Genomic DNA, 115,343 nt, shown 5'->3' on the forward strand with positions numbered 1-115,343 from the left:
TTGTAGCATTCGGATGACAGTCGGATCATCGTGTCCAAGAATATCAAGCTTTAACACGTTATCATGGATGGAATGGAAATCAAAATGCGTCGTTTTCCAATCAGCATCGACATCATCAGCCGGGTACTGAATTGGTGTAAAATCATACACATCCATGTAATCTGGTATAACGATAATACCGCCAGGATGCTGTCCTGTCGTTCTTTTTACACCTGTACATCCTGCTGCAAGCCGCTCAATTTCAGCAGCGCGAAATGTCAAGTTGAAATCAGAAGCATAACCTTTAACAAAACCAAAAGCTGTTTTGTCAGCAACTGTACCGATTGTTCCAGCTCGGTAAACATAATCTTCCCCGAACAAAACTTTTGTATAATTATGAGCTCGCGGTTGATAATCTCCAGAGAAATTCAAATCGATATCTGGAACTTTGTCACCCTTAAACCCTAAGAATGTTTCAAACGGTATGTCATGTCCGTCTTTTTTATATTCTGTTCCACATTTCGGGCAAAGCTTGTCTGGCAAATCGAAACCTGATCCGACCGATCCGTCGTCAAAAAACTCCGAGTGCTTACAATTTGGACAAACATAATGAGGTGGCAATGGATTAACCTCTGTGATTTCCGTCATTGTTGCTACAAAAGACGATCCTACCGAACCGCGCGAACCTACGAGATAACCGTCATTAAGAGATTTCTTAACAAGTTTATGAGAAATTAAATAAATAACGGCAAATCCATGACCAATAATGCTTTTTAACTCTTTCTCTAACCTTGCCTCGATAATTTCCGGCAAATTCTCACCATAAATTTCACGAGCACGCCTATAGCTCATTTCCCGTATCTCTTCTTCTGCTCCGTCAATTTTTGGTGTATACAATTCATCCTTTATCGGTTTCACGTCTTCAATGAGGCTAGCTATTTTTTTTGTATTTGTTACAACAACTTCTTTTGCTTTCTCTTCTCCCAGAAAAGACATGCACTCGAGCATTTCGTTTGTTGTTCGGAAATGGACGATCGGTTGTGTTTGTTTATTAAGCGGATTGCCAGATTGAGACGCAATCAAAATTTTTCTATAAACATGGTCCTCTTCATTTAAATAATGCACATTGCCCGTTGCTACAACCGGCTTTCCTAGTTTTTCACCGAGCTTTACGATATTCGTTAAAACATCAAGTAAAGCACGTTCATTTTGAATGATTTCTTTTTCGAGTAAATGATAGTAATTGGATGGTGGCTGGATTTCTAAATAATCATAGAACTTTGCAATTTCCTCAGCTTCCTCTGGGGATTTTTGCATCATAGCTTCAAAAACTTCCCCTTGATCACAGCCCGAACCGACAATAATTCCTTCCCGGTGCTTAATTAATACAGACCTTGGAATTCTCGGAACGCGATAGAAATAATCTACATGAGAAAAAGAAACTAGTTTGAATAAATTTTTCAACCCGATATTATTTTGTGCTAATAAAATGCAATGGAACGGGCGAGAACGTTTATAAGCATCAGCTTGACCCAAATAATCATTAAATTCATCATGATAACGAATGCCTTTTTCTTCACAATCTTTCAGCATTTTTATTAGTAAATAACCAGTTGCTTCGGCATCATAAATAGCACGGTGGTGCTTCGTCAGTTCAATATCAAATTTTTTACATAATGTATTTAATCGGTGATTTTTTAATTCAGGGTATAATGTGCGCGCGAGTTCCAATGTATCAATGACAGGATTCGCTGCTTTTTCAATTCCGATTTTTTGCAACCCTTGGTTTAAGAATCCCATGTCAAACGAAGCATTATGTGCAACTAAAATATCGTTTTCGATCCACTCATGGAACTGTTTTAAAACCACTTCTACATCTGGTGCATCTTTCAGCATATCATCGGTAATCCCTGTCAACTCGATTGTCGTTGCAGATAACGGGTGATGTGGATTTGCAAATGCTTCAAACCTGTCAATGATTTCTCCATTTCTTACTTTGACAGCTGCAAGTTCAATGATCGTGTCGTAGACAGCCGATAAACCTGTCGTTTCTACGTCAAAAACGACATAAGTTTCTTCACTTAATAATCGATGTGCTGAATTATAGGCAATAGGCACACCGTCATCAACGAGATTTGCTTCCACACCATAAATAATTTTAATGTCATGTTTTTTTCCTGCCGCATACGCTTCTGGAAAGGCTTGTACAACAGCATGGTCTGTAACGGCTATAGCTTCGTGGCCCCACTTTTTCGCTTGTTTAACAAGGTCTGAAATCGATGTTACAGCATCCATTTGGCTCATTTGCGTATGAAGATGAAGCTCTACTCTTTTTTCCTCAGCTGTATCGAGCCGTTCAATTGGCTTTATTTCGTTTATATCTTGGGCAATCATAACAAGGTCACGAACGAACGTATCGTTTTGAATTCCTCCCCGTACCTTTACCCACATTCCTTTTTTAATCATTTCCAATAATGGTATATCTTCTTTATCCCGAGAAAAGATTTTAACCATTAAAGAATCCGTATAATCTGTAATTTTCAGTGTTAATAATGAGCGTCCGCTCTTTAATTCTTTTAATTCGCTAAAAAAGACATAACCTTGGATAGTGATGCGCCGTTCTTCTTCTTGAATTTCTTTAATCGGTACAGGCTCATCTTTAATCGTATACCCAATCGTAAGTGCCTCTTGTTGTATTTTTTCTTCTTTTGCAGCTTCCTTTTTACTTGTTTCGATTGATGCAAGTGCTTCAATCATTTTTGAGCGGTCTTCATCTTCCATTTGATCTTTAAACTTTATATATTCCTCTTCCATATTTAAAATTTCAGTTTCAATTTTAAAAGAAGGAAAACCTAGTGTTTGCAACACAGCATCAAAGTTTTCTTGCTTCTTCTTAACTAAAGCTGACTCTGGCTCATTTCGAACTTGGATGAACAATTTTGATCCGTTTATCATTGGTTTTTGTTCTTTTAGCAATAATGAAATTGCTGGAGTAATACCATTTAATTGCTCTATAATATAAGGCCAATATTCTTGAAGTGATTTACAATCAGTTGGATTTAAATAGGAAAGTGAAAAAGTGATATGCGCAATATGCTGGAATGTTTTTATTAAATGGGATTTAAATAATAAGAATACTTCAAAAGGCAAATGAGACTGTAGCCCAAATTCAAAATGCCATAATTTTTTACTACGCTCAATGGTCAATTTTTCGATCCATCCATTTTGAAAATATGAATCTATAAGATCTTTTGGCATCGAAATTTGTTCTAACAAAAGCTGAAATCTTTCTTTTCTATCCACTAACGCTTGAGACACTATCTCTCCCCCTTATGAAACAAAGGAAGGTACCCCAAGGTGGACTAGAGGTACCTTTCAGTTTGGATCGAAACCATTCTACTAATAGGCTTTTAGAATTTCTTTAACTTTAATAACTAAATCATTAACTGGAACTTCAAATGTTTCCCCAGACTTGCGCAATTTGATTTCAACGATACCTTCTTCAGCTTTTTTACCAACTGTTATACGAATTGGGAAGCCAAGCAAGTCTGCATCAGCAAATTTAACACCCGGACGCTCCATGCGGTCATCGTATAAAACTGACAGCGATTCATTCGTTAACCGTTCATAAATTTGGTCAGCTAATATTTTTTGAGCATCCGTTTTGATATTAATTGGTATGAGGTGAACATCGAATGGTGTAACAGATGCTGGCCAAATGATACCATGCTCGTCGTGATGCTGTTCAACGATTGCAGCAACCGTTCTGGAAACACCAATTCCATAGCACCCCATGATCATTGGCTGAGTTTTGCCATTTTCATCAAGGTATGTTGCTTTCATCGATTCGCTATAGAATGTACCAAGCTTAAATACATGACCGACTTCAATACCTTTTGCAAATCGAATCGTACCTTGTCCATCCGGTGATGGGTCACCTTCTTGAATAAAACGTAAGTCTGCATATTGGCTCACTTGAAAATCTCTTTCTGGATTTACGCCAATATAGTGGAAGTTAGTTTCATTGGCGCCGCATACACCATTTACAACATATTGTACAGCAACATCTGCAATAATTTCTATATCATTTCTAATTCCAATTGGACCAATTGAACCAATCTCTGCTTTAAAAAGCTCTGATGTTTCTTCTGGTGTTGCCAATTCAACTTTTTTCGCTTCTAATAAATTTTTTACTTTTACATCATTAACTTCGTGATCGCCACGAACAACTACTAATACATACTTTTCATCATCAACTTTAAATAATAGCGATTTTAAACATTTTTCTTTCGGAACATTTAAAAACTGTGATACCTCAGCAATCGTTTTTTGATCGATAGTTTCAACTTTTTCAAGAGGAGCTAATTCTTCCTCAGGCTTTTCATAATTTACAACTACTGGAGCCATTTCAATATTGGCGGCAAAATCGGAACTATCGGAAAAAGCAATCGTATCTTCGCCTACATCAGAGAGAACCATAAATTCATGAGTATCTTTACCGCCCATCGCACCTGAATCAGCGATAACTGCTCTATAATTCAATCCACACCTTCTGAAAATGTTAGAATAGGCAGTTACCATGTCTTGGTATACTTCATCTAAACTTTCTTTCGTTGTATGAAAGGAATATGCATCCTTCATAATAAATTCGCGTCCCCTAAGCAAGCCAAAACGCGGACGTGCTTCGTCACGGAATTTTGTTTGGATTTGATAAAGAATAAGTGGAAGTTTTTTATATGAGTTAATTTCGTCACGTACTAAAGAAGTAACAACTTCTTCATGCGTTGGACCAAGTGCAAAATCACGTGCATGTCGGTCTTTAATTCTCATCAATTCAGGTCCAAAGTTAAACCAACGTTTCGTTTCATACCATAATTCAGCAGGCTGCAATGTAGGCATTAATAACTCTGCACCGCCAATTGCATCCATTTCTTCACGTATAATTTGCTCAACTTTTTGTAGAACGCGTTTTGCAAGGGGCAAATAGCTATAAATACCTGCTGCATTTTGCCGCATATAACCTGCTCTTAACAATAATTGATGGCTTTTAATTTCCGCATCTGCTGGAACATCTCTTAATGTAGGGATAAACATTTTACTTTGCTTCATATTCGCACCTCTTATTTTACAACGATTGTAATAAAGATTGATTATAGGAAATATCTTTGGATATCATTCCAAGTGACAACAAGCATTAACAGCATTAATAATGCAAATCCGATAAAGTGTACAATACCTTCCTTTTGTGGATCAATCGGTTTTCCACGCACAGCTTCAATACCAATAAATAGAAGTCTTCCTCCATCTAGTGCCGGCAGCGGCAATAAATTTACAATACCAAGGTTAATACTTAAAATTGATGCCCACGTCATTAAGTTAAAAATGCCTGTTTGGGCAACTTCATCTGTAATACTATAAATACCAACAGGACCGGACAAGTCATCAATCGAAAATTGACCGACAATAAGTTTGCTTAATCCTACTAAAATTTGCTCTGTCCAGTAATACGTCTTTTCAAAACCAAAGACAATTGATCCAATGAACGATTTTTCTACCGAAGGATAAACACCAATAAAGCCTACTCCATCATCTGGGCGCAGTTTTGGTGTAACTTCTATTTCCATTTGTTCACCTTGCCGCTCAATAGTAAATAGCAGTTCTTTTCCGCCATTTTTTTGAATCATTTGCACCATTTCATTCCAGTTTTCTATTTTTTTATCATTAATGGCATAAACGCGATCCCCTTGTTTTAAACCTGCCTCAAATGCAGCTCCGTCTGGTGTTAGTTCTCCTAAAATCGGTTCTTTCACCGGCGTTCCAACGAGTGCGCCTAATATAACAAAAATGATAAAAGCTAACACGAAATTCATCAATGGGCCTGCAAAAATTTGCATTGCGCGCTGGGATAAAGTTTTTGATGCAAATTGGCGATCGTATGGAGCAATCTGTATTTCTTGCTCATCAACAACCAGCATTGCTTTTTCATCAATTTGAAAGGTTTGCAATACATCGTCATCTTGTTCGTATCCAGAAACAAATAATCGATGGACTAAATCAATTTGCTCGGCTTCTATGACTTTTGCATTCGGATATTTGTCTTTATTATTAACAATAATTTTTGTTACTTTTTCATCGGTTCCAAATATTAAGCCTATATGATGCCCAGGTTTAATTTCTACCAACTCTGGATCTTCCCCAGCCACTCTTACAAAACCGCCCAAGGGCAATAAGCGAAGTGTATATAATGTTTCATTCCACCGAAAAGAAAATACTTTTGGACCAAAGCCAATTGCAAATTCACGACAAAGCATTCCAGCTCGTTTTGCAAAAATTAAATGGCCGAGCTCATGAAAAAAAACAAGTGCACCGAAAATGATGACGAATGCAATTACCGTGTTCAAATAAAAAACCACCTTTTAATAATTTATTCCTTAAACTAAGGATCGTATAAACGATCTTGTTTGTCGGTCAACATCTATAATTGTTTCTAAATCAGGATTTGAAATCGGTGAATGGTTTTCCAGCGCTTTTTCTATTAAATCTTCAATTTCCAAAAATTGAATTCGTTTTAATAAAAATAGTTGTACTGCTTCCTCGTTTGCAGCATTGAGAACAGTAGTCATCGTACCACCAATTTTTCCCGCTTCATATGCAAATTGCAAACAACGGTATCTTTCAAAGGAAACAGGTGCAAAATGGAGCATACCGATCTCCATTAAGTTTAACCTTTTTGAAATAGGTAACGCAAGTCTTTCAGGATATGTTAGCGCATATTGGATTGGTACCCGCATATCTGGTGAACCAAGTTGGGCAATCATACTTGTATCCTCGAATTCAACGAGGGAATGAACGATGCTCTCCTTATGAAGAACAACATCAATTTTTTCATAAGGCATATCAAACAGATGGTGTGCTTCTATAACCTCTAATCCTTTGTTCATCATCGTAGCTGAATCAATCGTTATCTTTGCACCCATCGTCCAGTTTGGATGTTTCAGAGCATCTTCCACTGTTACACCTATTAATTCTTTCCTCGTCTTATCTCGAAAACTACCGCCGGAAGCCGTTAATATGATTCGTTCCAATCTTTTTTTATCTTGACCTTGCAAACATTGAAAAATCGCTGAATGTTCACTATCCACCGGTAAAATTGACACATCGTATTTTTTTGCTTCAGACATGACGATATGCCCTGCCGTTACTAAAGTTTCTTTATTGGCAATCGCAATCGTCTTCCCTGCTTCAATTGCCTTTAATGTCGGTTTTAAACCAACGCTGCCCATCACTGCATTGACCAACACATCGGCATCATTTTCCGCCGCTACTTCAAGTATTCCTTCTTCCCCATAGACAACTTTCACTTGAGAAGGGACGTTTGCTCTTAAGTAATCACAGCTATCCTTATCTATAACAGAAACAATCTTCGGTAAGAATGTATGTATAATTTCCAATCCTAATGTTAAATTTTTTCCAATCGAAATCGCTTCTAACACAAAATGATCTTGATGCAACTTGAGAATATCAAGCGTTTGTGTGCCAATCGAGCCTGTTGCACCAAGGAGGCTTATTTTTTTCGTCATAATCGCTCCTTACCCATCTTCAAATTGTTCATATAAATTGCAAGAAATGTAAAATTGGCAGTACGAATAATAAACTGTCAAACCGATCTAAAATTCCCCCATGACCTGGAAGTATATGACCAGAATCTTTGACAATATAATGCCTTTTTAAAGCAGATTCAACTAAATCACCCATTTGGCCACAAAGGGATGTTATCATCGCAACGACTAATACAACCAACATGGATGAATGAAGAGGTTGAACTAATTGAAAAATAAACGCGACAACGACTGCCGATAAAACTCCACCGACAAAACCAGCAATTGTTTTGTTTGGACTTATTTCAGGCCATAATTTTCTTTTTCCAAAAGCCCTACCTACAAAATAGGCGCCTGAATCTGTTGCCCATATGACAAATAAGGCAAAAAACACATATGGTAAACCTGCAAACCTTGTTTCAATAAAATAATAAAATCCGATCCCTACATACAATGTAGATAATATTAAAAATCCTGCATCATCAAACGTAAATTTATTTTTTGAAATAACTGTATATGTAAGAAGCAATAACACCACTACGAGTGCAACCTCAATTTTTGAAAAAGAGTTGCCTAAATGCTCTATTAAAAATGGCTTTGGAAGTAATAAAATCCATAAAAACAGAAAACCTATAAGAGCGGGCAATGAGAATAAAGGGATTTTTTTCATCCTTAACAATTCTTTAAAGGCTATTGTCCCTAAGAGGTAAACTAACAAAATAAATGGTACACCGCCAACGATGACTAGCGGTAAAAAAATTGATGCTGCCAAAATTGCTGTTATTATTCTTGTTTTCATTTAAAACCTCACCTTAAATTTTATACGCCGCCAAACCTTCGGGTCCGTCTTTGATATTCAGCAATGGCTTGGTATAAATGTTTTTTATCAAAATCAGGCCACAACACATCGGTAAACCAAAATTCTGAATAAGCTAACTGCCACAGCATAAAATTGCTTAAACGAATTTCTCCGCTCGTCCGTATTAATAAATCTGGTTCTGAAAGATCGGCGCTCATCAAATAATTTGAAAACAATTCTTCTGTAATTTCATCAATAGTTAGTTTACCATTATTTGTATCCTTTATTAACTGTTTAATTCCTTCAATAATTTCGTACCGGCTTCCATAATTTAATGCGAAATTTAAAATCATCCCATCATTATTCTTCGTGTCTTCAATTGCTTTGTTTACCGCTCTTAACGTATGTGGAGGAAGTTGGTCTTTGTTCCCCATCACACGGACTTGGACGTTTTCAGCTACTAATTCAGGCAAAAATGTCCCTAAAAACTCCTCAGGGAGTTTCATTAAATAGTCAACTTCCATTTTTGGCCTTTTCCAATTTTCAGTTGAAAATGCATAAAGGGTTAAAACTTTTACACCAATTTCATTCGATGCTTTCACAATTTTACGAACAACTTTCATACCTTCATGGTGGCCAGCCATACGAGGAAGTCCTCTCTTTTTTGCCCATCTCCCATTTCCGTCCATAATAATTGCAATATGATGGGGTATAGAAGAAAGATCAAGCTGATCGATTGAATGATCATTATCTGAAGTGCCAATATCTTTTTTGTTCTTTCTCAAAGAGAACTTTTCAAGCATTTGAATCCTCCACCTAAACACAATTTTTCTATGTATAAAAAAACCCCCTATGAAAGAGAGAGGGTTTTCTTTGTAAATTATATTGTAACGTGATTTGGGCTAGACTTCCATTATTTCTTTTTCTTTTTCTTTTGTAATTGCATCGATTTCCTTAATATGATTATCTGTTTCTTTTTGAACGTTTTCAGCAAAACTGCGGTGCTCGTCTTCCGTCAATTGGCCATCTTTTTCTAATTTTTTCAACTCATCATTGGCATCACGACGAATATTTCTAATAGCAACTTTTGCATCTTCAGCCATTGCACGAACATCTTTAGCCAATGCTTTACGGCGCTCTTCTGTTAGTGGTGGAATTGTAATGCGAATAATGGAACCGTCATTTGTTGGATTCAAACCAAGGTCGGATTTAAGGATTGCTTTTTCAATATCGTTGATGACAGATTTGTCATATGGTTGAACAACTAAAAGGCGTGCTTCCGGAACAGTAATTGATGCTAATTGGTTTAACGGAGTAGGTGCACCATAATAGTTAACTTGGACCCGCTCGAGTAGTGATGGGTTAGCCCGTCCGGCACGAACTGTCGCAAGTTCTCTCTTAAATACTTGAATAGCCTTATTCATTTTTTCCTTAGCATTTTTAATAACTGTTTGTCCCATCGTTATTTCCCCCTTACAAATGTTCCAATATTTTCACCACAGACAACCCGTTTAATATTTCCTTCTTCCATAATTGAAAAGACGATTAATGGAATATCATTATCCATACATAGTGAGGAAGCCGTTGAATCCATAACAGCCAATCCTTTTTTAATGACGTCCAAATATGAAAGTGTCTCGTATTTAACTGCATTTTTATCAATCGTTGGATCTGCACTATAAACACCATCGACATTATTTTTAGCCATTAAAATAACGTCCGCTTCAATTTCAGCAGCTCTTAGCGCAGCAGTTGTATCTGTTGAAAAGTATGGATTTCCAGTGCCAGCAGCAAAAATGACAACTCTTTTCTTCTCTAAATGGCGAATTGCTTTTCTTCTTATGTATGGCTCTGCAACTTGACGCATTTCGATGGATGTTTGAACACGTGTTTCAATACCAATGCTTTCCAAACTATCTTGAAGTGCCAATGAGTTCATACAAGTTGCCAACATTCCCATATAATCTGCAGTGGCACGATCCATCCCCATTTCACTACCAATTTTACCTCTCCAAATATTGCCTCCGCCAACAACAATTGCTATTTCAACGCCCATTTCGGCAATTTCTTTTACTTGTTTAGCGATGCTGTTAATAACTGCAGGGTCAATTCCAAACCCTTTGGAACCCGCAAGCGCCTCACCGCTTAATTTTAATACTACGCGTTTATACTTTGGACTTGTCATGACTACCTCCAGCGTTAAATCTGTCTTGCTATTCTAAAATAGGGAACACACTGTGTTCCCTACTAAACGATTATTTCTTAATTTGATTCATTACTTCTTCAGCGAAGTTTTCTTGACGCTTTTCGATTCCTTCGCCAACTTCATAGCGTACAAATGTTTTAACGGAAGCGCCTTTTGATTGTACATATTTTCCAACCTTTTGATCTGGATCTTTTACAAAAGATTGGTCAAGCAAGCAAATTTCTTCGAAGAATTTACCAAGACGGCCTTCTACCATTTTTTCTACAATATTAGCAGGTTTTCCTTCGTTAAGTGCTTGTTGTGTTAAAATTTCACGTTCTCTTGCAGTTTCTTCAGCTGGAACTTCTTCACGTGAAACATAACGTGGATTTGCTGCTGCGATATGCATAGCAATATCTTTTGCAAGTTCAGTATCATTTGTACCAGCAAGTACTGCTAAAACGCCAATACGGCCTCCCATGTGGAGGTATACACCAAATGCATCGCCATCTTCTTTAGTTACTAATTGGAAACGGCGAAGTGAAATTTTTTCTCCGATTTTAGCAATTGCTGCATTGATATGCTCTTCAACTGTTGGACCATTACCGTTTAGGTTTTGTTTTAATGCTTCTTCTACATTTGCTGGTTGTTGAGCTAATAAATGTTGACCAAGCTCTGTTACTAACTGTTTGAATGCTTCATTTTTAGCAACGAAATCAGTTTCTGAGTTTACTTCTAAAATAACAGCATTATTTCCCTCAGTAATAACTGAAGTAGTACCTTCTGCAGCAATACGATCTGCTTTTTTAGCGGCTTTGGCAATACCCTTTTCACGAAGATAATCAATTGCTTTTTCCATATCTCCATTTGTTTCAGTTAATGCTTTTTTGCAATCAAGCATTCCTGCTCCTGTTTTTTCACGTAGCTCTTTTACCATTTGTGCAGTAACTGCCATGTTTTATCCTCCTTAAGTTCGTTTATGTATACTTACTAAACCGTTTTTAAAAAGGTGATAAAAGGCTTAATCCCTCTTACCACCTTTATTATTCCTCATATCAGTATGTTTTATCTTCTTATTCAGCTAAAACAGGTTCAGCAGCTTCTTCACCTTGTTTTGCTTCAATAATTGCATCAGCCATTTTTGCAGTTAACAGTTTTACAGCGCGGATAGCATCATCGTTTCCTGGGATTACATAATCGATTTCATCTGGATCGCAGTTTGTATCAACGATGGCAACGATAGGAATGTTAAGTTTATGTGCTTCTGCAACTGCAATACGTTCTTTACGAGGATCGATAATGAACAAACAGTCTGGAAGTTGTTTCATTTCTTTAATTCCGCCTAAAAACTTTTCAAGGCGCTCTAATTCTTTATTCAAATTAACAACTTCTTTTTTAGGTAAAACATCAAAAATGCCTTCTTCACGCATTTTTTCAATTTCTTTTAGACGAGCAATACGTTTTTGGATTGTTTCAAAGTTAGTTAAAGTACCGCCCAACCAACGTTGGTTCACATAGAACATGCCGCTGCGTTCAGCTTCTTCTTTCACAGAGTCTTGAGCTTGTTTTTTTGTACCAACAAAAAGCACTGTTCCGCCATTTGCAGCTAATTCTTTAATGAAATTATATGCTTCTTCTACTTTTTTGACCGTTTTTTGAAGGTCAATGATATAAATGCCGTTTCTCTCTGTAAAGATGTAACGCTTCATTTTCGGATTCCAACGGCGTGTTTGATGTCCAAAGTGAACACCTGCTTCTAATAATTGTTTCATTGAAATTACTGACATAGTTCCTTCCTCCTAATTGGTTATTCCTCCGTTCATTTCATCTTAAAGCAAAACTGCTAAGCAGCACCATTGCTTTAATTAACGAACGTGTGTATTTAACACCGAAAGTTACTATATCATATTGGAGTTCATCTATCAAGTATTAATATTATTTTTGCTTCTAAATTTTAGTAATAACTCAATTTCTGTTTTTCCTTTATTTAATTTTTTGGCGATTTCTTCAACTTTTAGACCTTTATCAAATAAAAATACGACTTGTGATTCTAGCGATTGATCAAGTTTGTCTTGTTGATGTATTACCGGAGGTACAAAGTTTTCTTCATTATAATTATTTTTATTGATAGATGTTGTACGTTCGACTTTTTGAACGGAGTTTTCTAATTTATCTTTTTGAACTTCGATTCTATTTTGTTTAAGATGAACCTGCTTGTTTGTTCCATCATCCTTTTTTAAATATGCTAAAAGCTTTTTATTTTCTTCCTTCATTTCATTTAAATACGATTGGAATAACTCTTCGATTTCTTTTTGAAGCTCTAGTTGTTTCTCTTCATATACAGTAGTTTTTTTTAGCCGAATTGATAATATAATAATCCAGTAAAATGCTAGTGCATGTAATATCAAACTGATAATAAGAAGTAATGGATACATATTATCCCTCAATATCTAAAAAATTCCCTTTATAAGGGTGGGTGCTTTTTGATTTTTGCCTCGCCTGCTTCTTTTTTGATTGAGGATTCCGTTCAAATTTTTTATCATGTCCATCGCCAACAACTCTGTTTTTATTTGCTTCCCCATATTTGTTAACTTGATTTCTCTTTTTTAAATCTTCTTTTTGTTGTAGAGAAGCCATCTGCTGTTGAACGTGTTGGCCTTTATATTCTAGTTCCATTTTTGCAAAATCTTGTGTTCTAGGAAGGGCTACTTGCAATTCAACAAGTTTTAAGCTCATTTTTTCACTTCCCTTCATTCATATGGCCGTCAATTTACCTAACGAACGACGAAGTTTCAGGAGCGCTTTAGAATGAATTTGAGATATTCTAGAAGTTGATAAACCTAATACTTGACCAATTTCCGTAAGAGTTAATTCCTCTTTATAAAACAGGCTGAGGACAAGCTGTTCTTTGTCGCTTAATTCGGAAATCGTTTGTGCTAGTTCATGATATAGTTCTTCTTTAATCGTTTGTTCTTCAGGAGTCAACATATTTTCGTCGCGGATCGAAATGTTAATCCCATCTTGCTCTTCAGCATCTTTATTGCCTTCATCAAGAGATAAAATATTTGCAAAAAAACTTTCGGTAATAGCATGTTCCACTTCTTCAGTACTCATTTTCACTTCTTTTGCAATTTCTTCAATTGTTGCATTTCTCATCAATTTTTGTTCTAGACGTTCAATCGCAGCTTCAATTTTTTTATGTTTCTCCCTCAAACTGCGTGGAAGCCAATCTTCTTTACGAAGTCCGTCGATAATAGCACCCCTTATTCGAAAGGAGGCATATGTATCAAATTTTAGTTCGCGAGAGAGATCAAATTTTTCTATAGCATCATATAAACCTAAAAGGGCATAACTTTTTACATCTTCTTTGCTAACATTTTTAGGCAACCCAACTAAAATCCTTTGGACATGGTAATTAACTAGAGGCATGTAAAGACGTATTAATGAATCACCAGCTTGAGGATCTTTTGTTTCGATCCATCTTTGCCAAATCAGATCCTCATTGGTTGGTAATTGCGTCATTGTCATCCTCCTAACATATTGCGTTTCAGCAAACGCCTATCTTAAATGTCCTTAATACCTTGATTGACCGTTTTAATTGTCATAATACCTGTTTTTGGATTAAATTCGATCGACCGGCCGCTTTTACCCCCGACATCTTCTGCAACTACAGGGATACGAAATCGTTGTAATTCTCTTTTTACTGCTTCAACATTTCTCGGACCTATTCTCATTATCTCATTTTGCGTGCTAAACTGGAACATTTGAGCGCCACCGGCTATTTTTGCTTTTAGGTTGGTTATTTGTGCCCCTAAATTATGTAATCTTCTAATTAATTCTTCAATTGCGGTATCCGCATATTTAGCAAGATTGATTGCTTTCGTTTTAGCAGAGGTAGAATCAGGTAGCATCACATGCGCTAAGCCGGCAATTTCTTTTTGGCTATCATAGATCACAACCCCAACACAAGATCCCAAACCTGTTGTTCGAATGAGATTTGGAGATTGAACGACATTCATATCTGCAATCCCGACTTTAATCACTTTCTCTGTCTCATTCATCAATAGGAACTCCCAACGCACTAAAAATTTTTTCAAATGACACAGGGTCTAATAATAGAAAAAAATGGCCTTTGACACTTTCGTTCATAGCTTCTTTTGATTCTGCAACAGCTGTATCAATTACAATTGCAAAATCGCTAACTTTTGAAAGCTCCAGTATGCCAAATGTAAGGATCGCTCCGACCATATCAATGCTTAATGCAGGAACAGAAGGATTTAAATTTAATTTCGTAAAATCAGATAGAGCAGATAAATAAGAACCACATACAATATTGCCTAACTCTTCTAATGCCGAAGTAGATAATTCCGAAAACGGCGGATGTTCAAAAGTAAAGTTTTCTTCCCCAGTCATTTGTTGAATATATTTGTTCGCTTGTTCAATTGGTAAAATAAAAAACATGTTTCCTGGGGCGTCTCCTTCAATTCGTAAATAAACGGAAGTGATGACATTTTCAGATCCACCAACCATATTCATCATTTCATCAAAAGTTTCGATACGAACATCAGGAACAGTCATATAAATCTTTTTACCTAAAATTTTCGATAAAGCTGTCGCTGCATTACCTGCCCCAATATTCCCAACTTCTCTCAATATATCTAAATGATGACATTTGATATGTTTGATAAATGACATAACATTAACCCCGATCATTGAAGATTGTTTGTAAACTAATTACCAAGCAATATTTTTTCTAAATTTAATAAGATTAAAAGCCGTTTATTGATTTTAGCAACTCCATTTAAATATTCAACTTCGACTGATCCTACAACTTCAGGAGTCGGTTCGATTGCTCCTTCAGGAATATCGATTACATCATTGGCTGCATCAACAATCAGGCCAACTTCCATGTCATTAACGTTAACAATAATAATTCTCGTGCTGTCATTATAGTCCATTTCTTCAATACCAAGTCGTTTCCGTAAATCGATAATCGGTGTTACTACCCCTCGAAGGTTCATGACCCCTTTTACATAACTGGGCACTTTAGGCACACGTGTGAAATGCATCATCCGCTCGATGGATTGCACTTGATGGACAGGAATCGCACACTCTTCATCTTTTAATTGGAAAACGATCACTTTCAGTTCTGTTGAAACTTTTTCGGCCATTCTGCTTCCTCCTTTATCAAAACAAAACAATTGGATGAACTACTTAATTAGTGCGTTGCAATCAATAATTAACGCAACTTGGCCATTCCCTAAAATCGTCGCACCTGAAATAGCAAATACATTAGTCAAATAATTACCGAGTGATTTTAATACAATTTCTTGTTGTCCAATAAATGAGTCAACTACAAGACCAGCCATTTTATCACCTTTTCGAACAATGACGACTGAGTATAGATCGTCATCTTCTTTAACAATCGGCACTTCAAAGACATCTTTAAGAAATACTAACGGAACAACCTTGCCGCGGAAATCAATGACCTTCTGGTTATGTGCATTTAAAATATCTTCTTTTTTAATAATCGCTGTTTCAATAATAGATGATAAAGGAATCGCATATTTTTCTTCTTGAATTTCAACAAGCATAACGGAAATAATTGATAATGTTAATGGCAACTGAATTGAAAATATTGAACCTTCTCCAAATTTAGAATTGATTGTGACAGATCCGCTCAATGATTCAATCGTGTTTTTGACAACATCAAGACCAACACCGCGACCTGATACATCAGATATTTTATCTGCCGTTGAAAAGCCGGTTGCCATAATGAGCTCATAAACTTGCCTATCGGTCAAATTGGGTGCAGCTTCTTTCGTTATAATTCCTTTTTCTATAGCTTTTTTCAGAACTTTTTCACGATTGATTCCTGCCCCATCATCTTCTATTTCAATAAAAACATGGTTCCCGCTATGGTATGCTTTTAAGATAACAGTTCCAACTTCAGGTTTCCCTTTAGCCCTACGTTCTTCAGGCGTTTCAATACCGTGGTCAATAGCATTTCTTAACAAATGAACTAACGGATCGCCAATTTCATCAATTACTGTCCGATCTAACTCTGTTTCAGCACCGACGATTTCCAAATTTACTTTTTTATTTAAATCGCGCGCCAATTGCCGAACCATGCGAGGGAAGCGGTTAAACACTTGTTCAACAGGCACCATGCGCATATTTAATATAATATTTTGCAAATCCCCAGAAATACGTGACATCCTCTCAACAGTCTCTTGGAGTTCTGGATTGTTTAGTTCGCTTGAAATTTGTTCAAGGCGACCGCGGTCAATAACAAGCTCTTCAAATAGATTCATTAATATATCTAATCGTTCAATATTTACGCGAATCGTTTTGTTCGATACATTTTGCCCATTTGTTCTTTCTTTTTCACTTACTTGATTAAGATGGTCAGCTGTAGGACGGGGAATATGTTCTTCTATTTCATTTGATGATTGTTGTATAGTTTCTTCTTCCAAGTTTCCTTTCGTTTTTTTATAATCTTCTATTGAAAATTTAACAACTTTAACACTTTCAATCTCAGAAACTTTCATAATGCGCTTTTCAATATCTTCTGCATTTTCTTTTGAAACGAGCATAACAGCAAACTCATAATCAAAACGTTCTTCCTCCAAATCTTCAACAGGAGGGTTTGCCTTAATAATTTCTCCAACTTGTTCAAGAATTTCGAATACCATAAATACTCGGGCACTGCGCAATAAACAATCATTTCGAAGTTTGACTATAATTTCATAGCTTTGATACCCTTGTTCTTTTGATTGTTCGAGTACAGTCATCTCGAATTCATCAAGAGTGCCAATTCCTTCAATGCTTCCTTGTTTTGCTTGAGTTGTTGTTTCGGTTTGATTACTTTTTTGAAAAGATTTAGGGTCTTCCCCTTTTTCAATAAGTTGGAGTTTTGCCACAATTTCGGTAACATCCTTTTTCCCGTTTCCACCACTCGCAATGTCATTGACCATGGCTTCCAAGTAATCAACCGAATCAAACACTACATCTAAAATGTCAGGATTCACAACAATTTTTTTGTTTCTAATTGCATCCAAAACATTTTCCATTTTATGTGTTAAATTTGCTAAATCCTCAAATCCCATTGTTGCTGACATACCTTTAAGCGTATGGGCAGAACGAAAAATTTCATTTACAATACTTAAGTCATTCGGGCTGCTTTCCAAAGCTAATAATTGCTCATTAATCGATTGTAAATGCTCTTTACTCTCATCAATAAACATCTCTAAATATTGGCTTGTATCCATTAGTAACACTCCTTTAGACATCCATATACTTCATAATCGTTGGAGCAATTTTTTCCAAATGAACAATTTCATCTACTAGATTTGTGGCTATCGCTGACTTTGGCATCCCAAATACGACTGAAGATTCTTCCGATTCTGCAATAGCAATCGTGCTACCAGAAGATTTCAACGCTTTTAAGCCTTTCGTTCCGTCTGAGCCCATTCCAGTCATTAAGACCGCAATCTTTAGAACATTTTTCAATTCACTCACAGATAAAAACATCAAATCAACAGAAGGTCGATGGCCACCAATAGGTTCAGTTTGATCCAAATATATGTAAAAGTGGTTGCCACCTTTTCTTACTTTCATATGATAGCCACCAGGAGCAATATAAGCTGTTCCGTTTTGGACGATTTCACCATTTTCCGCTTCTTTTACATGAATATGGCAAAGCGAATCTAATCGATTTGCAAGTGATTTCGTAAAACCTGCCGGCATATGCTGAACGATCAAAATAGGAGCATTAACCGTTTTCGGAAAATTCGTAAGAACTTGCTGCAAAGCCCGCGGACCGCCAGTTGAGGTGCCAATGCAAATCAATTTATTTTGATGAATGTTAGCAGTTGTTCGGTTAAACTTAGGAAAATCCTTTTTGGGAAGCAAAGATGAATCTTGATTAGTTTTATTTAATAGCCCTTTCATATTAGCTTTTGAAGCCATTAATACTTTTTGTATGATCTCATCTTTAACTTTGTCTAAATCAAGTGATAGGGGGCCTGATGGTTTTGCAATAAAATCTACTGCACCATAGGAAATAGCTAAAAATGTATTTTCTGCTCCTTCTTGAGTTGTGCTCGAAAGCATCACAACCCTTGTCGGAATTTCCTTCATGATCACTTGGAGCGCTTCCAGCCCATTCATTTCTGGCATTTCCACATCAAGTGTAACAACATCAGGCTGCATTTCTTTTATTTTAAGAATCGCTTCTTTTCCATTTCTTGCTGTTCCAATGACGTTGATATTTGGATGCTCATTGAGAAAATCGGAAATTAACTTTCGCATAAAAGCTGAATCATCAACGATTAACACTCGAATATCTTTGGCCACGAATCTACTCTACCTTTCTAGAAAAAACACGACTTTCCTTACAATCAAGTAGTGTTTTTTCGTTTTCATTTTTTCTTATAAACTGAAATAACGGCGCAACTTGGAAATAAAGGTATAGGAAGAAGTTGGGTAGCTTTCATCATAACGGTGCTTCAAGTACCTTTCGACAATATTGATCATAGAACGGCTCACGTTCGAATCAGGTGCATAAAGAAGAAATGGCATTTGATGGCTAACCGCTTTTGTTACTGTCCGATCTTCCGGCAAATCACCTAATATGACGACATCCTTGTTCAAAAATCGTTTGACGGTATTTCCAAGCCGGTTTGCAGTAGACTGGGCCTGCTTGGCATTATAGGCCTTATTCACAACTAAATAATAAGGAGTCTGTGACTCTTTTAAGTAAATATACTTCATAACAGCATAAGCGTCTGTGATCGAGGTTGGTTCAGGCGTTGTGATGACGAAAACTTCATTTGATGCCAATATAAATTGCATGCTTTCATCAGTAATTCCCGCACTCATGTCAAAAATAACATATTCATAGTCTTCAATTAGCTCTTCAAATTGAGTTATGAATCGTTCAAACTTGTTTTGGTCAAGCTTAAAAATAGACGAGAGGCCCGTTCCAGCTGCAATAAAGCTAAGATTATTAGCCCCTTTTTCAATGATATCTTTTAATGAAGCATTGCTTTCAAACATATCTACTAGCGTACGATTTGGTGCTACACCCATCAAAATATCAATATTTCCCATACCAATATCCATATCAAATAATAACACCGAAGCATTTTCTTTTGCTAAACCTAAGGCGAAATTTAACGAAAAGTTTGATTTTCCTACGCCACCTTTACCACTTACGACGGCAATCGTTATCGTTTTTTGCTTGCGCCTTAATTTTTCTATTCTTTCTCTTAATTTTTCAGCTTGATCTTTCATGGCCAATTACCCCAAAGATCGTATTTAATATAGACTCCGGTGTTGCTTCCAGAATATCATCCGGAACATTTTGCCCATTTGTCAGATATGCAACGCCAATGCCATACTTCATAATTAAGTTAATCATTGATCCGTATTTGGAAGTTTCATCTACTTTTGTAAAAATTAATTTATCAATTTTAATTAATGAAAATTGATTGACGATTTCGATCATATCCGAATATTTTGATGGCAAAGCTAAAACGAGCATCGTCTCAATTTCTTCATTAAAATTAATGACAGACTTTAAATCTTCTACATACTGTTTATTTCTAAAGTTTCGGCCTGCTGTATCTATCAATACGAAATCAAAGTGTGAAAATCTTTCTTTTGCTCTAACAAAATCATCAAGGGTATAGGCAACTTCAAGCGGGGCGTTTAAAATTTTTGCATAAGTTTTCAGTTGTTCAATGGCTGCAATTCGATAAGTATCAGTTGTAATAAACGCGATTTTCTTGCCGTGTTTTAATACAGCATGTGCAGCAATTTTAGCTAAAGTTGTCGTTTTGCCTACTCCTGTAGGACCTACAACATTAACATACTTCTTCGAAAAATCGAATGCACCAAATGAAAATTGAGAAAGCTTTTTTTCAATAAATTCTTTTACCCATGAGTTGATTTGTGGGAAATTTGCTTCTGCCCGATTTACATACCATTTTTCCAGTAAGAAGTCCATAATATCCTTTCTTAGCTGGTGTTCAAATTCTTGGTCGAATAAAAATCGATTCATTTCCTTTAAAGGTTCTGGATAATGTTCAAAACCTTCTTGCCGATTTGTTTCAGCCATTTTTTTCATCAAAGCTTTTAAATCTTGAATTTCTTTTATTAGGTCTTGCTCAAGTTTCGTCTGTCCGATTGTAGCAATAGGGCTTTTTTCAATTTTGGTCTCCACATATTCCTTTTCTACTTTTTGTACTTTCGGTTTCGGAACAGGTTGTGGATCTATTGCTGCAATGACCTCAATATTTTTTTTGGCAAACAAACCAAAAATTCCACCTTTTTGTACAACCTTTGAATTTAATATGACGGCATCTTTCCCTAATTCATCCCGTATCATTTTCATCGCTTCTGGCACACTCGGTGCAATAAATTTTTTTACTTTCATTCAATATTCACCACCCCGACACTTTGGACTTCTACCGTTGATTCTAGTTCGTTATAAGACAAAACAGGAATATTTGGTAAATATGGATCTATTAATTGTTTCACATACATTCTTACAGCAGGTGAGCATAATAGAAGCGGTGCTACTTCAAACATTGATGCTCTTTCTATTTCAGATGCAATACTTTCAATAATTGCTTGGGAAACCGTTGGATCTAGCGACAAGTAGTTCCCATGTTCAGTCTGTTGAATTCCTTCAGCAATTGTTTTCTCAACTTTTCCTGACAAAGTAACGACCTTCAATGTTGTTCCATCGGTTACGTATTGCCTTGTTAATTGTCTTGACAATGCTTGTCTCACATATTCGGTTAAAAGGTCCGTATCATTCGTTAGGCGGCCATAATCAGCCAAAGCTTCAAAAATAACCGGTAAATTTCGAATCGAAACGTGTTCTTTTAAGAGTTTTGCTAATACTCTCTGAATATCACCAATAGACAATGGATTTGGTGTTACTTCCTCTACTAAAATTGGATAAGATTCTTTCAAATGGTCGACTAGCTGCTTTGTTTCTTGTCTACCAAGAAGTACATGTGCATTATTTTTTATTATTTCTGTTAAATGCGTCGATACTACTGAAGGTGGATCAACAACAGTATACCCAGATAATTCCGCTCTTTCTTTCACATTTTCCCCAATCCATTTTGCCGGCATGCCAAAGGCCGGTTCAATCGTATCAATTCCTTCTATACTATCATCATCAATAGTGGGACTCATTGCCATATAGTGATCCAGTAATAATTCTCCTCTTGCCACTTCATTACCTTTAATCTTTATGCGGTATTCATTTGGCTGCAATTGAATATTGTCGCGAATTCGCACAACAGGAACTATAATCCCATATTCAAGTGCTAATTGTCGCCTGATCATGACAATCCGATCTAATAAGTCACCGCCCTGATTTGTATCTGCTAATGGAATTAATCCATATCCAAACTCAAATTCAATCGGATCAATATCTAACAGATTGATCACACTCTCAGGACTTTTCATATCATCCATTTCAATTTCTTCACTCGTTTGAATCTCGATTTCACTTTGCCGCACACTATTTTTTGTGATTAAATATCCACCAAGCCCCAAAATACCAGCAATTGGCAGTGTAACTATATCATCAATAGGTGTCAGGATACCAAGTAATCCAATTGTTCCACCAGCCACATAGAGGAGTTTTGGAAAAGTAAAAAATAATTGTTGTACGACATCTGAACCAAAGTTGCCATCAGAAGCAGCCCTTGTTACGACAATACCGGTAGCTGTTGAAATAATCAGTGCAGGAATTTGGCTGACAAGACCATCGCCAACGGTAAGCCTTGTAAATCTATCTGTTGCTTCGCTAAAAGATAAATCCATTTGCACCATACCAATGATGATTCCAAAAATAATATTGATAATTGTAATAATGATCCCAGCAATCGCATCTCCTTTGACGAACTTACTGGCACCGTCCATAGCACCGTAGAAATCTGCTTCGCGTTGAATGTTTTCCCTTCTTTGACGCGCTTCCTGTTCAGAGATTATCCCAGCATTTAAATCCGCATCGATACTCATTTGCTTACCAGGCATAGCATCGAGTGTAAACCGAGCTGCCACTTCCGATACACGTTCAGCGCCTTTTGTAATAACTATAAATTGAATAATAACCAAAATTACAAAGACCACAAATCCGACAAGCGGATTACCACCTACAACGAAGGAGCCAAACGTTTCTACAACATCACCGGCTTCTCCATTGCTGAGGATTGATCTTGTTGTTGATACATTCAACCCTAGTCGAAATAATGTTAATAAGAGCAGTAATGAAGGAAAGATCGAAAATTGGAGAGCTTCCTTCATGTTCATGGAAACTAATATAACAATCAAAGCAAGCGTGATATTAATAATGATTAAAAAACTTAATAGCCATCCCGGTAATGGAATGATAAGCATTGCTATGATTAATATAACTCCCAATAGAACTGGAAGGTCTTTAGCTGACATTTAATTTCTCTCCAATCTTGTTACACTTAAATTTTTCTTTTTAATCGATATACATAGGCCAATATTTCGGCAACTGCTTTAAAGAAATGCTCAGGAATTACATCACCAATTTCCGTCTCTTCATATAAAGCTCTTGCAAGCGGTCGGTTTTCTACTGTAATAATGTCATGATGTTTAGCAATTTGTTTAATTTTTAAAGCGAGGTAATCTACCCCTTTTGCAACAACAATCGGGGCATCAGCTTTGTCTTCATCATATTTTAAAACGACTGCATAGTGGGTTGGATTCGTAATTACGACATCCGCATTCGGTATTTCTTGCATCATGCGCCGCATTGCCATTTGCCGCTGTTTTTCCTTTATTTTTGCTTTAATTTTTGGGTCCCCTTCCATGTTTTTATACTCATCTTTAATATCTTGCTTAGACATGCGTAAGTTTTTTTCATGGTCATATCGTTGATATGCATAATCAAAGATGGATAAAATGGTAAGTAGAATAGAAACCGCAAGACCCATCTGAATCGTAACTTTCCCTAAGAAAGCTAATGATACTGCAATATCTTTTTGGGATAAAACTAATACTTCATCAAAATGAATCCAAAGAACAAGAAAGGCGCCGCTTCCAACTACGGATATTTTTAAAATGGATTTTAATAATTCAACTAAAGCACGAATTGAAAAAATTCTTTTCGCTCCAGCGATTGGATTGATTTTTTCTAATTTAAATTGAATTGGTTCAGTTGAAAATAAAAAGCCAAATTGTATAAAATTAGAAAAAACAGCAATAACGATTGCTGTCACCATAATTGGCGCAACAAAAAAAAGCCCGCGAATTGAAAAATCAAGAAACATTTGATAAATATTTTCCTCAGATAATTCCCAAAACATATATTCATCTAATGTTCTAGTAATCATTGCGAACATTTCTTCTTTCATATATCCGCCTAAAAACATCAATACTAGAAAAATAGAGAATAGAGTCAGTGCCGCACTGACATCTTGACTTTTCGCAACTTGTCCTTTTTTGCGGGCATCCTGCCTTTTTTTCGGTGTAGCTTTTTCTGTTTTTTCACCAGCAAAAAATTGCAGGTCAAGTTGTACGTAATATGGCATTTTACAAGCCCCCAAAAATTTGCAATAACGAGCGCATTGAAAGTATCATCGATTCAAATAATTTTTCGAAAAGAAACATAAATGCTGGCAGGACGGCTAAAAGGATGAAAAAACTTGCTAAAATTTTTACAGGCAGACCTACAACAAAGATGTTGAGTTGTGGGACCGTCCTTGCTGTAATCCCTAAAGCAAGGTCAACTAAAAATAAACAACCGACGATCGGTATAGACATTTGAAAAGCGATAATAAACATCGTCCCAAACGTTTTTGCAATCAATGCTGCAAGTTTTTCACTGCCAAGCGAAATTGAAAGTTCATTAAGAGGAATAAATTTATAACTATAAAAAATACCATCTAAAAGCAAATGATGTGCGTCAATAGACAACATTAAAAGCATAGCAAATGTATATAAATATTGTCCCATAATCGGACTTTGTGCTCCTGTTTGCGGGTCAATGACATTAGCAATTGCAAATCCCATTTGAAAATCTATAAATCCTCCCGCAATTTGTACAGCTGACATGACCATAAAAGCAATTAATCCTAGTAAGAGGCCGACTAATATTTCTTTTAATAGAAGTAAAAAAAACTTTTCATCGATTTCTATTATTGGGTGTTCTATTGTAAAAAACATTATATAGGACAAAAAAAACGAAAAACCTACTTTATGAACAGCAGGAATGTTCCGATATGAAAATAGAGGAACAGTAACAAAAAAAGAAGTAACTCGAATAAATATTAATAAAAACACAGGCCATGCATTTATGATTTCAATCATCTTTTACCCTACAAATTTATGAAGATTATTAAATATTTGAAATGTATATTCTACCATTCTCGAAAGCATCCAAGGTCCAAAAAACACTAAGCCAATTAAAACGGCAAGTATTTTTGGTATAAAAGCTAATGTTTGCTCTTGAATTTGTGTGGTTGCTTGAAAAATACTAACAAGAAGACCAACACCAAGAGCCAAAAGAAGTAGTGGCAAAGATACCGCCAAGACTGTCATAATCCCGTCTTCGGCAATACCTAAAACAAAATGCGAATTCATCAAATCACCCTTCAATCAAAGTTAAAAACTGATTAATAGGGATTTTACAACTAGATACCAGCCATCAACCATTACAAACAATAAAATCTTAAAAGGTAAAGAAATCATTACTGGCGGCAGCATCATCATCCCCATTGACATTAGTACGCTCGCAACGATCATATCAATCACTAAAAATGGAACAAAAATCATAAAGCCAATTTGAAAAGCAGTTTTTAGTTCACTTATAGCAAAGGCAGGAACAAGTGCTGTTAAAGGAATATCATCAATCGTTTTAGGACGTTCCATCTCTGCATAATCTAAAAATAACATTAAATCTTTTTGTCTCGTATGCTTGCTCATAAACTCCTTCATCGGCTCTGTGGCCCGATCAAACGCTTCATCTTCTGTTATTTCTCCTTCCAAAAAAGGAGTAAGTGCTTGTTCATTTATCTCAGAAAATGTAGGAGCCATTATAAAAAAAGTCATAAAAAGGGCCAAACTAATTAAAACTTGAGTAGGCGGCATTTGTTGTGTCCCGAGCGACGTTCTGACAAATGAAAGAACGATGACAATTCTAGTAAAACTTGTCATTAAGATTAAAATACTTGGAGCAATCGAAAGAACTGTCAGTAGCAGAAGAAGTCGTACAGTTGTAGCGACATTTTCCGGACTATCGTTATTTAAAATACTAGGATCAATTCCTGGAAGAAACTCAGTCATTTGTCATGGTCCCTCTTAATTTTTTCATAGATTTTTTTTCTCCCTTCGGCTAATTCTTCCAATTGTCCTATTAACATTTGGCGAAAACTGTTTACCGAACCGTGCCCTTCTTCGGGCGCTTTTTTTCGTTTTCCATTATTGAAAAGGGATGACATGCCATCCAAAGGCTGAAGGTCATTTTGTTTTAATATTTTTTCAATTTCTTCTTGCGATGTTATTTCTTTTAATAATTGAATCGTTTCCCCTACACCTACTACAAAGATGGAATCACCAATCCGCACTAGTTGAATAGAACGATTCGGACCGAGCGAAATTCCACCTAAATTTTCCATCGTTTTCATTTGTCCAAATAAGCGGTTTTTTTTATGAACAAACCGTAATATTAAATAGATAAGAGCAATGATAATGGCTAATGCTAAAAACATTTTTACAAAATCAAACAAATGAAAACCACTATCAAATGATGGTGGATCTTCTTGTAAGAATCCATCATTTTCCGTTTTTTCCGCCCCTACATGGCGTCTCTCAATTTTATTTTCATCATTGCTAGTTTGTTTATTGTTTTCCTTTATCATTTGATCAACTGTCTGACTGTCATAATCAGGCTCCGCTTGGACATATGTTCCAAACGGAGCAATAAATAGAATCAATACCAATAAGAACCATTTACGCAAACATCTGCTGCCTCCTCTAGTCTATCCAATTGTTTTCTTAATAGCTTCCAATACACGGTCTGCTTGGAATGGTTTAACAATAAAATCTCTCGCTCCTGCCTGTATTGCATCAATGACCATTGCTTGCTGTCCCATTGCCGAGCACATAATAACTTTTGCATTTCGATCTATTTTTTTTATTTCTTTAAGTGCCGTAATTCCATCCATTTCCGGCATTGTAATGTCCATCGTTACAAGATCCGGTTGAACTTCCTTATATTTTTCAATGGCTTGAATACCATCAGCTGCTTCTGCTACGACTTGATAGCCATTTTTCGTAAGAATATCTTTAATCATCATTCTCATAAATGCCGCATCATCGACAACTAATATTCTATTTCCCACACAACTACCCCCATAGTCTATTATTGTAAATTCTTAATCCGGTCGGATTGACTAATAATATCCGTTACGCGAACTCCAAAATTCTCGTCGATAACAACAACTTCACCTTTAGCAACCAATTTATTATTCACTAATATATCAACAGGTTCCCCAGCTAATTTATCAAGTTCAATTATAGAGCCAGCAGAAAGTTCCAATATTTCTTTCACGGAACGCTTCGTTCTCCCCAACTCAACCGTTACATTAAGCGGAATGTCTAATAACATGCTTAAATTATTTGCTTCTTGAGGCACATACGTCATTTGATCAAAGGAAGAAAATACAACCGGTTGAATATTTGCTTTACTGTTTGGACCACTTCCAATATGTTGGGGTGCATTACCAACATGTTTCATTGGTTGGCTATGAATTTCTGTAACTGTTTGCTGGCTATCTGTACTACGAGATCGAATTTCTTGCTCACTCTTACTTCTATTTGTTGTATTCGTCTGAGTATGATTTGTTTGATTTTGTATGACTGTATCTTCTTTTGGACTTGAATTTGGGTTTAATAAACTGGTCACCAGTTTTATTGCAAAATCAACTTGTAAAAGTTGCATAATACTTGAATCTATTAGATTACCAATTTTTAAATTAAACGATACTTTAACTAATACTTCATCACTTGGAATTCTTTCTGTTCCAGCACCTTGAATAAAATCTAGAAAATCGATACTTGGCGGTGAAATATCAACTTTTTTATTAAACACCGTAGACATTGATGTAGCCGCTGAACCCATCATTTGGTTCATTGCCTCTTGGATGGCACTCAAATGAATTTCCCCCAAATCTTCCGAAGGATTTGTACCATCGCCCCCAAGCATTAAATCAGCGATAATCGCAGCATCACTTTGTTTAATCACTAATAAATTAATTCCTTGAAAGCCTTCTTTATATTCGACGGTAACAGCCACATATGGTTGTGGAAATTCGTCTTTTAATTGATTTTTCTTAACGATTGATACTTTAGGAGTAGTAATTTCTACTTTTTGATTAAGTAAAGTAGAAAGAGCTGTTGCCGAACTTCCAAAAGAAATATTGCCAATCTCACCCAAAGCATCCTTTTCAAGGGGTGTTAAATAATCATCAATATTGATCATTTCGTTTGATGAAGGTGAATCATCAAAATGGAGGTCATCTCCTCCTCCTTTTAGTAAAGCATCAATTTCATCTTGTGAAAGCATTCCATCACTCACCATCATCCCCACCTCCCTTTATTTTATCAATAATCTGAATGGCTAAATGTTGATTCTTTTTTCCCGCTTGTCCAATAAATTTTGGATGATCGGCAATTCTAATTTCCAACGGTTGATCAATATGCTGATCAAGTTGAATCACATCCCCTACTGCCAAATTTAAAAACTCTTGAACAGTAATTGTCGTCTCCCCGAGGATGGCTTGTATCGGCAAATAAGCTTTTCTAATTCTCTTTTCAATTATGGAAATTTCTTCAGGCATAGGCTCTTTTTTCGAGGTTTGCATCCAATAGTGGACAGATAATTTTGGAATGATTGGTTCTAACATTACATGTGGCAAACAAATGTTAATCATTCCACTAGTTTCCCCAATAGTTGTATTTAATGAAATAACAACAACTGTTTCGTTTGGTGAAACCATTTGTAAAAACTGAGGATTTACCTCAAATTCTGTTAAAACTGGATCAATATCTGCAATCGACTCCCAAGCTTCATGAAGATTCTCACAAGCACGCTCAAACATATTTGACATTACTTTTGTCTCTATTTCAGTCAAATTATCAACTTTATTGATGCTGCTTCCTCTTCCTCCTAAAATCCGATCAAGCATTGCATAAGCAATATTCGGATTTACCTCGATCAACATTCGCCCCTCCAATGGAGGCACTTCAAACACGTTTAAAATCGTCATTTTTGGAATTGATCGAATAAATTCATCATAAGGAATTTGGTCTACAGAGGCTACGGATATTTGCACATATGTTCTTAATTGAGCTGAAAAATGTGTCGTTAAAAGTCTTGCAAAATTTTCGTGAATTCTTGATAAACTGCGGATTTGATCCTTAGAAAAGCGTAATGCCCGTTTAAAATCATAGACTTTAACCTTTTTTGCTTTATCCTCTTTTTTCAGTTCATCAGCATTCATTTCCCCCGCTGAAAGCGCTGAAAGCAGTGCATCAATTTCACTTTGGGACAATACTTCTTCCGCCATTACCCACACCTCCAGTAAAAAGGGTCATTAGTGCTTATTGAACCAACCGCTTCGTTATGTAGACCTTTTGTACTGTCCCTGCTTGAACTATTTCATTTAAACGTTTTTTTATAGTTTCTTCAACTTCTAGTAAACCTTCTTTGCTAGTAAATTGCTCTTCACTCATTGCGGCAAGCTCTTGAATTAAAATATTATTAATCTGGAAATCTCTTTTTTCTAGCTCTGCTTTTGCATCTTTGCTATCTGCCTGTATTTTAAACTGAATGATTAAATAAGACCCATCATTTAAGTTCGTCGTTAATTCTTCTGTATCGATTGATAATTTAAGAATTTCTTCAATCGACTGTTCTTTATTGTGAATATCTTTCGTTACATTAATAATAACAAAGTATGCAACAACGCCGCTTAAAGTAATAATGATTAAAATAATTAACATGAGTTGTATAAGTTTATTATTCGTCATTTACTCATTCTCCCCCATCCTTGGATGCCCCAGCAAATGAACGTCACGATAAAATTCTTTTACTAAAAGAATAACATCTTCCTCATCCTCTCGCACGACAAATTTTTTCCCATTTGTCAGCGTAATTGTCGTATCAGGAAAGGATTGGATTTGTTCTATGTATATAGCATTTAAATAAAAATTTTCTCCATTTAACTTTGTCAATTTAATCAATTTTACCGGGAGCTAGGCAAGGCCTAACTCCCTACCTCCTCACATTATCGTTTCAAATTGACCAATTCTTGCAATATTTCATCAGAAGTTGTTATTATTCTTGTATTTGCTTGGAAACCGCGCTGAGCCACGATCATCTCCGTAAACTCTTCGGAAAGATCAACGTTTGACATTTCAAGAGTTCCGGAAACGATAGTTCCTGCTCCTTTTGTGCCGGGGGTTAAAAGATCAGCCTGTTCTAGAATCTCATCATTATCTGTAGTACCAGAATTAAATGTAATGGCATATAAATTTGACCCAACTTTTTCTAAACCGCTAGGGTTAGGTACTTTAACAAGGGCAATTTCTTTACCTGAATAAGTTGCCCCTACTACATTGATAGAACCATCACTTCCGATGCTAAAGCTCTCAGCATCTATCGGAATTTGAATAGCATTGCCCTCAGTATCTAGCACATAGTAGCCGTCCCCATTGACAAGAAACCCGTTTTTATCTAAATAAAAATTCCCAGCTCTTGTTAATTTCGCAGTTGAAAAAGTGATGTTAACTGTTGGAGGATTACCTGCGTTTACAGCTCCTTCTGCAACTACAAAAAATCCGTCCCCTGAAATTCCTAAATCTAACGGTCTTCCTGTTGTTTGTAAACTTCCTTGTGTATCAATCATATCAATAGTGGATAATTGGGAGCCTAAACCAACTTGTTTTGGATTCACACCTCCTCGCGTATCTCCAGGTGCAGATGAGCCGGAAATCGATTGGCTAACCATATCTTTAAAGGTTGTCCGTCCTTTTTTATAACCATACGTATTAACATTAGCGATATTGTTTCCAATTACATCAAGCTTAATTTGAAAATTTTTCATTCCGGAAATTCCTGAATACATTGAACGTAACATAATTTTTCGCTCCTTTTTGTTTTTTTCACTGCCTCTGTCAGTCAGCAGTGTTATAGAGCCTCCGTACGGTCCAGCTCTTTTATTTTTTATTGCTTATAATAAAATGGTTCCGTTTATATTTGTAAATATTTGTGAACTTGCTTCTTTGCGATCCATTGCTGTGATAACTGTGTTATTTTTTGTGTTTACGATTAATGCTGCATTTTCTGTTACTACAAGTGAGTCGCTAATCCCCTTTGATTTTGCTTCGTTCACTTTTTCAGCAATTTTATACCAAAGATGTTTATCGATATGAATATTGCGTTCGTTTAACCTTTTCTCGGCATGTTTACTTATTTTTAACGAAGTTTCTCCTTGAAAAGTCCCTAATATTTGTTTAAAAGAAGGACCTTGTTGTTCAACCTGCTTTTTCGGCTGTTGCTTCTTTATTTGTGATAACGGATGGTAGGCTAGCTGGTTTATTCGATAATCCATTTATTCACCACCTCATTTGCTGAACACCCTTTATATGAAACAAGAGCATCTCTTAGTATTTGAATTTTTAATGTTCAGCCACTTAGTCTTCATCTACATCCATACTTTCAATTGTATAATCATTGTTTTGGCCGCTTTTTGAAATCTTTACAATTTGTTGGCCACGAATCATCGTTCCGTCTTGTAGTTCGTAATAAATTTTACCGTTTTTCATGTGGACGGAAGTGACCGTTGCACGATCGATTTTTTCACCCTCATCATTTATCCAAGAAACGTTCATCCCTACCATTTGACTTGCTAATGAAAGCTGGGTTTCATAATCATTTTTGGCATTGCCTTGAACGCTTTTAATTTCATCTTGATAGACAATTCGGCCATCATCCAATTTAAGTTCGACGATTCCGTTGTCACCGATCTGAACAGCAGAAATAGTCCCTGTTCCTGTCTCAATTGTCGGATCAATTTCATTGCCGTCTTTATCGAAATTTCTTATAATAATTTCCCAATCAACTTCTCTTCCTATCCAACCAACATACGATGCCAATATGTTTGTTTTTTGAAAATCAATAAATTTCGCGAAATTGTTGCTCATATTTGTAATTTGTTCGAGGGTAGAAAACTGAGCCATTTGTGCAATAAACTCTTTATCGTCCATCGGATTTAATGGATCCTGATTTTGAAGCTGCACCATTAATATTTTAAGAAAATCGTCTTTCCCTAACGTATTCGAAGGTGTGTTTCGTACGCCTTGCTTATTCGTTTCTAAAAATAAACTTGAATCAATCGTATTGCCCATGAACGTATCACTCCGTTTCTAAACGATTACGTTTAGCAGCTCATCTATAAAAGATTGGGATTCAGATTGATCATCTTCGAGATAACCTTTGGCAGCTTTTTCATCTTGCTGTTTTTTCCTTTCACCATGCTGCTCCTTATAATCTTTTGAAGTTCCATCAAATTGGCTTTCCCCTTGATAAAGAACTTCTATTTTTTCTGTTTGAATATTTTGTGCTGCGAACGCTTGACGTAAAACTTGTAAATTTTTTTCGATAGCTTCTTTCGCATGAACTGTTGAAGCAATGATTTTTGCTACCATTTCTCCATTTGTTTCGGAAAGTTTAATCGTAAGCATTCCTAAATGTTCAGGACTTAATTTAACTTGCATTTGGCTTTGCCCATTTGGCAACGTGCTAAATTTACTATTTTTTATTATTTGCTGCAATTGGTGCAAAATTTGCTCTTCAGAAGAAGAAATATGATTTTGCTGAGAAATTAACATCAATTGCTGAAAGCTACGAATTGGTGTGCTTTCTTTTATTGAACTAACAATCAATTTTTCAAATCCGTCTATTTTTGACTTCTCCGCAACTGAATCTGATTTAATAATAAAACTTGAAAGATTATTTTTAGATGTATTTTTAATACCAGTTTCGCCTGTAGTTCGGGAATTTGAATATCGGACATGTTGCTCTAATCGGTTTACATTTAATTTTCCAGAGACATTTGACTGCTCTCGATAAATTCCATTCATTTTCTCTTTATCAAATCTATTCATCTTTTTTGCAAATAAAGGCTGCATATTCGTGATAGAAAGGCTGTTTAATTGGGCTGTCTCTTTCAATTGTTTATTCATTACATCTTGTAAAGCTTGCAACTCTCGTTCTGACAGCAATTTTTTTTCTTTCATCTGATAAAGAACAGCTAAAATGACAATAAACTGCTCTTTACTGCCGGATTGTGTGTGTGCCAACATTTGTTCAATTGATTTAGCAGAGTGAATATCATTTGTAAATTGTTGTACAAAATTTTGAGGTAGTCCCATTAACAACTCGTTCCAATCCGGGTGTTCGATGATAGCAGGATCGATGACTTGTTCATCTGCCTGCATCGTTTCTAAAAACTGTTGAAAAACTTCCAGTAGTTCTTCATTTAAAAAACTGTTATTTTCATCATCAGCAGTCGTTGTTGAAAAGATCGAGCTTTGATCAGTTGGACTCATTTCAATGTTCAATAAGTCAAAAAATGAAAAATTATTTGCTTTTTGATTGGCTGTTTCATAGTTTAATTGATTTTCTACTAGCGAACGAATATTGCAGCTAATAAGTCCTAATCCTTGCGCATTCATAATGTCACCTCCTTTCAAATTTTTATAGTTTGAAATTACCAACGAATCATTAATATTCCTTATTCAGGTTTTAGCATAATTGTCAATTGGGCTGCTTTTTTAGGGTCCATTTTTTCCAAAATAGCAGCTTTCGCTTCATTATTCATTGTTTTCAAAATGTCTAAAGATTCTTCATTAGGTAATTCTGAAAGAATAGCTGCGGCCTTTTTTGCTGACATTGTTTCATATACCTTTACAACTTCCTTAAGCTGCATCGTAGCAAGTTGCTGCTTCTCTTCTAGTTCATGTAAATCCTTCGTTAGTTTTTCAATTTCTTTCTGTGATCCTTCTAGATCACTTTGTTTTCTTTTAATTTCAGTTTTTAAATTAGAAATTTCCTTTTTTTGTTCTTCTATCGTTTTTTGTAATAAAGATATTTTTTTATTTGCAATCTCTATATTGTCTTCACCAGAAAAGACGGAAGACATCTCTTCAATTTTAGTGCTATACTTTTGTGCCAATTTTGGTACATCGATGCCCGCCATCGTCATGACGACGATGCTTGTGACTATTGCAAAAATAAATGGTATAAAAATTACATAGAAAAACCATTGTATTTTTCCATATTCCTTTTCGTTTTCGCTTTGTTCATGTTTTTGATTTGTCATTTGCTGTTCTGCTTTACTTTCCATAGTCACACCTGATTTCCCCGGTTCATATATTGTTGAATCGAGATTTCATCCATCATTTGATTTTGTTCCTTTTTTTCGAATTGACTGAAGGAATCCCAAGCTTTTTCTTTTAATTTTTCATACTTTTTAACTTCAATATTTTTTTCTAATAGGAGTTGTTGTTTAATCTCCATCGAGCGCCGAGTTTTTGCTACTTGTCCTTGCCAAAAATTAATTGATTTTTCAAGGGAAAACAAAAATCGCTCGGCATCTTGGATTTTGGAAATTGGTACACCTTTTTGAATTTGCTGTTCTTTTTTTTCGATAAATTCTTCTTTTTGTTTTAATAGCACATATAGTTCGGTCGCTGCATTTTCAAATTTTTGAACAGCTTCATTATATCCACTTTTTGCAGCATCCTTTTCCTTTTCTTTCAACGCTAAAACTTTTGAAAATTTAAATGGAAAAACCATATCTCTTTACCCCCAAAAATGAGGTTTATTGTTCGAATAATTGGATGAGGGTTGATATCGATTCTGATTTTGGAATCCTTTCATCAGTTCCTTGTCTTAAAAAAGAAATGATTTTTGGATAAAACTTGATTGCTTCATCTATTTCTTTTGATGAGCCGCGCTTATATGCACCGATATTGATTAAATCTTCGGCATTGATATAAATTGACAGCAAATCTCTTAATTTTTCTGCAGCTTTCCGATGCTCAAGGGAAACAATATTGTTCATTACTCGGCTAACGCTTTTTAATATATTAATAGCGGGATAGTGGCCTTTGTTAGCTAAGGCTCGGTCTAAAACAAAATGCCCATCTAAAATTCCGCGTACCGTATCAGCGATAGGTTCATTCATATCATCTCCATCTACTAATACAGTATAAAAAGCTGTAATCGTACCAAGCTCATTTGTTCCAGTTCGTTCTAACAGTTTCGGTAATATCGAAAATACAGATGGAGTATACCCTTTCGTTGTCGGCGGTTCTCCTACGGCTAAACCGATTTCCCTTTGAGCCATCGCAACTCGCGTAACCGAATCCATCATTAACATCACGTTAAAGCCTTGGTCTCGGAAATATTCACTTATCGCAGTGGCTGTAAAAGCACCTTTTAATCTCATTAAAGCCGGTTGATCGGATGTCGCTACAACAACGATTGACTTTCTTAATCCAGCTTCACCTAAATCTCGTTCGATAAATTCTCTTACTTCTCGGCCACGTTCACCGATCAACCCAATGACATTAATATCAGCTTCTGAGTTTCGGGCAATCATACCCATTAATGTACTTTTTCCAACTCCACTTCCAGCAAATATTCCTACCCGCTGTCCTTTTCCGACAGTTAATATACTATCGATAGCGCGAACACCAACTTCAATTTCTTCAGAAATTGGTGGGCGTCTCAAAGGGTTGGGAGGAAATTGATCGGTTGGTACGGGTGTAAGCCCTTTTTGAAGATTGCCCCCATCAAGCAGATCTCCAAGAGGGTCCAAAACTTTACCAATTAATGCGGATCCTACTTTAATTTGCATCGGTTCACCTGTCGCTTCCACAAGGCAACCAGGGGAGATATCTTGAATATTTGTATAAGGCATTAATAAGACATGGGAATCACGAAACCCAACAACTTCAGCACGAATCTTTCGTTTTTGTTTACTGCCAACATGGATATAACATAAATCGCCAATGGAGCTTTCTGGACCTTGTGATTCGATCATCAGACCAATGACTCTAGAAACACGGCCGAAGCGTTTGTATGTGTCAATCAAATCAATTTTTGATATAAGATCAGCCGTTTTCATCATTGCTATCTCCGTCCAACATTTCTAATAGCTTTAATTTTAGTTCTCGCAATTGGCTATCTACGCTGGCATCAATTCTTCCGAAAGAGGATTCTATTATGCAATCGGTTTGGTTGAGCTCTTCATTTGGGTAAATATAGAGTTCCGTTAAAGGATTAGTGAAATAAGTTTTTAATTCTTCTTTCTGGGAAATCATTAAATCATAGTATTTCGGATGAACATAAATTTTTACATCTTGATGATCCCTTACTTCTTTTATTACTTTTTTCACTAAATTTGAAAAAGCTTCCGGATTTAAGTCTAAAGTAAATCCGATTATTTTCTCAGCAGCTTTTAAACCTAGATGTAGAATCGTACGTTCAGCTTCTTCAACTGTTTTTAAATAATCATTTTTACTTAAATCCACCGTTTCTTTCGCTTGGTCAATCAACATTTTATATTCATTAAAACCATCTTGTTTCCCAAGTTCGAGACCCCGTTGATAGCCTTCCTGTCTTGCTGTTTCAATTAAATGTTGTTTTTCAAATTCCCAGTTTTGTTTTTCAGATTCAATTTGCTGCAAGATTGCATTCAATTTTTTTTCAGCATCTTTCAGAATAGAAAGTGCTTCTTCCTCAGCTTCTCGTAAAATCTCTTCTGCTTTCTTCTCTGCTTCATGAATATCATTGTTTGGTTCACTAGTTAAATCAATAGTCTTTTTTTCTTCAAAAAAATTCCCTGTCAAAGGTTTTAATGTAATTACTTTTTTATTTCCTTCATCTGATTGGGCATAAGGAGATTTAATAATTCTAGACAATGATATCATCTCCTCCGCCCCGGGCTATGACAATTTCTCCGGCTTCTTCAAGTCTTCTGATTGTGGCTACTATTCTTGTTTGCGCCTCTTCTACATCACGCAAACGAACTGGCCCCATATATTCCATTTCTTCTTTAAAACTTTCAGCCATCCGTTTCGACATATTTTTAAAGATAATTGCTTTCACTTCTTCACTTGCAACTTTAAGCGCAAGTAATAAATCGGAATTTTCACAATCTCGGATTACCCGTTGAATCGCACGGTTATCAAGGGTAACAATATCTTCAAAGACAAACATTCTCTTTTTAATTTCTTCCGCAAGTTCAGGATCTTGAATCTCAAGTGCATCTAAAATCGTTCTCTCAGTACTGCGGTCAACACCATTTAAAACTTCTACAACCGCTTCAATTCCACCAGTTTGAGTATAATCTTGTGTAACTGTTGTTGATAGCTTTCGTTCTAGTATTTGTTCTACTTCATTAATTATTTCTGGTGAAGTACTTTCCATCAAAGCAATTCTTCTTGCGATATCTGCTTGCATTTCTTGTGGTAAGGCAGATAATATTTGACCTGCTTTTTCAGGATCCAAATAAGATAAAATTAATGCGATTGTTTGCGGATGTTCATTTTGTATAAAATTCAATATTTGCGAAGCATCAGCTCTGCGCGCAAAATCAAACGGTTTTACTTGTAATGATGATGTTAATCGGTTAATGATTGCCGCTGCTTTATCCGGACCTAATGCTTTTTCCAATACCATTTTGGCGTAACCAATACCACCTTGTGATATGTATTCTTGGGCTAAAGCAAGTTGGTGGAATTGTTCAAGAATTTCTTCCTTTTGTTTATTTTCTACTTTTTTAACGCTTGAAATTTCAAGTGTCAGTTTCTCGATTTCATCCTCTGTTAAATGTTTATAAACTTGTGCTGATACTTCTGGTCCAAGAGATATTAGGAGTATCGCAGCTTTTTGTCTTCCTGTTAAACCGTCAGAAACTTTTGCCATTTAGATACCTCCTAATCTTCAGCTAACCAAGTACGCAATAGTTTTGCGAATTCATCCGGCTTTTCTTTTGCTAATTTCTCTAGTTGCTTTCTTCTAGCTGTCGATTCAGTTTCATGTTCTTCGTTAATATCAGGTATTGCCATCACACGTTCTTCGGTAATTGACTCCAGTTCTTCGTCGAATTCTACTTTTTTTCTTTTCTTTAAGAAAACGATGAATAGAAGTACAATTAAAGCTATTAATAGCAATATTCCTACTATTACATAAACGATATAACTGCGGATTAAATCCATAAATGTTGGCGCAGGCAACGGTTTGATTCCCGAAAATTTTTGCCAAGTTACATTTACTTTCCCATCCAAATTTGCTTCTTTGTTATCAATTGTAGTTTGAATAATACCATTTAACATGTTTTTAATTTCATCGTTCAGCGTTTGCATTGTTTGTTCATCTAAATCAGTGCTGTCAATGGCAACTTGGATGCCCAAATCCTTTACCTTATATGGAGAACTTTCTACAGTTTCCATGATTCTTGTAACATCATAATTAATGCGCTCTTCGATGTTTTCGTATTGTCCGTTTTGATTTCCATCTTCTCCGGGATACCCTGGGATTCCATCACCTGTTCCAACTTCACCTCCTGGAGTTTGTCCATCACCAACGAATGATTCCGTTATTTTTTCCGCACTGATTGCAATTCCCCTCATATTCTCTTCATCAATCGGTTTAACGATATTACTAGTTGTATTAACCTTCGATGTATCAACATCAGCTGTTACAGTAACAATAGCTTTATCTCTTCCCATCATAAGGCTGAGCATTTGCTGTACTTGTTGCTGGATGTCTCGTTCAATTTGCTTTTTTATTTCATACTGATCGCTAAAGTTAATTCCTGAGCTTGAAGCGATGAAGTCTTTTCTATTTAGAGGCTCAGCATACTGATTAGTTATATATATATTTTCTAAAGGCAAATTAGCCACACTTTTTGATACAAGATGATATAGCCCTTCGATTTGTTCATCTTTAAATTTGTAGCCAGGCTTTTGATAAATAACGATCGAGGCAGAAGCGGTCCCTTGCTCTTCACCAACAAAGACGCTTTGTTGAGGCATAGAAACCATTACATCCGCATCTTGAACACCTTCAAACCTTTTGATTAATCTTTTTAACTCATTTTGAATGGCAGCAACTTTTCTCATTTCAAATTCTTCCTGAGTAATACCGAACCCGCCTTCACCAAAGGACGAAAAATATATTTCCCCGCTATTTGGAATTCCTTCCGCTGCCAGTTCAACTTTTAATGTATCAACTAATTCTTCTGGTACCTTAATCGTTGTTCCCCCATCTGCTATTTCCGACTTAATCCCCCGTGAATCCAAGGTTTCTTTAATTTGCCCAGTTTCTTGAGGGGATAAATCTTTATAAAGGGGAACGAGATTCGGTTTTGCTGCAAATATTGATCCGAGAATAAGCAAAACAATTACAGAAACAGCGGAGCCAGCAATGATCATTTTTTGTTTTTTCGTTTTTGTTTTCCAATAATCTAATAATTTATTTTTGTAATGCATTAGCTTTTCGTTCATAATAGCCCCCAGCGTATTCCTCTGTTGTATCTAGATAATTTCTTAATTTATGTAAAATATTTCAATTAAACTTGCATTCTCATAATTTCTTTATAAGCTTCGATCACATGATTGCGTACTTCAATAGCTGCCTGTCTCGTAATGCTTGCTTTTTGGGCTGCTATCATCACTTCATGAATGTCATTAATTTCTCCTTTAATAAATTTATTTGTCACTATGTCTGACTCATTTTGTGATTTATTTAGTTCGTCAATGGCATTTTTTAGAGCATTCGTAAATTTTTTTTGAGCTTCTGCAGGTGTTGTGTTTGATGTTTTCTTAGCTGTTTGAATTTGAACCTGATTTGTCAATGTAAATGGCGAAATTCTTTCCATTTTTTTTAAACCTCCCATATCTATTTGCCAATTTCAAGAGCTTTCATCATCATCCCTTTTGTAGCATTTAATACTGTTACATTTGCTTCATAAGATCTTGTGGCACTCATTAAGTCAATCATTTCCTTTAATGGATCTACATTAGGCATTGCTACATAGCCTTCTTCATTGGCATCAGGATGATCAGGATTATAGACCATTTTAAAAGGGGTTTCGTCTTCTACAACCCTTCTAACACGGACTCCATGTCCAGGAGTATCTTGCATTGCTTTATTTAAATAGTGGCTAAAAGATGTTGTTGGGATCGGTTCAAATTCAACGATTTTTCTTCGGTAGGGCAGCCACTGGCCATTTACAAAGTTGGCTCTCGTTGTTTCACCATTGGCCATATTTGAGGCGATGACATCCATGCGGAAGCGCTGCGCTGATAATGCAGAAGCAGATATATTCATACCATGAAAAATGCGCATTATGTATTGCCTCCTTTTAGCACTTCTTTTAAAGCTGTAAATTTTCCACTGAGCTGCTCAATTAGAACATTATAATAAATTTGGTTTTCAGCCATTTCAACCATTTCTTTATCAATATCAACGTTATTGCCGTTATGATTAAAAGTGGTTGTATTTTTCGTGTAGACATTTATCCTTTGTCTATTTTGCTTAAATTCAAAATGGCGTTCATCAAGACGGTGTGCCTTCAAAAGTGCTTGATCCAGCTCTGATTTAAAGCTAACTTCTTGCGCTTTGTAGTTTGGGGTGTCAACATTTGCAATATTATTAGCAATAACTTTTTGTTTAATGGATGAATAATTTAATGCATTTTCTAACGAATAAATTGTATTTGAAAAAAGTTTCATAAATTACCACTCACCTTTTGGTTAGAAACCAAAATTTTACTTTTAAAATAATATTTAAAAATAATTAGGACAAAAAATAGAATAATCTTTCGAATTTGTTTTTAATTATAAATGATTTTTTTTTAAAAGATAACAATAAATTATAAATGTCGACAAATATTTATTAATTTAGAAATAAAGTCCTATTATCCATCTAAGGCATCAATTTATAAGAACTTTCCAAAAATTTATCATTTAAAGTACTTGGCAAACCTTTATTAAAACTTATTTATTCCTTCAATACCTTTTAAATCAAGGGGTTAAATTTATCAATAGTTATACAGTGTAACATAAGAATAAACGACACTTTTTGACAAATATCTATTGAATTAGGAAAAAGTATCTATACAAACAGAAAAATTTTCCAAAAATAAAAAGCTGTCCCACAATTTTAAGCACTTTCATACTTTTACTAAAATGCCAAATTGATTAGGACAGCTTTTTTATTCCATTACATTAGTTTGCTTTTAATTTTGAAAGTTCAACTAAAAATTTATCATTTAATACTTTTATATATGTACCCTTCATCCCTAATGATCTTGATTCTATAACGCCTGCACTTTCTAGTTTTCGAAGAGCGTTTACGATTACAGAACGAGTAATACCAACACGGTCAGCAATCTTTGAGGCAACTAATAAACCTTCGCTGCCATCTAGTTCATCAAAAATATGCTCAATTGCTTCTAATTCACTATAAGACAATGAACTAATTGCCATTTGTACAACCGCTTTACTTCTAGCTTCTTCTTCAATTTCTTCAGCTTTTTCACGCAGAATTTCCATACCAACAACAGTTGCACCATACTCTGCAAGAATTAAATCATCATCAGAAAATGCTTCCTGAAGTCTAGCTAGGATTAAAGTCCCTAATCTTTCTCCACCACCAATAATTGGTACAATAGTTGTTAAGCCGTTTTGAAAAATATCGCGGTTTTCTACTGGAAAAGCAGTATACTCGCTGTTAATATCAAGGTTAGCAGATGTTTCTGTTACGTTAAAAAGATTGTTTGTGTACTCAGTTGGAAACTGTCTTTCCTCTAACATTTTTTTCATACGCTCATTTTCAATTTGTTGCTTAATCGCAAAACCTAACAATTTTCCTCTTCTGCTAACAACATATATATTCGCTTCAATAACATCTCTTAAAGTTTCTGCCATTTCTTTAAAGTTAACTGGTTTTCCCCCAACTTTTTGTAGCATTGCATTTATTTTTCTAGTTTTTTCAAGTAATTTCATTTATTACTCCTCCTACCTTTACAACGATATAAAATTTTATAATATATATTGACTTAAATCTTTATTTTTAGCGATGGAACTTAATTTTTCTTCTACATATTCAGGTGTTATTACCACCTTCTCTAGCATAATATCAGAAGCTTCGAATGATAAATCTTCAAGAAGCCGCTCTAATATTGTATGTAGACGTCTTGCTCCAATATTATCTGTCTCTTGATTGACTTCATAAGCTATTGTCGCAATTTTACGAATAGCTTCGTCAGAAAATTCAAGTTTTATACCTTCTGTTTGTAATAATGCTTGATATTGTTTAATGAGGGCATTACTTGGTTCTGTTAAGATTCTCACAAAATCATCTACCGAGAGACTTGTGAGCTCGACACGAATAGGAAAACGGCCTTGGAGTTCGGGAATTAAATCAGAAGGCTTTGCCATATGAAACGCTCCTGCGGCGATAAACAAGATGTGGTCGGTCTTGACTGGACCATATTTTGTTACTACCGTAGAACCTTCAACAATCGGCAAAATATCACGTTGTACACCTTCTCTTGAAACATCAGCAGAATGTTGGTTTTTCCCAGCAATTTTATCAATTTCATCAACGAAGATAATGCCCATTTGTTCAGCTCTTGTAACTGCTTCCCCTGTAACTTCTTCCATGTCAATCAATTTATTTGCTTCATCTTGGATCAGTACTTTTCGCGCTTCCCTAACGGTAAGTTTTCGTTTCTTTTTCTTTTTCGGGATTAATGAATTTAGGGCATCTTGCATATTCATTCCCATTTGTTCCATTCCGGAACCTTGCAATAAATCAAACATTGAAGGCTGCTGTTCTTCAACCTCTACTGTTACAATATGATCTTCCAATTCTCCAAGAGCAAGCTTATGAGCCATTTGTCTTCTTTGTTGTGCAATATTTTGATCCTCTGGCTGCTCCCTTTGGTCTTGCGGTTGATTTTGTCCCCCAAACAACATTTCTAAAGGATTTCGATATTGGGATTCTTTCTTTTTGGAGGGAACTAATAGCTCAACAAGACGTTTATTCGCATTCTCCTCAGCTTTGGCACGAACGCTATGCATTTTTTCTTCTCTAACAAGACGAACAGATGTTTCCACTAGATCCCGTACCATCGATTCTACATCTCTGCCAACATAACCGACTTCCGTAAATTTCGTTGCCTCAACTTTAATAAACGGCGCTCCTACAAGCTTAGCCAACCTTCTAGCAATTTCTGTTTTACCAACACCAGTCGGACCAATCATTAAAATATTTTTAGGGGTTATTTCGTCACGCAATTTTTCATCTAGTAACATACGGCGATAGCGATTTCTTAAGGCAACGGCAACAGCGCGTTTAGCTTTATCCTGCCCTACAATGTATTGGTCAAGGCGTTCTACGATTTGACGTGGAGTTAAATCCTTTTTCATTCCTGATCCCTCCAACTATAGTTCTTCCACAATGATATGATCATTCGTATATACGCATATTTCACCGGCAATTTCGAGTGCAGCCTTGGCAATTTCTTTTGCAGTCATCTGATCACCAGCATACCGTTTTAAAGCTCTGCCTGCAGATAATGCGTAATGCCCACCGGATCCAATCGCTAATATTCCATCATCCGGTTCAATAACTTCTCCGGTTCCAGAAATTAATAACAAGTGATTTTTATTCATAACAATAAGCATTGCTTCTAAACGTCTAAGGACTTTATCACTGCGCCATTCTTTTGCCAATTCAACAGCTGCCCGTTGTAGGTTGCCATTATATTCCTCTAGACGACCTTCGAATTTTTCAAATAAAGTAAAGGCGTCAGCAACTGAGCCGGCAAATCCTGCAATCACTTTCCCGTGATATAATTTACGAACCTTCCTTGCAGTATGTTTCATAACAACTGCATTTCCAAACGTCACTTGACCATCTCCGGCCATCGCACATTGCCCGTTATGATGAATCGCAAATATCGTCGTCGCATGAAATGAAGAATTCATAGAAAACCCCCTTATAGGAATGTCGAATGTTATACTTCTCTCAGCATTGATTTTTCTTTTCTAAACAGACATAAGAAACAGCAGCAAATTGTATATCCTTGCTGCTTCATATTTCTCTAAAGTATATATACTTTCTCAGCCCAATAAATCTTACCATATAATATACCCAAATTGCAAACTTTTCATACATAATTCATAAAATTCTGAATTGAATTTAATGCGCGTTCAGCGTGCTTCTTATATCTTTCTTGTTTATTTTTAATTTTTTCAGGTAATGGTGGAAAAAGTCCAAAGTTTGCATTCATCGGCTGAAAATTATTTGGATTCGCTGTTGTAATGTAATGGGCCATGCTTCCTAATGCTGTTTCAACAGGGAATGTTATAGGTTCTTGTCCTGCAAATAATCGGGCTGCATTTATACCGGCAATTAAACCTGCCCCTGCTGATTCAACATAACCTTCTACACCGGTCATTTGTCCAGCAAAAAAGATTTTATCATTTTTTTTCATTTGATAGGTAGGATTCAGTAAATTTGGTGAATTAATAAATGTATTCCGATGCATAACACCATATCGAACAATTTCTGCATTTTCTAACCCTGGGATCAACCGAATGACTTCTTTTTGGGCACCCCATTTCAAATGAGTCTGAAAGCCAACAATATTATATAATGAACCGGCAGCATCATCTTGCCTTAGTTGAACAACAGCGAAAGGCCTTCTTCCTGTACGCGGATCTTCCAAACCAACAGGTTTTAAAGGACCAAATAATAATGTTTTTTTCCCTCTTTTTGCCATTACTTCGATTGGCATGCACCCTTCAAAATAAATTTCTTTTTCAAATTCCTTAATAGGTGCAGTCTCCGCATTGATTAAAGCCTCATAAAAAATATTAAATTCTTCTTCTGTCATCGGACAGTTAATATAAGCAGCATCCCCTTTGTCGTATCTAGACTTCACGTACACCTTCTCCATGTTGATGCTTTCTTTTTCAACGATTGGAGCAGCTGCATCATAAAAATAAAAGTAGTCCTCTCCAGTTAATTGTTTTATTTCGTTTGATAGAGATTCTGAAGTCAAAGGTCCAGAGGCAATAATAACAATCCCTTCTGGAATTTCGCTTACTTCTTCATGAATAACCGTTATATTTGGATGACTTGTTATTTTTTCTGTAACCCTGCTGGCAAATTCATGGCGGTCGACCGCTAAGGCACCACCAGCAGGGACAGCACATTCATCTGCTGAACTTATAATTATAGAATTTAAACGTCGCATTTCCTCTTTTAAAACGCCAACCGCATTCGTTAGCGTATTAGCCCGCAATGAGTTGCTGCAAACTAATTCTGCAAATTTATCAGTATGGTGGGCAGGTGTTTGTTTATACGGCCTCATTTCATAAAGGTGCACTTTTACCCCTCTATTTGCCGCTTGCCATGCAGCTTCACTGCCGGCAAGCCCTGCCCCAATGACTGTAATAAAATCTTCGGACAAACCGAACCCTCCCGTGTTTTTCGTTTATGTTATGGCTGTGGTTCTTCTTTGTAATCGCAATTTGTGCATTGGACTTGAAGGCCTTGTTTAATTTTCTTCTCAACTAATAAACCATTGCATTTCGGACAATTTCTTGGCAATGGCTTATCCCAAGATAAAAATTCACAATCCGGGAACCTGTCACAGCCGTAGAATGTTCGTTTTTTCTTACTTTTTCTTTCAATGATATTTCCTTCTTTACATTCAGGGCATTTAACACCTATTTCTTTTACAATTGCTTTTGTATTCCTGCAGTCTGGAAAGTTAGAGCAAGCCATAAACTTACCAAAGCGCCCCATTTTATAAACCATTGGATGACCACAAAGCTCACAATCTTCGCCAGCCGGTTCATCTTTAATTTCCACTTTTTGCATTTCTTCTTCCGCAACTTTAACTCGTTTTTCGAAACTTTTATAAAACTCATCGATGACTTTAATCCAATCTTTTCGACCTTCTTCTATTTCATCAAGGCTTGTTTCCATTTTGGCTGTAAACTCCAGATCTAATATTTCTGGAAAAAACTCTACCATTAATTCATGGACAATAAGTCCTAATTCTGTCGGTACAAACCGCTTATTCTCAAGTGCAACATATCCTCTTTTTTGAATCGTATCTAGAGTCGGTGCATAGGTTGACGGCCGTCCTATCCCAAGTTCTTCTAAAGTTTTCACAAGCCGCGCCTCTGTGTATCTTGGTGGTGGCTGAGTGAAATGTTGTTTCGGGTCTATTTCTTTTGATTGCACGAGCATTCCTTCTTCAATATCAGGGAGCAAACGATCTTCTTCATTCGTTTGGTCATCATTTCCTTCCACATAAACTTTCATAAATCCTGGAAATTTTACTTTAGATCCATTTGCTCGAAAAATAACACCCTCGTTAACTAAATCGACAGTCATTGTATCCATAACTGCCGGTGCCATTTGACTTGCAACAAAACGCTCCCAAATCAGTTTATATAACCTTAATTGATCACGGCTTAACACATTTTTCAAACTGCTCGGCGTTCTTAAAGTAGAAGTAGGCCTAATTGCTTCGTGTGCATCTTGGGTATTAGCTGCTTTTTTCTCAGTTTTTTTCTCTTGTTGAGCTAAATATTCTTCTCCAAATTCAGCTCGAATAAAATTCGCAGCTTCAGCTTGTGCTGTTTCAGAAATTCTTATTGAATCTGTTCTCATATAAGTGATTAAACCAACAGTTCCTTCCTCTTTTCCAAGGTCAATTCCCTCATATAACTGCTGGGCAATCATCATCGTTTTTTTGGCACGAAAATTTAGTTTCCGAGCCGCTTCTTGCTGCAGCGATGATGTTGTGAATGGAGGTGCAGGGTTTCGTTTCCTTTCCCGCTTTTTTACAGATTGGACAGCAAAAGTTTGACCGTTCAATCTCGCCAATATTTCTTTTACTTCAGCTTCATTATGGATGTCAAGCTTATTCCCGTCAATTCCGTAAAAGTTAGCTTCAAAAATTTCTCCATCAACTTCAAATTGACCAGTAATTGACCAATACTCTTCAGGAATAAACTGTTCAATTTCTTTTTCACGGTCAATAATTAAGCGCACGGCAACCGATTGAACCCTTCCTGCACTTAACCCTTTTTTCACCTTTTTCCACAGTATAGGACTAATGTTATATCCTACAAGCCGATCAAGAATTCTCCTTGCCTGTTGGGAATTTACTAAATCTTTATTAATAGCCCGTGGATGTTTAAAAGCTTCTTTAACCGCATCTTTCGTTATTTCATTAAAAACAACGCGGCAATCAGAGTTTTCATCAATGTTAAGTACATGTGCCAAATGCCAAGCAATTGCTTCCCCTTCACGATCCGGGTCGGCTGCAAGATAGATCTTTTTCGCCTTTTTTGCAGCATTTTTTAACTCTTTTAGGATAGGTCCTTTTCCTCGAATGGTAATATACTTAGGTTCATATTGATTTTCTATATCAATGGCCGTCTGACTTTTTGGCAAGTCGCGAACATGACCCATGGAAGCTTTCACTTTATATTTTCGACCGAGATAGCGTTCGATTGTTTTAGCTTTTGCTGGTGATTCTACAATTACTAAATAATCTGCCATTAAAATGATTCCTCCCTAGCGAGGTAAAAATAAAATCTTCATTATTATTAAATACTTTTTGTAGTTTTGTCAAACATCATTTCTCAAATTATTCAAATTCATGTATATTTTTATTAATTTGTCAAAGCTCTTCCAAAATATCCTCCGCATCAATGACTAATTTAGCTCCATTTTGAATTAATCGATTTGTCCCTTGATTTGTTGCTTCCAAAATAGAACCTGGTACAGCAAACACTTCTCTCCCTTGCTCTAAAGCTTGTTCAGCTGTTATTAAAGACCCGCTCCGCTCTTTTGCTTCGATAATTAATGTCCCTTTTGACAATCCGCTAATGATTCGATTTCTAAAAGGAAAATGCCATTTTTCCGCTTTTTTATCAGGAGGAAATTCTGTTATAAGCAATTGTTCCGAAGCAATTTTTTCTGCTAATTTGCAGTTAATGGAAGGATATATATAGTTGAAGCCTGATCCTAATATAGCAATCGTATTTCCATTTTCACTTATTGCTATTTTGTGGGCTTCCGTGTCTATACCTAAGGCAAGGCCGCTGACAATTGTCCATTGATTATTGATGAGTGTCGGTAACAATTTTCTCATAACAGCATATCCATAAGGGGAAGGTTTTCTTGTGCCTACTACACTTATACATTTGCTTTGTAACAATGATATTCTTCCTTTTAAATATAAAACCCATGGTGGATCATAAATTTGCTTTAAATAGACAGGATATTCATTATCCAATATGGTCAAGGGGTGAATTCTCGCTTTTTTCAATGAGGCATATACTTCTTCCGGCCTAGTTAAATGTAAGTCTTTATAAAAATTTTCTATATTGTAGTCGGACATTTGAAATAGTGAAGAAAAATGGGGCTTTTTTAATGTGTAGATTTCTTGGAGTGAAGGATCAAAATTTATAAATTTTGCAATTGTTTTCCATCCAACACCTTTGCAACTATGTATATGAATTAAGCGCAGCTTTGTTTTATCCATAATTCCTCCGATTTTGAAAAAAAGGGCTAATCACTTTGTGACAAGCCCTTTTCTTATTTTTTATAGATTTTTACATTTTTCGTAAAGTCCTTTTTCTTTTAGGACTGAAATTAATGTTTCTCCCATCACAGCTGGAGTTTCAGCAACTTTAATTCCGCACTCATTCATCACACGGATTTTTTCATCTGCTGTACCTTTTCCGCCTGAAATAATTGCACCAGCATGTCCCATGCGTTTTCCTGGAGGTGCTGTACGTCCGCCGATAAAGCCAACAACTGGTTTCGTCATGTTTTCTTTAACCCAACGAGCAGCCTCTTCTTCAGCATTTCCTCCGATTTCACCGATCATGATAACAGCCAATGTTTCTTCATCTTCGTTAAATGCTTTTAAAACATCAATAAAGTTTGTTCCGTTTACTGGGTCTCCACCAATTCCGACAGCTGTAGATTGACCGATGCCAGCTTGAGTTAATTGGTGAACAGCTTCATATGTCAATGTACCAGAACGTGATACAACACCTACATGTCCTTTTCTATGAATATAGCCTGGCATAATGCCAATTTTGCACTCTTCTGGAGTAATTACACCAGGGCAGTTTGGTCCGATTAAACGTGTTTTCTTTCCTTCCATGTAACGTTTAACTTTTACCATATCTAGTACAGGAATATGCTCAGTAATACAAATAACAAGTTCTAATTCTGCATCTACAGCTTCCATAATTGCATCAGCTGCAAATGGTGCAGCAACATAAATAACTGATGCTGTAGCCCCAGTCGCTTTTACAGCTTCTTCCACTGTATTGAAAACAGGTACTCCTTCAACTTCTGTTCCACCTTTTCCAGGTGAAGTTCCCCCAACAATTTTTGTTCCATATTCTAACATTTGTTGTGTATGAAAACGGGCCGTTTTCCCGGTAATCCCTTGAACAATTACTTTTGTATCTTTGTTTATAAATACAGCCACTCTACATTCTCCTTCCTTGATCAAGTTCCTTTATAATTAACGAACTAATGAAACGATTTTTTCTGCACCGTCTGCCATTGACTCAGCAGCAACAATTTCAATGTCGGACTCAGCAAGGATTTTCTTACCAAGTTCCACATTTGTTCCTTCTAAACGAACAACTAATGGAACTTTCAAGCCAACTTGTTTAGCAGCTTCAACTACACCAGTCGCAATTACGTCACATCTCATGATACCACCAAAGATGTTTACAAAAATTCCTTTAACATTTGGATCGGAAAGGATAATTTTAAATGCTTCCGTAACTTTTTCAGCAGTAGCACCGCCGCCAACATCAAGGAAGTTCGCTGGTTCTCCACCATAGTATTTAATAATATCCATCGTTGCCATCGCTAGACCAGCACCATTTACCATGCAGCCGATGTTGCCATCTAATGCGATATAGCTTAAATCATATTTAGATGCTTCAATTTCTTTTGGATCTTCTTCATCTAAATCACGCAACGCTTCAACATCCTTATGACGATATAAAGCGTTTGAATCAAAGTTAAGTTTTGCATCAAGTGCCATTACATTTCCATCGCCTGTAACAACCAATGGGTTAATTTCTGCGATTGAGCAATCTTTATCGATATAGGCATTATACAAGCCCATCATAAATTGTACTGCTTTATTAACGAGTTCATTTGGAATATTGATTTTATAAGCTAAACGGCGTGCTTGGAATGGCTGTAAGCCTACCGCTGGATCGATGACTTCTTTGAAAATTTTCTCTGGTGTTCTTGCAGCAACTTCTTCAATTTCAGTTCCGCCTTCTTCTGAAGCCATCATTACAACGCGGGAAATTGCTCGGTCCAAGACAAGCCCTATGTAATATTCTTTCTTAATATCGCAACCCTCTTCAATCAACAAACGTTTGACCTCTTTTCCTTCTGGTCCTGTTTGGTGAGTTACAAGAGTTTTGCCTAATAGTTCTTCAGCATATTGTTTTACTTCTTCTAAACTTTTTGCGACCTTTACGCCCCCTGCTTTTCCGCGGCCGCCAGCATGGATTTGCGCTTTCACAACCCATACATTGCTGTTTAATGTTTTTGCTGCTTCAACAGCTTCCTCAACAGTAAAAGCAACCTTTCCGTTTGGAACTGCCACCCCGTATTGTCTGAGGATTTCTTTCCCTTGATACTCGTGGATATTCATTCTCCATCCTCCTATCTCTTTGTAACAATTTGGACACAATTTTTGGACTACCTGTTTTATTTTATAGTAGTTTTACATCCAGTGTCTATATTTCTACAAAATTTTATAGAATCCTTTTAAAAAAATTTTTATTGCAAAAAAGGCCATTTATTTATAAGGATTGACAAATAAAAGTAATTATTTGTTATTTTTTAGTGAATGGTCTACTTTATAAAGAAATGCAAATATTTCAGCTACAACTTGATATAATTCCTCTGGAATCGCCTCATCGATTTCAAGTTGCCCTAACAACTCAACTAATGTTGGGTCTTCTTGAATAGGAATATGATGTTGTTCGGCTTTTTCTAAAATTTTATGAGCAATTTCCCCCTTTCCTTTTGCAACGACTCTTGGTGCAACGTCTTTTGACTGATCATAAGAAAGAACAACTGCTTCTTTTCTTTTATGAAGATAATCATTTTTCATATTTTTAAATCCACTCCACTTTTTTGTTCGATTTGTGAAAATGGCATTATCTTATTCTTATGATTTTCCTTTGGAGTCCCTTTTTTCTCAAAAGGAAGTACAGCTATGTCTGTTAATTGATATTTCAATAATGCCAAGCGCTCTTTTAAAACTAAATGGAATGCTTTTAGAGTCGAATGTTCTATTGAATCATTATAAATTTGAATATTAACAATTCGATTTTGGATTTTACAATCAACGAATAATTCTTTCAGCATTTCCAGTTCTAAAAAGAAAATGAGACGACAATAATTTGGGTCAATTTGCCCATTTTTTTGTTTTTTTGCTGTCCATTGTAATATGAAATCCGTTCCATGATCATTTAATAGGAGTGGAAAATGCCATAAATACGTTTGAAGCAGTCCTTCCTGTTCAAAATTCAAAAGCTTTAGACCGATGATTCGTTGCAACAATGGCTCAATTTTTTTAACTACTTGCCCGTTTTTTGTTTCTTGTAAAACTTTTGTTAACAATGACCTTAGAGATTGTTCATTTTCTTCGTGGTGAATGCCAATCTTTTGTACAAGCTTTTTTATAGCTATGGCAATCTCTTTACTATTATTCCAAAAATTTTCATTTTCACTATTGTTTTTTAAAAGTTTTGCAATTGACGTCTCAATGTTTTCTTCGATCAACTTTAGATCATTAAATATTTTCGTATGTTCCGGAACCTCTCTTAGAACTTCCGTCACAATTTTCAGTTGTTCGATCATCGTCGTTTCCGTATCAAGGGCAGCTGATAGTACATTTAAAACGCTTTTTGTGATTGGCAAATCCCTTTCTAGTGCCAATCTGATCAATTGAAAGGCAGCTGGCAACGAGTTTTGCTCGTTTTGACTAATCCATTGACTAACGCTTTTAAGCATTTCTTTTGATAAAGAAATCCTTTCTTTCAACAGTAATGCGAGTAAATGTCTGTTTTTCGCATTATCTGGAAGTTCAAGAGTTTTTAATAAAGACAAAAGATCGGTGCTCCTTTTTGTATCAAATGAATTTGCAGCACTTTTTCCGTCTTTTTCATATAAAGTTTGACTTTTTACGAAAATATCATTTTGCAATAATGATCTTATGATCGAATTCATTTCCACCACTTTGAACAATCCTCTCGGTTAATTGAAATATTTGTGAATCGATAGTGTTTAGGAATTTAGCTTTTTGCATATTCTTTTACAGGTGCAAAAGAAGAGCGGTGCTCACTAATGATCCCGAATGTTTCAATTGCTTTGAGATGTTGATTCGTTCCGTAACCCATATGGGTTTCAAATCCATATTGCGGATATCGTTTGCCCAAATCTTTCATGTAACGATCTCTAGTTACTTTCGCAATAATGGAGGCAGCAGCAATAGAAACACTTTTGGAGTCGCCTTTTACAATCGATGTTTGCGGAATAGAAAGAGGAACTTCCATCGCATCAATCAATAAATATTCAGGTTTTATTGACAGATTCTGAACTGCTCTTACCATTGCTAGTTTGGAAGCTTGATAAATATTAAGTTCGTCTATTTCCTTTGCCGTTGCTATACCAATTCCAATGCAGAGAGCGTGGGTCTCAATATATTGATAAAATAATTCACGCTTTTTTTCTGTCAATTTCTTTGAATCGTTTAATCCAGGCAGAAAAAAATCATTCTTTAAAATTACAGCTGCTGCAACAACAGGTCCAGCTAATGGGCCTCTGCCTGCTTCATCAATACCTGCGATCCTATGTATATTATTGTTGCGGAGATCATTTTCATAACTCGACATTTTGACAAACTGTTCTTTAAGCTTACGGCGCTCAGCTTGTTCTTTTAACCATTTTTTATAAAGAAGCTGAACACCTTTACGCTCATCGTTTTTGATTTCAATTAAGAAATTTTCATCAATTGCTCTATCATCCAAATCTTTTAAAATAGCTTCTATTTCTTTAATTGTTTTTGCCATAAAAAATCTCTCTTCCCTACTTATTGTTATCTTTTATATCGGAAACTGTATAAAAAAATAAAGAAGGCGTCAAGCATTAAAATACCTGACACCTTATAAGAGTATATCCGCTGGTTTTTCAAATGTGATTCGCCCTAATTTTCCAGAACGAAGGTCCCGTAAAATTAACTCTGCTGTTTTATCGTAGTCAACGAGGCCTCCACTCATGAAACAACCTCTTAGTTTGCCGATTTGATCAAAAAGTTCAACAATCTCTACATCCAATTTTTCCAATTGGTAGCGTTCCATCAGCCGTTCAGGATATTCTTTAATTAAAAACTTCAAAGTAAAAACGGCTAAATCTTGAAAATCAAGTAAATTTTCTTTAATTGCACCAGTAACTGCCAACCGGTAGCCGACATTTTCATCATCAAATTTAGGCCATAATATCCCCGGTGTATCGAGAAGTTCGAACTCTTTTCCTACCTTGATCCAAGATTGCGCAGTTGTTACACCTGGGCGGTCACCTGTTTTTGCAATCGTTTTGTTTGCAAGCCGGTTAATTAATGTCGATTTTCCTACATTTGGAATTCCGATAATTAAGGCGCGGATTGCTCTAGTATTTTTAATCCCTTTTGCCCTCATTTTCGCAAACTTTTCTTCGGTTAACTCCTTACAAGCAGCGATAATTTTTTTCATATCATCCTTCTGATGGGCATTGATTGCAAGACTTAAAATACCTTGCTCATTAAAATACGCAATCCAATCATCCGTTTTAACTGGATCTGCTAAATCAGCTTTATTCAGCAAAACAACTCGTGGTTTTCCTGAAACAATTTCATCAATCATCGGGTTTCGCGATGAATAAGGAATTCTTGCATCTACTAGTTCCAAAACAACATCTATTAATTTTAATTTTTCAGTAACCTGGCGCTTCGCTTTTGCCATATGGCCAGGAAACCATTGGATAGTCATAGCCGTTCACGTCCTATTTAATGATTTTGAAATCACTTGGAGGCCAATAGACGATATTTGTTTTTCCTAAAACTTGATCCATGCTAATCGTTCCAATTATGCGGCTATCTTTGCTAAAGCGGCGGTTATCGCCAAGAACGAACAAATGTCCTTCCGGTACCCGATCCAAACCGGTTACTTCTTCAAGGGTGAAATCATAGGTTAAAGGTCCATCCGCTTTTTTCTTAGCTTCTTCTAAAAAAGGTTCCTCTACCGGTTTCCCATTTATATATAAAACATCATCTTTATAGGCCACATGTTCGCCAGGCAATCCGATAACCCGTTTAATATAATCACGGTCTTCTGTTGCATGAAAAACGATAATATCAAATCTTTCTGGTTCACCAATTTTATAGCCAATTTTATTAACAATCATTCGATAATGGTCTTCCAATGTCGGCATCATCGACTCGCCATCAACAACGATCGGAGCGAACAAAAAGAGTCGAATACCCCCAGCCAACAATACCGCAATAATCAAAGCTTTAATCCATTCCCAGACCTCGTTATTCTTTTGGGACATACCTGTTCCTCCAAAAAATTTATATAGTAAAAGATGGTAGGTTGGAAAAAGGAGCTTGTGAACCAAGCTCCTTTTTTTGCAAACTATCGAATTTCTTTAATACGAGCTGCTTTACCGCGTAGTTCGCGCAAGTAATAAAGTTTTGCACGACGAACTTTACCACGGCGGATAACTTCAATTTTCGCAATTTTTGGTGTATGCAATGGGAATGTACGTTCAACGCCTACACCGTAAGAAACTTTACGAACTGTAAATGTTTCGCTAATTCCGCCGCCACGACGCTTAATAACGACACCTTCAAAAATTTGGATACGTTCGCGGTTCCCTTCAACTACTTTTACGTGAACTCGTAAAGTATCACCAGGGCGGAACGCAGGAATATCCGTTCTTAATTGATCTTTTGTGATGTCATGAATTAATTGTTGCATCGTATTCACTCCTTCCACACAGATGCTCATGTATGATTAATCTTCTACATACAGCGGAACATCGTTTTCAAACTTGAACATCGTTCAAGCACAGGGATTAATATACCATAAATAAACAACCATTTCAATAGCCTACTCGCCTTTCTGAAACTCTTCAAGCCACTTTTTCTCTTGTTCAGAAAGAATTCTACCTTTTAATAAATCAGGTCTTCTAATAAAAGTTCTTCTCAACGCTTCTTTTGCACGCCATTCTTCAATTTTCTTATGATTTCCTGAAAGTAATACTTCTGGAACTTTCATACCTTTGTAATCAGCAGGCCTTGTATAATGAGGATGTTCCAACAAACCGCTGCTATAGGAATCTAAGCGCGCTGATTCTTCATTGCCTAGAACCCCTGGTAGAAGACGAACGACGCTGTCAATAATCACCATACTTGCTAACTCGCCACCTGTTAGCACATAATCACCAATTGATAGTTCATCAGTAACAAGATGTTCCCGAATTCGTTCATCATAACCTTCATAATGTCCACAAATGAATATGAGATGATCCTCTTTTGCCAATTCTTCCGCTTTTTTTTGAGTATATGTTTCTCCTTGTGGACACATCAAAATGATTCTTGTCTTATTATTTTTATTAGATGTAAGATGTTGAACCGCATCAAAAATTGGTTGAGGGGTTAATACCATCCCTGCTCCACCGCCGTACGGATAATCATCCACTTTTTGATGTTTATCTTTTGAAAAGTCGCGGAAGTTATGAACATGATAAGAAACGATATTCCTTTCTTGAGCTTTTTTTAAAATTGATTGATTGAATACACCGGTAAACATGTCAGGAAACAATGTTAAAATGTCTATTTTCATTTACAGTAACCCTTCCATCATATGCACAATTACTTTTTTATTTTCGACATCAACACGTTTAACAACATCTTCAATATATGGTAAAAGCAAATCTTTTTCACCTTGTCTTTTTACAACCCAAACATCGTTAGCACCAGGTGAAAGAATTTCTTTTATTTCGCCAAGTTTGACTCCTTCTTCAGTTAAAACAGTGCAGCCAATAATCTCATGGTAGTAAAACTCATTTTCATCTAGTTCACCAAGCTGATCTTCTCTAATTTTTAACATTTTCCCTTTAAATTTTTCAACATCATTGATATTGTCATAGCCTTCAAATGTTAAAAGGTGAAAGTTTTTATGCAAACGATGGGACGCAACTTTTACCTCTACAAATTCGTTTCGTCCAACCTCTATAAACAAAAGACTTCCTTTTTTATAACGTTCTTCTGGAAAATCGGTGGATGAAAGAATTCTTACTTCACCTCTTACTCCATGGGTGTTGACGATTTTTCCAACATTATAATATTTCGGCAATTGCAACGAACCTCCCATCTAGCGAATTTCAGAGACTATTCCATCTTTAATGACGATTGTTCGATCTTTTGTAATCTCATCCCAATAATCTCCGACAGATACTTCAATAATGGCAGGAATCTCGGTTTCTTTCAATTCTGTCCCAATCGGCAATAATTCAAGCTGCTCCAATTGAAATTCCAGTAATTTCACTTTTTCAGTTCGAATAGAAATTTCTTGGTCAAATCGGGATGATGCATTTCCAAAACTTTTTTTTATTTTTTCAAATTTTTTCTTTTCAAACCGGAGCTGGTCAATTTCTTTTTTCAATTGCAATATTTGCTGTTCGAACTTTTGGTGAAGCTGCTTTTTGCTTTTTTCTGTTAATACTTGGTTTACGTTTATATTGCGAATAATCTTCACAACAACACCACCTTCTTATGAAAGGAGAAAGCGTTCGAGTATGAAAAAAGGGAGAGGTATACCCTCGCCCTTACATAATATCTAGGTGAATCTTTTTCTCTTCATTTCCATGCGCTGCATGGAGCACTGTTCGGATCGCTTTTGCAATCCGTCCTTGTTTTCCTATCACTTTTCCAATATCTTCTTTATGAACAGTCAAACGGTAAACAACTTGTTTGTCATCCTCTTCTTTCGTAATGACAATATCATCTGGATGATCAACAAGTGATTTTACAATCGTTTCAATGAGAGCTGTCATATTAATCACACAACTTACTTAGAATGTCTTAAGTTGTGGAACTTTTCTAAGATGCCTTGTTTTGAGAATAAATTGCGCACAGTGTCAGATGGCTTTGCTCCGTTTTGTAACCATTTAAGAGCAGCTTCTTCATTAATTTTTACTTCTGCAGGATTTGCAACTGGATTATAGTAACCAATTTCTTCAATAAAACGTCCATCACGTGGTGAACGAGAATCTGCCACTACGACACGATAGAAAGGAGCTTTCTTTTGCCCCATGCGCTTTAAACGAATTTTTACTGCCATATTTAATCTACCTCCAATATATTTTACACATTTTTAAATACTATCAAGTTTTGTTCTGTTTGTAAAGTAATTTTTATTGACACATAATTTGTAATAATTACGGGCCTACATAAAAGGAAATTTAAATCCTTTTTTCTTTCCTTTCATATTCATAGAAGTCATTTGCTTAAACATTTTTTTCATGTCTTCAAATTGCTTAAGCAAACGGTTTACCTCTTGAACAGGTCGTCCAGAACCTTTAGCGATGCGCTTTTTACGGCTAGCATTTATGATTTCAGGATGAATTTTTTCTTCTTTCGTCATCGATTGGATGATCGCTTCAACATGCTTGATTTGTTTTTCATCGATTTTTAAATCTTTTAAGCCTTTAATTTTATTTGCGCCTGGAAGCATGCTTATTAACTCATCAAGGGGGCCTAGCTTGCGAACTTGTGCTAGCTGCTCAAGAAAATCATCAAAAGTGAATGTCATCGTACGCATCTTTTCTTCGAGTTCTTTCGCTTTTTCTTGGTCAACGGTCGCCTGTGCCTTTTCAATTAAAGTTAGAACATCACCCATTCCAAGAATTCTTGATGCCATTCGTTCTGGATGGAAATCTTCCAATTGATCAAGCTTTTCACCCATCCCGACAAACTTAATCGGAATATTGGTTACCGCTTTAATTGATAAAGCAGCCCCTCCGCGCGTGTCGCCATCAAGTTTTGTCAAAATGGCTCCAGTTACACCTAGCTGTTCATTAAAGCTTTGAGCAACGTTCACGGCATCTTGACCGGTCATCGCATCGACAACAAGGAAAATCTCATCAGGGTTAGATATTTCCTTCATTTCCTTTAACTCATTCATTAACGCTTCATCAATATGTAGACGGCCTGCCGTATCAATTAATACATAATCATAATGCTCTTCCTTGGCCTTTTCAATGGCCTGCTTGGCAATTTCAACTGGGCTAACTTGATCACCTAATGAAAAAACAGGTATATTCAGTTGTTTTCCAAGTGTTTCTAGCTGCTTAATTGCAGCTGGACGGTAAATATCTGCAGCGACTAAAAGCGGTTTTCGATTATATTTTTTTCGCAGCAAATTGGAAAGCTTACCGGTCGTTGTTGTTTTACCAGCACCTTGCAAACCAACCATCATAATAACGGTTGGCGGCCGGTTGCTAACTGCAATTTTGCTTTGCGTACCACCCATCAGTTCTGTTAATTCTTCTTGAACAACTTTAATGACTTGCTGGCCTGGTGTTAAGCTTTTCATCACTTCTTGGCCAACAGCGCGTTCTTTAACACGCTTTACGAAATCTTTTACAACTTTGAAGTTAACATCCGCTTCCAATAATGCTAAGCGTACTTCGCGCATCATTTCATTTACATCTTCTTCGGTTACTTTACCTTTACCGCGAATTCGCTGAATCGTCTGTTGCAGTCGGTCGGCTAAACCTTCAAACACCATGACATGCCGCCTCCTAATCTAATTTCTCAAGGGAGTCGATACATTCAAGTATAGGTCCCTTTTCTCCTTCAAGTTCTTCCAAATATTTTCTAAGCTGTTCGACAAGTTGTTGTCGTTGTTGATATTTTTTTAAAAGATGTAGTTTGCTTTCATAATCTTCAAGCATCATCTCTGTTCGTTTGATATTATCATAAACAGCTTGTCTTGAAATACCAAACTCTTCAGCAATTTCACCAAGTGAATAATCATCAAGGTAATATAAGGACATATAATTCCGTTGCTTTGGGGTTAACAACAATTGATAAAAATCAAACAGATAATTCATCCTTGTTGTCTTTTCAAGCATCAAATAACCCCCTTGTTAAGTAAATTACCTTTACAGTTTTACATCATACAATGCAAGCTTGCAATTGTCAAGGGGATGCTTGTACGGTCCTCATAAGCAAATAATTTTCGATTGTTTGATTCACAAATTTTTAAATAACGAAAAACAAAAATTTACTATAATTGTTTTTATTTGGAAATGTAAGAGTACAATAATAATATTCTTTCAATGCTAACTTACTAGAGCAGAAACAGAAAATATAACTTTCAGCAATTTAAATTTTACAATTTTTTAGCAAAAACATGTAGTATACATAGAACATGCTTTTTTACCTAAATAAGTATATTGAAATGTTAAATCATATAAATTTAAAACATCAGAATCCCTACTTTAAATTATCGTACACAACTAATACTTCTAACAAAATAATTTAGACGTTTCATTCAAAAAAGGAGTGCTTTTGAAAGATATGGAGGCAAGAAAGACAAAAAAGAAATTAAAAATATTTTATATAATCTTTTTTACTATTTTTTTAATCCTTCCTTTAGGAATATATGTTTACTTCCAATATCAATTAAACTCTTTAGAAAAAGAGACATTAAATCATTTATATAATCATGGATATCGAGACATTGATCTAAAAGAGGTTGATACAACTTTTCAATTTGGTTCCCGTTTTGTCACGAAAATCATTTTTTAAGATGAACCTTATGTAACATATGAATTTATAAAAAGATACGATAAAATCATTTTACTAGACCCTCAAAGTAGAGTTAGTGAATACAAGTTTAAGCATTGGGATGGAAGTGAATTAATAAATAAACAATAAGTTTCATCAAAAAATCCCCCTGTTTGAAAGGGGGATTGAATATATTTATGACAACTCAGGTCTTTTAATGTAAATGGAATTTCTAGGATGGATGGGAAGTTATGGCTTCGAACCAAGCATTCACCCTTCCTATCCAACTAATTATGATTCCACTTCTTCTTTATCAATCATTTCTGCAAACAAACCATACACAAATTGTTCTGGATCAAATTCCTCTAAGTCTTCCATTTTTTCTCCAAGCCCAACTAGTTTAACTGGAGTTTTTAACTCATGGCGTATTGCAAGGACAATACCACCTTTGGCTGTCCCATCAAGTTTCGTTAGAACAATTCCTGTCACATTTGTTGCTTCTCCAAATTGTTTTGCTTGACTCATTGCATTTTGACCTGTTGTTGCATCTAAAACTAATAATACTTCATGCGGTGCTCCAGGCACTTCGCGTTCAATGACACGTTTAACTTTTTCAAGTTCCTTCATTAGGTTTACTTTGTTTTGCAACCGTCCAGCCGTATCGCAAATTAAGATATCAACTTTTCGGGATTTTGCTGCTTGAATAGCATCATATATTACAGCTGCCGGGTCGGAACCTTCCGAATGCTTAATAACGTCAACTCCGACACGTTCGCCCCATACTTCCAATTGTTCGATCGCACCTGCTCGGAATGTATCTCCTGCTGCAAGCAAAACCGTTTTTCCTTCGTTTTTCAGTTTGTGAGCCAATTTTCCGATTGTTGTCGTCTTTCCTACACCATTAACACCTACAAAAAGAATGACCGTCAACCCATCTGGTTGAATATTTAATTTTGCTGTTGTTTGATCATCATTAGTAAACAATTCAACGAGCTTTTCAGAAATAACCGCTTGCACGGCTTTAGGATCTTGAATGTTGCGTTTTTTTACCTCAGTTTTAAGCATATCGATTAGATCCATTACGGTTGTAACACCAACATCAGCGCTTATTAAAATTTCCTCTAATTCTTCAAAAAACTCTTCATCCACTTTTCGATAGCGAGCGACTAAATCATTTACTTTTTCTGCAAAAGAATTTCTTGTTTTCGACAAACCTTCTTTAAATTTCTCTGTAACAGCATCTGTCTTTTGGGCAATTTTTTCTTTTAATTTCTTAAAAAAACTCAAAGGAAACGCCTCCTTCATTAACTATTCAGCAATTGTTTAGAATCTTCAAGGCGTACAGAAACGAGTTTTGATATTCCCGATTCCTGCATCGTAACCCCATACAAAACGTCAGCTTCTTCCATCGTTCCTTTTCTATGAGTGATCACTATAAATTGCGTTGTTTTGCTTATCTTTTTTAAATAAGTTGCAAAACGTGCTACATTGGCATCATCTAAAGCAGCTTCTACTTCATCAAGGACACAAAACGGCACCGGCCTTACCCTTAAAATGGCAAATAACAATGCAATCGCCGTTAATGCACGTTCACCGCCGGACAGTAAACCTAAATTTTGCAGCTTTTTCCCCGGAGGTTGAGCGATTATGTCAACCCCTGTGTTTAATAAATCGTCAGGTGCCGTTAAAATCAAATCAGCTCGTCCACCACCGAAAAGCTCTTTAAAAACTTGTTCAAACTCGGCTTTTATACTAAAAAAAGATGATTCAAACCGTTTTTTCATTTCTTCATCCATTTCCGAAATCACTTGATGAAGTGTATGTTTTGCCTCTAATAGATCATTTTTTTGAGTTGATAAAAACTGATAACGCTCTGAAACTCGATCAAATTCATCAATGGCACCAATATTAACAGTTCCAAGTTCTTCAATTTCCATTTTAATTAATTTTAATTTTTGTTTTGCTTCATCACGATCCATCGTTAAAGGATATTTTGCTTTTGCCGCTTCGAATGAAAGCTTATATTCTTCCCAAAGTTGGTTTAGTTTATTTTCCAACTCGACATCTAGACGATTAATTTTAACTTCTTCTTCTTTCGTTGCTTCAACCATTTGTTTATGTTGACGTCTTAGCTCTTTGTTTTCTCGGGATAAATCTTCAAGTTTTATTTGTTGCTGATATCTTTCTTCTCGCCGGCTCTTAATGAGGTCCAACGTTTGTTCTTTTTCTGCATTTTTCTCCATAAACAATTGATCCAATTTTCCTTCACCGGAAACATTGGTAGTAATTTCATCATTTAAAATTTGCAAATCCTGTCTTAAACGAATTACCTGCTCCTCTGCTTGATTTCGTTCTTTTTCGAGGCGTCTACATTCGTCCTCTGCATTTTTAACGAGCTGCCTTTTTTCTGCTGCCAACACTTTTAATTCTGTTACTTTTTGCTGCAAGTCGGCTTTTGATGATTCTTCGTTTTTCTTTTGTGATGATAGGTCAGCAATTCGTTTATCAAGTGCTGTAATTTCTTTTTCTAAATTATTTAGTTTTTCTATTGTTTCATCATGTTTGTTTATCACATCAGTTTTTTCTTTCATTAGACCTTCTATTTCAAGATCGTAAAGTTTTAACCGTTCATTTACATTTTTTTCTTCTACTTCAAGTTCTCTAATTGATCCTTTTAATTGTTCTTCTTCGATCCTCACCGTTTCGCAAATTTCCTTTAATTGGGCCAATTGCCTTTCATGTTCTTGAATCGTTTCCTTCAATGTTTTTACTTGTTGTTCCAAAGCTTCTGTTTTTCGTTCCATTTCAGGCAATTTTCGATTTATATCTTCTAGTTCCCTTTGTCGTGTAAAAAGAGAGGTTGTTTTTTGTTTAATCGTTCCTCCTGTCATCGAACCGCCTGGATTAACAACATCACCATCAAGTGTCACAACTCGATAACGGTGACCAAGTGTTTTGGCGATTTCATTCGCCCCTTTTAATTCTGTAGAGATGATTACGTTCCCTAATAAATTTTCGATAACATCCTTATATGTAGGGTCAAATGTTACCAAAGAAGAGGCAATCCCTACAAAAGAAGGATGGTTTTCAATAAGGATTTTTTGCGAAGCCGGAATTGATCTACCTTTCATGACAGACATCGGCAAAAATGTCGCTCTTCCGAAATGATTATTTTTTAAATAAGCGATTGCTTGACGAGCATGACTCTCATGTTCAACGATGATATGCTGCATGGCGCTGCCCAAGGCAACTTCTATGGCTGTTTCATACTGTTTTCCAACGTTGATCAGCTCTGCAACAGCACCCCTTACACCAGGCAACTTTGCAAGCAATACTTCTTTTACACCTTGTAAAAAGCCTGCATAATCTTCCCGCATCTCTTCAAGCATTTCCTTACGGGTTTTAAATTTTTGCAGGTATTGGTAAGCTTGATAAAGCTGTGTTTCTTTTTTATGATATTCATCCCGTTTTTTTTCTAGTTCCAGCCCAAGTTTCCTAAATTCGTGCAAATGAGATTGTAAAGCTCCTTGTTTTTCTTCTCCTTTTTTTATCAGGGCTGCTTTTTTTTCCTCAAATTCTTTTCGGAGCAATAAATATTTTTCATTGTCCTGATCTAAGTAAATTTTTCGCTTTTCGAACTGAGCAAGCTGGTCTTCCAAGTGGACTTTCTCGTTTTTAAGGGATGCTTGTTTATTTAATAAATCTATGTAATCACTTTTTAAATGCTCTAATTCAGCATCAATATCAACGCTTGCTCTAGAAAGCTTGTTTTCAAATTTGAGCAAATCTTGTTGAACATTTTCAAGTTTTTTCTGATGCTCTTGTAAAACTTTCGTTTGTTCAAGTAATTCCGCCTCAAGTTCTATCATCTTCTTTTGTAGTAGTTCTATGTTTTGCTCCAGTTGTGCGCGGTTTTCATTTTTATTTTTTTTTCTTTCTTTCAATACTTCCCTTTGGCCCTCAATCTTTTCCAATTCATTACTCGTTATTAGTAAAACTTCTTGAAGTTCTGTAATGGAATCGTCTAGCACTTGGATTTGTTCCCGAAGAGCTTCTATTTCAGCTTCTTGCATTTGGATTTTCGTTAGCAAATCCATTTCAAGATCTTTATGTTCTTCAAATTGTTTTAATAACTGTTCCCAATTTTGATGCAGTTCTTCTATTTCACAAACGGTTAGAGCCACTTCTATTTTTTCTAATTCTGCTTTCTTTTCTAAATATTCTTTTGCAATCGATGACTGAATTTTTAAAGGCTCCAATTGATTTTCAATTTCATGAAGAATATCGTCCACCCGATTTAAATTTTCTTGCGTTTCCATTAACTTAACTTCTGCTTTTTTCTTGCGGTTTTTATATTTTAAAACACCTGCTGCTTCTTCGAAGATTGTACGGCGGTCTTCCGGTTTACTGCTAAGGATTTCTTCCACCTTTCCTTGGCTGATAATCGAAAAAGCTTCACGTCCAAGACCTGAATCCATAAATAAATCGATAATATCTTTTAAGCGGCATGGCTGTTTATTAATATAAAACTCGCTTTCTCCTGAACGATACACCCTTCTTGTCACACTAACTTCATGATAATCAAGCGGTAAAAATTGATCATCATTTTCTAAAGTTAAAGTTACCTCAGCAACATTAAGAGCCTTTCTCGTGTCACTGCCGGCAAAAATAATATCTTCCATTTTAGAGCCCCGAAGCGACTTGGCTGATTGTTCACCTAAAACCCAGCGGATGGCATCTGTAATATTGCTCTTTCCGCTGCCATTCGGACCGACAATCGCCGTTACACCTTGAACAAAATCAACTGAAGTCCGATCGGCAAAAGCTTTGAAGCCGATAATATCTAGGCGTTTTAAATACATTACTGTTTTCCCCTCCCTCGTTCAAGGCGTTTCTTTGCAATAAAACTCAAGCATACTGGTTCCAAGTCTTTCACCTATTCGATGAAAAACTAAGTAACAGTACGTTTGAGCTTCCTTATGTGTTATTATTTTTTAGCTGTTCAAGTACAGTTAACGCTTCTTTGGCAGCATTTTGTTCGGCCTCTTTTTTTGATTTCCCAAAACCAGTTCCGAGAATTTCACCATTTAATGTAACTCGTGCAACAAACTCGCGATTATGAGCAGGACCTTTTTCTTGAATGATGAGATATTCTATATGGCCTTGTCCTTTCCGTTGTACAATTTCTTGCAACTGACTTTTGAAATCCATAACATGAAAAAATGCGCCCTCACTTATTTTTGGAAATACTACTTGTTGTAAAAACTCAAAAACTTTTTCAAGACCTTGGTCAAGATAAAGTGCACCAATAAAAGCTTCAAAAACATCCGCCAGTAAGGCAGGTCTCGTTCTTCCGCCTGTTAACTCTTCGCCTTTTCCTAATAAAACATAATCGCCAAATGAAAGCTGGTTAGCAAAATTAACTAATGAAGGTTCACATACAACAGCTGCCCGAAGCTTCGTTAAATCCCCTTCACTCATCAATGGGTAGTGATTAAATAAGTAGTGGGACACAGTTAGTTCCAAAACCGCATCTCCTAAAAACTCCAACCTTTCATTATCTTCAGATGGTTTAATTCGATGTTCATTCACATAGGAAGAATGTGTAAAAGCTTGTATTAAAAGTTCTTCTCTTGAAAAATGAATGTTAAGCTTCTCTTGCAATTCGTGAAATTTCTGTTTTTGCTTTAATCCGATTTTTTTATCTTTTTTTCTTATTGGCATTGATTCAAAACCCTCCACAAACAAATGCGCAGTATGTATGTATCTATTTAAACTTGATGTTTTACTCAATTTGATGACATAAAATTGGAGAAAGCCCCGTGAATCCACGGGACTCTTCATTATTTTGCGTGTTCTTTTATGTAGTTAACAGCATCTCCTACAGTAGTAATTTTTTCTGCATCTTCATCAGAAATTTCCATATCGAATTCATCTTCTAGTTCCATTACTAATTCAACTACATCTAGGGAATCTGCACCTAGGTCATCTTTAAAAGAAGCTTCCAAAGTAACATCAGCCTCTTCAACACCTAAGCGGTCTACAATAATTTTTTTAACACGCTCTAGTACATCTGCCATCGTTCGTTCACCTCCCCTCAAGGTATTATATTAAAATCTTGCCAAAAAAACTAGCTAAAGTCCATTTAAATTAAAACATACCTTACCCTTAACCACCCAACCACCCAACTTTATATCTCCTTTCGAATAATTTACGAAACCGAGAACAAAAAGCCAAAAGATTGATATGTCAATTTTCTAACCATTTTCAAAAAATTATTACATTACCATTCCGCCATCGACATGGATCGTTTGTCCTGTAATATAACTGCTATCATCCGATGCTAAGAAACGAACAACATGAGCAATATCAGCAGGGTCACCAAAACGACCTAACGGAATTTGTTTTAACATTTCATTTTTTGCTTCTTCAGGCAACTCATCTGTCATATCAGTTGTAATAAATCCTGGTGCAATAGCGTTAACAGTGATGTTCCTGCTAGCAAGTTCTTTTGCTGTTGTCTTCGTTAAACCGATAACTCCTGCTTTAGCTGCTACGTAATTTGCTTGTCCAGGATTTCCACAAACACCGACTATAGAAGCAATATTTATGATGCGGCCCTTTTTTTGTTTCATCATTTGTCGTGTAACCGCTTTTGTACATAAAAAGACACCTTTTAAATTTGTATTTATGACTGCATCCCAATCTTCTTCTTTCATTCTCATCAATAAATTATCTCTCGTAATACCAGCATTATTTACTAGGATATCTAATGCACCAAATGTAGCAATAACTTCTTTCACCATGACTTCAACAGATTCAGCATTTGCCACATCCGCTTGAATAGCGAAACCTTCGCCCCCATTTTCCTTAATTAGATCCACGACTTCCTTTGCTTTAGACTCGTTGCCGGCATAGTTAACAGCAACTTTGGCACCAGCTTTCGCTAACTCAATGGCTATTGCTCTTCCGATTCCTCGTGATGCACCGGTCACAAGCGCAACTTTCCCAGTTAACATTTACAAATCCCCTTTCAGTTTTTTAATTGTTTCAATAAGCGATTCTTCATCCCCAATTGCATATGTATTTAGACGACGATTTACTTTTTTGACTAACCCACATAAAACTTTGCCAGGGCCGATTTCAATAAAAGTATCAACGCCTAGATCTACCATTTTTCTTACAGACGTTTCCCAACGGACAGGCGAATATAGTTGTTCAATCAACTTTTCTTTAATGTCCCCCGCATCAATCATCTCTTCAGCAGTGACATTTGCAATAACAGGGATTTTAGCATTTCTAATTTCGATTTGTTCAAGAACGCTTCTAAATTTTTCAGCTGCCGGTTTCATTAAAACAGAATGAAATGGGCCGCTGACAACAAGAGGGATTACTTTTTTGGCCCCGCGCTCTGCTGCTAACCGTGATGCATCTTCAACACCTTTTTTTGTCCCGGAGATTACAATTTGGCCAGGGCAATTTAAATTTGCCAATTGAACAACTTCACCATTTGCTGTAATTTCTTCTGTTACAGATGCAAGATCTGCTTCTTCCATGCCTAACACAGCAGCCATTGTACCTACTCCAGCCGGAACTGCTTCTTCCATATATTCCCCACGCTTCCGAACTGCGAAAACGCCATCTTCAAAATCGATCGCGCCAGCGGCAACTAATGCGCTATATTCACCTAAACTATGACCCGCTGCATAATCTGCTTGAATCCCATAATCTTTTAAAATTTCCAAGATGGCAATGCTGGTCGTTAATAGAGCAGGTTGCGCATTTTCGGTTAATGTCAACTTCTCCTGTGGACCTTTAAATATAATTTCAGACAATGAAATTCCTAGTCGTTCATCTGCTTGACGAAAAATTTGAGCCGCTTTTTCGAATTTATTTGCTAAATCTTGGCCCATGCCAACCGTTTGTGATCCTTGTCCAGGAAAAATAAATGCAATTTTCCCCATGTACTCTCCTCCTTAAGATTTTGTCTGGATTGTAGATTCAATTGTCGTGATAACTTGTTTTTCCACCATTTCCTTTGCTTGCCGAATCGCATGAAAAATTGCGTTAGAATCTGAGGACCCATGCGCTTTTATCACTGGGGCTTTCAACCCGAACAGACCAGCACCTCCATACTCCGAATAATCGAGTTTCAATTTTAAATTGCGGAGCTGAGGTTTAATGATCGCTGTGGCAAGCTTACTTTTCAAACTGCTTGTTAACTCACTTTTTAACATAGATAAAATTGCGAGTGCAGTACCTTCCATCGATTTTAAGGCAATATTGCCGGAAAATCCATCTGTGACAACAACATCAGCAACACCGTTCATTAAGTCCCGAGCTTCAACATTGCCGATAAAATTGATAGGTGCTTCTTTTAATAATAAAAAAGCTTGTTTCGTAAGATCGTTACCTTTTTTCTCTTCCGCACCAACATTTAATAGTCCAACTTTAGGATTATTTACTTTTCGCACCTTTTCAGCGTAGATGGAACCCATAATCGCATATTGAAGCAAATGTTCCGGTCTTGCATCGGCATTGGCGCCTACATCTAGAAAAACAAAGCCTCGACCATCGATCGTCGGCATCGTAGGTGATAATGCTGGACGATCAATCCCTTCAATACGGCCAACAATGAAAAGCCCTGCTGCCATCAAAGCTCCTGTATTTCCAGCCGAAATACAGGCATCTGCCCTTCTTTCTTTCACTTCGTTAGCCATTAGCACCATTGAAGCTGATTTTTTTCGTCGTACGGCCCGCACGGGTTCATCTTCAGCTTCTATGACTTCATCCGTATGTATAATCGAAATGTTTTTAGTCGTCGTTAAATATTTGGTAATTTCTTGTTCATTGCCGACTAAAATAAATTGTAGATCAGGAAAGGCTTGTACAGCTTTCATTACGCCTTTAACAATTTGTTCGGGGGCGTGATCCCCACCCATTGCATCAATTGCTATTTTCATTGATTGAACCTGCTTTCTTCCATTTATTTGGTCTATACATCTCAAATTCACCGATGAATGCAAGCTCTTGTCCAACATAAGACTGCACTAGTACGGTTGTTCGATGTCTTTCTTCATCATTTGCGATTACTTTCGCTTTTGCAACTACCCGCTCATTTTCTCTTACTTGGCGGGTAAATTTGACGTTCGCTTTTGCCGTCAAAGCCAATTCTTCATCAAGGAGCGCAACAGCCAATGAATTCGCTTGGGCAAATAGATGATGGCCCCGAGCGATAGGATTCCTTGTGAAGACATGTTCCTTTTTGACATCAAAAATGGATATTGCACTCTTTTCCATTTCTAAATCAACGATGTCCCCAATAATCTCTTCAATTTGCAACGATTTTACTTCTTCATTAAGCTTTGCTTTTGCAACATCTTTTATTCTTTCCCGAAGCTCTGGGATTGATAATTCAAGCCGGTCTAATCGAATGGTTTGAATGCTGACATTAAATTTTTTTGCTAATTCTTCATCAGTGATAAATGGAGTTTCATCAATCGTTGCTTTTAGTACTTTTTGCCGTTCTTTTTTTGAAAGTCGCACTGGAACCACCCTCCGATACTAAGACTAGGTACTAATAGTAGTATAGGGATTTTCAAACAGACTGGCAAGTATAATTTTCCTTTTTACTAAAATAGTTTTTCATTAAATCCTTCTAATCTAGTTTTTCACCGTTCAATACGCCCGTCTCCTCTAGATAAGAACGTAACAGAGAAAAATCATCACTTTCCCAAAAAATTTTAGATGATATAAGTTTAATAGCATCATTTCTAGCCACTTCTAATATTTTGTAATCGTGAACCATATCAGCCAATTTAAATTCCGGCAAACCGCTTTGCTTTTTACCAAAGAAGTCACCGGGACCTCTTAATTCAAGGTCTTTTTGTGATAGCTCAAAACCATCATTTGTTTCTGTCATAATTTTCATCCGTTCGATCCCTATTTCCGATTTAGGATCGGCAATCAAAATACAATAAGATTGTTCACTGCCACGCCCAACACGACCTCTAAGCTGATGCAGCTGTGCCAAACCAAAACGTTCCGCATCTATCACAACCATTACGGTCGCATTTGGTACATTGACACCGACTTCGACAACGGTTGTTGATACTAGAATATGATATTCATTTTCACTAAACTTCCTCATGACTTCTTCTTTTTCACTGGAATGTAGACGGCCATGCATTAAACCTATTTTTATATTTTCTGGAAAATAATGAACCAACATAGCATGAACATCTATGGCGTTTTGCACATCCAACTTTTCAGATTCTTCAATGAGGGGACAAATAACATAGGCTTGTCTACCTTTTTTTACTTCTTTGTATATGAATTGCAAAACGCGTTCAAACATCTGTTCCTTTACCCAATATGTTTCAATTTTCTTTCGGCCAGCCGGCATTTCATCGATGACAGACACATCCATATCACCAAATACCGTTATTGCCAGTGTACGCGGAATCGGAGTAGCAGTCATGAAAAGTACATCAGGATTTTCACCCTTTTCTCTTAAAATACGTCTTTGCTCAACACCAAAGCGATGCTGTTCATCCGTAATCACTAACCCTAATTTATGAAAATTAACCTCATCTTGAATAAGTGCATGGGTACCAATTAAAAGATCTATTTCACCTTTTTGCAGCCTTTCTAAAATATCCTTTCTTTTTTTTCCTTTAACAGAACTTGTTAATAATGCAATCGAAATATCATGTTGTTCGAAAATATTAATGAGGGAAGTTGCATGTTGTTCAGCAAGAATTTCAGTAGGAACCATCAGCGCTCCTTGATAACCAGCACAAATTGCTGCATATAAAGCAATAGCAGCCACAACAGTTTTCCCAGACCCAACATCACCTTGCAACAAGCGGTTCATACGATAGGGGGAGGACATGTCATGAAGAATTTCAGTTACAACTCTTTGTTGAGCGTTCGTTAATGGAAAAGGCAAGGTAGCAATAAATTGTTCTATTTTTCTCATTGAAAATTTTTGTGAAAATCCGCCGCTCCGTTCTCTTTCAAATTTCCGAAGCGATTGCATTTTTAATTGAAAAAGCAAAAACTCTTCATAAACAAGACGTCTGCGTGCCTGCTTTAAATATTCAGCACTTTCAGGTTGGTGAATATATTGAACTGCGTCTTTTCTTGGCAATAATTTATATTTTTTTAAAATCGATACAGGTAAAAATTCTAAGATTTCATTTCCATATTCATTTAATGCCGACCGTATGATACGCTGCATCAATTTTGTCGTCATTTTCCCCCTGACAGAATAGACCGGTTCCAACTCTTGCCTACCTGTAACTATCCCTTTCTTTAAAAGACTGCCGGTAATCGTTTGTCGATGACTGTCCCATTTTCCAGTTATAGTAATAATGTCACCAACGCCAATTTGTTTTTTTAAATAAGGCTGATTAAAAAACACAACTGTAATGAGCAGATTATTAATAAAAACACGGACCATTAAACGCGATTTATTCCGACCGTAAAATGTTAAGGAAGGCTCGCTATGAACCTTCCCTTCCACTGTTATTTTTTCATTATGTTTGATCGTGTGGAGATCTCGAATTCGATAGTCCTCATAACGATAAGGAAAATATTCAATCAACTCACCAATCGTATGAATGCCCATTTCATTCAATTGTAAAGCGGTTTCTTCGCCAACCCCTTTAACATTAATGATACTTTGATTAAGCCTATTCACACCATTTAAGCTGCATTAAAGATGTATTGAATGAATGCAGCTTGACCTCCCTTACCTGAAATCTCATTTTCATATCTTACAATTGTTTACTCCACCGCAAAAATGAACGGATATAAAGGTTGTCCTCCGTTATGGGTTTCAATTTCAAGATCCTCATAATGCTCTTCTAGATAGTTGGTTAATTCCTTAACATCGTTAGTGTTCGCATCTTCACCTTGGAGAATCGTAATAATTTCGTCGTCATCTGTAATCATTTTATTTAGTAACTGTTTAGCTGCTTCAATTTGATTTTCATGTGTAACGACTATTTTACCATCCAAAATTCCCATAAAGTGTCCTTTATTTATTTCTAACCCATCAATGACCGTATCCCGAATTGCGAAAGTAATTTGTCCCGTTTTCACTTTTTCAAGCGCTTTTGTCATTGTCTTTTCATTTTCTTCAAGGTTTGAAGATGGGTTAAATGCCAACAAAGATGTCAATCCTTGGGGAACAGTTTTGGTAGGTATTACAATAACATCTTCATCTACAACAGAAGAAGCTTGCGTAGCTGCCATTATAATATTTTTGTTGTTCGGTAAAATGATAACTTTTTTAGCATGAACGTCTTTGATCGCTTGAACGAAGTCTTCGATGCTCGGATTCATTGTTTGTCCGCCTTCAACAATGGCATGGACACCTAAACTTTTAAACAATTGAGCAATGCCACTCCCCATTGCAACAGCAACAATTCCGTACTCTTTTTCTTTCTTTTGTTCATTGTTTACGAGTGGAGCTTTTTGTTTCTCTTCCGTTTCCAAAATCGAACGGTGTTGCTCGCGCATATTGTCAATTTTTATTTTTGTCAAACTGCCAAATTTTTGAGCAAAGTTTAATACATTTCCAGGATGTTCCGAATGAATATGTACTCTAGCGATCTCATCATCAGCAACAACGAGCAATGAATCACCGTGTTTGCTCAACTCTTCCCGAAAAGTTTTTTCTGAAAAAGGATTGCGTTCTAATTTATCTTTTTCAAATAAGACCATAAATTCTGTACAATAACCATATTTTATTTCGTCTGTTGATAGGTGGCTTTGTGCTGATTTATGGTGTTCAATTTTTACGAGCTCATCAATCGATACATCAGCTTCGATAATTTGAGTTTCTTCACCTTTTAACGCAGCCAAAAACCCTTCATAGATGACAACAAGACCTTGGCCCCCGCTATCAACAACTCCTACTTCCTTTAAGACCGGCAATAATTCGGGCGTCCTATTTAATGATGCTTTCGCTTCCTTAAGTGTCTCTTCCATTATTTGATCTATATTAAAGTTCTTAGAAGCAACTTGCATAGCTTTCTTTCCTGCATCTTTAGCAACGGTCAAAATCGTTCCTTCAACAGGCTTCATTACTGCCTTATATGCAGTCTGAACACCCGCTTCAATCGCTTGAGCAAATTCAATTCCATTAATTGTTTCTTTCCCTTCGATTGCCTTGGCAAATCCACGGAAAAGTTGTGATAAAATGACTCCTGAATTGCCTCGTGCCCCCATCAGCAATCCTTTTGAAAAAGCTTGAGCCATTTTTCCAATATGGTTATTGATTTGTTTTTTTACTTCATTGGCTCCTGATGTCATTGACAAACTCATATTTGTACCAGTATCTCCGTCAGGAACAGGGAATACATTTAATGCATCGACCATTTTTGCGTTTGTTGCCAAATAATTTGCACCAGAAATAACCATTTGGGCAAACATGATTCCGTCTAATTGCTTCAGTGTCACAAGTTTTCCTCCTTAAAATTCAGTCCGAACATTTTTCTTTAACATCTTCCTAAAATCAGTTAGATTCATTATTATGGATTCGTTACTCGTACGCCTTGAACATAAATATTGACGGAATCAACATTTAGCCCCAATGTTCGATTAAGAGTATAACGGACCTTATTTTGTACATTGTGTGCAACTTCTGATATTTTTGTACCATAGCTGACAATGATATACATATCAATATGCAATTCGTCATCTTCTTGACGTACTAATACACCTTTTTTAAAATTTTCTTTACGAAGGATTTCTGAAATTCCATCTTTTAATTGATTTCTTGAAGCCATTCCAACAATCCCATAGCAATCAACAGCTGCCCCACCAGCAATTGTTGCTATCACTTCATTTGTGATTTCAATTTGACCGTAATCGGTTTTCATTTCAATGGACATTTATAAATCCTCCTTGATATTTATATATTTAAACAGATATACACCTAGCTTACTTAACGTCATTTTACTATAATATTCATTTCAAGAAAAGCTTTAGCACCCTGGTGAATCCTTTGTATTCTAGGAATGTCAAGTAATTTTTCTTGATATTCTAGTATTCAATTATTGCGTTCTCTTGGTTTTTATGTTAAATTAATTAAGTGTTTTTTACATCATTTCTTTCGTTTTATGCAATTTGGTTCGAATAGAGGAGGGAAACAAATGAAACAATGTTATATTACAGGTCGTAGAACTCGTTCAGGTAACCATCGTTCACATGCGATGAACGCTAATAAACGCAGATTTGGGGCAAACTTACAAAAAGTTCGAATTTTAGTTGATGGAAAGCCAAAGCGTGTATGGGTTTCTGCACGTGCTCTTAAATCAGGAAAAGTAACACGCGTGTAAAAAAGCACCTTTAACAGGTGCTTTTTTAGTCTTTTTTAAATGCTCCAATAATCGCTCTTACAACCCCGCCTAAAAACTTCGGCAATTTGATCGTATAAAACTTCATAATTTCCCTCCTCAAAGCACGGATTCCCTTTTCGATATTTTATAGTCATAACAATTTTTCTTTTTAAATATATTCATATGTTTTAAAAATGTACCTAATAGATGATAAATATAAATGCCACTTCCTTATCACCTATCTTATGCAAGTAATTTTTCGTTGAGAACAAAATGAAATAAAAATATATTGGGTAAAAGAACTATTTTCTAACCATGCTATAAGGAAAGTTTCCTTCAATTAGTTGAACAAATATAAAACTGTCTAAAAAGGAAACGGACATAATGCAAAGGTACCAAAGATGTTAAAGATAAAAAAGACGATTCTTCGTTAAACATACAACGTACAAGTCAACACCTAATGAAAATCTTCTTAAAAGAAAAAGTGGAGAAAAAGGAATAGCTTTTCTCCACCTTCATTTTATTGATTATAATTATTTAATAGAGCTAATTATTCAACCCCGAATGGCAGCAATTGCTTTTTGCCGATCTTCTTGATTAAAAATAGCTGATCCTGCTACAAGGACAGTCGCTCCTGCTTCAACACATAGTTTGGCTGTTTCAGGATTGACCCCTCCATCCACTTCTATTTCTACATTTAAATCACGCTCTTGTATCCAATTAGCTGCTGTTTTAATTTTCGGCAATACTTGAGGAATAAATTTTTGGCCTCCGAATCCTGGATTTACGGTCATAAATAAAACCATATCAATATCTTCTAAAATATGTTCAATCATATTAACAGGAGTAGCAGGATTAAGAACAACTCCAGCTTTTACCCCTTGATCTTTAATTAAATGGATTGTGCGATGCAAATGCTTGCAGGCTTCTACATGAACAGTGATAATATCAGCACCCGCACGTGCAAATTGTGGAATATACAAATCTGGATTTTCTATCATTAAATGCACATCTAATGGTAGTTTTGTAACTGGTCTGATTGCTTCTACAATGAGCGGACCAATTGTTATATTCGGAACAAAATGTCCATCCATAACATCTACATGGATATAGTCTGCTCCACCTTTTTCAACATCTTTTATTTCATTTCCTAAGTTGGCAAAATCCGCTGATAAAATTGATGGTGCAATTTTAATCATATCTAGTACCTCGGCTTTCTTTCTTTAATTTCTGTCAAAAATTCAACATAATGTTCATAACGATATTTCGGAATTTCTTCCTTTTCAACAGCTTCTTTTACAGCACATTTTGGCTCAGATACATGTAAACATCCACGGAATTTACAATAATCTGCTCGTTTCTTCATTTCAGGAAAACAATTTGATAAATCTTCAGCTTCAAGATCTGTAAATTCAAGCGAACTAAACCCAGGTGTGTCTGCCACTAACCCATTTTCAAATTGTATTAATTCCACATGTCTCGTTGTATGTTTTCCACGTCCTAGATGGTTCGAAATTTCATTCGTTTTTAAAGACAATTGTGGCAGTAAAGCGTTTAATAAAGACGATTTTCCAACACCGGATTGTCCAGCAAAGACCGAAACTTTTTCCCTTAAATACGGTCTTAGCTGATCGATTCCTTCTTTCGTTTTAGCGGAGGTGAAAATCACGTCATATCCAATATGTTCGTAATCCTGTACATATCGATTTATTTCCGATTTTGTCTCCTCATCCAATAAATCTATTTTTGTAATACATATTACAGGGGTAATATTGTTATGTTCGATTAGCACTAAAAAGCGGTCAAGTAAAAAAGGATTAAATGCCGGTTCAGTTGCTGAAAATATGATAACCGCTTGATCAACATTTGAAATTGGTGGCCTTATTAATTCATTTTTTCTCTTTTTGATTTCCATTATATAACCTTCAGTTTCATTAGTAGGTTCAAATATTACATCATCGCCAACCAATGGTGTGATCTTATTTTTTCGAAAGACACCTCTACCTCTACATTGAGCAATCCCTTCTTCATGTAAAACATAATAAAAACCGCTAAGCGCTTTAATAATTTTTCCCTCTGCCATGCATACCTCCAAAAAATAGTTTTTATTTAGGATTAAGGGATCGATTCGTAACTGATTTCACCGCTGTCTAACAAATTCCCGTTTACAAAAATTTTATAGGATGCTTTCCCATCATATGGAATTACGAGTTTAATTGGAATTTCAGTTGTTTCTCTAATTTTGAAAACTTCCGGCTTGCCATCCATTTCATGTTCCATATCTTCTATGTATACTTCAACTACTTGTTCAGCAAAACCATTTTCACTATAAAAAGGAATTACTTTTGAAAACTCGTAAACCTTTGGTTCAGGACCTTTTGAAAGGACAATTTTCACAGTTGAACCTTTTTCAACTGAAGTACCGCTAGCTGGTTCTTGTGAAATTACCAAGCCGCTATCAATTTCATTCGAATATTGCTCTTCACGCTTTTGAAGTGATAAATTATTCTCATTCACAAATTTTTTAACTCGGTCTTCATTCCAACCAACCATGTTAGGCATTTTTATTTGCGGACCTTTGCTCACTTGAAAAATGACCCACATTCCACTTATTTCGTCAGGATTGACGAGCTCATTCGGTTTTGGTTGCAACTGACCAACTATTTCATTTTCTGGACGGTCACTTTCTATATAATTAGGTAAAATATGTTCTTCATTGATCCCTATTAACTTTAGTTCACGTACTGCATCCGTTAACTGATAACCAATGTAATTATCAAATTCTATTTTCTCTTTGCCTAAACTTTCATAAACAATAACTTCAAATCCTTCTTTCACCGTCGAATTGACAGGAGGATCCGTTTTAACGACAGCACCTTCAGGTACTATATTATCTACAATTTTTTTTGGCTTCACCTTTAAACCTACGGATTGAAGTTCTTCAATCGCTTCTGCCATTGGCAGATTTGTAACGTCAGGTATTACTACATCTTTAGGTTCAAAAAGAGGCGGTATTAAAAATAATCCAGCAGCTGGGACGCCAACAAATAGAAAAATCCCTAAAATTAAAGTGAATATCAATCTTTTTTTCTTTTTCTCTTTTTCTTTCACTTGCTCTTCTTTTGGAGAATGAATGATTGTATGATCGCTTGATGGTATTTTCTGTTTACTCGTAATGATTGGAATTGCTTTTGTTGCTTCATCATCTTCCGGTATTTCAAACTTTGGTTCATTCAAGCGGCTTGGATCCAAAGCTGTTTCCAAATCCATTCTCATATCTGTTACGCTATTATAGCGCAAAAAAGGATCTTTTACGGTCGCTTTTAACACGATGTTTTCTACACTTTGTGGAATGCTTGGGTTCCACTTTCTCGGTGAAGGAGTTTCACTTTGTAAATGCTTTAAAGCAATTGATATGGCTGATTCACCCGAAAAAGGTAGGCGGCCAGTTAGAAGCTCGAACATGACAACACCGAGTGAGTAGATGTCAGACTTTTTAGTAGCCATGCCACCTCTCGCTTGTTCTGGAGATAAATAATGAACAGAGCCGAGCACTGAATTTGTTTGTGTTATCGATGTTGCACTCAATGCCATAGCAATTCCAAAATCGGTAACTTTCACATGCCCTTTATAATCAATGAGTATATTATGTGGTTTTATATCTCGGTGGATAATTTGATTTTGATGAGCATGTTCGATGGCAGCTGTAATTTGCTTCATGATGTCAATGACTTCTTCAACTGTAAGTGTTTTTTTCTGTTGGATATACTGTTTTAGTGTTTGACCTTCAATATACTCCATTACGATGAAATAAATGTTTTCTTCTTCACCAACATCATAAATGCTGACGATATTTGGATGATTAAGACTTGTTGCCGAGTGAGCTTCACGACGGAAACGTTTAATGAACTCATCATCATTCGAAAATTCCGGTTTTAGTACTTTCACGGCTACATCCCGATCTAAGATAAGATCATGAGCGAGGTAAACATTGGCCATACCTCCACCGCCGATCATATCGAGAATTTTATAACGATCACTTAACCGTCTACCTATCATCAACTTTCATCACTCACTTCCATTTTCCGTCCAATCATGCATCACAAGTGCAACGGAAATGTTATCATCTCCACCAGCAGCATTTGCTTTATCTATGAGCGTTCTGGCTTTTGCCTTTAAATCGGATTCATCTTTTAACACCGCTTCTATTTCCGAAATCGGAACTTTGTTCGTTAAACCATCGGAACATAACAGCAAAACATCACTTGCTTCCCATTCTAAAGATTTTATATCAAGAACAACCGTTTCTTCCGTACCTAATGCCCTCATTAATACATTTTTTCGCGGATGATGTTCTGCATCTTCCGGAGATATTTGTCCACTGCGTACCAATTCATTTACTAATGAATGGTCATCCGTAATTTGAGTAAAACCATTGCTATTTAATAAATAACAGCGGCTATCACCAATATGGCCAACGGTAATAAACTCCTGATTTAAAACGACGACAACAATGGTCGTACCCATTCCTTGGCAGTCTTCATTTTCTTTAGCATATTGGTAAATGGAAGAATTGACTTGTGCGACAGCTTCTCTTAACCATTGTTCGATTTGATCGGGTGTTGATAACTCCTCTTTTCTTTGCATTGACCATAATCTTTCTATTTCTGAAATCGCCATTTGGCTAGCTACATCCCCTGCTTGATGACCGCCCATACCATCAGCTACAACAGCCAAAGCTAGTTCGTCTTCAAGAAAAAAGATTCCACCACTATCTTCATTATGTTGCCGAACTTTTCCCCGATCAGTTAAAAAAACTGATTTCATAGTTTCACCTCGCCTCTTCTTTTCGCTCTTTCGCCCGCAGCTGCCCACATGCTGCTTCGATATCGTGCCCTTGTTCCCTTCGTATCGTAACATTTATTCCGTGCTTTTTTAACGTTCGTTCAAACTCAAAAATTTGCTTTCTTGGCGTCCGTACATAGTTTCGCTCAGGTACATAATTGACTGGTATTAAATTAACGTGACACTTCAATCCTTTGATTAACCGAGCTAATTCTTCTGCATGTTCAATCTGATCATTAACGCCGCCAAATAGGCCATATTCGAATGTTACTCTACGGCCAGTTTTCTCTATATAATATCGGACCGCATCCATTAATTTCTCCAGGTCATAAGCTTTATTGATCGGCATTAAGCGGCTGCGCAATTCTGTATTAGGGGCATGCAGAGAAATAGCAAAATTAATTTGCAAGCCTTCATTTGCAAAATCATAAATTCTTGGGACAATACCGCTGGTAGAGACGGTAATATGCCGAGCCCCAATGTTTAAACCTTTTTCATCATTGACAATTTTTAAAAATGAAAGCAAAGATTGATAATTATCAAAAGGTTCCCCGATTCCCATGACAACGATTGAGCTTACCCGTTCGTTTGTTTCATCTAATACTTTTTGTACTTTTAATACTTGGGCAACAATTTCTCCTGCTTCTAAATTGCGCTTTAATCCTCCAAGGGTTGAGGCACAAAACGTGCAGCCAATTCGACAGCCAACTTGTGTTGTCACACAGACAGAATTTCCGTAATCATGTCTCATCAACACCGTTTCAATAGAAAAGCCGTCATGAAGTTCGAATAAAAATTTTAATGTGCCATCTTGGGATGAATGTTTGGCAATCGTTTTTAGAGTTGTTATTATAAAATGATTCTCTAATTTCTCTCGCAATCCTTTTGGTAAGTTTGACATTTCAGCAAAATGATCGACTCTTTTTTTATAAAGCCAATCAAAAATTTGCGTTGCCCTGAATTTAGGTTCACCCTGTTCTTTTAACCACATTTCCAACTCATTCAATTGTAATGAATAAATGGAAGGTTTTCGCTCAAAATTTTGTTCTGTGAATGTATCTTTTTGTTTTCCTTCCATGATGTTTACACCTGCTTTCTAAACCTAGCAATAAAAAATCCATCTGTACTAAAGTAATGAGGCAAAATTTGTACATAGCCGTTATTGCAATAAGGCTTTAGCTGATTCGGCAACTTTTCTATCAATGTAGGATCTATACTAAAATCTCTATTTTCAGCTAGAAACTTATGAACAACCTCTTCATTTTCATCTTTGTCAATCGTACATGTACTATAAACAAGGGTTCCACCTTTTTTTAACAAACCAGCAACATTTTTTAATATTGTACATTGGATCTCAGCCAATTTTTCAATATCTTCCAGTTTTTTGCTGTATTTTATATCCGGTTTTCTCTGAATAACACCGAAGCCTGAACATGGAGCATCGACTAAAATCCGATCAAAAGTTTCCGGCCTAAAATGTTTATGAAGTTCTCGGCTATCACTGATGACCGTTTCAACATTCGTTAAATTTAGGCGTTCCACTTGTTCTTCAATTAATTTAACTTTATGTGGATGGATATCAACAGCAATGACCTTTCCTTGTCCTTTTAATCGTTCAGCAATATGGGTCGTTTTTCCCCCTGGTGCTGCACAACAATCGAGAATTATTTCGTCATTTTCTGGTTCTAATGCTCTAGCAACTAACATCGAGCTTTCATCTTGAATTGTTACATAACCGTTTTGGAAAGTTTTCGTCTTTGTTAAATTTCCTTCTTCAATTACAATACTATCAACTGATAACGTACCTGTCTTTGCTTTCACATTCTCCTTTTCTAAAAGAGAAAGAACTTCTGGCACTGTCGCTTTATTGCAATTCACGCGGGCAGTTACATGAGGTGGGACCAGTGAACTTTCACAAATTTTTCTAGTCGTATCAATCCCATATTGTGCTGCCCATTTTTCAATTAACCATAATGGGAAACTTGTTTCAATTGCTAAACGTTCCAACGGATCTTTAATATTTTCAAAGTTCGGTAATCCTTCCCGTTGAATCGAACGTAAAACTCCATTGACCATACCAGAAATGCCTCGATGACCGCGTTTTTTTGCGATTTCTACAGCTTCAAAAATGGCAGCACGGTCTGGAATTCTGTCTAAATAAACGATTTGATATAACGATAAACGTAATAGTATAAGCACCCATAGATCGATCTTCTTTGCTTTTTTTAAAAATGGTTTTAGGAAAAAATCTATAGTCAATTTTCTTTGGGTTGTCCCGTAAACGATTTCTGTCAATAAACCAATATCTACAGCTTTTAATGAATGTCTTTCAATCATTTTGTTTAATAATAAATTGCTATACGCTTGATTTTTTTCTATTTGAAGTAATATATCCAAAGCTAGTTCACGTACGTTTTTACTCATGCTCTACTCCTATTATTTCACCAGCTGAAAGTTTTGCACCGGCACCTCTTAAATATTCCTTGGCTGTCATTCTTTTTTTACCGGACGGTTGCAATTCCGTTATTTTTATCGCTGTACTGTTTCCAGTTGCAACAACAATTCCGTCTTCATCAACGCGGAGTATCGTCCCCGGTTTAGCGGTTTGGCTATTTGGAACTTTTTCACCCCACCAAATTTTAAGCAATGACCCATTATTGTCAAATGTAAAAGCAACTGGCCAAGGGTTTAGCCCGCGAATTTGGTTATATATTTCTTCACCGTTTTTGTTCCAATTAATTTTTTCTTGTTCACGCTGAATATTTGGTGCATATGTTGCTTCTTCATCATTTTGTTTAATTGGAGTAATTTCCCCTTTTATTAATAGTGGAATTGTTTCTGATAAAAGCTTTGCACCAGCTTCACTTAATTTGTCGTGCAACGAGCCAACATGATCCCTTTCATCAATTGTTACTTCTACTTGTGTTAAAATATCACCAGCATCAAGCTTTTCTGCCATGTACATAATTGTAATACCAGTCTTTTTCTTTCCTTGTAAAATCGCATAATGAATCGGCGCCCCACCCCTTAATTCAGGGAGCAATGATGCATGGACGTTTATACATCCGAATTTAGGAGCATCTAATAGCTCTTTTGGAAGAATTTGTCCAAAAGCTGCCGTTACAACTAAATCCGGCTTTAACATTAAAACTTCTTTTAATTGTTCTGGATCGCGAATTTTATTCGGCTGAATAACCGGTATTCCATGTTTTAAAGCTTCAATTTTAACTGGCGGAGGAGTGATCTCTTTCTTACGCCCTTTTGGACGATCAGGCTGTGTTACAACTCCAACAATTTCATAGCCATCTTCTATCAGCCTTTTTAAAATTGGTACTGAAAAATCCGGCGTCCCCATAAAAACTACGCGCATGAATAATCTCACCTTTCTTATAAACATCCCCATTATTAGCGTTTCCGATTTTAAACAAACACTCATCAAAAGCTAAATCATCATAAAAGGGTTCATATCAATAGAAATTTGCAAATCATTCCGACTCATTTCTTGCTGAAAATGATGCAAGATTGACCTCAAAGTACGTCCCAAATTTGGTTCATCTTTGTATTTTATCATGCATTGGTAGCGATATCTATTCTTTAAGCGTGGGATTGGTGAAGCTACCGGTCCTAAAATGATCGCTTGATTTGATAGTCTACCTCTTAAAATGGCAGAAACTTTTTCAGCAGCATCTACTACTTTCATCAGTTCTGGATGAGAAATTGTGATCAGTGTCAAAAAATAAAATGGCGGATAATGATACAATTTTCGAATAGCCATTTCCTTCCGATAATAAGTGTCGTAATCCGTTTTTGCTGCAAGGACAATACTATAATGGTCTGGAGTATATGTTTGGATGACAACTTCACCTGGAAGCTCGTGCCGTCCAGCACGCCCACTAACTTGCGTAATCAGCTGAAAAGTTTTTTCACTTGCCCGAAAGTCAGGAATATGAAGCATTGAATCTGCTGCCAACACCCCTACAAATGTTACATCGGGAAAATCTAACCCTTTCGCAATCATTTGAGTACCTAGTAAAATATCCGCTTTTTTTTCTTCAAAAGCGCTCAGTAATTTTTCATGAGCTCCTTTTCGGCTTGTCGTATCAACATCCATCCGGATGACACGTGCCTCAGGCAATAATTTTGCTAGTTCTTCTTCCACTTTTTGTGTTCCTGTTCCAAAAAATCGGATATGTTCGCTGCGACATTCAGGACAAGTTGTTAAAAGGCGTGTTTCAAAAGAACAATAGTGACATTTTAGCATGTCGTCATGCTTATGATAAGTAAGTGAAATATCACAGTGCGGGCAACGAAGCACAAAGCCGCAGTCCCGACACATAACAAATGTTGAAAACCCTCGCCGATTCAAAAATAAAACAGATTGTTCGCCTTTTTCCAACCTGTCTTTTAACTTTTCAAATAAAATTTTTGAAAACATCGAACGATTGCCACAGCGCAGTTCTTCCCGCATATCAACGATTTCCACTGCAGGCAGTACACTCGCATTGATCCGCTTCTTTAATGTTAATAAGCGGTAAACACCTTTTTGTGCTCGGGCAAACGATTCGAGCGACGGGGTTGCGCTTCCGAGAACAACTGGACATTGGTGGTACTTCCCGCGTTTAATTGCCACATCTCTAGCATGATAACGGGGATTTTCCTCCTGTTTATAGCTTGTCTCATGTTCTTCGTCAATAATAATAATGCCTAAATTTTCAAAAGGCGCAAAAATGGCGGAGCGGGCACCAACTACGACTTTAACCTCTTTCCTTTGGATTTTTCGCCATTCATCATATTTTTCCCCTTGCGATAATCCGCTGTGCAAAACTGCAACATCAGCACCAAACCGGCTTTTAAATCTTGCTACCATCATTGGAGTTAATGAAATTTCTGGAACAAGCATAATTGCTTCTTTTCCTTGCTTTAATACTTCAGCGATTGCCTGTAAATAAATTTCGGTTTTACCGCTGCCTGTAACACCATACATTAAAAAAACATCATGCCTTCCTTTTCGAATGCTTTCAATGATTGGCATCATTGCTTTCGTTTGTTCTTCTGTCAACGGAAGCGGCTCTGATTGTTTAAATTCTCGTTTTTCATATGGATCTCTATAAACTTCTTCATAATGTTCTTGTAAGATCCCTTTTTTAATAAGTGAGTTGATCGGCGAAATGGTTGTATCCAAAATATTAATGAGTTGTTGCAATTCTATTTGCTCTGGACCATCAATAAAAAACTGGATAATTTCTTTTTGTTTCAATGCTTGATTTGGAAAACTATCTAATAATTGAAGCAACTCATCTTTCGTTTTCTTTGTACTGATGACCTTCACTTTCTTTTTCTTCGCACGGTCTTCAATGCGATAAACGACTTCCATATTACCCTTTTTCAACTCTTTTTGGATAAGTGGAAATATTAGCTTATTGTTTTCGATTTCTTTCCATTGAATTACATCATTAACAAACAAATTCTTTAGCTCATCACAAATTGTTTGTGCATTTTTTAAATGGACTTCTTTTTCATATTTTACCTTCATCGCCGCCGGCAACATTGCTTGGTAAGCTGTAATTAAAAAACAAAGAGTCGTATCACGTAGCCATTCGCCTAATTCCAACAATTCCTGTGTTAATACGGGAGTAAGATCTAATACAGATTCAACGGATTTTAATTTTTTTATTTCCGTTTCATTCGAAAGTCCTACGACAAAACCTTGCACTTTTCTAGGTCCAAATGGAACTATAACTCTCATGCCCGGTTGAATAAAATCTTCATCATGCCAATCTTCTGGAATTAAATAATCAAAAGTCCGATCGATTTGATTCGCAGGTACGTCAACGATAATCTTGGCAATGTTCATAAATAACTTCCTTTATTCTAAAAATGTCGCTGCTTTCATTAAAATTTCCTTAGCTGCTTCCTGTTTGGAAAGTAGTGGATATTCCATCACTTCCCCATTTCTTGTATAGATCGTAATAATATTTGTATCAACACCAAATCCTGCGCCTTCTTGTTTCACATTATTTGCAACAATCATATCAAGATTTTTTGTTTTCAATTTTTTTGTTGCATAAGCTTGGACATTTTCCGTTTCTGCTGCAAATCCAACTAAAATTTGCTTTTCTTTCTTTTCTCCCAACGTTTTTAATATATCTATTGTCCGTTCCAGTTCAAGTACTAAATCGCCATCCCCTTTTTTCATCTTATTGTCATAGATGATCTTTGGGCGATAGTCGGCAACTGCAGCTGCTTTAATGACAATATTTGTATCAGGAAAGTATTTCAAAACTTCTTCATACATTTCCTGAGCTGTTTCAATCGGAACAAATGTTACTCCAGCTGGTGGCTTTAGTGCAGTCGGACCTGATATTAAAGTGACTTCGGCTCCAAGCGCTGCCGCTGATTCGGCAAGTGCATAGCCCATTTTGCCGGATGAGCGATTTGTTATATAGCGGACTGGATCAATGATTTCACGAGTTGGTCCTGCAGTTACAAGAATCTTAATTCCTTGTAAAGGTTTCGTTGGCTTTGCAAAATAACTTTTTAATAGTTCAATAATTTTTTCTGGTTCTTCTAGTCTACCTTTGCCTACATAACCGCATGCCAAATGTCCTTCAGACGGTTCAATAAATCGATAGCCGTATTGATGTAAAATATTTATGTTTCTTTTAACAGCTGGATGTTCATACATATGGACATTCATCGCTGGAGCGATCCAGACTGGAGCGGTTGTTGCCAATATTGTTGTTGAAACAAAACAATCGGCTATCCCGTTTGCTAATTTACCAATGATATTCGCTGTTGCTGGAGCGACAATTACTAAATCAGCCCAATCTGCCAAATCGATATGTGCAATTTTTCTTGAATCTTTCTCATCAAAAATATCTATAAAAACATCATTTCTCGATAATACTTGAAACGTGAGGGGCTGGACAAACTCCATAGCTGATTTTGTCATCATTACTTTTACATCTGCCCCTGCCTGAACAAGCTTACTTGTTAAAGCCGCTGCTTTATAAGCAGCAATCCCACCCGTTACACAAAGGAGAAGTTTTTTCCCTTTCAGCATCCTTAAACCCCCTTAAAAGAAAAAAGACGTCGCTTAATTTCATAAAACAAAAGTTTCGAAAGTAAAAAATAACAACCTATAATTATAGGTTGCCTTTTTCTTCATCATACTGTAAGTGTAATAAACCCTCTGCTATTTCTTCTAAAGCTTTCCCTACAGGCTTTCGAGAAACTGTTTTCTCCAACATGCAATCATTGTTTTCTTGGATCTCTCTAGCCCGTTTGGAAGCTACTGCTACAAGCGTGTATTTAGAATCGATTTTTTCCATTAATTTATCGATGGATGGATAAAGCATAAGTTTATTCAACCTCCAATAATTTTTTATAAGATACTTCAACACGATCGCGCCGATAATGTTCTGCTTCAACTATTGCTTCGATGCGCTTGCAAGCTTTTTCTACTTCATCATTAACAACAACATAATCATAAGCGCTCATCATCTCAATTTCCACTTTTGCTGTTTCTAAACGATCTTTCACGATATCTTCCGTTTCTGTTCCACGGCCGATAATGCGGTTTTTTAATTCTTCTAAACTTGGAGGAATTAAAAAGATCAAAACCGCTTCCGGAAATGCTTTTCGAACTTGCATAGCCCCTTGCACTTCGATTTCCAGGAATACATCTTGACCTGCATTGATTGTGTTCTTCACATAATCAATCGGGGTACCGTAATAATTTCCTACAAATTCAGCCCATTCCAACAATTTATTTTCCTTGATCATTTGTTCAAACTCTTCACGGGTTTTGAAAAAATAATCAACACCATCAATTTCTCCTGCACGAGGCTTTCTCGTTGTAGCTGAAATCGAGTATTTGAGATTGATGTTTTTCTCAAAAAGTGCTTTACGGACCGTACCTTTTCCGACACCAGACGGTCCCGACAGCACAAATAAAATACCCTTTTCTTCAATCATTCAAAATTCCTACCCTTCCTCACTTAAGTCATCTTTATTATTATTAAGGCGTTGGGCTATCGTTTCTGGCTGGATTGCCGAAAGGATGACATGATCGCTATCAGTAATGATGACCGCCCTCGTTCGCCGTCCATATGTCGCATCTATTAACATACCTTTATCGCGAGCTTCTTGAATGATGCGTTTTATTGGAGCCGATTCTGGACTAACGATTGAAATGATACGATTGGCTGAAACAATATTACCGAAGCCAATATTAATTAATTTAATACTCATAAGCTCCCCCTATGTACAATACACTATTTTTTACGAGTTTGCGAAAAAATATGAGCTATTCGATATTTTGTACCTGCTCCTTTATTTTTTCGAGCTCGCTTTTCATTTCAACGACCTTTTGGCTGATTTGAACATCATTTGCTTTTGAGCCAATAGTATTCATTTCCCTATTCATTTCCTGAACAAGAAAATCAAGTTTTCTTCCGACGCTGCCACCAATGTTGATAATTTTTTCAAATTGATTCACATGGCTCTCAAGCCTAGTCAACTCTTCATTAATATCAGCTTTATCAGCAAAAATTGCCACTTCTGTTAAAATTCTTGCTTCGTCGACCTCAAATGCATTTCCTAAAAAATCTTGAATTTTCTTTTCGAGCCGTTCTTTATATTTTTCAACAACATTAGCAGAAAAAGGCTTCAAGTATTTGATGCAGTCATCAATCATTTTGAGGCGTTCAGATATATCTGCCTTCAATGCAACACCTTCTATTTGCCGCATTTCTTGCAGCTCGAGTGCTGCTTCTTTAGTTGCATCAAGAATAACTTGTTCGAGTTCTTCAATACCATCATCCATTTCGGTTATGGAAAATACTTCAGGCAGCCGAATAAACTGTTCTAGCGTAAATTGTCCATCAAGGTTATATAATTCTTTAGCTTTTTGAAATGACTCAACATATTGAGAAATAAGATCCCAATCTACTTGCAAATATCGCTTAATATATCCTTCCCCTTCAACGGTTATGAAAATATCGACTCGGCCGCGTTGTATGTACTTCTGAACGGTTTTCTTTATTTTTTCTTCAAATAATAGAAATTGCCTTGGCATCCGTACTGAAATTTCACAAAAACGGTGATTGACAGACTTCATTTCAACGATCACTTTAAAGCTATCCAGCTCTTTTTTGCTTCTGCCAAAACCAGTCATACTCACGATCATTTTCATCACATCCAATAATCTTATTCTATAAAATTTAAGACAGTACAACAAGTAAATAATACCCAAAAATCATTGAAAGATAAATGATAAAGGCTGATGATCATTAAAATAATTAACTCTATAGGAATAAATTTACATAAAGTTCATGTTATATAAGAAATCCTTTTATGAATTGTAATCATTTTCCGACTTTCTATAAAAAATGTTATACTATTAAAGATTGAGAGGTGGAACGAATGACATTTGATGGTATCGTTACAAAAGCTGTTACGGAAGAATTAATCGACATATTAGAGCATGGAAGGATCACAAAAATTTATCAGCCATATAAATATGATCTAATTTTAAATGTGCGTTCAAGAAGTAAAAACCATCAACTCCTTATTTCAGCCAATCCAAGTTATGCCAGAATACATATTACAAAAGAAACTTATGAAAACCCAAAAGAACCTCCAATGTTTTGCATGCTTTTACGAAAACATTTGGAAGGAAGTATTATTGAAAAAATTGAACAAGACACATTTGAAAGGGTCATTAAATTTTATATCCGTACTAAAAATGAAATTGGCGATGTATCACTGAAACTATTGATCGTTGAAATCATGGGGAAGCACAGCAACATTATGTTAGTTGACCATGAAAAAAATATGATCATCGACAGCATTAAACATGTATCTAGTGCTGTCAACCGGCACAGAACGATCCTACCAGGATTTGAGTATGTTGCACCCCCAAAACAAATGAAACTAAATCCATTGGCGATTACAGAAGAAACACTATTGCAAAAATTAAACTTTAATCAAGGGAAAATCGCTCAACAAATGGTCGAGCAAATCGCTGGTATTTCAAATCTATTTGCAAATGAAGTGGTCCATCGAGCCGGGCTTTGTAACCGCGCGACGATTCCTAAAGCTTTTTTTTCAATGATTGAGCCAATAAAAAATAAAGATTATCAACCGCAGCTTATTAATGCCGATGGAAAAGAATATTTTTATATTTGCAACCTTAGCCATATTAATGGCAAAGTACAATATTTTGATACAATCAACGAGCTATTGGACCGCTATTATTTTGGAAAAGCGGAGCGAGACCGTGTCAAGCAACAAGCCAATGATCTTGAGCGCTTTATAAAAAATGAATGGACGAAAAATAAAAAGAAAATAAAAAAACTGGAAAATGCATTGCAGGAAGCCAAAAAAGCAGATGAATTCCAGCTTTATGGCGAGCTGCTAACGGCCAATATGTATGCCGCTTCCAAAGGAATGAAAGAAATTGAAGTAGTCAACTATTATGATGAAAACGGGGCAACGGTCAAAATCCCGCTTGACCCATTAAAAACACCGTCGGAAAATGCACAAGCTTATTTTACAAAATATCAAAAGCTGAAAAAATCTGTTGAATTCGTTAAAGAGCAAATCGAATCAACGAAAGAAGAAATAGCCTATTTTGAAAATTTGCTACAACAATTTGAATCAGCATCTCCGAAAGATATTGAAGAAATACGTGAAGAATTGACTGAACAAGGTTATTTAAAAATGAAGAAAAATGGCAAAAAAGTTCAGCAAAAAAGCCAAAAGCCAACTCTCGATTATTATATTTCTTCAGATGGTGATGAAATTATCGTCGGCAAAAATAATAAACAAAATGAATACTTAACAAATAGACTTGCAAGAAGAGATGAAATTTGGCTTCATACAAAAGATATTCCGGGATCTCATGTCGTGATTAGAAATGAATCTCCATCTGAGCAAACATTGCTGGAAGCAGCAAAAATTGCCGCCTTTTTTAGCAAAGCAAAAAATTCAAGTTCTGTACCGGTTGATTATACAAGAATCCGTTATGTCAAAAAACCGAGCGGAGCCAAACCCGGTTTTGTTATTTATGAAAATCAGTCCACAATATATGTGACTCCAGAAGAAGATTTAATCTACAAGTTAAAGAAAAAATGAACAATAAAACCTGCTGTAAGATTTTTGCTTCAGCAGGTTTTATTGTTTTTTTCATTTTTTTATTTCCGATTTACAAACATTTCACTCGGCAACAACCTTAATTCTCTAGCCTTTGCCACTGCTTCGCCTCTTGAACTGACATTTAGAATATTAAAGATTTTCGTTAAATGATATTCGACCATACGCTGGCTCATTAATAACTTTTGAGCAATTTCTTTGTTGGACTTTCCTAAAGAAGCCTCAAACAACACGAGCTGCTCTTTTTCATTTAATGATATACTGGCAACCGTTTCACCGTTTGAAATTTCTCCTTTAATCTCATTGCGTCGTAATTGCCTTAACAGTGATACCGGTACAACTGCTTCTTTCCTTAATGCACAATAAACTGATGTTAAGAGTTGATCGGTTGATGCTGTTTTACTGATAAATCCACTGGCACCTGATTCCATCATAAGATTAAAATGGACTTCAATATCAAATCCAGTAATAATTAAGACGCAAGCATCAGAATCTTTGCCAATCACTAATTTCGTCAATTCAATCCCATTGATGTCTGGTAAAAATAAATCAAATAAATATAAATCAAATCGAGTTTTTTCTTCTATTAATTTTAATGCTTCTTTTCCACAGGAAGCAAGAGTCACTTGAAGATTTTTATCTGTTTCAATCATCGCTTTAGTACCTTCTCTGACCGATGGGTGATCATCGACAAGTAAAATTTGAAACATTGCCTATCCCCCTTAACCGATTAAAACTTTATTCGATTGTAAAGGTATTTTAATGAATAATTCTAAACCGCCATTCTCATTTGCTTTTCTAAAAGAAATAGTGCCTTCCATACTTCTAACACGCTCTTTTATTCCGTAAATTCCTAATCGTCCGTTATAATTAGATAATTCTTCATCATTCAGTCCAGCCCCATCGTCCCTATATTTTAATAAAATTTGATCATTTTCACAGGTCAGATGAATAGAAACCTTTGAAGCATTTGCATGTTTTTCGGCATTATTCATTAATTCTTGTACAATTCGATAAAGCGTTAGATTCATTTCATCATCGATGTGACAACTCGTAATATTACTGTCATGAATAAAATCAATAACGATATTTGTCCTAAGTTGAACTTTTTTAAAAAGATTTTTCAACGCACCAACAATACCTATTTCTTTTAAAAATGGCGGGATTAATTCATTGCACGTTTCACGAATTTCATGAATGATATCTAACAAGCCTTCTTTAATAACGGACAGTTCTTCCTTGACTAGAGGATCAAAATGGTATTTTTGTAGAGTTTCAGATAACTTTCGATACAATACAAGCTGGTCTTGCAACACTGAATCATGTAGGTCAGTCGATAATCGTTTCCGCTCTTTTTCCTCAATTTGAAAAAGCATCTTTAAGAGCCAAGAAGGCGCGTTCTCTTTCATGCGAATGCTCTCAAGTTCCCCTATTAACTCTTCAATCATTTGCAAGTTTTCATAACTAATATTCATATAATAAGAAATTGTTTTAATCCATTCTGTTTCTTCAAGGTTAAACGTAGTAAAGTTCTTCTTTTCACCTAAAACTAATACTACCATTTTCTTTGTATTATTTGAGACAATGATATATGAAATTGTATCTAATGTTTGAAGTTCCCCAATAAAATTTTTGTCATAAAATAACAATAGATGTGAATGCAACAATTTACGTTCATAATTCCAAGAATCTCCGGCAACTAATATTAGTTGGTCAGACTCTTTATCATATTCTAGCAATGCTATATTTTTTAAACCTAATACAGATTTTATCTCATTAACAAAATGGCGCCTGATTTCCTTTCTGTTTTTTTCACGGGATAAAATTGAAACAAGCTGATATATGCTAGATTGTAAATTATATCTTTCTGTAAATAATTTACTTCTCATTTGAAAATCTAGTTGCTCTTTTACATAAAAAACAAATATAAATAATAGATAGACGACACCAAAAATTTTCAGCTTAACAGTTAAAGTTTGGGTATTTCCCAGCCAATCTACAATTATTGTGATCACCAAGGTTGGAACAAACGCAAGAATAAAATAATAGAAAAACCGTTTAATATAAAAATTTATGTCTAAAAACCGGTTGGTCGACACTAAGTAAACAAATGTCAACGGTAAAAAATAGGTAAAGATAAAAGCAACTTCGCCGGAAATTAGTTGTTCTCTCAAAATAATGATTGGAAAAGCATATAATAGTGAAAATGGCATGAATGATAAAAGAATACCTACGTTAATAATTCTATAAAGGGATCCATACATCGTTTTTCGATATTTTATATAACCTTTTGCAAAATAATAAATACAACAAAAAGCATTTAATACAAAAATTAATAACACTAATATCTTTGTTGCCATGTAAAAAATGCTGTTTAAAGGAAAAATTAAAAATAGCAGCACTAAAAATAGAACTGAACAATTAGCTAAATATAGGCTTTTAACAATCTTGCGGCTTGCGAATTTTAAGTGATATTTTTGAAAATACAAAAAGAAAAAATGGAGGACTAACATCGGTATTAACATTAAACAGCCGATGGCAAAAAACTGGGTAACCGGTTCAGTCCTAGCAGACGCCGCCCCTACAAAAGTACTTAAACCGTACAATTGTAATAGGAAAATTAAGATTGTTGTTACTTTTTCACCATGTTTATATTTCATTAAAAAAATACTAGTAAATAATGAGAAAAATAATAAAATAAATGGAAAAATGAAATGAAATAATAGTTGGGAGTTATTACTTTTTGTTTCAAATCGATAACTATAATTGATCCCTTTCCTTTGAACAATGATTTCCTTAGCTTTTTCCACAAGTCCATATTTTTTTATAGAGAGGTGTTTTTCCGGAAGATCGCCATTAATAGATAAAATTAAATCACCTTCCTGGATCCCAGCACTTTTTGCTGCACCAGTCGATAATAAATTTTTAATGACATATTGTCCTTTTTCATTGGAAAGGACTTCAATTCCTACATAAGGATACTTAAAATTAATGTATGTAGAGAAAAAACATAAAAGGACATTTATTACCATTAATAAAGAAAAAAATCTCTTTTTCATTTAATCACCTATCATAATATTGACTTTTTTAACTACATTTTTATAACAAAAAGCCAATTTCTCTTTAAACGAGAGAAATTGGCTAATTCTATTAGAACCAATATCCTGTAAGTATTTTAGATGTTCCATTTATTACATCCAAAATAATTTGTGTTTCCTCTTCACTCGCACCAACAATACTAGCTAGTCCATTTTGAACTTGTTCAAAAGCCTCCTGATTTTTCATCAAATAATGAATAATTTCTCCTAACATGACGATTCCTCCTTCATAATATAACAGATTCCTTTTCATATCAATTCCTATTGATAAAAAATAAAATTCTATTATTATCTAAATAACGTTGATAGAATCTTTTTTTTGGAATCCTCCGAAATATTCATAAAATTGATGATTTTCTCTACCTTTTTCATTTTAAGTTCCATATAGACTTGTGCAAATTCAATAGCTCCGGATTTTTTTATGATTGAGATTATCTCTTTCTGTTTAGCTTTCATTTGTTCGAACGTAATTTTTCCCTCATAGTAAAGCCGAATATCAGAAAACTGAGGATCTAAAATATTAAGAAGGTATAAAATAGGCAATGTTTTCTTTTTATGTAAAAAATCATTTTTTGTATTTTCCCGCTGAATATCTCTTATATCATTGGCAATTTGTACAGCAATTCCGAAATGTTCTGCATATTCTTTTACAGCTTTTATGTCCGGACCGTTTGCAAATATTGTACCTAACAAACATGCGCAAGAAATTAATGAACCAGATTTTTCTTTTGTAATATTAAAATAATCCATTTCATTTGAAATATTGTTTTGCGTTTCTCGCTCTTGCCCAGATATACAACGCAACAAATGCTTGTTGAACATTTTCTTTGCTTCATTTTTAATTTTTTCATCAAAATTGCTTTCATCAATGGCGATTTGACTAATGGTCAGTAAAATAGTAGCAATATGTACGGCAGTTTGAGGTGCTATTTTCATCCAAGGAACATTTTCATTATCTTGATCGGCTAGGTCATCAAAAATGTCGATAGCTAAAATTAACAACTCCATTCCTGCAGCAATTCGATTAATTTCATCATTTTTCCCACCAAATAAATCATAATGAAATAATACTAATTCCCCAAAACGAAATCCTTCTTTTTCCTTAAAATTAATAAACTGACAAATAATATCTTTTAGATTTTTTTCTTGAAGAGCATGGTCTACTAATAAAAGCATTCTCTCTTTTATATGAACCATCTTCAATCACCTTTATTAATTTAGTCTTATTATACTAGATATTTTTACCATTTTCATATAAAGATATATTAATTCTAGTTGTTAAACTAATTTCTTTTTAAAGCGGTCTGAAAAGAATAAAGATCATTATTGAAATTTAACACGGTCAAAAAAATTAACAATTATACTTCAAACAGCCTCTTCTTTTTATCTGTGTTTTAAAAGAACAAATTTTGCCTTTTTTTTTATTTTTACGGTTATTAATGAAAAACCTACCGAAATAGTATTACGGAAAACCGCAATTAAATTTCGTTGTTGTTTGTTGAAAAAATACGTTATTTTTTAATTAAAGGGAGATTTAGATAGTTTCTACAATAATAAGGATGAAAATAAATTAACACTTTTGTTGAAATAGATCTAGCAGTACTAGTGGAGGATAAAATAGATGAGGTTCCGAGTTGGAGATCGAGTTTTATACAATGAAAGGGAATATACGATTTTTTATTTATATCAAAGCAATTATTGCGAAATCCGTGAAAAAGGTTCGTTTAGAACGATTTTAGTTCGCAAAGATGAAATTAAATTGATAAAAAATAAATTTGACTGAATAAAAAAAAACCCTCCGTTGGAGGGTTAAAATTTTGAAAAAAATTATTAATATACTTTTAAACATCTCAATATCCGCAAATAATCGAATTACATTTTAATCCAATTTTCATCTTCAGGATTTTTACGCCACTCTTTTAATTTTTCAAGTTCCGCCTCATTGATCAAACCTTTTTCTAAAGCAACTTCAATCAACGTCGAATAATCACTTAAAGCAAAAGCTTTAATTTTCGCTTCTTCAAGTTGTTTAAGCCCTCGTTCCAATTCATACGTAAAAATGGCAACTACCCCAAGGACATCACAACCAGCTTCTCGGAGGGCTTCTACTGCAGTGATTACACTTCCCCCAGTCGAAATTAAATCTTCAACGACTACTACTTTTTGACCTGGTTTTACCGCTCCTTCGATTTGATTGCCTTTCCCATGTCCTTTTGGTTTTGAACGTACATAACACATCGGCAAATTCATCAAATCACTTACCCAAGCTGCATGCGGGATTCCTGCCGTTGCTGTCCCAGCGACCATTTCACAGTTTGAAAATTCTTTTTCAATTAAACCGGCAAGACCTTTGGCAATTTCTTTTCGCAACTCAGGATAAGATAATGTTAAACGGTTATCACAATAAATTGGTGATTTTATTCCCGAAGACCAAGTAAATGGCTCATTTGGGCTTAAGTGAACCGCATTTATTTCTAATAAATGTGCAGCAATATTTCGTTTCATTTAATTCCCCTCCCACTGGTTACGTATTGTAATGTAAGCGTTAAGCGGGTTTTCAGCTCTTGTTATCGGACGGCCAACGACGATTCCCCAACTTCCTCGTTTCCGTGCTTCTTCTGGTGTAGCAATTCTCACTTGATCATCAACTTGATCTGTTTTCAAGCGAATGCCCGGCGTGACTGTTAAAAAGTCCGTCCCGCAAGCATCTAATATATTTTCTACTTCCCACGTCGAACAAACGACACCATCTAAACCGCTTTGTTTCGCATTTTTAGCATAATGAACGACGACATCCTCAATCGGTTCTTGAATCAATAATTCCTGTCTTAACATTTCCGCTGACGTGCTTGTTAACTGAGTAACAGCGATACAAGCCGGTCTCTTTTGTCCAGCTTTTGTTCCTTCGTCCAAACCTTCTAAAGCTGCTTCCATCATCAGTTTTCCTCCGGCTGCATGGACATTCACAAGGTCAACATCAAATGAGGCTAAATTCCGCATTGCACTTTTTACAGTATTAGGGATGTCATGCAACTTTAAATCTAAAAAAATGCGATGGCCATTTTCTTTTAAGTAAGCAAGGATGGGTGCACCTTCTTTATAGAAAAGCTCCATTCCTACTTTTACGTAAAGTTTTTCACCTTCAAATTTACCTAGAAATTGTTTTACTTCGCTAATGCTAGGAAAATCAAGAGCTACAATTAGCGGTCTTTCCGGCACGATCCCAACTCCTTCCTACTAACTCAGAAATGTGGTTTACACCGATCTCATCCAAAACTTTTGGCAATTCATCAATGATCGTTGGACAAACATATGGATCAATAAAATTAGCCGTTCCGACTGCAACAGCACTTGCACCAGCCATAAAAAATTCAATTACATCTTCTGCTGACATAATCCCTCCCATGCCAATGATCGGGATATTTACACGCTGACTAACTTGATAAATCATGCGAATTGCCACAGGCTTAATGGCTGGTCCTGAAAGGCCGCCTGTCTTATTGGCTAAAACCGGTTTTCCTGTTTTTAAATCAATGCGCATACCAAGAAGTGTATTAATCATGGAAAGCCCATCCGCTCCTGCCTCTTCAACCGCAAGAGCCATTTCTACAATATCCGACACGTTCGGGGAAAGCTTTACATATACGGGAACGCTAGAGACCTTTTTCACTTGCTTCGTCAGTTCATATGCAACTTCTGGCACCGTTCCAAATTGAATGCCTCCAGACTTGACGTTTGGACATGAAATATTTAATTCCAATGCATGGACATTTGGTACTTTTGAAATTTTTTCAGCAACTTTGATATAATCTTCTACTTGTGAGCCGGCCACATTTGCGATGATTGGCACATCATATTGAGCAAGCCATGGAAGTTCTTGCTCGATTACTGCATCTAAACCAGGATTTTGTAAGCCGATAGCATTAAGCATACCTGCGCTCGTTTCTGCAACACGCGGTGTAGGATTGCCAAAGCGCGGCTCGACTGTTGTTGCTTTAATAATAATTGCACCGAGTTTCGATAAATCATAAAACTTGCTATATTCACGTCCAAAACCAAAACAGCCGGAAGCTGGCATAATAGGATTTTTTAAATCTAAACCTGGAAGGCTTACGCTCAGTCGATTCATAATAATACCTCCCCTAGCGGAAATACAGGGCCGTCACTGCAAACTTTACGGTACGATGGACCTTCTGGATCTTCCTGCAAGTGGCAAACACATGCATAGCAAGCTCCAATCCCACAGCCCATTCGTTCTTCCAAAGATATGAAACCTTTTTGTCCACGAAAACGATCATCCAATGCCTTCAACATCGGTTTAGGCCCACATGCAAATAAACAATCAAATTGAATATTTTGCTGGGTGATCACATCGGTAACAAACCCTTTTGTCCCATATGAACCGTCTACAGTGGCAATAAAAGTTGTACCAAGGGCTTGAAACTTTTCTTCATAAAACATCACAGATTTATCTTGGAAGCCAAGCACATGGATGACATTAACACCTTTTTTTACCAATTGTTTGGAGAGATAGTAGAGCGGCGGCACACCGATGCCGCCTCCTACTAATAAAGCAGTATCTCCTTTTCCAACTTCATTTAGCGGAAAACCGTTGCCAAGCGGTCCTAAAACATCCACCTGATCGTTTTCTTTCTTTTTAGAAAGAATCGTCGTCCCTTTTCCCTCTGCCCGGTATATCATTGTGAAACGTTTTTGATCATGGTCTATATCACAAATGCTTATTGGTCGTCTTAACAATGGATCGGTACTTTCATCCACTTTCAGATGAACAAATTGGCCAGGCTCTTTCATGGCAGCAACAAGTTCACCTTCTAGTACTAACTCATAAATATTTTTGGCAATTTCTTTTTGTGAAACTACCTTCATCCATTGTTTCATCATTGAGGTACAACCACCTTTGCTTTTTCAAACTTTGGCATTTCATCTGTAGCAAATGTCATTGCTTCTAATACTCTTAAAATTGCTTGAGCTGTATCAAGCGAAGTCAAGCAAGCAACCCCATTTTCAACAGATTCACGGCGTATTTTAAAGCCGTCACGGGCTGGCTGCTTTCCTTTTGTTAACGTATTGATTACGAATTGTGCTTCCCCATTGCGAATGACATCTAAAAGATTTTTTCCTTCTGAACCAATTTTGTCCACGACTGTCACAGGAATATTTTCTTTTTTAAGACGAAGAGCTGTACCTTCCGTTGCTAAAATACGATAACCTATTTTGTAAAAACGGCGCGCAATATCGATTGCTTCTTCTTTGTCTTTATCGGCGATTGTCAATAATACGGATCCGTAACTTGGGATTGAGATGCCGGAAGCAACTAATCCTTTGTATAATGCTTTTTCTAATGTAACATCATGGCCCATAACTTCCCCTGTTGATTTCATTTCAGGTCCTAAATTAATATCTACGCGGCGCAGTTTTGCAAATGAGAACACAGGCGCTTTTACAAATACTTCTTTACTTTCAGCATGATAACCTGTTTCATAACCTAGGTTCGGAAGTTTTTCCCCTAAAATAGCTTTTGTTGCAATATTGGCCATCGGTACCCCAGTAATTTTACTTAAGAAAGGTACTGTCCGGCTTGAACGAGGATTTACTTCGAGCACATATGCTTGATTTTCATATACAACAAACTGGATGTTTAATAAGCCGATAATTTCCAAACCACGAGCAATTTTAATTGTATAGTCAATAATTTGCTGTTTAATTTGCTCTGATAATGTTTGTGGCGGGTATACAGCAATCGAGTCTCCAGAATGAACCCCAGCTCGTTCAATATGTTCCATAATACCTGGAATATATACATTTTCACCGTCGGAAATAGCATCGACTTCAATTTCTTTTCCAATCATATATCGGTCAATTAATACCGGATGCTCCGGATTTACTTTTACAGCGTTGTCCATGTAATGGAGCAGTTCTTCCTCATGATATACAATTTCCATGGCACGTCCGCCAAGAACGTAGGATGGACGCACAAGCACAGGATAACCGATTTCACGAGCAACTTTTACAGCCTGCTCAACAGAAGTAGCCGTCTTTCCTTTTGGCTGCGGAATTCCAAGTGCTTGTAGGGCTTGTTCAAATTTATCACGGTCTTCAGCACGGTCCACATTTTCAAGGGAAGTACCTAAGATTTTCACACCTCTTTGTGCCAATCCCGCCGCCAAATTTATGGCAGTTTGTCCACCAAACTGAACGATTACACCAATAGGCTTTTCCACTTCAATGACATGCATGACATCTTCAACTGTCAACGGCTCAAAATAAAGTTTGTCAGATGTGCTAAAATCAGTTGAGACCGTTTCTGGGTTGTTATTTATGATAATAGCTTCGTAGCCAGCTTCTTTAATCGCCCATACAGAGTGAACCGTTGCATAGTCAAATTCAACACCCTGACCGATGCGGATTGGTCCAGAACCTAGTACAAGAACACTTTGTTTGTCCGTAATAATTGATTCATTTTCTTCTTCATAAGTACCATAGAAATATGGAGTTTCAGACTCAAATTCAGCTGCGCACGTGTCAACCATTTTATAAACAGGCATAATCCCATTTGCTTTACGGAAATCGTAAATTTCTTGTTCTGTTTTACCCCAAAGTTTTGCAATCGCAATATCAGAAAATCCTTTTGCTTTCGCTTCCCGCAATATCTCGATGTCCATTGGGTTTTGTTTGAACACCGTTTCGAAGTCGATAATTCCTTTAATTTTTTCTAAGAAAAAGCGGTCTATTTTGCTCCACTCATAAATTTGTTCTACCGTGATGCCGCGGCGGAAAGCTTCAGCGATTACAAAAAGACGTTCGTCATCAGCAACTTCAATTCGTTTTTGCAATGTCGCATCATCGAGACTAGCAAGGGATTCAATTTCAAGGTGATAAACTTTAGCTTCTAATGAACGAACCGCCTTTAATAAAGATTCTTCAAATGTGCGGCCGATTGCCATCACTTCACCAGTTGCTTTCATTTGAGTACCAAGTTTGCGGTTGGCTGATTCGAATTTATCGAACGGCCAGCGCGGTATTTTAGATACGATATAGTCTAATGTCGGTTCAAAGCAAGCGTATGTTTTCCCGGTTACAGGATTCATCATTTCATCTAGTGTCAAACCGACAGCAATTTTTGCTGCTAGTTTAGCAATCGGATAGCCTGTTGCTTTTGAAGCTAGTGCTGATGAGCGGCTAACCCGTGGATTCACTTCAATTACATAGTAATTAAAGCTGTGCGGATCAAGTGCTAGTTGGACATTGCAGCCCCCTTCAATTTTTAAAGCACGAATAATTTTTAAAGATGCATTTCTTAAAAGCTGGTATTCACGATCGCTTAACGTTTGGCTTGGAGCAACAACGATTGAATCTCCAGTATGAATTCCAACTGGGTCAATGTTCTCCATATTACAAACAACTATTGCATGGTCTTTAGAGTCACGCATCACTTCATATTCAATTTCTTTATATCCAGCAATACTTTTTTCAATTAAACATTGCGTTACAGGACTATATTTTAAACCACTCGAAACAATTTCCCGAAGCTCCTCTTCATTTGTACAAATCCCTCCTCCGGTACCACCTAATGTGTAGGCAGGACGAACAATTACAGGAAAACCAATTTCTTTAACGAAGTCAAAGGCTTCCTCAACTGTATGAATAATCGTACTTTCAGGAATTGGTTCACCAATTTCTTGCATCAATGTACGGAATTCATCGCGGTCTTCTGCTTTTTGAATGGCTTCGAGCCTAGTTCCTAAAATTTCAACGCCACATTCTTCTAAAACACCTGAATTATAAAGCTCCATTGCTAAGTTTAATCCTGTTTGTCCGCCCAATGTAGGAAGAAGCGCATCCGGACGTTCTTTCCGAATAATACGGCTGACAAACTCTAATGTAAGTGGCTCGATGTACACTTTATCGGCAATTTCCGTATCAGTCATAATTGTTGCTGGATTCGAGTTTACAAGAATAACCTCATATCCTTCTTCTTTTAAAGCTTGACAAGCTTGTGTGCCGGCATAATCAAATTCTGCCGCTTGCCCAATCACAATTGGACCTGAGCCAATTACTAATATTCTTTTTATATCTAAGCGTTTTGGCATACAGCTTCCCCTTCTTTCTTATGAGTTTTAATGAGGTTCATAAATTTATCAAATAAATGGTTGGAATCTTCAGGACCAGGAGATGCTTCTGGGTGATATTGTACTGTAAAAGCAGGGTGGTCTAGATGTTCCAAACCTTCTACAGTTCCGTCATTTAAAGCGACATGAGTTACTTTGAGCCTTGTATTTGCGATTGATTCCATTTCCACCGTATACCCGTGATTTTGTGATGTAATATCAACAGCACCAGTTTCCAAATTTTTCACAGGGTGGTTTGAGCCGCGGTGGCCGAACTTCATTTTGATCGTATTAGCACCACAAGCGAGAGCAAACAATTGATGACCTAAACAGATTCCGAAAATTGGCACCTTACCAAGCACACCTTTAATCATTTCGATTGCCTGAGGGACATTTTTCGGATCTCCAGGACCGTTAGAAAGCATAATTCCGTCTGGTTGCAAGCGAAGCACTTCTTCAGCTGTAATATTATATGGAACTACTACAACGTCACAATCTCTCTTAATTAATTCGCGCAAAATACCGTGTTTCATCCCGAAATCAACAAGTACAACGCGATAGCCCCTGCCAGGGCTTGGATAAGCAGTTTTTGTAGATACTCGCTCAACTTGATTCGTTGGCAATGGTTCGCTTTTCAGCTTGGAAATAATATCATTCACATTTACGCCCATTCCGCATAATGCACCTTTTAAAGTTCCGTATTTACGTATGATGCGTGTAAGCTTTCTTGTATCAATCCCTTGAAGCCCTGGTATATTTTTCTCTTTTAAAAATTCATCAAGTGTTTGCAAACTTCTCCAGTTTGAAGGAGTTGTTGCAGCTTCTTTTACAATTAATCCATTGATCGCGGGTGCTATGGTTTCAAAATCGTCGCGATTAATTCCGTAATTTCCGATTAACGGGTAAGTTAAAGTTACAATTTGTCCACAATAAGATGGGTCAGAAATGATTTCTTGGTATCCTGTCATTCCTGTGCTGAAAACAACTTCACCAATTGTTTCTTGATCACTGCCAAATCCCTGGCCAACAAAAACTGTTCCATCTTCCAAAATTAATTGCCGCTTCATTGTTCAACACGCTCCTTCTTCCAAACGATATTTCCATTTACAATTGTCAATACGTTCCATCCTTTGCAGAGCCAACCGTTAAAAGGTGTATTTTTTCCTTTTGATAAAAAATTGGATGAATCAATTTTTTCTTCATTTTCTAAATCGATAACTGCCATATCAGCAGGACTTCCTACTTCGATTTTTCCATAAGGAAGATTGAAAGCTTGGCATGGTTTAATTGTTAAATAATCAACGAGCTGTTTTAGAGACATCCGACCGGTTTGAACAAAATGTGTATAAAGAAGTGGAAACGCTGTTTCTAGTCCAACGATACCAAAAGGCGCTTCTGTGATCGGCCAAGATTTTTCTTCAGCTGTATGCGGTGCATGGTCTGTCGCGATGAAATCTATTGTGCCATCCAACAACCCTTCAATTAATGCCTCTCGGTCTTCCCGGCCTCTAAGAGGTGGATTCATTTTATAATTCGGATCAAGACTTGGAATATCTTCATCACAAAGCAATAAATGATGAGGCGTTACTTCAGCAGTCACATGAATGCCAGCTCTTTTTGCATCTCTAACTACCCGCACTGATTCTTTCGTACTAATATGGCAAACATGGTAATGGCAGCCGCTTGCTTCAGCAAGCAACACATCCCTTGCAATATGGACAGATTCACAAACAGATGGAATCCCATTTATTCCATGCTTTTTCGCAAACACCCCATCATGAACAGAACCTTTATTAATGAGAGTATTATCTTCACAATGGGCAACTATTGGCATATTTAAATGGGCTGCTTTTTTCATTGCTTCAAACATTAGCCCAGCTGATTGAACACCAACACCATCGTCAGTAAAGGCAAAGGCACCAGCTTCTTTTAAACTTGAAAAATCTGTAAGCTCTTCACCAAGCTCGCGAATTGTAATCGAAGCATACGGTAAAACACGTACATGGGCAGTTTCTTTAATACGTTTATTTAACCAATCTAACTGTTCTTTCGTATCCGGCACCGGACGTGTATTAGGCATCGCAGCAATTGTTGTAAATCCACCTCTTGCTGCAGCCAATGTACCTGTTGCAATCGTTTCTTTCTTTTCTCCCCCTGGTTCACGCAAATGAACATGTAAATCAACAAATCCTGGAGTTACCAGTTTTCCATCTACATCAATAACTTCATCATGTCCATCTTTTTCAATAGAATCGGCAATTTGTGCAATCACACCATTATGAATTAAAATATCTTTTTGAATGAGTTCTCCTGTCTCGTTTAATAGTTTGGCGTTTTTTATTAATAATGACACAATTTTTTCCTCCTACCCATTTATTACGGCATATATCAGGTAAATAACTACATGGCCAAATGATTAAATTGATAAGGATTGGGTTTGAACCGTTTTACATTCAAATGCACGCTTTAAAGCTGCCATACGTGCAAAAACACCATTTTGCATTTGCTTAAATATGCGTGAACGTTCACATTCGACTAATTCACTGGCGATCTCAACCCCGCGGTTGACTGGTGCAGGATGCATGATGATCGCGTGCGGTTTCATCATTTTCTCTCTCTCTATAGTTAATCCATACGCTTGATGGTACTCTTCTTTCGTATTCCCCATTTGCCCTTCATGTCGTTCGTGTTGAATTCTTAACATCATCACTACATCTGCTTCACGTATTGCTTCATCGATCGGCACATATAAACCTGTTTCATCTTGCCATTCTTTTGGCCCTGAGAAAATGACATTTGCACCAAATCTTGTGAGAGCATCATGATTGGAATGAGCGACGCGGCTATGCCGGATATCACCAATAATCGCAACCGTTAAATCTTTAAATGTTTGAAATTCTTGTTTAATTGTCAATAAATCAAGTAAACATTGGGTCGGATGTTCACCACAACCGGCACCGGCATTTATGATTGGAATATTCACTTTGCCTACGAGCTCTTGGAAGAAATGATTTTCTGGATGACGGATAACAACTCCGCTCACACCGATTGATTCAAAAGTTCGTACCGTATCATACAATGTTTCACCTTTTTGCACACTAGAGCTTTCTGCTGAAAAATTCAATACGTCCAAGCCAAGTTTTTTCTCAGCAACTTCAAAACTATTTCTTGTCCTTGTACTCGGTTCAAAAAATAAATTGGCAACAAAAGTCTGCTCTTTAACCTTCCATACTTCACCTTTTGAGAAACGCTCGGCATCAAAAAGAATATTTTCGATTTCGTTCAAGGTTAAGCCTGCCATTGTTAATAAATGTTTCATCTTCATTGCCCCCATTCTTAAAACTTTGCGGTCAAAATGGGTATGAAAAAAGCACCCATTTTGTTAAAAGGGTGCATCGAAAAACAGGCATGGTTTCCTACTTCCTGCCAATTTCAATTTTAACACCCTTCAAAGCCTCTCTGGACCCTATTTAAAGTGTGTTGCTCTTATTGCTATTTTATTTCATATAAATTATTCATGTTGCCCTTCATCTTGTCCTTTTTCCCTACCAGGCAAGACGAAATTTAATACGGCGCCAATGATCGCTGCTAAAGCCATTCCCGAAATTTGCACTTGTTCATTCACTTGGATAAATGCGCCGCCAATGCCGATGACTAGAATTACAGATGCGATAATAAGATTGCGATTTTTACTAAAATCAACTTTGTTATCAACCATCATTCGTAAACCCGATGAAGCGATAATCCCAAAGAGTAGGATGGAAACACCGCCCATTACATTAGTTGGAATCGAACTAATTAACGCGCTAATTTTGCCGACGAATCCGAAAATGATTGCAAGAACAGCTGCTCCCCCGATGACAAACACACTAAATACTCTTGTGATCGCCAATACGCCGATATTTTCACCATATGTCGTATTTGGTGGTCCACCGATTAGAGAAGCTAATGTCAAAGCGAATCCATCACCAGCAATTGCCCGATGTAAGCCCGGCTTCACCAAAAGGTTTCGGTCAATAACTTTGCTTAGAACCATTTGATGTCCAATGTTTTCAGATAATGTAACAATGACGACTGGCAACATTGCCACTGCTACACTCCACTTCAAATCAGGTGTGTAGGTCACAAACGGAATTAATAGCTCAGGTGTTGCAAACCATTTGGCTTCTTGTACTCCTGAAAAATCTACAATTCCTACGAAAAATGCATAAGTGTATCCACCGACGATACCAATTAAAACTGGAATTACACTGAAAAATCCTTTGAAAAACATTGAAGCGATAATCGTAATAAATAGTGTTACTAAAGCAACTGAAAAGTGTAGTGAACTATAAGTTGCAGGATCGTTCGGATCAATTCTCATTGCCATATTAACCGCTGTTCCAGCAAGACCGAGACCGATTACCATAATGACTGGACCGACAACGATCGGCGGCAAAATATTTAACAGCCATTTTACACCAAACTGTTTAATAAGTAATGCTACAATTCCATATATGATACCTGCCAAAAAGCCGACGAGCATTGCCGTTCCAGGTCCACCACTTGCTTTTGCTGCGATCACCGGAGCGATAAATGCGAAAGATGAACCAAGATAAGCAGGAATTTGCCCTTTTGTAATAATTAAGTAGGATAATGTAGCCAATCCACTCGATATTAAAGCGACAGCTGGACTTAAACCGACTAGATAAGGAACTAAAATTGTTGCTCCAAACATTGCGAATAAATGCTGCAAACTTAGCGAAATCCATTGGATGAAATTTGGTTTTTCATTTACGTCAAGTACAATATTTTGCCTCTTCATCTTGTTTTCTCCTATACTGTTGTTTTTTATCTGTCAAAACTTTATCCAATTTCTTTATCATTTTTCATGAATACTTACTTGATCGAGTGAATCGACTTCTTTTAATTCTACAACAATTACTTCAGAGCTTGATGTAGGGATATTTTTACCTACAAAATCAGCGCGGATTGGAAGTTCACGATGACCGCGGTCTACTAAAACTGCTAGTTGAATTTGTGCCGGACGTCCGATATCCATAATTGCATCCATAGCTGCTCGAACCGTTCTTCCCGTATAAAGGACATCATCAACTAAAATGACAGTCTGGTTTGTAATATCTACTGGTATATTTGATCCATGAAGCTGTGGTTCATGGTTGCTAGTTTTAATTGTTAAATCATCCCGATAAAGAGTAATATCAATTTCACCAACCGGTATTGGTTTACCTTCAATCTTTTCAATCCGTTCCGCAAGCCGATCGGCTAAATAAATTCCTCTCGTTTTAATGCCAACTAATAGGCAGTTTTCAATCCCTTTATTTCGTTCAATAATTTCGTGGGCGATTCGTGTTAAAGCCCTCCGAATTGCTTGCTCATCAAGGACGATTGCTTTTTCCTTCACAAAATCACCTCATTCTCGTTTGTTTGCGTTTGTCATAAAAAAATCCTCCCACCGCTTGGTGAGAGGACATTATTCAGGCATAGTAATTTATGAGGACAGACTCTGCCTCATGCTTTGCACGTTTTCCTTCTCAGCCTCACGGGACTGCACTTAAAGGACATTTATTTAATTGTTATAGAAATTATCGCACTGTAATCGAATTTTGTCAATTAGCATTACGAAGTTTATTTAACAAATTTTCGAAATCAGCCGGTAGGGGTGCTTCAAATTGCATAAACTCTTTTGTCCGTGGGTGATGAAACCCTAATACACCGGCATGGAGAGCTTGACCGCCAATATCAAGCGTTTTTTTCGGTCCATATTTCGGATCACCAGCAAGCGGATAACCGATATATTTCATATGAACTCTTATTTGGTGGGTGCGCCCTGTTTCTAATTGACATTCAATAAATGTAAAATCTTTGAATCTTTCAAGAACACGAAAATGTGTAACAGCCGGTTTGCTATTTTCATCGGTCACTGTCATACTTTGACGGTCATTTTTGTCTCGGCCTATTGGGGCATCAATGGTTCCTTTATCATGGGGAATGACACCATGAACGATTGCTTTATATTTTCTTACAACAGTTTTATTAACTAGTTGATCAACTAATGATTCATGAGCAAAATCATTTTTAGCAACCATTAGTAATCCTGATGTATCTTTATCAATTCTATGGACGATGCCTGGTCTTAGGACTCCGTTTATTCCCGATAAATCTTTGCAATGAGCCATTAATCCGTTCACAAGAGTGCCTGTTAAATGCCCTGGAGCAGGGTGGACAACCATTCCTTTAGGTTTATTGACAACAAGCACATCGCTATCTTCATAATAAATGTCTAAATCCATTTCTTCCGGCAATACATCAAGAATTTCCGGTTCAGGTAAATCAATTTCAATATGATCATTTAATTTGCATTTATAATTTCCTTTTACTACTTTTCCATTAACTGTAACTAAACCTTCTTTGATCCAATCCTGAACTTGGCTTCTGGACCATTCTTCATTAAATGATGGCAATACTTTATCAATTCGTTCATTTTCATGAACGTCTGTAATAATTGTTTCAAATTTTTCCATTCACTTTTTTCTCCTTTTTGCTATCCATCCAAGTATGTATCATCAAAAGTATGACCCCTATTACGAGGGCGGCATCTGCTATATTAAATATAGGATAATGATAAGTGAAGAAAAAGAAATTTAAATGAAAGTCGAAAAAGTCAACGACCTCTTTTCTAAATAAGCGGTCAATGAAATTTCCAATTGCCCCTCCAAGAATGAGGCCAAGTGCACTTCCCATTAAAGGCTCTTTTTTAGCTGTTTTAAAGATATAATAAATAACGGCAAAAATGACAATAATAGTGATGATGTAAAAAAACCACATTTGTCCTTGCAAAATCCCCCATGCAGCACCGCGATTTCGATGGGACGTTAAATAAAAGAATTGATCAATGATTGGGATGCTTTCCCCTATCTCCATCTTTTTGACAACAAGCCATTTTGACCATTGATCTATGAAAATAATTACAATGGCTAACCAATAATAAATCACCAATTTTCCTCCGATCTTCCTGACTAATTTTTCTCCCGTAAAATTGTAGCATAGTCCTGGCAAAATTAACAATATAATGACTGTTCCATTGTATACGGATATTCAGTTATTGCTAAAGCTTCTCGTAAAGTGCGAACCGTTGGTACAATTCTCAGTAATTCGTAAGGAATTTTCTCACCTGTTTCTTCACAAATACCATATAATCCCCATTCCATTTTAAATAATGCTCGGTTTACATCATTTAGTTCTGCAAATATATGTTGGTTGATCTCATGCTTTTTGCTATTCTTGTATAAATCGGTAACTGATTGAACTGCTCTAGGTTCACGATCATCATAACTTCGATTTAACCGATCTTCAAGCTCTCGTTTTGTTAGTTCAAGCTCTAATTTGATCTGGTTATACTGATCGTTCATCACCAGCTACCTCCTTTAAAGATTGTAAATTTATTTTTGCCAGAATGCATAGATTTAGACAGCCAACTTTTTCATATCCGATCATTTCATAAAGTGATGAATGCTGTATGACATCCAAGTTGCATCTAAAAGTTTTAACTACAGAAGCAAAACTCCCCATTTACATAAACAGACTTTTTTAATCTGTCTACCAAATGGGGAGCCTATCATTTAAAAAGCAAACAATGGTTTATAAATAATTATTCATTATTTATTTTATATAGTGTTCTTGAACAATTGTAGCACAATTACTACATAAAGTAGGGTGTTCGCTCACTGTGCCGACCGTTGGTGTAACAACCCAACAACGTTCACATGTTTCACCTTCCGCTTGTTTTACAACAATTGATAAAGTATCAAAGCGCTCTGCTTCTTCTGGAGCTTGTTCCTGGCTTCCAGCGATCTCTAAGTGAGAAACGATAAACAACTTCGCTAAGTCCTCGATATTTTCAAGCAATTCCTTATATTTCTCATTTGGATATAAAGTGATGCTAGCTGTTAATGATTTGCCGATTACTTTTTCATTACGGGCATTTTCCAATGCTTTTAACACATCATCGCGGACTTTCATAAATGTATCCCATTTTTCTTCAATTGCCGCAGCATTGTCAATTTCTGTAACTTTAGGCATATCGACGAGCTGAACGCTCACTTCAGTAACACCAGGGATATATGCCCAAACTTCTTCAGCCGTATGAGGCAAGATCGGTGTTACTAATTTTGTCAAAGCAAGCAATGCTTCATACAATACTGTTTGAATTGAACGGCGGTTTTTGCTGTCGGCTGCTTCGATGTATAAGATATCTTTTGCAACATCTAAATAGAATGAACTTAGCTCAATTGTACAGAAATTATTAACTGCGTGATAAATGCTTGCAAAATCATAATTTTCATAAGAATCAAGCACTTTTTCAATGACCTTATTCAATTTCGCTAAAATATAAACATCAACTTCGCGAAGTTCACTGACTGGCACTTTATGAACAGCTGGATCAAAATCATGTAAATTTCCAAGCAAAAATCTGAAGGTATTTCTAATCTTACGGTACACTTCTGCAACTTGTTTTAAAATCGCATCAGATACACGAACATCCGCTTGATAATCAACAGAAGCAACCCATAATCGTAAAATATCTGCACCCAATTGTTCCATTACTTTATTAGGAACAACAACATTGCCTAATGATTTACTCATTTTCCGGCCTTCACCGTCTAAAGCAAATCCGTGGCTTAATACGCCTTTATAAGGCGCTTTTCCTGTTACAGCAACACTTGTTGATAAAGATGAATTAAACCAGCCACGATATTGGTCTGAACCTTCTAAATATAAATCAGCTGGACGCTGTAGTTCCTCTCGTTCAACTAAAACAGCTTGATGGGAAGAACCTGAATCAAACCACACATCCATAATGTCTGTTTCTTTTGTAAACTTGCCGTTCGGGCTGTGCGGTGATGTAAATCCTGGTGGAAGTAAATCTTTCGCTTCGCGTTCAAACCAAATGTTAGAACCATGTTCCCTAAACAAATTCGATACATGTTCGATCGTCTCATCAGTTATAATTGGCTCTCCATCTTCACCATAAAAAACTGGAATCGGAACGCCCCATGCACGTTGGCGGGAAATACACCAATCTTCACGGTCTTTGATCATATTGTATAATCTTGTCTCGCCCCAAGCAGGGATCCATTTTACTTCTTTAATCGCTTTTAACAACTCATCGCGGAAATCTTTAATGGATGCAAACCATTGAGAAGTTGCCCGGAAAATTGTTGGCTTTTTCGTTCTCCAGTCATGAGGATAGGAGTGCGTAATAAATGTGAGCTTTAATAAAGCACCGACTTCCTCTAATTTTTGCGTAACGACTTTATTAGCATCATCATAAAATAACCCTTCAAAGCCAGGTGCCTCACTAGTAAAATACCCTTTATCATCGACTGGGCAAAGCACACCTAAGCCATATTTTTTTCCGACAACAAAGTCATCTTCCCCATGTCCAGGTGCCGTATGTACACATCCGGTACCTGCATCGGTAGTAACATGCTCACCTAGGATTACTAATGAATCACGGTCGTAGAAAGGATGACGGGCAACGACATGCTCTAAATGTTCTCCTTTAAAAGTCTTCACAACATTATATTCGTTCCATTCAACTTCTTTTGCGACCGATTCAATTAAAGCAGAGGCAACAACAAATTTCGTACCACCCACTTCAACAACACTATACTCCAATTCAGGATGGACACAAATTCCTAAATTAGCAGGAATTGTCCATGGCGTTGTTGTCCAAATAACAATTTTTTCGTCACCAAATAAAACCCCTTTTCCATCTTTTACAGGAAAAGCAACATAAATAGATGGCGAACGTTTTTCTTTATATTCAATTTCTGCTTCCGCTAAAGCAGACTCCGATGAAGGAGACCAGTAAACAGGCTTTAATCCTTTGTAAATATAGCCTTTCTTAGCCATTTCACCAAAAACTTTAATTTGTTGCGCTTCATATTCTTTCGTTAATGTAATATAAGGGTTTTCCCAATCACCGCGCACACCTAACCGCTTAAATTGTTCACGCTGCCGGTCAATTTGCTCGTAAGCATACTCTTCGCAAAGTTTACGAAATTCAGCAACACTCATTTTCTTACGATCAACTTTTTTGTTTTTCGTTAAAGCTGTTTCAATCGGCAAACCATGAGTATCCCAACCAGGTACATACGGAGCGTGGTAGCCGCTCATAGATTTATAACGGACAATAATATCTTTTAAAATTTTATTTAAAGCATGACCCATATGAATGTCCCCATTTGCATATGGAGGACCATCATGAAGAACAAACAAAGGGCGACCTTCCGTACGCTTTTGAACCAATTTATAAATATTTAGTTCTTCCCACTTCGCTTGAATTTCTGGTTCACGTTTCGGCAAATTTCCGCGCATCGGAAAATCGGTTTTTGGCATTAATAACGTATCTTTGTAATCCATTATTACCCCTCCTAAAAAATATTTTCGTTAAATAAAAAACCTTCTCAATCCCTACAAAGGGACGAGAAGGACTCCCGCGGTACCACCCAAATTAGCTTAAAACAGATCTTCTCATGAACATCCGTTTATTATGTAAGCTCACTTTTCCATTCGTAACGTGAATGACACGCCATCACTTACTTACCTTTCGGTTTCAGTTTTGGAACTCAAGGGCGATTTTCGTCTATACGTCTTTCACCGAGCTTCCACTATCCCCGGTTCGCTAAAGAAAGATCTTGTAAAGACTACTGTCCCTCTCATCGTTTGTCTGTGTTTGCGACAAAAATATTTATGAATTATTTTCCTATGTTAAAAAATTATAGGCAATATATACGCTTGCGTCAAGTGCACCTTAAGAATCAATGCTTTTTTCCAACTCTTCCTCATCATATTGCATTAAATGATCCCAATCATCACTTTCAATCATTTCTAATTGGGCTTTAATTAACATTCTGAAACGATTTCGGAATACTTTTGATTGCTTTTTTAGTTCTTCAATTTCAATGGCAATTTTTCTTGATTTATTTAACGCTTCATTAATGATACGATCAGCATTTTTTTCGGCTTCTTTAATAATAAGCTTTGATTCTGCCTGGGCATTTCTTTTTACTTCTTCAGCTGCTTCTTGAGCAACTATAATTGATTTATTTAATGTTTCTTCAATATTAGAAAAATGTTGCAGGCGTTCAGTTAATTCTTTTACTTTTTCTTCTAACTCCTTTTTTTCACGGAGGATCATTTCATAATCTTTAATAACTTGATCTAAAAATTCATTCACTTCATCTTCATCATACCCTCGAAAGCCACGGCTAAATTCCTTATTATGAATATCTAATGGCGTTAACGGCATTGGTGACACCTCCAACGAATTGTTGTAAAATCAAATAAAAATTTACAATTTATATATTTTTAATTTATTTTTCGACAACATTCCTTCATTTCCTGCTCGTTTTTATGAATTATTATTTTCGCTTTTCCACAATTAAACGCCATTTTTCTTTTTTTGTCATCCCGTCAATTTTATTAATTTTGCTTCTCCCAAATCCTCGAATTGAGATTACATCGCCTTCATGACAAAGATAAGCAGGATCTTCGATTATTTTCCAATTGACTGTCACTAATTGATTTTTAATATATGGCAATACTTTTTGTCTAGATAAATGGAAAATTTCAGCTAAAATCGTATCCAATCGCATAGAGGAAACAGTGATTGTTTGTTCATATCCTTTTTGTTCACTTAAAGTCAATTCATCAAAAAGAATTTCTTCAAGTGTAATATGCGTTTTTCCAACTTGGTTAAAATTAAGTTTAATATAATCAGCTATTTGTGCAGCAGCAATAAATTGCACATTACTTCCATTGATGATGATATCTCCAAATTTTGATCGTTTTAAGCCTAATCCCATCAGTGCACCAAGTACTTGTCGATGTTCAAGCTGAATAAATTTCGCTGGGTAATTCACTTTAAATAAAACAAGCTCATAGTCGTCAGCGCTCGGTTCGTAATAATCAGGATAAAGAATCGCCCTTTTTCGCTCAGCTTCTTCATACCCGCCCCAAAATGCACATTTCACTTCATCCTTTGTTCCTATCACACTTTGTACGATCGTTTTCTCCCTTGGATTAAGAAAATCGAGCAGCTTATACCTATACTCTGATTTCACTTGGTCTCTCCAAGATATAATTTGATCGATAAAAGCATGTTCCTCTTTTCGGAAATGCTGATATATAGACATCTCATCACCTTTTTTGTAATTTCTTCGAACGAAAAAACAGGGATCTTTTGACCCCTGTTTATGAAGGCTTAGCCGAATAAATGGATTAAAGATCTTGCTCCCGTTTCTGCAAATTGAAGTACAAGGATGGCGACAATCGGAGAAATGTCAATCATCCCAAGCGGCGGAATGATCCGCCGAAATGGTTCTAAGTATGGCTCAACAATTCTTCCCAAAAATTGGCCAATGGAAGAATCACGAGCTCCCGGAAACCATGACATAAAGATATAAATGATAATGACCCATATATAAATATTAATAAGCTGAGAGATTATACTTGCAATTATATCCATTCTTTTACCACCTATTCCTTGTAGTCTCCATTCCTTCAGTCATGTCAGAAATTGAACCTGAAATATCTACGTTATCAGGTGTACATATAAAAGTATTCGATCCTAATTTATTAATATCACCGCCTAAAGCATATACCGTCCCGCTAAGAAAATCAACAATTCGCATCGCTTGATCATTAGAAACACGCTGCAAATTAATGATAACAGTTTTGCGGCTTTTTAGATGATCAGCAATTTCTTGTACTTCATCATATACACGAGGCTCAACTAAAATAACTTTTGATGTTTGTTGAATGCTTTGAAGACTGACAACATTTTGTTTTGTACCTTTTTTTGCTTGGCGGGAAAGCTCGTATTCCTCTTCTTCATAGTACTCTTCTTCGATATAATCATCTTCGTCTTCTAAAGCAAAAAAACTTTTAAATTTAGATTTAATGCTCACCTGATACACCCCCTAGATTTCTTTTCCAACTAGCGATGTGCCAATCCTTATCATAGTAGAGCCTTCCTCAATCGCAATTATGTAATCGTTGGACATGCCCATTGAAAGTTCATTACATGGCGCATAAGGAAGGTTTAATGCTTGTACATCTTTTTGCAGTTGTTTCACTTTACGAAATGTATTTCTTATAACTTCCTCATCATCAGTAAAAGGTGCCATCGTCATTAGTCCGACGACAGTGATGTTTGGGAATTCAGCTAACTTTTGAATAAAAGGAACTGTTTCTTCAACAGAAAGACCATGCTTTGTTTGTTCATTGGAAGCGTTAACTTGAACAAAACATTGAATGTTACGTTTAGCTCTTTTATTAATTTCTTCGGCTAAACTTAAACGATCCAACGAATGAATAAAGTCCACCTTATCGATAATGTTTTTCACTTTTCTCGATTGTAAAGTGCCTATAAAATGCCAAACAATCGGGCCTTGAAGAGCTTCCCTTTTCTCAAGCAACCCTTTGTCCCGATTTTCTCCTATATGTTGTATACCAGCATCAATCGCTTTTTGAGCCGTCACAATCGATACATATTTTGTAACAGCAATGATTTTTATTTCATTAGGATCACGGTGAACACGCCTGCATGTTTCTTTAATATTTGCTTCAATTTGTTGTAAATTTTCTTTTATTGTCAAAGACGCAACCTCCGCTTCTCCGTATTTATTTAGTCAAACCAATAAAACCCAGCATTCGTCCAGTTTTCCCTTTATCACGGCGATGGGAAAAAAATAAGTCGGGATGGCAGCTCGTACAAAATGAAGAAACTTCAATTTGCTCACAGTTGACTCCTGATTTTTTAAGCAATTCATAATTAGCTTGTTTTAAGTCTAAGTGATATTTACCATCACCGACTTCCTCGTACACTTGATGATTTTTATTACTTCCAAAATGTTCTACAATTTGTTTGATAATCCCTTCATCTACTTCATAACAGCATTTTCCAATTGACGGTCCTATACATACACAAATATCTTCGATCGGAATGTTTTCTTCCTGTGTCCATTTTTTGATCATTTCTCCGGAAATATTTGCCACTGTCCCACGCCATCCAGCATGGGCGATTCCGATCATCCTATGCTTTTTAGCAAAAAAGT

118 protein-coding genes and 1 other annotated feature (2 of these 119 cut by a window edge) are annotated in these 115,343 nt (G+C 36.3%); of the genes, 4 read left to right on the plus strand and 114 right to left on the minus strand.

Annotated elements, in window-relative coordinates; genetic code table 11:
• From HR057_RS05115 to HR057_RS05435, 65 genes are all read right to left on the minus strand, one after another.
• Nucleotides 1-3,297: the 5' portion of a PolC-type DNA polymerase III gene (locus HR057_RS05115; RefSeq protein ID WP_173730347.1), read on the minus strand. The gene continues 999 nt to the left of window position 1, outside the view; only the first 3,297 of its 4,296 coding nucleotides appear in the window; it begins with the start codon at nucleotides 3,295-3,297; the stop codon falls past the left edge of the window.
• A gap of 81 nt (nucleotides 3,298-3,378) precedes the next feature.
• Complete coding sequence (locus HR057_RS05120; protein WP_173730348.1) at nucleotides 3,379-5,088, minus strand: proline--tRNA ligase; 1,710 nt, start codon at nucleotides 5,086-5,088, stop codon at nucleotides 3,379-3,381.
• 41 nt (nucleotides 5,089-5,129) lie between these two features.
• A complete protein-coding gene (gene rseP, locus HR057_RS05125; RefSeq protein ID WP_173730349.1) occupies nucleotides 5,130-6,380 on the minus strand; it encodes an RIP metalloprotease RseP in 1,251 nt (416 codons plus the stop codon).
• Nucleotides 6,381-6,410: 30 nt separating this feature from the next.
• Nucleotides 6,411-7,559, minus strand: coding sequence for a 1-deoxy-D-xylulose-5-phosphate reductoisomerase (gene dxr / locus HR057_RS05130; protein WP_173730350.1), 1,149 nt, complete (start codon nucleotides 7,557-7,559; stop codon nucleotides 6,411-6,413).
• A gap of 28 nt (nucleotides 7,560-7,587) precedes the next feature.
• Complete coding sequence (locus HR057_RS05135; RefSeq protein ID WP_173730351.1) at nucleotides 7,588-8,376, minus strand: phosphatidate cytidylyltransferase; 789 nt, start codon at nucleotides 8,374-8,376, stop codon at nucleotides 7,588-7,590.
• Nucleotides 8,377-8,396: 20 nt separating this feature from the next.
• Complete coding sequence (locus HR057_RS05140) at nucleotides 8,397-9,179, minus strand: isoprenyl transferase (RefSeq protein WP_173730352.1); 783 nt, start codon at nucleotides 9,177-9,179, stop codon at nucleotides 8,397-8,399.
• A gap of 99 nt (nucleotides 9,180-9,278) precedes the next feature.
• Nucleotides 9,279-9,836 (minus strand): ribosome recycling factor, encoded by a 558-nt coding sequence (gene frr / locus HR057_RS05145; protein WP_173730353.1) that lies wholly within the window; start codon nucleotides 9,834-9,836, stop codon nucleotides 9,279-9,281.
• Between the two features lie 2 nt (nucleotides 9,837-9,838).
• Nucleotides 9,839-10,561, minus strand: coding sequence for a UMP kinase (gene pyrH / locus HR057_RS05150; RefSeq protein WP_173730354.1), 723 nt, complete (start codon nucleotides 10,559-10,561; stop codon nucleotides 9,839-9,841).
• 70 nt (nucleotides 10,562-10,631) lie between these two features.
• Nucleotides 10,632-11,516, minus strand: coding sequence for a translation elongation factor Ts (tsf, locus tag HR057_RS05155; RefSeq protein WP_173730355.1), 885 nt, complete (start codon nucleotides 11,514-11,516; stop codon nucleotides 10,632-10,634).
• Nucleotides 11,517-11,634: 118 nt separating this feature from the next.
• The gene (rpsB, locus tag HR057_RS05160; RefSeq protein ID WP_173730356.1) at nucleotides 11,635-12,348 is read right to left on the minus strand and encodes a 30S ribosomal protein S2; all 714 of its coding nucleotides are present in this window, start codon (nucleotides 12,346-12,348) and stop codon (nucleotides 11,635-11,637) included.
• Nucleotides 12,349-12,483: 135 nt separating this feature from the next.
• Nucleotides 12,484-12,996, minus strand: coding sequence for a coupling factor for flagellin transcription and translation (locus tag HR057_RS05165; RefSeq protein ID WP_173730357.1), 513 nt, complete (start codon nucleotides 12,994-12,996; stop codon nucleotides 12,484-12,486).
• Nucleotide 12,997: 1 nt separating this feature from the next.
• Entirely contained in the window at nucleotides 12,998-13,297 is a 300-nt protein-coding gene (locus HR057_RS05170) for a hypothetical protein (RefSeq protein ID WP_173730358.1), read from the minus strand.
• An 18-nt stretch (nucleotides 13,298-13,315) separates the two neighbouring features.
• Nucleotides 13,316-14,083 carry a FliA/WhiG family RNA polymerase sigma factor gene (locus HR057_RS05175; RefSeq protein WP_173730359.1) on the minus strand — a complete coding sequence of 256 codons (768 nt, stop codon included), beginning with the start codon at nucleotides 14,081-14,083 and terminating at the stop codon, nucleotides 13,316-13,318.
• Between the two features lie 41 nt (nucleotides 14,084-14,124).
• Entirely contained in the window at nucleotides 14,125-14,622 is a 498-nt protein-coding gene (locus HR057_RS05180) for a chemotaxis protein CheD (RefSeq protein ID WP_173730360.1), read from the minus strand.
• Nucleotides 14,615-15,256 (minus strand): chemotaxis protein CheC, encoded by a 642-nt coding sequence (locus HR057_RS05185; RefSeq protein ID WP_173730361.1) that lies wholly within the window; start codon nucleotides 15,254-15,256, stop codon nucleotides 14,615-14,617. The genes HR057_RS05180 and HR057_RS05185 overlap by 8 nt, the downstream gene beginning before the upstream one ends.
• Before the next feature lie 35 nt (nucleotides 15,257-15,291).
• Entirely contained in the window at nucleotides 15,292-15,732 is a 441-nt protein-coding gene (locus HR057_RS05190) for a chemotaxis protein CheW (RefSeq protein ID WP_173730362.1), read from the minus strand.
• 39 nt (nucleotides 15,733-15,771) lie between these two features.
• Nucleotides 15,772-17,832, minus strand: a complete 2,061-nt coding sequence (locus HR057_RS05195; RefSeq protein WP_173730363.1) for a chemotaxis protein CheA — start codon at nucleotides 17,830-17,832, stop codon at nucleotides 15,772-15,774.
• 13 nt (nucleotides 17,833-17,845) lie between these two features.
• A complete protein-coding gene (locus HR057_RS05200; RefSeq protein ID WP_196237863.1) occupies nucleotides 17,846-18,874 on the minus strand; it encodes a protein-glutamate methylesterase/protein-glutamine glutaminase in 1,029 nt (342 codons plus the stop codon).
• Nucleotides 18,875-18,994: 120 nt separating this feature from the next.
• Complete coding sequence (locus HR057_RS05205) at nucleotides 18,995-19,858, minus strand: MinD/ParA family protein (RefSeq protein ID WP_173730365.1); 864 nt, start codon at nucleotides 19,856-19,858, stop codon at nucleotides 18,995-18,997.
• Nucleotides 19,842-21,002: a flagellar biosynthesis protein FlhF gene (gene flhF / locus HR057_RS05210; protein WP_173730366.1), complete on the minus strand. Its 1,161-nt coding sequence runs from the start codon at nucleotides 21,000-21,002 to the stop codon at nucleotides 19,842-19,844. Before flhF ends, HR057_RS05205 begins: the two co-directional genes overlap by 17 nt.
• On the minus strand, nucleotides 20,999-23,038 hold the full coding sequence (flhA, locus tag HR057_RS05215; protein ID WP_173730367.1) for a flagellar biosynthesis protein FlhA: 2,040 nt from the start codon (nucleotides 23,036-23,038) through the stop codon (nucleotides 20,999-21,001). Before flhA ends, flhF begins: the two co-directional genes overlap by 4 nt.
• Nucleotides 23,039-23,064: 26 nt before the next feature.
• Nucleotides 23,065-24,150 carry a flagellar biosynthesis protein FlhB gene (gene flhB, locus HR057_RS05220; protein WP_173730368.1) on the minus strand — a complete coding sequence of 362 codons (1,086 nt, stop codon included), beginning with the start codon at nucleotides 24,148-24,150 and terminating at the stop codon, nucleotides 23,065-23,067.
• A gap of 1 nt (nucleotide 24,151) precedes the next feature.
• A complete protein-coding gene (gene fliR / locus HR057_RS05225) occupies nucleotides 24,152-24,928 on the minus strand; it encodes a flagellar biosynthetic protein FliR (protein ID WP_173730369.1) in 777 nt (258 codons plus the stop codon).
• A 3-nt stretch (nucleotides 24,929-24,931) separates the two neighbouring features.
• Nucleotides 24,932-25,201 (minus strand): flagellar biosynthesis protein FliQ, encoded by a 270-nt coding sequence (fliQ, locus tag HR057_RS05230; protein ID WP_173730370.1) that lies wholly within the window; start codon nucleotides 25,199-25,201, stop codon nucleotides 24,932-24,934.
• Nucleotides 25,202-25,222: 21 nt separating this feature from the next.
• Nucleotides 25,223-25,903, minus strand: coding sequence for a flagellar type III secretion system pore protein FliP (gene fliP, locus HR057_RS05235; RefSeq protein ID WP_173730371.1), 681 nt, complete (start codon nucleotides 25,901-25,903; stop codon nucleotides 25,223-25,225).
• A complete protein-coding gene (gene fliO / locus HR057_RS05240) occupies nucleotides 25,900-26,577 on the minus strand; it encodes a flagellar biosynthetic protein FliO (RefSeq protein WP_173730372.1) in 678 nt (225 codons plus the stop codon). The genes fliP and fliO overlap by 4 nt, the downstream gene beginning before the upstream one ends.
• Nucleotides 26,578-26,598: 21 nt before the next feature.
• The gene (locus tag HR057_RS05245; protein WP_173730373.1) at nucleotides 26,599-26,961 is read right to left on the minus strand and encodes a response regulator; all 363 of its coding nucleotides are present in this window, start codon (nucleotides 26,959-26,961) and stop codon (nucleotides 26,599-26,601) included.
• A 20-nt stretch (nucleotides 26,962-26,981) separates the two neighbouring features.
• Nucleotides 26,982-28,199 (minus strand): flagellar motor switch phosphatase FliY, encoded by a 1,218-nt coding sequence (gene fliY / locus HR057_RS05250; RefSeq protein ID WP_173730374.1) that lies wholly within the window; start codon nucleotides 28,197-28,199, stop codon nucleotides 26,982-26,984.
• Nucleotides 28,189-29,187, minus strand: coding sequence for a flagellar motor switch protein FliM (gene fliM, locus HR057_RS05255; RefSeq protein WP_173730375.1), 999 nt, complete (start codon nucleotides 29,185-29,187; stop codon nucleotides 28,189-28,191). Before fliM ends, fliY begins: the two co-directional genes overlap by 11 nt.
• Before the next feature lie 34 nt (nucleotides 29,188-29,221).
• Nucleotides 29,222-29,650, minus strand: a complete 429-nt coding sequence (gene fliL, locus HR057_RS05260; RefSeq protein ID WP_173730376.1) for a flagellar basal body-associated protein FliL — start codon at nucleotides 29,648-29,650, stop codon at nucleotides 29,222-29,224.
• Nucleotides 29,651-29,863, minus strand: coding sequence for a flagellar FlbD family protein (locus tag HR057_RS05265; protein ID WP_173730377.1), 213 nt, complete (start codon nucleotides 29,861-29,863; stop codon nucleotides 29,651-29,653).
• 44 nt (nucleotides 29,864-29,907) lie between these two features.
• Nucleotides 29,908-30,759, minus strand: a complete 852-nt coding sequence (flgG, locus tag HR057_RS05270) for a flagellar basal body rod protein FlgG (RefSeq protein ID WP_173730378.1) — start codon at nucleotides 30,757-30,759, stop codon at nucleotides 29,908-29,910.
• Between the two features lie 93 nt (nucleotides 30,760-30,852).
• The gene (locus HR057_RS05275; RefSeq protein ID WP_173730379.1) at nucleotides 30,853-31,233 is read right to left on the minus strand and encodes a TIGR02530 family flagellar biosynthesis protein; all 381 of its coding nucleotides are present in this window, start codon (nucleotides 31,231-31,233) and stop codon (nucleotides 30,853-30,855) included.
• Nucleotides 31,234-31,315: 82 nt separating this feature from the next.
• Nucleotides 31,316-32,029: a flagellar hook assembly protein FlgD gene (gene flgD, locus HR057_RS05280; protein ID WP_173730380.1), complete on the minus strand. Its 714-nt coding sequence runs from the start codon at nucleotides 32,027-32,029 to the stop codon at nucleotides 31,316-31,318.
• An 18-nt stretch (nucleotides 32,030-32,047) separates the two neighbouring features.
• Nucleotides 32,048-33,358 carry a flagellar hook-length control protein FliK gene (locus HR057_RS05285; RefSeq protein WP_173730381.1) on the minus strand — a complete coding sequence of 437 codons (1,311 nt, stop codon included), beginning with the start codon at nucleotides 33,356-33,358 and terminating at the stop codon, nucleotides 32,048-32,050.
• Between the two features lie 59 nt (nucleotides 33,359-33,417).
• Nucleotides 33,418-34,029, minus strand: coding sequence for a MotE family protein (locus HR057_RS05290; RefSeq protein WP_230474359.1), 612 nt, complete (start codon nucleotides 34,027-34,029; stop codon nucleotides 33,418-33,420).
• A gap of 2 nt (nucleotides 34,030-34,031) precedes the next feature.
• Nucleotides 34,032-34,481: a flagellar export protein FliJ gene (gene fliJ / locus HR057_RS05295; RefSeq protein WP_173730382.1), complete on the minus strand. Its 450-nt coding sequence runs from the start codon at nucleotides 34,479-34,481 to the stop codon at nucleotides 34,032-34,034.
• A gap of 25 nt (nucleotides 34,482-34,506) precedes the next feature.
• Complete coding sequence (gene fliI, locus HR057_RS05300; protein WP_173730383.1) at nucleotides 34,507-35,817, minus strand: flagellar protein export ATPase FliI; 1,311 nt, start codon at nucleotides 35,815-35,817, stop codon at nucleotides 34,507-34,509.
• Nucleotides 35,804-36,613, minus strand: a complete 810-nt coding sequence (fliH, locus tag HR057_RS05305) for a flagellar assembly protein FliH (RefSeq protein WP_173730384.1) — start codon at nucleotides 36,611-36,613, stop codon at nucleotides 35,804-35,806. Before fliH ends, fliI begins: the two co-directional genes overlap by 14 nt.
• A complete protein-coding gene (gene fliG / locus HR057_RS05310) occupies nucleotides 36,606-37,619 on the minus strand; it encodes a flagellar motor switch protein FliG (protein ID WP_173730385.1) in 1,014 nt (337 codons plus the stop codon). Before fliG ends, fliH begins: the two co-directional genes overlap by 8 nt.
• 11 nt (nucleotides 37,620-37,630) lie before the next feature.
• Entirely contained in the window at nucleotides 37,631-39,202 is a 1,572-nt protein-coding gene (gene fliF / locus HR057_RS05315) for a flagellar basal-body MS-ring/collar protein FliF (protein ID WP_173730386.1), read from the minus strand.
• A 65-nt stretch (nucleotides 39,203-39,267) separates the two neighbouring features.
• Nucleotides 39,268-39,576: a flagellar hook-basal body complex protein FliE gene (gene fliE, locus HR057_RS05320; protein ID WP_173730387.1), complete on the minus strand. Its 309-nt coding sequence runs from the start codon at nucleotides 39,574-39,576 to the stop codon at nucleotides 39,268-39,270.
• A 20-nt stretch (nucleotides 39,577-39,596) separates the two neighbouring features.
• On the minus strand, nucleotides 39,597-40,046 hold the full coding sequence (flgC, locus tag HR057_RS05325; RefSeq protein WP_173730388.1) for a flagellar basal body rod protein FlgC: 450 nt from the start codon (nucleotides 40,044-40,046) through the stop codon (nucleotides 39,597-39,599).
• Nucleotides 40,046-40,432 carry a flagellar basal body rod protein FlgB gene (gene flgB, locus HR057_RS05330; protein WP_173730389.1) on the minus strand — a complete coding sequence of 129 codons (387 nt, stop codon included), beginning with the start codon at nucleotides 40,430-40,432 and terminating at the stop codon, nucleotides 40,046-40,048. Before flgB ends, flgC begins: the two co-directional genes overlap by 1 nt.
• A 495-nt stretch (nucleotides 40,433-40,927) precedes the next feature.
• Nucleotides 40,928-41,707 (minus strand): GTP-sensing pleiotropic transcriptional regulator CodY, encoded by a 780-nt coding sequence (codY, locus tag HR057_RS05335; protein ID WP_173730390.1) that lies wholly within the window; start codon nucleotides 41,705-41,707, stop codon nucleotides 40,928-40,930.
• 36 nt (nucleotides 41,708-41,743) lie between these two features.
• Nucleotides 41,744-43,135: an HslU--HslV peptidase ATPase subunit gene (gene hslU, locus HR057_RS05340; RefSeq protein ID WP_173730391.1), complete on the minus strand. Its 1,392-nt coding sequence runs from the start codon at nucleotides 43,133-43,135 to the stop codon at nucleotides 41,744-41,746.
• Nucleotides 43,136-43,150: 15 nt separating this feature from the next.
• A complete protein-coding gene (gene hslV, locus HR057_RS05345; RefSeq protein WP_173730392.1) occupies nucleotides 43,151-43,696 on the minus strand; it encodes an ATP-dependent protease subunit HslV in 546 nt (181 codons plus the stop codon).
• A gap of 182 nt (nucleotides 43,697-43,878) precedes the next feature.
• Entirely contained in the window at nucleotides 43,879-45,186 is a 1,308-nt protein-coding gene (gene trmFO / locus HR057_RS05350) for an FADH(2)-oxidizing methylenetetrahydrofolate--tRNA-(uracil(54)-C(5))-methyltransferase TrmFO (protein WP_173730393.1), read from the minus strand.
• 29 nt (nucleotides 45,187-45,215) lie between these two features.
• Nucleotides 45,216-47,297, minus strand: a complete 2,082-nt coding sequence (gene topA / locus HR057_RS05355; protein WP_173730394.1) for a type I DNA topoisomerase — start codon at nucleotides 47,295-47,297, stop codon at nucleotides 45,216-45,218.
• Between the two features lie 121 nt (nucleotides 47,298-47,418).
• The gene (gene dprA, locus HR057_RS05360; RefSeq protein WP_173730473.1) at nucleotides 47,419-48,288 is read right to left on the minus strand and encodes a DNA-processing protein DprA; all 870 of its coding nucleotides are present in this window, start codon (nucleotides 48,286-48,288) and stop codon (nucleotides 47,419-47,421) included.
• A 57-nt stretch (nucleotides 48,289-48,345) separates the two neighbouring features.
• Nucleotides 48,346-49,248, minus strand: a complete 903-nt coding sequence (gene sucD / locus HR057_RS05365) for a succinate--CoA ligase subunit alpha (RefSeq protein WP_173730395.1) — start codon at nucleotides 49,246-49,248, stop codon at nucleotides 48,346-48,348.
• Between the two features lie 36 nt (nucleotides 49,249-49,284).
• Complete coding sequence (gene sucC, locus HR057_RS05370; protein WP_173730396.1) at nucleotides 49,285-50,445, minus strand: ADP-forming succinate--CoA ligase subunit beta; 1,161 nt, start codon at nucleotides 50,443-50,445, stop codon at nucleotides 49,285-49,287.
• Between the two features lie 177 nt (nucleotides 50,446-50,622).
• Nucleotides 50,623-50,910: a FlhB-like flagellar biosynthesis protein gene (locus HR057_RS05375; RefSeq protein ID WP_173730397.1), complete on the minus strand. Its 288-nt coding sequence runs from the start codon at nucleotides 50,908-50,910 to the stop codon at nucleotides 50,623-50,625.
• Nucleotides 50,907-52,031, minus strand: a complete 1,125-nt coding sequence (locus tag HR057_RS05380) for a hypothetical protein (RefSeq protein WP_173730398.1) — start codon at nucleotides 52,029-52,031, stop codon at nucleotides 50,907-50,909. The genes HR057_RS05375 and HR057_RS05380 overlap by 4 nt, the downstream gene beginning before the upstream one ends.
• A 65-nt stretch (nucleotides 52,032-52,096) precedes the next feature.
• Nucleotides 52,097-52,873, minus strand: coding sequence for a ribonuclease HII (locus tag HR057_RS05385; protein WP_173730399.1), 777 nt, complete (start codon nucleotides 52,871-52,873; stop codon nucleotides 52,097-52,099).
• 93 nt (nucleotides 52,874-52,966) lie between these two features.
• Nucleotides 52,967-53,827 carry a ribosome biogenesis GTPase YlqF gene (gene ylqF / locus HR057_RS05390; protein ID WP_173730400.1) on the minus strand — a complete coding sequence of 287 codons (861 nt, stop codon included), beginning with the start codon at nucleotides 53,825-53,827 and terminating at the stop codon, nucleotides 52,967-52,969.
• Nucleotides 53,828-53,840: 13 nt separating this feature from the next.
• The gene (gene lepB, locus HR057_RS05395) at nucleotides 53,841-54,389 is read right to left on the minus strand and encodes a signal peptidase I (RefSeq protein ID WP_173730401.1); all 549 of its coding nucleotides are present in this window, start codon (nucleotides 54,387-54,389) and stop codon (nucleotides 53,841-53,843) included.
• An 83-nt stretch (nucleotides 54,390-54,472) separates the two neighbouring features.
• Nucleotides 54,473-54,817, minus strand: coding sequence for a 50S ribosomal protein L19 (rplS, locus tag HR057_RS05400; RefSeq protein ID WP_173730402.1), 345 nt, complete (start codon nucleotides 54,815-54,817; stop codon nucleotides 54,473-54,475).
• A gap of 132 nt (nucleotides 54,818-54,949) precedes the next feature.
• A complete protein-coding gene (gene trmD, locus HR057_RS05405; protein WP_173730403.1) occupies nucleotides 54,950-55,684 on the minus strand; it encodes a tRNA (guanosine(37)-N1)-methyltransferase TrmD in 735 nt (244 codons plus the stop codon).
• The gene (rimM, locus tag HR057_RS05410) at nucleotides 55,685-56,197 is read right to left on the minus strand and encodes a ribosome maturation factor RimM (RefSeq protein ID WP_173730404.1); all 513 of its coding nucleotides are present in this window, start codon (nucleotides 56,195-56,197) and stop codon (nucleotides 55,685-55,687) included.
• Between the two features lie 18 nt (nucleotides 56,198-56,215).
• Nucleotides 56,216-56,599 (minus strand): YlqD family protein, encoded by a 384-nt coding sequence (locus HR057_RS05415; protein WP_173730405.1) that lies wholly within the window; start codon nucleotides 56,597-56,599, stop codon nucleotides 56,216-56,218.
• 70 nt (nucleotides 56,600-56,669) lie between these two features.
• On the minus strand, nucleotides 56,670-56,897 hold the full coding sequence (locus HR057_RS05420) for a KH domain-containing protein (protein WP_173730406.1): 228 nt from the start codon (nucleotides 56,895-56,897) through the stop codon (nucleotides 56,670-56,672).
• Between the two features lie 14 nt (nucleotides 56,898-56,911).
• Nucleotides 56,912-57,184 carry a 30S ribosomal protein S16 gene (rpsP, locus tag HR057_RS05425; RefSeq protein WP_173730407.1) on the minus strand — a complete coding sequence of 91 codons (273 nt, stop codon included), beginning with the start codon at nucleotides 57,182-57,184 and terminating at the stop codon, nucleotides 56,912-56,914.
• A gap of 105 nt (nucleotides 57,185-57,289) precedes the next feature.
• Entirely contained in the window at nucleotides 57,290-58,633 is a 1,344-nt protein-coding gene (gene ffh / locus HR057_RS05430; protein ID WP_173730408.1) for a signal recognition particle protein, read from the minus strand.
• Between the two features lie 13 nt (nucleotides 58,634-58,646).
• Complete coding sequence (locus HR057_RS05435) at nucleotides 58,647-58,979, minus strand: putative DNA-binding protein (protein WP_173730409.1); 333 nt, start codon at nucleotides 58,977-58,979, stop codon at nucleotides 58,647-58,649.
• A gap of 439 nt (nucleotides 58,980-59,418) precedes the next feature.
• Here HR057_RS05435 and HR057_RS05440 point away from each other — a divergent pair, with 439 nt between their 5' ends.
• Complete coding sequence (locus tag HR057_RS05440) at nucleotides 59,419-59,658, plus strand: hypothetical protein (RefSeq protein ID WP_173730410.1); 240 nt, start codon at nucleotides 59,419-59,421, stop codon at nucleotides 59,656-59,658.
• Nucleotides 59,659-59,928: 270 nt separating this feature from the next.
• Here HR057_RS05440 and ftsY read toward each other — a convergent pair whose 3' ends face one another.
• The 11 genes from ftsY to HR057_RS05495 form a co-directional block, all read right to left on the minus strand.
• Entirely contained in the window at nucleotides 59,929-60,924 is a 996-nt protein-coding gene (gene ftsY / locus HR057_RS05445; RefSeq protein ID WP_173730411.1) for a signal recognition particle-docking protein FtsY, read from the minus strand.
• A 17-nt stretch (nucleotides 60,925-60,941) separates the two neighbouring features.
• Entirely contained in the window at nucleotides 60,942-64,499 is a 3,558-nt protein-coding gene (smc, locus tag HR057_RS05450; RefSeq protein ID WP_173730412.1) for a chromosome segregation protein SMC, read from the minus strand.
• A 115-nt stretch (nucleotides 64,500-64,614) separates the two neighbouring features.
• The gene (gene rnc, locus HR057_RS05455; RefSeq protein WP_173730413.1) at nucleotides 64,615-65,361 is read right to left on the minus strand and encodes a ribonuclease III; all 747 of its coding nucleotides are present in this window, start codon (nucleotides 65,359-65,361) and stop codon (nucleotides 64,615-64,617) included.
• A 119-nt stretch (nucleotides 65,362-65,480) separates the two neighbouring features.
• On the minus strand, nucleotides 65,481-65,717 hold the full coding sequence (acpP, locus tag HR057_RS05460; protein WP_173730414.1) for an acyl carrier protein: 237 nt from the start codon (nucleotides 65,715-65,717) through the stop codon (nucleotides 65,481-65,483).
• 198 nt (nucleotides 65,718-65,915) lie between these two features.
• Nucleotides 65,916-66,656 carry a 3-oxoacyl-[acyl-carrier-protein] reductase gene (fabG, locus tag HR057_RS05465; protein ID WP_173730415.1) on the minus strand — a complete coding sequence of 247 codons (741 nt, stop codon included), beginning with the start codon at nucleotides 66,654-66,656 and terminating at the stop codon, nucleotides 65,916-65,918.
• Complete coding sequence (fabD, locus tag HR057_RS05470; RefSeq protein ID WP_173730416.1) at nucleotides 66,657-67,601, minus strand: ACP S-malonyltransferase; 945 nt, start codon at nucleotides 67,599-67,601, stop codon at nucleotides 66,657-66,659.
• Between the two features lie 12 nt (nucleotides 67,602-67,613).
• Nucleotides 67,614-68,600 carry a phosphate acyltransferase PlsX gene (gene plsX, locus HR057_RS05475; RefSeq protein WP_173730417.1) on the minus strand — a complete coding sequence of 329 codons (987 nt, stop codon included), beginning with the start codon at nucleotides 68,598-68,600 and terminating at the stop codon, nucleotides 67,614-67,616.
• Nucleotides 68,584-69,183 (minus strand): transcription factor FapR, encoded by a 600-nt coding sequence (gene fapR, locus HR057_RS05480; protein WP_173730418.1) that lies wholly within the window; start codon nucleotides 69,181-69,183, stop codon nucleotides 68,584-68,586. Before fapR ends, plsX begins: the two co-directional genes overlap by 17 nt.
• Before the next feature lie 112 nt (nucleotides 69,184-69,295).
• Nucleotides 69,296-71,341, minus strand: coding sequence for an ATP-dependent DNA helicase RecG (gene recG / locus HR057_RS05485; protein WP_173730419.1), 2,046 nt, complete (start codon nucleotides 71,339-71,341; stop codon nucleotides 69,296-69,298).
• Nucleotides 71,342-71,427: 86 nt separating this feature from the next.
• Complete coding sequence (locus tag HR057_RS05490; protein WP_173730420.1) at nucleotides 71,428-73,107, minus strand: DAK2 domain-containing protein; 1,680 nt, start codon at nucleotides 73,105-73,107, stop codon at nucleotides 71,428-71,430.
• 71 nt (nucleotides 73,108-73,178) lie between these two features.
• The gene (locus tag HR057_RS05495; RefSeq protein WP_173730421.1) at nucleotides 73,179-73,541 is read right to left on the minus strand and encodes an Asp23/Gls24 family envelope stress response protein; all 363 of its coding nucleotides are present in this window, start codon (nucleotides 73,539-73,541) and stop codon (nucleotides 73,179-73,181) included.
• A gap of 261 nt (nucleotides 73,542-73,802) precedes the next feature.
• Here HR057_RS05495 and rpmB point away from each other — a divergent pair, with 261 nt between their 5' ends.
• Nucleotides 73,803-73,988, plus strand: coding sequence for a 50S ribosomal protein L28 (gene rpmB / locus HR057_RS05500; RefSeq protein WP_173730422.1), 186 nt, complete (start codon nucleotides 73,803-73,805; stop codon nucleotides 73,986-73,988).
• A gap of 25 nt (nucleotides 73,989-74,013) precedes the next feature.
• Here the strand turns inward: rpmB and spoVM are convergent, their stop codons facing one another.
• From spoVM to HR057_RS05570, 14 genes are all read right to left on the minus strand, one after another.
• Nucleotides 74,014-74,094, minus strand: a complete 81-nt coding sequence (gene spoVM / locus HR057_RS05505) for a stage V sporulation protein SpoVM (protein WP_173730474.1) — start codon at nucleotides 74,092-74,094, stop codon at nucleotides 74,014-74,016.
• 448 nt (nucleotides 74,095-74,542) lie between these two features.
• On the minus strand, nucleotides 74,543-75,187 hold the full coding sequence (gene rpe, locus HR057_RS05510) for a ribulose-phosphate 3-epimerase (protein ID WP_173730423.1): 645 nt from the start codon (nucleotides 75,185-75,187) through the stop codon (nucleotides 74,543-74,545).
• Nucleotides 75,188-75,189: 2 nt separating this feature from the next.
• On the minus strand, nucleotides 75,190-76,071 hold the full coding sequence (rsgA, locus tag HR057_RS05515) for a ribosome small subunit-dependent GTPase A (protein ID WP_173730424.1): 882 nt from the start codon (nucleotides 76,069-76,071) through the stop codon (nucleotides 75,190-75,192).
• A 32-nt stretch (nucleotides 76,072-76,103) separates the two neighbouring features.
• The gene (gene pknB, locus HR057_RS05520) at nucleotides 76,104-78,047 is read right to left on the minus strand and encodes a Stk1 family PASTA domain-containing Ser/Thr kinase (protein ID WP_329955842.1); all 1,944 of its coding nucleotides are present in this window, start codon (nucleotides 78,045-78,047) and stop codon (nucleotides 76,104-76,106) included.
• 9 nt (nucleotides 78,048-78,056) lie between these two features.
• Nucleotides 78,057-78,815, minus strand: a complete 759-nt coding sequence (locus HR057_RS05525; protein WP_173730426.1) for a Stp1/IreP family PP2C-type Ser/Thr phosphatase — start codon at nucleotides 78,813-78,815, stop codon at nucleotides 78,057-78,059.
• Nucleotides 78,816-78,819: 4 nt separating this feature from the next.
• On the minus strand, nucleotides 78,820-79,911 hold the full coding sequence (gene rlmN, locus HR057_RS05530) for a 23S rRNA (adenine(2503)-C(2))-methyltransferase RlmN (protein WP_173730427.1): 1,092 nt from the start codon (nucleotides 79,909-79,911) through the stop codon (nucleotides 78,820-78,822).
• Nucleotides 79,912-79,916: 5 nt separating this feature from the next.
• Nucleotides 79,917-81,257 (minus strand): 16S rRNA (cytosine(967)-C(5))-methyltransferase RsmB, encoded by a 1,341-nt coding sequence (gene rsmB / locus HR057_RS05535; protein WP_173730428.1) that lies wholly within the window; start codon nucleotides 81,255-81,257, stop codon nucleotides 79,917-79,919.
• Complete coding sequence (fmt, locus tag HR057_RS05540) at nucleotides 81,250-82,203, minus strand: methionyl-tRNA formyltransferase (RefSeq protein WP_173730429.1); 954 nt, start codon at nucleotides 82,201-82,203, stop codon at nucleotides 81,250-81,252. Before fmt ends, rsmB begins: the two co-directional genes overlap by 8 nt.
• A gap of 72 nt (nucleotides 82,204-82,275) precedes the next feature.
• Complete coding sequence (gene priA / locus HR057_RS05545) at nucleotides 82,276-84,687, minus strand: primosomal protein N' (protein WP_173730430.1); 2,412 nt, start codon at nucleotides 84,685-84,687, stop codon at nucleotides 82,276-82,278.
• 12 nt (nucleotides 84,688-84,699) lie between these two features.
• Nucleotides 84,700-85,896 carry a bifunctional phosphopantothenoylcysteine decarboxylase/phosphopantothenate--cysteine ligase CoaBC gene (gene coaBC, locus HR057_RS05550; protein WP_173730431.1) on the minus strand — a complete coding sequence of 399 codons (1,197 nt, stop codon included), beginning with the start codon at nucleotides 85,894-85,896 and terminating at the stop codon, nucleotides 84,700-84,702.
• 82 nt (nucleotides 85,897-85,978) lie between these two features.
• A complete protein-coding gene (rpoZ, locus tag HR057_RS05555) occupies nucleotides 85,979-86,191 on the minus strand; it encodes a DNA-directed RNA polymerase subunit omega (protein WP_173730432.1) in 213 nt (70 codons plus the stop codon).
• A 4-nt stretch (nucleotides 86,192-86,195) separates the two neighbouring features.
• Nucleotides 86,196-86,810 carry a guanylate kinase gene (gene gmk / locus HR057_RS05560; RefSeq protein ID WP_173730433.1) on the minus strand — a complete coding sequence of 205 codons (615 nt, stop codon included), beginning with the start codon at nucleotides 86,808-86,810 and terminating at the stop codon, nucleotides 86,196-86,198.
• A gap of 9 nt (nucleotides 86,811-86,819) precedes the next feature.
• A complete protein-coding gene (gene remA / locus HR057_RS05565) occupies nucleotides 86,820-87,086 on the minus strand; it encodes an extracellular matrix/biofilm regulator RemA (RefSeq protein ID WP_173730434.1) in 267 nt (88 codons plus the stop codon).
• Nucleotides 87,087-87,141: 55 nt separating this feature from the next.
• Nucleotides 87,142-88,023: a YicC/YloC family endoribonuclease gene (locus tag HR057_RS05570; RefSeq protein WP_173730435.1), complete on the minus strand. Its 882-nt coding sequence runs from the start codon at nucleotides 88,021-88,023 to the stop codon at nucleotides 87,142-87,144.
• A gap of 236 nt (nucleotides 88,024-88,259) precedes the next feature.
• On the opposite strand from HR057_RS05570, the gene HR057_RS05575 reads away from it, so the two are divergent.
• A complete protein-coding gene (locus HR057_RS05575; protein ID WP_173730436.1) occupies nucleotides 88,260-89,972 on the plus strand; it encodes an Rqc2 family fibronectin-binding protein in 1,713 nt (570 codons plus the stop codon).
• Nucleotides 89,973-90,031: 59 nt separating this feature from the next.
• On the opposite strand, the gene HR057_RS05580 is transcribed toward HR057_RS05575, so the two are convergent.
• The 4 genes from HR057_RS05580 to HR057_RS05595 all read right to left on the minus strand — a co-directional run bounded on the left by HR057_RS05580 (nucleotide 90,032) and on the right by HR057_RS05595 (nucleotide 94,285).
• Nucleotides 90,032-90,700 carry a response regulator transcription factor gene (locus HR057_RS05580; RefSeq protein ID WP_173730437.1) on the minus strand — a complete coding sequence of 223 codons (669 nt, stop codon included), beginning with the start codon at nucleotides 90,698-90,700 and terminating at the stop codon, nucleotides 90,032-90,034.
• 12 nt (nucleotides 90,701-90,712) lie between these two features.
• Nucleotides 90,713-93,049: an ATP-binding protein gene (locus HR057_RS05585; RefSeq protein WP_173730438.1), complete on the minus strand. Its 2,337-nt coding sequence runs from the start codon at nucleotides 93,047-93,049 to the stop codon at nucleotides 90,713-90,715.
• Between the two features lie 91 nt (nucleotides 93,050-93,140).
• Complete coding sequence (comX, locus tag HR057_RS05590; RefSeq protein WP_173730439.1) at nucleotides 93,141-93,302, minus strand: competence pheromone ComX; 162 nt, start codon at nucleotides 93,300-93,302, stop codon at nucleotides 93,141-93,143.
• Between the two features lie 74 nt (nucleotides 93,303-93,376).
• Nucleotides 93,377-94,285 (minus strand): polyprenyl synthetase family protein, encoded by a 909-nt coding sequence (locus HR057_RS05595; protein WP_173730440.1) that lies wholly within the window; start codon nucleotides 94,283-94,285, stop codon nucleotides 93,377-93,379.
• A 424-nt stretch (nucleotides 94,286-94,709) separates the two neighbouring features.
• On the opposite strand from HR057_RS05595, the gene HR057_RS05600 reads away from it, so the two are divergent.
• Complete coding sequence (locus HR057_RS05600; protein ID WP_173730441.1) at nucleotides 94,710-94,871, plus strand: hypothetical protein; 162 nt, start codon at nucleotides 94,710-94,712, stop codon at nucleotides 94,869-94,871.
• A gap of 89 nt (nucleotides 94,872-94,960) precedes the next feature.
• Here HR057_RS05600 and pyrE read toward each other — a convergent pair whose 3' ends face one another.
• The 20 genes from pyrE to pgeF all read right to left on the minus strand — a co-directional run.
• Nucleotides 94,961-95,593 carry an orotate phosphoribosyltransferase gene (gene pyrE / locus HR057_RS05605; protein ID WP_173730442.1) on the minus strand — a complete coding sequence of 211 codons (633 nt, stop codon included), beginning with the start codon at nucleotides 95,591-95,593 and terminating at the stop codon, nucleotides 94,961-94,963.
• Nucleotides 95,594-96,307, minus strand: coding sequence for an orotidine-5'-phosphate decarboxylase (gene pyrF, locus HR057_RS05610; protein ID WP_173730443.1), 714 nt, complete (start codon nucleotides 96,305-96,307; stop codon nucleotides 95,594-95,596).
• Nucleotides 96,276-97,217 carry a dihydroorotate dehydrogenase gene (locus HR057_RS05615; RefSeq protein ID WP_173730444.1) on the minus strand — a complete coding sequence of 314 codons (942 nt, stop codon included), beginning with the start codon at nucleotides 97,215-97,217 and terminating at the stop codon, nucleotides 96,276-96,278. The genes pyrF and HR057_RS05615 overlap by 32 nt, the downstream gene beginning before the upstream one ends.
• Complete coding sequence (locus tag HR057_RS05620; RefSeq protein WP_173730445.1) at nucleotides 97,214-97,990, minus strand: dihydroorotate dehydrogenase electron transfer subunit; 777 nt, start codon at nucleotides 97,988-97,990, stop codon at nucleotides 97,214-97,216. The genes HR057_RS05615 and HR057_RS05620 overlap by 4 nt, the downstream gene beginning before the upstream one ends.
• Nucleotides 97,987-101,199: a carbamoyl-phosphate synthase large subunit gene (carB, locus tag HR057_RS05625; protein ID WP_173730446.1), complete on the minus strand. Its 3,213-nt coding sequence runs from the start codon at nucleotides 101,197-101,199 to the stop codon at nucleotides 97,987-97,989. Before carB ends, HR057_RS05620 begins: the two co-directional genes overlap by 4 nt.
• Complete coding sequence (locus HR057_RS05630) at nucleotides 101,184-102,284, minus strand: carbamoyl phosphate synthase small subunit (protein ID WP_173730447.1); 1,101 nt, start codon at nucleotides 102,282-102,284, stop codon at nucleotides 101,184-101,186. The genes carB and HR057_RS05630 overlap by 16 nt, the downstream gene beginning before the upstream one ends.
• Nucleotides 102,281-103,570 (minus strand): dihydroorotase, encoded by a 1,290-nt coding sequence (locus tag HR057_RS05635; RefSeq protein WP_173730448.1) that lies wholly within the window; start codon nucleotides 103,568-103,570, stop codon nucleotides 102,281-102,283. The genes HR057_RS05630 and HR057_RS05635 overlap by 4 nt, the downstream gene beginning before the upstream one ends.
• Before the next feature lie 63 nt (nucleotides 103,571-103,633).
• A complete protein-coding gene (locus HR057_RS05640) occupies nucleotides 103,634-104,536 on the minus strand; it encodes an aspartate carbamoyltransferase catalytic subunit (protein WP_173730449.1) in 903 nt (300 codons plus the stop codon).
• A 192-nt stretch (nucleotides 104,537-104,728) separates the two neighbouring features.
• Complete coding sequence (locus HR057_RS05645) at nucleotides 104,729-106,021, minus strand: solute carrier family 23 protein (protein ID WP_173730450.1); 1,293 nt, start codon at nucleotides 106,019-106,021, stop codon at nucleotides 104,729-104,731.
• 57 nt (nucleotides 106,022-106,078) lie between these two features.
• Entirely contained in the window at nucleotides 106,079-106,621 is a 543-nt protein-coding gene (gene pyrR, locus HR057_RS05650; protein WP_173730451.1) for a bifunctional pyr operon transcriptional regulator/uracil phosphoribosyltransferase PyrR, read from the minus strand.
• Nucleotides 106,622-106,826: 205 nt separating this feature from the next.
• Nucleotides 106,827-107,741 carry an RluA family pseudouridine synthase gene (locus HR057_RS05655; RefSeq protein ID WP_173730452.1) on the minus strand — a complete coding sequence of 305 codons (915 nt, stop codon included), beginning with the start codon at nucleotides 107,739-107,741 and terminating at the stop codon, nucleotides 106,827-106,829.
• Nucleotides 107,728-108,213 (minus strand): signal peptidase II, encoded by a 486-nt coding sequence (gene lspA / locus HR057_RS05660; RefSeq protein ID WP_173730453.1) that lies wholly within the window; start codon nucleotides 108,211-108,213, stop codon nucleotides 107,728-107,730. The genes HR057_RS05655 and lspA overlap by 14 nt, the downstream gene beginning before the upstream one ends.
• Nucleotides 108,214-108,278: 65 nt before the next feature.
• Nucleotides 108,279-108,629 carry a TraR/DksA C4-type zinc finger protein gene (locus HR057_RS05665; protein WP_173730454.1) on the minus strand — a complete coding sequence of 117 codons (351 nt, stop codon included), beginning with the start codon at nucleotides 108,627-108,629 and terminating at the stop codon, nucleotides 108,279-108,281.
• A 250-nt stretch (nucleotides 108,630-108,879) separates the two neighbouring features.
• Nucleotides 108,880-111,645, minus strand: a complete 2,766-nt coding sequence (ileS, locus tag HR057_RS05670; RefSeq protein WP_173730455.1) for an isoleucine--tRNA ligase — start codon at nucleotides 111,643-111,645, stop codon at nucleotides 108,880-108,882.
• A 54-nt stretch (nucleotides 111,646-111,699) separates the two neighbouring features.
• Nucleotides 111,700-111,954, minus strand: a binding site (T-box leader).
• 82 nt (nucleotides 111,955-112,036) lie between these two features.
• Nucleotides 112,037-112,534: a DivIVA domain-containing protein gene (locus HR057_RS05675; protein ID WP_173730456.1), complete on the minus strand. Its 498-nt coding sequence runs from the start codon at nucleotides 112,532-112,534 to the stop codon at nucleotides 112,037-112,039.
• Nucleotides 112,535-112,646: 112 nt separating this feature from the next.
• The gene (locus HR057_RS05680; RefSeq protein ID WP_173730457.1) at nucleotides 112,647-113,420 is read right to left on the minus strand and encodes a YlmH family RNA-binding protein; all 774 of its coding nucleotides are present in this window, start codon (nucleotides 113,418-113,420) and stop codon (nucleotides 112,647-112,649) included.
• Between the two features lie 68 nt (nucleotides 113,421-113,488).
• Nucleotides 113,489-113,752, minus strand: coding sequence for a YggT family protein (locus HR057_RS05685; protein WP_173730458.1), 264 nt, complete (start codon nucleotides 113,750-113,752; stop codon nucleotides 113,489-113,491).
• A 4-nt stretch (nucleotides 113,753-113,756) separates the two neighbouring features.
• Nucleotides 113,757-114,194: a cell division protein SepF gene (locus tag HR057_RS05690; RefSeq protein WP_173730459.1), complete on the minus strand. Its 438-nt coding sequence runs from the start codon at nucleotides 114,192-114,194 to the stop codon at nucleotides 113,757-113,759.
• Nucleotides 114,195-114,206: 12 nt separating this feature from the next.
• Nucleotides 114,207-114,884: a YggS family pyridoxal phosphate-dependent enzyme gene (locus tag HR057_RS05695; RefSeq protein WP_173730460.1), complete on the minus strand. Its 678-nt coding sequence runs from the start codon at nucleotides 114,882-114,884 to the stop codon at nucleotides 114,207-114,209.
• Nucleotides 114,885-114,909: 25 nt separating this feature from the next.
• Nucleotides 114,910-115,343, minus strand: partial view of a peptidoglycan editing factor PgeF gene (gene pgeF, locus HR057_RS05700; protein WP_173730461.1) — the 3' portion only. It continues 391 nt past the right edge of the window; only the last 434 of its 825 coding nucleotides appear in the window; its start codon lies beyond the right edge, outside the window; it ends in the stop codon at nucleotides 114,910-114,912.

The organism is Calidifontibacillus erzurumensis (assembly GCF_013303125.1).
GTDB classification, from domain to species: Bacteria; Bacillota; Bacilli; order Bacillales; family Bacillaceae_J; genus Calidifontibacillus; species Calidifontibacillus erzurumensis.

Bases quoted from the DNA above. Each gene is read 5' to 3' on its own strand.
- HR057_RS05120 (WP_173730348.1), bottom strand. From the start codon at position 5,088: ATGAAGCAAAGTAAAATGTTTATCCCTACATTAAGAGATGTTCCAGCA.
- dxr (WP_173730350.1), bottom strand. From the start codon at position 7,559: ATGACGAAAAAAATAAGCCTCCTTGGTGCAACAGGCTCGATTGGCACA.
- HR057_RS05135 (WP_173730351.1), bottom strand. From the start codon at position 8,376: ATGAAAACAAGAATAATAACAGCAATTTTGGCAGCATCAATTTTTTTA.
- HR057_RS05140 (WP_173730352.1), bottom strand. From the start codon at position 9,179: ATGCTTGAAAAGTTCTCTTTGAGAAAGAACAAAAAAGATATTGGCACT.
- frr (WP_173730353.1), bottom strand. From the start codon at position 9,836: ATGGGACAAACAGTTATTAAAAATGCTAAGGAAAAAATGAATAAGGCT.
- pyrH (WP_173730354.1), bottom strand. From the start codon at position 10,561: ATGACAAGTCCAAAGTATAAACGCGTAGTATTAAAATTAAGCGGTGAG.
- tsf (WP_173730355.1), bottom strand. From the start codon at position 11,516: ATGGCAGTTACTGCACAAATGGTAAAAGAGCTACGTGAAAAAACAGGA.
- rpsB (WP_173730356.1), bottom strand. From the start codon at position 12,348: ATGTCAGTAATTTCAATGAAACAATTATTAGAAGCAGGTGTTCACTTT.
- HR057_RS05165 (WP_173730357.1), bottom strand. From the start codon at position 12,996: ATGTATCCATTACTTCTTATTATCAGTTTGATATTACATGCACTAGCA.
- HR057_RS05170 (WP_173730358.1), bottom strand. From the start codon at position 13,297: ATGAGCTTAAAACTTGTTGAATTGCAAGTAGCCCTTCCTAGAACACAA.
- HR057_RS05175 (WP_173730359.1), bottom strand. From the start codon at position 14,083: ATGACGCAATTACCAACCAATGAGGATCTGATTTGGCAAAGATGGATC.
- HR057_RS05180 (WP_173730360.1), bottom strand. From the start codon at position 14,622: ATGAATGAGACAGAGAAAGTGATTAAAGTCGGGATTGCAGATATGAAT.
- HR057_RS05185 (WP_173730361.1), bottom strand. From the start codon at position 15,256: ATGTCATTTATCAAACATATCAAATGTCATCATTTAGATATATTGAGA.
- HR057_RS05190 (WP_173730362.1), bottom strand. From the start codon at position 15,732: ATGGCCGAAAAAGTTTCAACAGAACTGAAAGTGATCGTTTTCCAATTA.
- HR057_RS05195 (WP_173730363.1), bottom strand. From the start codon at position 17,832: ATGGATACAAGCCAATATTTAGAGATGTTTATTGATGAGAGTAAAGAG.
- HR057_RS05200 (WP_196237863.1), bottom strand. From the start codon at position 18,874: ATGCGAAAGTTAATTTCCGATTTTCTCAATGAGCATCCAAATATCAAC.
- HR057_RS05205 (WP_173730365.1), bottom strand. From the start codon at position 19,858: ATGAAAGATCAAGCTGAAAAATTAAGAGAAAGAATAGAAAAATTAAGG.
- flhF (WP_173730366.1), bottom strand. From the start codon at position 21,002: ATGAAAGTAAAAAAATTTATTGCACCGAGTGTGCCAGAAGCGATGAAA.
- flhA (WP_173730367.1), bottom strand. From the start codon at position 23,038: ATGTCAGCTAAAGACCTTCCAGTTCTATTGGGAGTTATATTAATCATA.
- flhB (WP_173730368.1), bottom strand. From the start codon at position 24,150: ATGCCATATTACGTACAACTTGACCTGCAATTTTTTGCTGGTGAAAAA.
- fliR (WP_173730369.1), bottom strand. From the start codon at position 24,928: ATGATTGAAATCATAAATGCATGGCCTGTGTTTTTATTAATATTTATT.
- fliQ (WP_173730370.1), bottom strand. From the start codon at position 25,201: ATGAATTCGCATTTTGTTTTAGGTATTGCCGAAGACGGGATTATGACA.
- fliP (WP_173730371.1), bottom strand. From the start codon at position 25,903: ATGACTGAGTTTCTTCCAGGAATTGATCCTAGTATTTTAAATAACGAT.
- fliY (WP_173730374.1), bottom strand. From the start codon at position 28,199: ATGGTGAGTGATGGAATGCTTTCACAAGATGAAATTGATGCTTTACTA.
- fliM (WP_173730375.1), bottom strand. From the start codon at position 29,187: ATGGCGGAAGAAGTATTGTCCCAAAGTGAAATTGATGCACTGCTTTCA.
- fliL (WP_173730376.1), bottom strand. From the start codon at position 29,650: ATGACGAATAATAAACTTATACAACTCATGTTAATTATTTTAATCATT.
- flgG (WP_173730378.1), bottom strand. From the start codon at position 30,759: ATGTTACGTTCAATGTATTCAGGAATTTCCGGAATGAAAAATTTTCAA.
- HR057_RS05275 (WP_173730379.1), bottom strand. From the start codon at position 31,233: ATGGATTATCGAATAAACCAGCTAGCCTACCATCCGTTATCACAAATA.
- flgD (WP_173730380.1), bottom strand. From the start codon at position 32,029: ATGGGCAATACGATTGATTCAAGTTTATTTTTAGAAACGAATAAGCAA.
- HR057_RS05285 (WP_173730381.1), bottom strand. From the start codon at position 33,358: ATGAATGCGCAAGGATTAGGACTTATTAGCTGCAATATTCGTTCGCTA.
- HR057_RS05290 (WP_230474359.1), bottom strand. From the start codon at position 34,029: ATGGAAAGTAAAGCAGAACAGCAAATGACAAATCAAAAACATGAACAA.
- fliJ (WP_173730382.1), bottom strand. From the start codon at position 34,481: ATGGTTTTTCCATTTAAATTTTCAAAAGTTTTAGCGTTGAAAGAAAAG.
- fliI (WP_173730383.1), bottom strand. From the start codon at position 35,817: ATGAAAACGGCTGATCTTATATCAAAAATTGATTTGATTGACACATAC.
- fliG (WP_173730385.1), bottom strand. From the start codon at position 37,619: ATGGCAAAAGTTTCTGACGGTTTAACAGGAAGACAAAAAGCTGCGATA.
- fliF (WP_173730386.1), bottom strand. From the start codon at position 39,202: ATGAACGAAAAGCTAATGCATTACAAAAATAAATTATTAGATTATTGG.
- fliE (WP_173730387.1), bottom strand. From the start codon at position 39,576: ATGGAAAGAATTTCGCCATTTACATTGACAAATCAGGTTCAAATTCAA.
- flgC (WP_173730388.1), bottom strand. From the start codon at position 40,046: ATGCGCATTTTTCATGGTATGAATATATCTGCTTCTGCATTATCAGCG.
- flgB (WP_173730389.1), bottom strand. From the start codon at position 40,432: ATGAAACTTTTTTCAAATACAATTTATTCGTTAGAAAATGCATTAAAT.
- codY (WP_173730390.1), bottom strand. From the start codon at position 41,707: ATGAAATTACTTGAAAAAACTAGAAAAATAAATGCAATGCTACAAAAA.
- hslU (WP_173730391.1), bottom strand. From the start codon at position 43,135: ATGAAAAAGGATTTAACTCCACGTCAAATCGTAGAACGCCTTGACCAA.
- hslV (WP_173730392.1), bottom strand. From the start codon at position 43,696: ATGAATTCTTCATTTCATGCGACGACGATATTTGCGATTCATCATAAC.
- topA (WP_173730394.1), bottom strand. From the start codon at position 47,297: ATGGCAGATTATTTAGTAATTGTAGAATCACCAGCAAAAGCTAAAACA.
- sucC (WP_173730396.1), bottom strand. From the start codon at position 50,445: ATGAATATCCACGAGTATCAAGGGAAAGAAATCCTCAGACAATACGGG.
- HR057_RS05375 (WP_173730397.1), bottom strand. From the start codon at position 50,910: ATGAAAAATGATTATCTTCATAAAAGAAAAGAAGCAGTTGTTCTTTCT.
- HR057_RS05380 (WP_173730398.1), bottom strand. From the start codon at position 52,031: ATGAATTCGATCATAAGATCATTATTGCAAAATGATATTTTCGTAAAA.
- HR057_RS05385 (WP_173730399.1), bottom strand. From the start codon at position 52,873: ATGGCAAAAACAATTAAAGAAATAGAAGCTATTTTAAAAGATTTGGAT.
- ylqF (WP_173730400.1), bottom strand. From the start codon at position 53,827: ATGACTATCCAATGGTTTCCTGGCCATATGGCAAAAGCGAAGCGCCAG.
- lepB (WP_173730401.1), bottom strand. From the start codon at position 54,389: ATGTCCCAAAAGAATAACGAGGTCTGGGAATGGATTAAAGCTTTGATT.
- rplS (WP_173730402.1), bottom strand. From the start codon at position 54,817: ATGCAACAATTAATTCATGACATCACAAAAGATCAATTAAGAACGGAT.
- trmD (WP_173730403.1), bottom strand. From the start codon at position 55,684: ATGAAAATAGACATTTTAACATTGTTTCCTGACATGTTTACCGGTGTA.
- HR057_RS05420 (WP_173730406.1), bottom strand. From the start codon at position 56,897: ATGACAGCTCTCATTGAAACGATTGTAAAATCACTTGTTGATCATCCA.
- rpsP (WP_173730407.1), bottom strand. From the start codon at position 57,184: ATGGCAGTAAAAATTCGTTTAAAGCGCATGGGGCAAAAGAAAGCTCCT.
- ffh (WP_173730408.1), bottom strand. From the start codon at position 58,633: ATGGTGTTTGAAGGTTTAGCCGACCGACTGCAACAGACGATTCAGCGA.
- HR057_RS05435 (WP_173730409.1), bottom strand. From the start codon at position 58,979: ATGCTTGAAAAGACAACAAGGATGAATTATCTGTTTGATTTTTATCAA.
- smc (WP_173730412.1), bottom strand. From the start codon at position 64,499: ATGTATTTAAAACGCCTAGATATTATCGGCTTCAAAGCTTTTGCCGAT.
- rnc (WP_173730413.1), bottom strand. From the start codon at position 65,361: ATGCCAATAAGAAAAAAAGATAAAAAAATCGGATTAAAGCAAAAACAG.
- acpP (WP_173730414.1), bottom strand. From the start codon at position 65,717: ATGGCAGATGTACTAGAGCGTGTTAAAAAAATTATTGTAGACCGCTTA.
- fabG (WP_173730415.1), bottom strand. From the start codon at position 66,656: ATGTTAACTGGGAAAGTTGCGCTTGTGACCGGTGCATCACGAGGAATC.
- fabD (WP_173730416.1), bottom strand. From the start codon at position 67,601: ATGGGGAAAATTGCATTTATTTTTCCTGGACAAGGATCACAAACGGTT.
- plsX (WP_173730417.1), bottom strand. From the start codon at position 68,600: ATGAAAATAGCAATTGATGCAATGGGTGGGGATCACGCCCCCGAACAA.
- HR057_RS05495 (WP_173730421.1), bottom strand. From the start codon at position 73,541: ATGTCCATTGAAATGAAAACCGATTACGGTCAAATTGAAATCACAAAT.
- rpmB (WP_173730422.1), top strand. From the start codon at position 73,803: ATGAAACAATGTTATATTACAGGTCGTAGAACTCGTTCAGGTAACCAT.
- spoVM (WP_173730474.1), bottom strand. From the start codon at position 74,094: ATGAAGTTTTATACGATCAAATTGCCGAAGTTTTTAGGCGGGGTTGTA.
- rpe (WP_173730423.1), bottom strand. From the start codon at position 75,187: ATGATTAAAATTGCACCATCAATTTTATCAGCGGATTTTGCCAACTTA.
- rsgA (WP_173730424.1), bottom strand. From the start codon at position 76,071: ATGGCAGAGGGAAAAATTATTAAAGCGCTTAGCGGTTTTTATTATGTT.
- pknB (WP_329955842.1), bottom strand. From the start codon at position 78,047: ATGATAGGTAGACGGTTAAGTGATCGTTATAAAATTCTCGATATGATC.
- HR057_RS05525 (WP_173730426.1), bottom strand. From the start codon at position 78,815: ATGAAATCAGTTTTTTTAACTGATCGGGGAAAAGTTCGGCAACATAAT.
- rlmN (WP_173730427.1), bottom strand. From the start codon at position 79,911: ATGGAAGGAAAACAAAAAGATACATTCACAGAACAAAATTTTGAGCGA.
- rsmB (WP_173730428.1), bottom strand. From the start codon at position 81,257: ATGAGTAAAAACGTACGTGAACTAGCTTTGGATATATTACTTCAAATA.
- fmt (WP_173730429.1), bottom strand. From the start codon at position 82,203: ATGCGCGTAGTTTTTATGGGGACGCCGGATTTTTCAGTACCAATTTTA.
- priA (WP_173730430.1), bottom strand. From the start codon at position 84,687: ATGAACATTGCCAAGATTATCGTTGACGTACCTGCGAATCAAATCGAT.
- coaBC (WP_173730431.1), bottom strand. From the start codon at position 85,896: ATGCTGAAAGGGAAAAAACTTCTCCTTTGTGTAACGGGTGGGATTGCT.
- rpoZ (WP_173730432.1), bottom strand. From the start codon at position 86,191: ATGCTTTATCCATCCATCGATAAATTAATGGAAAAAATCGATTCTAAA.
- gmk (WP_173730433.1), bottom strand. From the start codon at position 86,810: ATGATTGAAGAAAAGGGTATTTTATTTGTGCTGTCGGGACCGTCTGGT.
- remA (WP_173730434.1), bottom strand. From the start codon at position 87,086: ATGAGTATTAAATTAATTAATATTGGCTTCGGTAATATTGTTTCAGCC.
- HR057_RS05570 (WP_173730435.1), bottom strand. From the start codon at position 88,023: ATGATCGTGAGTATGACTGGTTTTGGCAGAAGCAAAAAAGAGCTGGAT.
- HR057_RS05575 (WP_173730436.1), top strand. From the start codon at position 88,260: ATGACATTTGATGGTATCGTTACAAAAGCTGTTACGGAAGAATTAATC.
- HR057_RS05580 (WP_173730437.1), bottom strand. From the start codon at position 90,700: ATGTTTCAAATTTTACTTGTCGATGATCACCCATCGGTCAGAGAAGGT.
- HR057_RS05585 (WP_173730438.1), bottom strand. From the start codon at position 93,049: ATGAAAAAGAGATTTTTTTCTTTATTAATGGTAATAAATGTCCTTTTA.
- comX (WP_173730439.1), bottom strand. From the start codon at position 93,302: ATGTTAGGAGAAATTATTCATTATTTGATGAAAAATCAGGAGGCTTTT.
- HR057_RS05595 (WP_173730440.1), bottom strand. From the start codon at position 94,285: ATGGTTCATATAAAAGAGAGAATGCTTTTATTAGTAGACCATGCTCTT.
- HR057_RS05600 (WP_173730441.1), top strand. From the start codon at position 94,710: ATGAGGTTCCGAGTTGGAGATCGAGTTTTATACAATGAAAGGGAATAT.
- pyrE (WP_173730442.1), bottom strand. From the start codon at position 95,593: ATGAAACGAAATATTGCTGCACATTTATTAGAAATAAATGCGGTTCAC.
- HR057_RS05615 (WP_173730444.1), bottom strand. From the start codon at position 97,217: ATGAATCGACTGAGCGTAAGCCTTCCAGGTTTAGATTTAAAAAATCCT.
- HR057_RS05620 (WP_173730445.1), bottom strand. From the start codon at position 97,990: ATGATGAAACAATGGATGAAGGTAGTTTCACAAAAAGAAATTGCCAAA.
- carB (WP_173730446.1), bottom strand. From the start codon at position 101,199: ATGCCAAAACGCTTAGATATAAAAAGAATATTAGTAATTGGCTCAGGT.
- HR057_RS05630 (WP_173730447.1), bottom strand. From the start codon at position 102,284: ATGAAGCGGCAATTAATTTTGGAAGATGGAACAGTTTTTGTTGGCCAG.
- HR057_RS05640 (WP_173730449.1), bottom strand. From the start codon at position 104,536: ATGAAACATTTATTAACAATGGCAGGCTTAACCTTGAACGAAATCGAA.
- HR057_RS05645 (WP_173730450.1), bottom strand. From the start codon at position 106,021: ATGAAGAGGCAAAATATTGTACTTGACGTAAATGAAAAACCAAATTTC.
- HR057_RS05655 (WP_173730452.1), bottom strand. From the start codon at position 107,741: ATGGAAAAATTTGAAACAATTATTACAGACGTTCATGAAAATGAACGA.
- HR057_RS05665 (WP_173730454.1), bottom strand. From the start codon at position 108,629: ATGAACGATCAGTATAACCAGATCAAATTAGAGCTTGAACTAACAAAA.
- ileS (WP_173730455.1), bottom strand. From the start codon at position 111,645: ATGGATTACAAAGATACGTTATTAATGCCAAAAACCGATTTTCCGATG.
- HR057_RS05675 (WP_173730456.1), bottom strand. From the start codon at position 112,534: ATGCCGTTAACGCCATTAGATATTCATAATAAGGAATTTAGCCGTGGC.
- HR057_RS05680 (WP_173730457.1), bottom strand. From the start codon at position 113,420: ATGTCTATATATCAGCATTTCCGAAAAGAGGAACATGCTTTTATCGAT.
- HR057_RS05685 (WP_173730458.1), bottom strand. From the start codon at position 113,752: ATGGATATAATTGCAAGTATAATCTCTCAGCTTATTAATATTTATATA.